The 110,408-nt window shown below is 61.6% G+C and carries 120 protein-coding genes, 2 tRNA genes and 2 pseudogenes (2 of these 124 cut by a window edge); 59 read left to right on the top strand and 65 right to left on the bottom strand.

The genetic code is table 11. From position 1 onward, the window contains the following. Together BLT75_RS09530 and BLT75_RS09525 are read right to left on the bottom strand one after the other, a co-directional pair. Positions 1–587 carry the 5' portion of an alpha/beta hydrolase gene (locus BLT75_RS09530; RefSeq protein ID WP_093030136.1) on the bottom strand. The gene continues 406 nt to the left of window position 1, outside the view, so 587 of the gene's 993 nt are visible here — the first part of the coding sequence; the start codon lies at positions 585–587; its stop codon lies off the left edge, out of view. Then, a complete protein-coding gene (locus BLT75_RS09525) occupies positions 587–1,336 on the bottom strand; it encodes an alpha/beta fold hydrolase (protein WP_093030134.1) in 750 nt (249 codons plus the stop codon). The genes BLT75_RS09530 and BLT75_RS09525 overlap by 1 nt, the downstream gene beginning before the upstream one ends. 277 nt (positions 1,337–1,613) lie before the next feature. On the opposite strand from BLT75_RS09525, the gene thrS reads away from it, so the two are divergent. From thrS to BLT75_RS09500, 5 genes are all read left to right on the top strand, one after another. Beyond that, positions 1,614–3,560, top strand: coding sequence for a threonine--tRNA ligase (thrS, locus tag BLT75_RS09520; protein ID WP_093030132.1), 1,947 nt, complete (start codon positions 1,614–1,616; stop codon positions 3,558–3,560). A gap of 223 nt (positions 3,561–3,783) precedes the next feature. Then, positions 3,784–4,089, top strand: a complete 306-nt coding sequence (locus BLT75_RS09515) for a BufA1 family periplasmic bufferin-type metallophore (RefSeq protein WP_093030543.1) — start codon at positions 3,784–3,786, stop codon at positions 4,087–4,089. Between the two features lie 80 nt (positions 4,090–4,169). Then, entirely contained in the window at positions 4,170–5,027 is an 858-nt protein-coding gene (gene bufB / locus BLT75_RS09510) for an MNIO family bufferin maturase (RefSeq protein ID WP_093030130.1), read from the top strand. Next, positions 5,024–5,806 carry an HvfC/BufC N-terminal domain-containing protein gene (locus BLT75_RS09505; protein ID WP_093030128.1) on the top strand — a complete coding sequence of 261 codons (783 nt, stop codon included), beginning with the start codon at positions 5,024–5,026 and terminating at the stop codon, positions 5,804–5,806. The genes bufB and BLT75_RS09505 overlap by 4 nt, the downstream gene beginning before the upstream one ends. After that, positions 5,781–6,347 carry a DoxX family protein gene (locus BLT75_RS09500; protein WP_093030126.1) on the top strand — a complete coding sequence of 189 codons (567 nt, stop codon included), beginning with the start codon at positions 5,781–5,783 and terminating at the stop codon, positions 6,345–6,347. The genes BLT75_RS09505 and BLT75_RS09500 overlap by 26 nt, the downstream gene beginning before the upstream one ends. A gap of 39 nt (positions 6,348–6,386) precedes the next feature. On the opposite strand, the gene BLT75_RS09495 is transcribed toward BLT75_RS09500, so the two are convergent. Beyond that, complete coding sequence (locus tag BLT75_RS09495; protein WP_093030124.1) at positions 6,387–6,755, bottom strand: hypothetical protein; 369 nt, start codon at positions 6,753–6,755, stop codon at positions 6,387–6,389. Positions 6,756–6,798: 43 nt separating this feature from the next. Continuing rightward, positions 6,799–7,116 carry an arsenate reductase family protein gene (locus BLT75_RS09490; RefSeq protein ID WP_093030122.1) on the bottom strand — a complete coding sequence of 106 codons (318 nt, stop codon included), beginning with the start codon at positions 7,114–7,116 and terminating at the stop codon, positions 6,799–6,801. A 216-nt stretch (positions 7,117–7,332) separates the two neighbouring features. Here BLT75_RS09490 and BLT75_RS09485 point away from each other — a divergent pair, with 216 nt between their 5' ends. Beyond that, on the top strand, positions 7,333–7,539 hold the full coding sequence (locus BLT75_RS09485) for a cold-shock protein (RefSeq protein ID WP_093030120.1): 207 nt from the start codon (positions 7,333–7,335) through the stop codon (positions 7,537–7,539). Positions 7,540–7,694: 155 nt separating this feature from the next. Here the strand turns inward: BLT75_RS09485 and BLT75_RS09480 are convergent, their stop codons facing one another. Together BLT75_RS09480 and thyX are read right to left on the bottom strand one after the other, a co-directional pair. Beyond that, positions 7,695–8,006, bottom strand: coding sequence for a hypothetical protein (locus BLT75_RS09480; protein WP_245706449.1), 312 nt, complete (start codon positions 8,004–8,006; stop codon positions 7,695–7,697). 54 nt (positions 8,007–8,060) lie between these two features. Beyond that, positions 8,061–8,972, bottom strand: coding sequence for an FAD-dependent thymidylate synthase (gene thyX / locus BLT75_RS09475; protein ID WP_093030118.1), 912 nt, complete (start codon positions 8,970–8,972; stop codon positions 8,061–8,063). Positions 8,973–9,171: 199 nt separating this feature from the next. On the opposite strand from thyX, the gene BLT75_RS09470 reads away from it, so the two are divergent. The 5 genes from BLT75_RS09470 (at position 9,172) to BLT75_RS09450 (ending at position 13,394) form a co-directional block, all read left to right on the top strand. Continuing rightward, entirely contained in the window at positions 9,172–10,092 is a 921-nt protein-coding gene (locus BLT75_RS09470) for a hypothetical protein (RefSeq protein ID WP_093030116.1), read from the top strand. Next, positions 10,058–11,476 (top strand): hypothetical protein, encoded by a 1,419-nt coding sequence (locus BLT75_RS09465; RefSeq protein ID WP_143028539.1) that lies wholly within the window; start codon positions 10,058–10,060, stop codon positions 11,474–11,476. The genes BLT75_RS09470 and BLT75_RS09465 overlap by 35 nt, the downstream gene beginning before the upstream one ends. Before the next feature lie 66 nt (positions 11,477–11,542). Then, on the top strand, positions 11,543–11,971 hold the full coding sequence (locus BLT75_RS09460) for a VOC family protein (RefSeq protein WP_093030112.1): 429 nt from the start codon (positions 11,543–11,545) through the stop codon (positions 11,969–11,971). Continuing rightward, the gene (locus tag BLT75_RS09455) at positions 11,968–12,663 is read left to right on the top strand and encodes a DUF1194 domain-containing protein (RefSeq protein WP_093030110.1); all 696 of its coding nucleotides are present in this window, start codon (positions 11,968–11,970) and stop codon (positions 12,661–12,663) included. The genes BLT75_RS09460 and BLT75_RS09455 overlap by 4 nt, the downstream gene beginning before the upstream one ends. Continuing rightward, entirely contained in the window at positions 12,660–13,394 is a 735-nt protein-coding gene (locus BLT75_RS09450) for a DUF1194 domain-containing protein (RefSeq protein WP_093030108.1), read from the top strand. The genes BLT75_RS09455 and BLT75_RS09450 overlap by 4 nt, the downstream gene beginning before the upstream one ends. A gap of 201 nt (positions 13,395–13,595) precedes the next feature. Here the strand turns inward: BLT75_RS09450 and BLT75_RS09445 are convergent, their stop codons facing one another. The 3 genes from BLT75_RS09445 to BLT75_RS09435 form a co-directional block, all read right to left on the bottom strand. After that, entirely contained in the window at positions 13,596–14,087 is a 492-nt protein-coding gene (locus BLT75_RS09445) for a MarR family winged helix-turn-helix transcriptional regulator (protein WP_093030106.1), read from the bottom strand. 83 nt (positions 14,088–14,170) lie between these two features. Further along, entirely contained in the window at positions 14,171–14,428 is a 258-nt protein-coding gene (locus BLT75_RS09440) for a succinate dehydrogenase assembly factor 2 (RefSeq protein WP_093030103.1), read from the bottom strand. Further along, positions 14,425–14,817 (bottom strand): helix-turn-helix domain-containing protein, encoded by a 393-nt coding sequence (locus tag BLT75_RS09435; protein WP_176827909.1) that lies wholly within the window; start codon positions 14,815–14,817, stop codon positions 14,425–14,427. Before BLT75_RS09435 ends, BLT75_RS09440 begins: the two co-directional genes overlap by 4 nt. 90 nt (positions 14,818–14,907) lie before the next feature. Between BLT75_RS09435 and BLT75_RS09430 the strand changes: the two genes are divergently transcribed. The 5 genes from BLT75_RS09430 to BLT75_RS09410 all read left to right on the top strand — a co-directional run bounded on the left by BLT75_RS09430 (position 14,908) and on the right by BLT75_RS09410 (position 20,555). Next, complete coding sequence (locus tag BLT75_RS09430) at positions 14,908–16,110, top strand: pyridoxal phosphate-dependent aminotransferase (protein WP_093030101.1); 1,203 nt, start codon at positions 14,908–14,910, stop codon at positions 16,108–16,110. Positions 16,111–16,136: 26 nt separating this feature from the next. Next, the gene (locus BLT75_RS09425) at positions 16,137–16,538 is read left to right on the top strand and encodes a hypothetical protein (RefSeq protein WP_093030099.1); all 402 of its coding nucleotides are present in this window, start codon (positions 16,137–16,139) and stop codon (positions 16,536–16,538) included. A gap of 66 nt (positions 16,539–16,604) precedes the next feature. After that, positions 16,605–17,975, top strand: coding sequence for a dipeptidase (locus BLT75_RS09420; protein ID WP_093030097.1), 1,371 nt, complete (start codon positions 16,605–16,607; stop codon positions 17,973–17,975). A 519-nt stretch (positions 17,976–18,494) separates the two neighbouring features. After that, positions 18,495–19,892, top strand: a complete 1,398-nt coding sequence (locus BLT75_RS09415; protein WP_093030095.1) for a selenium-binding protein SBP56-related protein — start codon at positions 18,495–18,497, stop codon at positions 19,890–19,892. Between the two features lie 3 nt (positions 19,893–19,895). Further along, complete coding sequence (locus BLT75_RS09410) at positions 19,896–20,555, top strand: hypothetical protein (RefSeq protein ID WP_093030093.1); 660 nt, start codon at positions 19,896–19,898, stop codon at positions 20,553–20,555. Positions 20,556–20,595: 40 nt separating this feature from the next. Here the strand turns inward: BLT75_RS09410 and BLT75_RS09405 are convergent, their stop codons facing one another. Then, positions 20,596–21,936 carry an MATE family efflux transporter gene (locus tag BLT75_RS09405; protein ID WP_245706447.1) on the bottom strand — a complete coding sequence of 447 codons (1,341 nt, stop codon included), beginning with the start codon at positions 21,934–21,936 and terminating at the stop codon, positions 20,596–20,598. Positions 21,937–22,047: 111 nt separating this feature from the next. Here BLT75_RS09405 and BLT75_RS09400 point away from each other — a divergent pair, with 111 nt between their 5' ends. The 4 genes from BLT75_RS09400 to BLT75_RS09385 all read left to right on the top strand — a co-directional run bounded on the left by BLT75_RS09400 (position 22,048) and on the right by BLT75_RS09385 (position 25,405). Beyond that, positions 22,048–22,677 carry a TIGR02453 family protein gene (locus tag BLT75_RS09400; protein WP_093030089.1) on the top strand — a complete coding sequence of 210 codons (630 nt, stop codon included), beginning with the start codon at positions 22,048–22,050 and terminating at the stop codon, positions 22,675–22,677. A gap of 3 nt (positions 22,678–22,680) precedes the next feature. Continuing rightward, a complete protein-coding gene (locus tag BLT75_RS09395; protein ID WP_093030087.1) occupies positions 22,681–23,838 on the top strand; it encodes an alpha/beta hydrolase family protein in 1,158 nt (385 codons plus the stop codon). A 65-nt stretch (positions 23,839–23,903) separates the two neighbouring features. Continuing rightward, positions 23,904–24,797 (top strand): alpha/beta fold hydrolase, encoded by an 894-nt coding sequence (locus BLT75_RS09390; protein WP_093030085.1) that lies wholly within the window; start codon positions 23,904–23,906, stop codon positions 24,795–24,797. Further along, positions 24,794–25,405: a glutathione S-transferase family protein gene (locus BLT75_RS09385; protein WP_093030083.1), complete on the top strand. Its 612-nt coding sequence runs from the start codon at positions 24,794–24,796 to the stop codon at positions 25,403–25,405. Before BLT75_RS09390 ends, BLT75_RS09385 begins: the two co-directional genes overlap by 4 nt. Before the next feature lie 2 nt (positions 25,406–25,407). Here BLT75_RS09385 and ppk2 read toward each other — a convergent pair. Beyond that, positions 25,408–26,282, bottom strand: a pseudogene (gene ppk2 / locus BLT75_RS09380) (polyphosphate kinase 2). 412 nt (positions 26,283–26,694) lie between these two features. On the opposite strand from ppk2, the gene parE reads away from it, so the two are divergent. The 3 genes from parE to BLT75_RS25075 all read left to right on the top strand — a co-directional run bounded on the left by parE (position 26,695) and on the right by BLT75_RS25075 (position 30,133). Continuing rightward, the gene (gene parE, locus BLT75_RS09375; protein WP_093030081.1) at positions 26,695–28,653 is read left to right on the top strand and encodes a DNA topoisomerase IV subunit B; all 1,959 of its coding nucleotides are present in this window, start codon (positions 26,695–26,697) and stop codon (positions 28,651–28,653) included. Beyond that, positions 28,653–29,702, top strand: a complete 1,050-nt coding sequence (locus tag BLT75_RS09370) for a GTP pyrophosphokinase (protein ID WP_143028538.1) — start codon at positions 28,653–28,655, stop codon at positions 29,700–29,702. Before parE ends, BLT75_RS09370 begins: the two co-directional genes overlap by 1 nt. Before the next feature lie 305 nt (positions 29,703–30,007). Further along, complete coding sequence (locus BLT75_RS25075; RefSeq protein WP_281243142.1) at positions 30,008–30,133, top strand: hypothetical protein; 126 nt, start codon at positions 30,008–30,010, stop codon at positions 30,131–30,133. A 71-nt stretch (positions 30,134–30,204) separates the two neighbouring features. On the opposite strand, the gene BLT75_RS09365 is transcribed toward BLT75_RS25075, so the two are convergent. The 5 genes from BLT75_RS09365 to BLT75_RS09345 all read right to left on the bottom strand — a co-directional run bounded on the left by BLT75_RS09365 (position 30,205) and on the right by BLT75_RS09345 (position 35,194). Further along, positions 30,205–30,762: a PqiC family protein gene (locus BLT75_RS09365; RefSeq protein WP_093030077.1), complete on the bottom strand. Its 558-nt coding sequence runs from the start codon at positions 30,760–30,762 to the stop codon at positions 30,205–30,207. 3 nt (positions 30,763–30,765) lie between these two features. Further along, positions 30,766–33,180 carry an MlaD family protein gene (locus BLT75_RS09360; protein WP_093030075.1) on the bottom strand — a complete coding sequence of 805 codons (2,415 nt, stop codon included), beginning with the start codon at positions 33,178–33,180 and terminating at the stop codon, positions 30,766–30,768. After that, the gene (locus BLT75_RS09355; protein WP_245706445.1) at positions 33,173–33,679 is read right to left on the bottom strand and encodes a paraquat-inducible protein A; all 507 of its coding nucleotides are present in this window, start codon (positions 33,677–33,679) and stop codon (positions 33,173–33,175) included. The genes BLT75_RS09360 and BLT75_RS09355 overlap by 8 nt, the downstream gene beginning before the upstream one ends. Positions 33,680–33,771: 92 nt before the next feature. After that, on the bottom strand, positions 33,772–34,437 hold the full coding sequence (locus BLT75_RS09350) for a paraquat-inducible protein A (RefSeq protein WP_245706443.1): 666 nt from the start codon (positions 34,435–34,437) through the stop codon (positions 33,772–33,774). A 76-nt stretch (positions 34,438–34,513) separates the two neighbouring features. Beyond that, positions 34,514–35,194: a TIGR04283 family arsenosugar biosynthesis glycosyltransferase gene (locus BLT75_RS09345; protein WP_093030071.1), complete on the bottom strand. Its 681-nt coding sequence runs from the start codon at positions 35,192–35,194 to the stop codon at positions 34,514–34,516. 81 nt (positions 35,195–35,275) lie between these two features. Between BLT75_RS09345 and ygfZ the strand changes: the two genes are divergently transcribed. Both ygfZ and BLT75_RS09335 read left to right on the top strand, forming a co-directional pair. Continuing rightward, positions 35,276–36,010 (top strand): CAF17-like 4Fe-4S cluster assembly/insertion protein YgfZ, encoded by a 735-nt coding sequence (gene ygfZ, locus BLT75_RS09340; RefSeq protein WP_093030534.1) that lies wholly within the window; start codon positions 35,276–35,278, stop codon positions 36,008–36,010. A gap of 55 nt (positions 36,011–36,065) precedes the next feature. Beyond that, the gene (locus BLT75_RS09335; protein WP_093030069.1) at positions 36,066–36,983 is read left to right on the top strand and encodes an ABC transporter transmembrane domain-containing protein; all 918 of its coding nucleotides are present in this window, start codon (positions 36,066–36,068) and stop codon (positions 36,981–36,983) included. A gap of 58 nt (positions 36,984–37,041) precedes the next feature. On the opposite strand, the gene efp is transcribed toward BLT75_RS09335, so the two are convergent. Continuing rightward, positions 37,042–37,605, bottom strand: coding sequence for an elongation factor P (efp, locus tag BLT75_RS09330; protein WP_093030067.1), 564 nt, complete (start codon positions 37,603–37,605; stop codon positions 37,042–37,044). Between the two features lie 220 nt (positions 37,606–37,825). Here efp and BLT75_RS09325 point away from each other — a divergent pair, with 220 nt between their 5' ends. Both BLT75_RS09325 and BLT75_RS09320 read left to right on the top strand, forming a co-directional pair. Beyond that, entirely contained in the window at positions 37,826–38,143 is a 318-nt protein-coding gene (locus BLT75_RS09325; RefSeq protein ID WP_093030065.1) for a DUF6280 family protein, read from the top strand. 155 nt (positions 38,144–38,298) lie between these two features. Beyond that, positions 38,299–39,756: a cobyric acid synthase gene (locus tag BLT75_RS09320; protein WP_093030063.1), complete on the top strand. Its 1,458-nt coding sequence runs from the start codon at positions 38,299–38,301 to the stop codon at positions 39,754–39,756. On the opposite strand, the gene BLT75_RS09315 is transcribed toward BLT75_RS09320, so the two are convergent. The 3 genes from BLT75_RS09315 to BLT75_RS09305 all read right to left on the bottom strand — a co-directional run bounded on the left by BLT75_RS09315 (position 39,757) and on the right by BLT75_RS09305 (position 42,839). Next, complete coding sequence (locus tag BLT75_RS09315; RefSeq protein WP_245706442.1) at positions 39,757–40,557, bottom strand: hypothetical protein; 801 nt, start codon at positions 40,555–40,557, stop codon at positions 39,757–39,759. A 114-nt stretch (positions 40,558–40,671) separates the two neighbouring features. Further along, on the bottom strand, positions 40,672–42,090 hold the full coding sequence (locus BLT75_RS09310) for a TolC family outer membrane protein (protein ID WP_093030059.1): 1,419 nt from the start codon (positions 42,088–42,090) through the stop codon (positions 40,672–40,674). A 95-nt stretch (positions 42,091–42,185) separates the two neighbouring features. Then, a complete protein-coding gene (locus BLT75_RS09305; RefSeq protein ID WP_093030057.1) occupies positions 42,186–42,839 on the bottom strand; it encodes a protein-L-isoaspartate O-methyltransferase family protein in 654 nt (217 codons plus the stop codon). 205 nt (positions 42,840–43,044) lie between these two features. Between BLT75_RS09305 and BLT75_RS09300 the strand changes: the two genes are divergently transcribed. The 3 genes from BLT75_RS09300 to BLT75_RS09290 all read left to right on the top strand — a co-directional run bounded on the left by BLT75_RS09300 (position 43,045) and on the right by BLT75_RS09290 (position 44,103). Next, positions 43,045–43,118, top strand: a tRNA-Cys gene (locus tag BLT75_RS09300). A 226-nt stretch (positions 43,119–43,344) separates the two neighbouring features. Beyond that, on the top strand, positions 43,345–43,848 hold the full coding sequence (gene dsrE2, locus BLT75_RS09295) for a sulfur carrier protein DsrE2 (RefSeq protein WP_093030055.1): 504 nt from the start codon (positions 43,345–43,347) through the stop codon (positions 43,846–43,848). Between the two features lie 30 nt (positions 43,849–43,878). Beyond that, the gene (locus BLT75_RS09290) at positions 43,879–44,103 is read left to right on the top strand and encodes a sulfurtransferase TusA family protein (RefSeq protein ID WP_245706439.1); all 225 of its coding nucleotides are present in this window, start codon (positions 43,879–43,881) and stop codon (positions 44,101–44,103) included. Positions 44,104–44,113: 10 nt separating this feature from the next. Here BLT75_RS09290 and BLT75_RS09285 read toward each other — a convergent pair whose 3' ends face one another. Genes BLT75_RS09285 through dsrA form a run of 14 tightly spaced genes read right to left on the bottom strand, consistent with a single transcriptional unit; the run spans position 44,114 to position 57,175 of the window. Next, on the bottom strand, positions 44,114–45,520 hold the full coding sequence (locus tag BLT75_RS09285) for a cobyrinic acid a,c-diamide synthase CobB (RefSeq protein ID WP_218128866.1): 1,407 nt from the start codon (positions 45,518–45,520) through the stop codon (positions 44,114–44,116). Further along, entirely contained in the window at positions 45,517–46,536 is a 1,020-nt protein-coding gene (locus BLT75_RS09280; protein ID WP_093030051.1) for a glycosyl transferase family protein, read from the bottom strand. Before BLT75_RS09280 ends, BLT75_RS09285 begins: the two co-directional genes overlap by 4 nt. Before the next feature lie 4 nt (positions 46,537–46,540). Beyond that, complete coding sequence (gene nrfD / locus BLT75_RS09275; RefSeq protein WP_093030048.1) at positions 46,541–47,746, bottom strand: NrfD/PsrC family molybdoenzyme membrane anchor subunit; 1,206 nt, start codon at positions 47,744–47,746, stop codon at positions 46,541–46,543. 3 nt (positions 47,747–47,749) lie between these two features. Beyond that, positions 47,750–48,490, bottom strand: coding sequence for a sulfate reduction electron transfer complex DsrMKJOP subunit DsrO (gene dsrO, locus BLT75_RS09270; RefSeq protein WP_093030046.1), 741 nt, complete (start codon positions 48,488–48,490; stop codon positions 47,750–47,752). After that, on the bottom strand, positions 48,487–48,963 hold the full coding sequence (locus BLT75_RS09265; RefSeq protein WP_093030044.1) for a hypothetical protein: 477 nt from the start codon (positions 48,961–48,963) through the stop codon (positions 48,487–48,489). The genes dsrO and BLT75_RS09265 overlap by 4 nt, the downstream gene beginning before the upstream one ends. Positions 48,964–48,965: 2 nt before the next feature. Then, the gene (locus tag BLT75_RS09260; RefSeq protein WP_093030042.1) at positions 48,966–50,909 is read right to left on the bottom strand and encodes an NAD(P)-binding protein; all 1,944 of its coding nucleotides are present in this window, start codon (positions 50,907–50,909) and stop codon (positions 48,966–48,968) included. Positions 50,910–50,936: 27 nt separating this feature from the next. Then, on the bottom strand, positions 50,937–52,463 hold the full coding sequence (gene dsrK / locus BLT75_RS09255; protein WP_093030040.1) for a sulfate reduction electron transfer complex DsrMKJOP subunit DsrK: 1,527 nt from the start codon (positions 52,461–52,463) through the stop codon (positions 50,937–50,939). Positions 52,464–52,466: 3 nt separating this feature from the next. Further along, positions 52,467–53,189, bottom strand: a complete 723-nt coding sequence (locus BLT75_RS09250; protein WP_218128864.1) for a respiratory nitrate reductase subunit gamma — start codon at positions 53,187–53,189, stop codon at positions 52,467–52,469. 58 nt (positions 53,190–53,247) lie between these two features. Next, positions 53,248–53,580 carry a TusE/DsrC/DsvC family sulfur relay protein gene (locus BLT75_RS09245; protein WP_093030529.1) on the bottom strand — a complete coding sequence of 111 codons (333 nt, stop codon included), beginning with the start codon at positions 53,578–53,580 and terminating at the stop codon, positions 53,248–53,250. A 47-nt stretch (positions 53,581–53,627) separates the two neighbouring features. After that, a complete protein-coding gene (gene tusB / locus BLT75_RS09240) occupies positions 53,628–53,936 on the bottom strand; it encodes a sulfurtransferase complex subunit TusB (RefSeq protein WP_093030037.1) in 309 nt (102 codons plus the stop codon). 10 nt (positions 53,937–53,946) lie between these two features. Then, positions 53,947–54,354 (bottom strand): sulfurtransferase complex subunit TusC, encoded by a 408-nt coding sequence (gene tusC, locus BLT75_RS09235; RefSeq protein WP_093030035.1) that lies wholly within the window; start codon positions 54,352–54,354, stop codon positions 53,947–53,949. A 9-nt stretch (positions 54,355–54,363) separates the two neighbouring features. Continuing rightward, a complete protein-coding gene (gene tusD / locus BLT75_RS09230; protein ID WP_093030033.1) occupies positions 54,364–54,756 on the bottom strand; it encodes a sulfurtransferase complex subunit TusD in 393 nt (130 codons plus the stop codon). 16 nt (positions 54,757–54,772) lie between these two features. Next, positions 54,773–55,855 (bottom strand): dissimilatory-type sulfite reductase subunit beta, encoded by a 1,083-nt coding sequence (dsrB, locus tag BLT75_RS09225; protein WP_093030031.1) that lies wholly within the window; start codon positions 55,853–55,855, stop codon positions 54,773–54,775. 24 nt (positions 55,856–55,879) lie between these two features. After that, positions 55,880–57,175, bottom strand: a complete 1,296-nt coding sequence (dsrA, locus tag BLT75_RS09220) for a dissimilatory-type sulfite reductase subunit alpha (RefSeq protein ID WP_093030029.1) — start codon at positions 57,173–57,175, stop codon at positions 55,880–55,882. 78 nt (positions 57,176–57,253) lie between these two features. Here dsrA and BLT75_RS09215 point away from each other — a divergent pair, with 78 nt between their 5' ends. The 4 genes from BLT75_RS09215 to BLT75_RS09200 are packed head-to-tail and all read left to right on the top strand — an operon-like array spanning position 57,254 to position 59,909. After that, positions 57,254–58,363 (top strand): TauD/TfdA family dioxygenase, encoded by a 1,110-nt coding sequence (locus BLT75_RS09215; RefSeq protein ID WP_093030027.1) that lies wholly within the window; start codon positions 57,254–57,256, stop codon positions 58,361–58,363. Beyond that, positions 58,350–58,544 carry a sulfur relay protein DsrC gene (locus BLT75_RS09210; RefSeq protein ID WP_093030025.1) on the top strand — a complete coding sequence of 65 codons (195 nt, stop codon included), beginning with the start codon at positions 58,350–58,352 and terminating at the stop codon, positions 58,542–58,544. Before BLT75_RS09215 ends, BLT75_RS09210 begins: the two co-directional genes overlap by 14 nt. Next, on the top strand, positions 58,541–58,744 hold the full coding sequence (locus tag BLT75_RS09205) for a DUF6967 family protein (RefSeq protein WP_093030023.1): 204 nt from the start codon (positions 58,541–58,543) through the stop codon (positions 58,742–58,744). The genes BLT75_RS09210 and BLT75_RS09205 overlap by 4 nt, the downstream gene beginning before the upstream one ends. A gap of 55 nt (positions 58,745–58,799) precedes the next feature. Next, on the top strand, positions 58,800–59,909 hold the full coding sequence (locus BLT75_RS09200; RefSeq protein ID WP_093030021.1) for an Mrp/NBP35 family ATP-binding protein: 1,110 nt from the start codon (positions 58,800–58,802) through the stop codon (positions 59,907–59,909). A gap of 2 nt (positions 59,910–59,911) precedes the next feature. On the opposite strand, the gene BLT75_RS09195 is transcribed toward BLT75_RS09200, so the two are convergent. Then, positions 59,912–61,003 carry a YeeE/YedE family protein gene (locus BLT75_RS09195; RefSeq protein WP_093030019.1) on the bottom strand — a complete coding sequence of 364 codons (1,092 nt, stop codon included), beginning with the start codon at positions 61,001–61,003 and terminating at the stop codon, positions 59,912–59,914. Between the two features lie 235 nt (positions 61,004–61,238). On the opposite strand from BLT75_RS09195, the gene BLT75_RS09190 reads away from it, so the two are divergent. From BLT75_RS09190 to BLT75_RS09170, 6 genes are all read left to right on the top strand, one after another. Then, positions 61,239–62,639 (top strand): amidase family protein, encoded by a 1,401-nt coding sequence (locus tag BLT75_RS09190; RefSeq protein WP_093030017.1) that lies wholly within the window; start codon positions 61,239–61,241, stop codon positions 62,637–62,639. Between the two features lie 222 nt (positions 62,640–62,861). Further along, positions 62,862–64,088: a tyrosine-type recombinase/integrase gene (locus BLT75_RS09185; RefSeq protein ID WP_093030015.1), complete on the top strand. Its 1,227-nt coding sequence runs from the start codon at positions 62,862–62,864 to the stop codon at positions 64,086–64,088. Between the two features lie 251 nt (positions 64,089–64,339). Beyond that, positions 64,340–64,510, top strand: a complete 171-nt coding sequence (locus tag BLT75_RS09180; RefSeq protein ID WP_093030013.1) for a helix-turn-helix transcriptional regulator — start codon at positions 64,340–64,342, stop codon at positions 64,508–64,510. Positions 64,511–64,619: 109 nt separating this feature from the next. Then, positions 64,620–64,928, top strand: coding sequence for a winged helix domain-containing protein (locus BLT75_RS25265; RefSeq protein ID WP_093030011.1), 309 nt, complete (start codon positions 64,620–64,622; stop codon positions 64,926–64,928). Then, complete coding sequence (locus tag BLT75_RS25070) at positions 64,928–65,053, top strand: hypothetical protein (protein WP_281243140.1); 126 nt, start codon at positions 64,928–64,930, stop codon at positions 65,051–65,053. Before BLT75_RS25265 ends, BLT75_RS25070 begins: the two co-directional genes overlap by 1 nt. Further along, entirely contained in the window at positions 65,053–65,517 is a 465-nt protein-coding gene (locus BLT75_RS09170; RefSeq protein ID WP_176827907.1) for a helix-turn-helix domain-containing protein, read from the top strand. Before BLT75_RS25070 ends, BLT75_RS09170 begins: the two co-directional genes overlap by 1 nt. A gap of 983 nt (positions 65,518–66,500) precedes the next feature. Here the strand turns inward: BLT75_RS09170 and BLT75_RS24060 are convergent. From BLT75_RS24060 to BLT75_RS09150, 4 genes and pseudogenes are all read right to left on the bottom strand, one after another. After that, a complete protein-coding gene (locus BLT75_RS24060) occupies positions 66,501–66,824 on the bottom strand; it encodes a hypothetical protein (protein WP_143028537.1) in 324 nt (107 codons plus the stop codon). Positions 66,825–67,200: 376 nt separating this feature from the next. Further along, positions 67,201–67,506, bottom strand: a pseudogene (locus BLT75_RS24810) (transposase); the annotation flags it as partial. 29 nt (positions 67,507–67,535) lie between these two features. Then, the gene (locus BLT75_RS09155) at positions 67,536–69,362 is read right to left on the bottom strand and encodes a CHASE domain-containing protein (RefSeq protein ID WP_093030005.1); all 1,827 of its coding nucleotides are present in this window, start codon (positions 69,360–69,362) and stop codon (positions 67,536–67,538) included. A 460-nt stretch (positions 69,363–69,822) separates the two neighbouring features. Beyond that, positions 69,823–70,056, bottom strand: a complete 234-nt coding sequence (locus BLT75_RS09150; RefSeq protein WP_093030003.1) for a hypothetical protein — start codon at positions 70,054–70,056, stop codon at positions 69,823–69,825. A 460-nt stretch (positions 70,057–70,516) separates the two neighbouring features. Between BLT75_RS09150 and BLT75_RS09145 the strand changes: the two genes are divergently transcribed. Both BLT75_RS09145 and BLT75_RS25190 read left to right on the top strand, forming a co-directional pair. After that, positions 70,517–72,418 (top strand): calcium-binding protein, encoded by a 1,902-nt coding sequence (locus BLT75_RS09145; protein WP_093030001.1) that lies wholly within the window; start codon positions 70,517–70,519, stop codon positions 72,416–72,418. A 167-nt stretch (positions 72,419–72,585) separates the two neighbouring features. Further along, on the top strand, positions 72,586–73,086 hold the full coding sequence (locus BLT75_RS25190; protein WP_093029999.1) for an HGGxSTG domain-containing protein: 501 nt from the start codon (positions 72,586–72,588) through the stop codon (positions 73,084–73,086). Positions 73,087–73,140: 54 nt separating this feature from the next. Here the strand turns inward: BLT75_RS25190 and BLT75_RS09135 are convergent. Further along, positions 73,141–73,216 (bottom strand) — tRNA-Thr (locus BLT75_RS09135). A gap of 167 nt (positions 73,217–73,383) precedes the next feature. Here BLT75_RS09135 and BLT75_RS09130 point away from each other — a divergent pair. Then, positions 73,384–74,265: a hypothetical protein gene (locus BLT75_RS09130; protein ID WP_093029997.1), complete on the top strand. Its 882-nt coding sequence runs from the start codon at positions 73,384–73,386 to the stop codon at positions 74,263–74,265. A 30-nt stretch (positions 74,266–74,295) separates the two neighbouring features. On the opposite strand, the gene BLT75_RS09125 is transcribed toward BLT75_RS09130, so the two are convergent. Next, positions 74,296–74,553, bottom strand: coding sequence for a DUF2312 domain-containing protein (locus BLT75_RS09125; protein ID WP_093030526.1), 258 nt, complete (start codon positions 74,551–74,553; stop codon positions 74,296–74,298). Positions 74,554–74,710: 157 nt separating this feature from the next. On the opposite strand from BLT75_RS09125, the gene BLT75_RS09120 reads away from it, so the two are divergent. Then, the gene (locus BLT75_RS09120; RefSeq protein ID WP_093029995.1) at positions 74,711–74,932 is read left to right on the top strand and encodes a hypothetical protein; all 222 of its coding nucleotides are present in this window, start codon (positions 74,711–74,713) and stop codon (positions 74,930–74,932) included. Positions 74,933–74,944: 12 nt separating this feature from the next. Here BLT75_RS09120 and BLT75_RS09115 read toward each other — a convergent pair whose 3' ends face one another. Beyond that, complete coding sequence (locus BLT75_RS09115; protein ID WP_093029993.1) at positions 74,945–75,160, bottom strand: hypothetical protein; 216 nt, start codon at positions 75,158–75,160, stop codon at positions 74,945–74,947. Positions 75,161–75,428: 268 nt separating this feature from the next. On the opposite strand from BLT75_RS09115, the gene BLT75_RS09110 reads away from it, so the two are divergent. The 4 genes from BLT75_RS09110 to BLT75_RS09095 are packed head-to-tail and all read left to right on the top strand — an operon-like array spanning position 75,429 to position 77,633. Next, a complete protein-coding gene (locus BLT75_RS09110; RefSeq protein WP_093030523.1) occupies positions 75,429–76,292 on the top strand; it encodes an MBL fold metallo-hydrolase in 864 nt (287 codons plus the stop codon). Between the two features lie 40 nt (positions 76,293–76,332). Further along, the gene (locus BLT75_RS09105) at positions 76,333–76,761 is read left to right on the top strand and encodes a YeeE/YedE family protein (protein ID WP_093029991.1); all 429 of its coding nucleotides are present in this window, start codon (positions 76,333–76,335) and stop codon (positions 76,759–76,761) included. Beyond that, positions 76,761–77,192 carry a DUF6691 family protein gene (locus tag BLT75_RS09100; protein WP_093029989.1) on the top strand — a complete coding sequence of 144 codons (432 nt, stop codon included), beginning with the start codon at positions 76,761–76,763 and terminating at the stop codon, positions 77,190–77,192. Before BLT75_RS09105 ends, BLT75_RS09100 begins: the two co-directional genes overlap by 1 nt. Positions 77,193–77,201: 9 nt before the next feature. Next, complete coding sequence (locus BLT75_RS09095; RefSeq protein ID WP_093029987.1) at positions 77,202–77,633, top strand: protein tyrosine phosphatase family protein; 432 nt, start codon at positions 77,202–77,204, stop codon at positions 77,631–77,633. Between the two features lie 12 nt (positions 77,634–77,645). Here the strand turns inward: BLT75_RS09095 and BLT75_RS09090 are convergent, their stop codons facing one another. The 5 genes from BLT75_RS09090 to BLT75_RS09070 form a co-directional block, all read right to left on the bottom strand. Then, the gene (locus BLT75_RS09090; RefSeq protein ID WP_093029985.1) at positions 77,646–78,812 is read right to left on the bottom strand and encodes a FliM/FliN family flagellar motor C-terminal domain-containing protein; all 1,167 of its coding nucleotides are present in this window, start codon (positions 78,810–78,812) and stop codon (positions 77,646–77,648) included. Positions 78,813–78,890: 78 nt separating this feature from the next. After that, positions 78,891–81,569, bottom strand: a complete 2,679-nt coding sequence (locus BLT75_RS09085) for an ATP-binding protein (protein WP_093029983.1) — start codon at positions 81,567–81,569, stop codon at positions 78,891–78,893. Beyond that, on the bottom strand, positions 81,566–81,868 hold the full coding sequence (locus tag BLT75_RS09080) for a hypothetical protein (protein WP_093029981.1): 303 nt from the start codon (positions 81,866–81,868) through the stop codon (positions 81,566–81,568). The genes BLT75_RS09085 and BLT75_RS09080 overlap by 4 nt, the downstream gene beginning before the upstream one ends. Continuing rightward, a complete protein-coding gene (locus BLT75_RS09075) occupies positions 81,865–82,245 on the bottom strand; it encodes a response regulator transcription factor (RefSeq protein WP_093029979.1) in 381 nt (126 codons plus the stop codon). The genes BLT75_RS09080 and BLT75_RS09075 overlap by 4 nt, the downstream gene beginning before the upstream one ends. A gap of 87 nt (positions 82,246–82,332) precedes the next feature. Next, on the bottom strand, positions 82,333–83,631 hold the full coding sequence (locus tag BLT75_RS09070; RefSeq protein WP_093029977.1) for a helix-turn-helix transcriptional regulator: 1,299 nt from the start codon (positions 83,629–83,631) through the stop codon (positions 82,333–82,335). A gap of 227 nt (positions 83,632–83,858) precedes the next feature. Between BLT75_RS09070 and BLT75_RS09065 the strand changes: the two genes are divergently transcribed. The 6 genes from BLT75_RS09065 (at position 83,859) to BLT75_RS09040 (ending at position 90,077) form a co-directional block, all read left to right on the top strand. Then, positions 83,859–85,211 (top strand): substrate-binding protein, encoded by a 1,353-nt coding sequence (locus BLT75_RS09065; RefSeq protein WP_093029975.1) that lies wholly within the window; start codon positions 83,859–83,861, stop codon positions 85,209–85,211. 104 nt (positions 85,212–85,315) lie between these two features. Continuing rightward, complete coding sequence (locus BLT75_RS09060; RefSeq protein WP_093029973.1) at positions 85,316–86,347, top strand: branched-chain amino acid ABC transporter permease; 1,032 nt, start codon at positions 85,316–85,318, stop codon at positions 86,345–86,347. 3 nt (positions 86,348–86,350) lie between these two features. Then, complete coding sequence (locus BLT75_RS09055; protein ID WP_093029971.1) at positions 86,351–87,553, top strand: branched-chain amino acid ABC transporter permease; 1,203 nt, start codon at positions 86,351–86,353, stop codon at positions 87,551–87,553. A 12-nt stretch (positions 87,554–87,565) separates the two neighbouring features. Then, on the top strand, positions 87,566–88,321 hold the full coding sequence (locus BLT75_RS09050) for an ABC transporter ATP-binding protein (RefSeq protein ID WP_093029968.1): 756 nt from the start codon (positions 87,566–87,568) through the stop codon (positions 88,319–88,321). 12 nt (positions 88,322–88,333) lie between these two features. After that, a complete protein-coding gene (locus tag BLT75_RS09045) occupies positions 88,334–89,089 on the top strand; it encodes an ABC transporter ATP-binding protein (protein WP_093029966.1) in 756 nt (251 codons plus the stop codon). A gap of 121 nt (positions 89,090–89,210) precedes the next feature. After that, entirely contained in the window at positions 89,211–90,077 is an 867-nt protein-coding gene (locus tag BLT75_RS09040; protein ID WP_093029964.1) for a glycosyltransferase family 2 protein, read from the top strand. Here the strand turns inward: BLT75_RS09040 and BLT75_RS09035 are convergent, their stop codons facing one another. Genes BLT75_RS09035 through BLT75_RS09025 form a run of 3 tightly spaced genes read right to left on the bottom strand, consistent with a single transcriptional unit; the run spans position 90,078 to position 93,543 of the window. Beyond that, the gene (locus BLT75_RS09035; RefSeq protein ID WP_093029962.1) at positions 90,078–90,881 is read right to left on the bottom strand and encodes a 3-hydroxybutyrate dehydrogenase; all 804 of its coding nucleotides are present in this window, start codon (positions 90,879–90,881) and stop codon (positions 90,078–90,080) included. Continuing rightward, complete coding sequence (locus tag BLT75_RS09030) at positions 90,878–92,386, bottom strand: class I adenylate-forming enzyme family protein (protein ID WP_093029960.1); 1,509 nt, start codon at positions 92,384–92,386, stop codon at positions 90,878–90,880. Before BLT75_RS09030 ends, BLT75_RS09035 begins: the two co-directional genes overlap by 4 nt. Further along, complete coding sequence (locus BLT75_RS09025; protein WP_093029958.1) at positions 92,383–93,543, bottom strand: acetyl-CoA acetyltransferase; 1,161 nt, start codon at positions 93,541–93,543, stop codon at positions 92,383–92,385. Before BLT75_RS09025 ends, BLT75_RS09030 begins: the two co-directional genes overlap by 4 nt. 90 nt (positions 93,544–93,633) lie before the next feature. Between BLT75_RS09025 and BLT75_RS09020 the strand changes: the two genes are divergently transcribed. The 4 genes from BLT75_RS09020 to aat all read left to right on the top strand — a co-directional run bounded on the left by BLT75_RS09020 (position 93,634) and on the right by aat (position 96,860). Then, positions 93,634–94,170 (top strand): LuxR C-terminal-related transcriptional regulator, encoded by a 537-nt coding sequence (locus tag BLT75_RS09020; protein WP_093029956.1) that lies wholly within the window; start codon positions 93,634–93,636, stop codon positions 94,168–94,170. A gap of 148 nt (positions 94,171–94,318) precedes the next feature. After that, entirely contained in the window at positions 94,319–94,816 is a 498-nt protein-coding gene (gene accB, locus BLT75_RS09015; protein ID WP_093029954.1) for an acetyl-CoA carboxylase biotin carboxyl carrier protein, read from the top strand. A gap of 10 nt (positions 94,817–94,826) precedes the next feature. Beyond that, positions 94,827–96,176, top strand: coding sequence for an acetyl-CoA carboxylase biotin carboxylase subunit (gene accC / locus BLT75_RS09010; protein WP_093029952.1), 1,350 nt, complete (start codon positions 94,827–94,829; stop codon positions 96,174–96,176). 51 nt (positions 96,177–96,227) lie between these two features. Further along, positions 96,228–96,860 carry a leucyl/phenylalanyl-tRNA--protein transferase gene (gene aat, locus BLT75_RS09005; RefSeq protein ID WP_093029950.1) on the top strand — a complete coding sequence of 211 codons (633 nt, stop codon included), beginning with the start codon at positions 96,228–96,230 and terminating at the stop codon, positions 96,858–96,860. On the opposite strand, the gene BLT75_RS09000 is transcribed toward aat, so the two are convergent. The 6 genes from BLT75_RS09000 to BLT75_RS08975 all read right to left on the bottom strand — a co-directional run bounded on the left by BLT75_RS09000 (position 96,824) and on the right by BLT75_RS08975 (position 100,690). Then, complete coding sequence (locus BLT75_RS09000) at positions 96,824–97,183, bottom strand: DUF2155 domain-containing protein (protein ID WP_176827905.1); 360 nt, start codon at positions 97,181–97,183, stop codon at positions 96,824–96,826. The genes aat and BLT75_RS09000 overlap by 37 nt on opposite strands. Beyond that, positions 97,180–97,638 carry an outer membrane lipid asymmetry maintenance protein MlaD gene (mlaD, locus tag BLT75_RS08995; RefSeq protein ID WP_093029948.1) on the bottom strand — a complete coding sequence of 153 codons (459 nt, stop codon included), beginning with the start codon at positions 97,636–97,638 and terminating at the stop codon, positions 97,180–97,182. Before mlaD ends, BLT75_RS09000 begins: the two co-directional genes overlap by 4 nt. An 11-nt stretch (positions 97,639–97,649) precedes the next feature. Further along, a complete protein-coding gene (locus BLT75_RS08990) occupies positions 97,650–98,033 on the bottom strand; it encodes an NADH:ubiquinone oxidoreductase subunit NDUFA12 (RefSeq protein ID WP_093029946.1) in 384 nt (127 codons plus the stop codon). A gap of 92 nt (positions 98,034–98,125) precedes the next feature. Then, on the bottom strand, positions 98,126–98,485 hold the full coding sequence (locus BLT75_RS08985) for a RidA family protein (RefSeq protein ID WP_245706436.1): 360 nt from the start codon (positions 98,483–98,485) through the stop codon (positions 98,126–98,128). A gap of 169 nt (positions 98,486–98,654) precedes the next feature. After that, entirely contained in the window at positions 98,655–99,923 is a 1,269-nt protein-coding gene (gene clpX, locus BLT75_RS08980; protein ID WP_093030517.1) for an ATP-dependent Clp protease ATP-binding subunit ClpX, read from the bottom strand. A gap of 137 nt (positions 99,924–100,060) precedes the next feature. Further along, entirely contained in the window at positions 100,061–100,690 is a 630-nt protein-coding gene (locus BLT75_RS08975; protein WP_093029942.1) for an ATP-dependent Clp protease proteolytic subunit, read from the bottom strand. 251 nt (positions 100,691–100,941) lie between these two features. Between BLT75_RS08975 and BLT75_RS08970 the strand changes: the two genes are divergently transcribed. After that, positions 100,942–101,946 carry a GlxA family transcriptional regulator gene (locus BLT75_RS08970; RefSeq protein ID WP_093029940.1) on the top strand — a complete coding sequence of 335 codons (1,005 nt, stop codon included), beginning with the start codon at positions 100,942–100,944 and terminating at the stop codon, positions 101,944–101,946. 23 nt (positions 101,947–101,969) lie between these two features. On the opposite strand, the gene BLT75_RS08965 is transcribed toward BLT75_RS08970, so the two are convergent. From BLT75_RS08965 to soxX, 9 genes are all read right to left on the bottom strand, one after another. Next, positions 101,970–103,232 carry an NAD(P)/FAD-dependent oxidoreductase gene (locus BLT75_RS08965; protein WP_093029938.1) on the bottom strand — a complete coding sequence of 421 codons (1,263 nt, stop codon included), beginning with the start codon at positions 103,230–103,232 and terminating at the stop codon, positions 101,970–101,972. 36 nt (positions 103,233–103,268) lie between these two features. Then, the gene (locus BLT75_RS08960; protein WP_093029936.1) at positions 103,269–103,979 is read right to left on the bottom strand and encodes a c-type cytochrome; all 711 of its coding nucleotides are present in this window, start codon (positions 103,977–103,979) and stop codon (positions 103,269–103,271) included. 3 nt (positions 103,980–103,982) lie between these two features. Then, entirely contained in the window at positions 103,983–105,062 is a 1,080-nt protein-coding gene (locus BLT75_RS08955) for a c-type cytochrome (RefSeq protein ID WP_093029934.1), read from the bottom strand. After that, positions 105,046–106,329, bottom strand: coding sequence for a sulfite dehydrogenase (gene soxC, locus BLT75_RS08950; RefSeq protein WP_093029932.1), 1,284 nt, complete (start codon positions 106,327–106,329; stop codon positions 105,046–105,048). Before soxC ends, BLT75_RS08955 begins: the two co-directional genes overlap by 17 nt. 71 nt (positions 106,330–106,400) lie before the next feature. Then, positions 106,401–108,104: a thiosulfohydrolase SoxB gene (gene soxB, locus BLT75_RS08945; RefSeq protein ID WP_093030514.1), complete on the bottom strand. Its 1,704-nt coding sequence runs from the start codon at positions 108,102–108,104 to the stop codon at positions 106,401–106,403. Between the two features lie 107 nt (positions 108,105–108,211). Next, the gene (soxA, locus tag BLT75_RS08940) at positions 108,212–109,063 is read right to left on the bottom strand and encodes a sulfur oxidation c-type cytochrome SoxA (protein ID WP_093029930.1); all 852 of its coding nucleotides are present in this window, start codon (positions 109,061–109,063) and stop codon (positions 108,212–108,214) included. 80 nt (positions 109,064–109,143) lie between these two features. Beyond that, complete coding sequence (gene soxZ, locus BLT75_RS08935; RefSeq protein ID WP_093029928.1) at positions 109,144–109,473, bottom strand: thiosulfate oxidation carrier complex protein SoxZ; 330 nt, start codon at positions 109,471–109,473, stop codon at positions 109,144–109,146. Positions 109,474–109,506: 33 nt separating this feature from the next. After that, complete coding sequence (gene soxY / locus BLT75_RS08930) at positions 109,507–109,923, bottom strand: thiosulfate oxidation carrier protein SoxY (protein WP_093029926.1); 417 nt, start codon at positions 109,921–109,923, stop codon at positions 109,507–109,509. A gap of 45 nt (positions 109,924–109,968) precedes the next feature. Next, positions 109,969–110,408 carry the 3' portion of a sulfur oxidation c-type cytochrome SoxX gene (soxX, locus tag BLT75_RS08925; protein ID WP_093029924.1) on the bottom strand. Its footprint extends 34 nt past the window's final position, so the window shows 440 of its 474 coding nt (coding positions 35–474); its start codon lies beyond the right edge, outside the window — the gene reads right to left on this strand; its stop codon occupies positions 109,969–109,971.

Below are 110,408 nucleotides of genomic sequence, written 5' to 3'. Positions count from 1 at the left end.
ACAAAGGCCAGCGGATCGTTCACCCCGAAATTGGGCGAGACCAGGATCATCGCCACCACATCCGCCGACATTTCCGGATCAAGCGCCGCCGCCGCCGCCAGCGTGCCGCCGGTCGAGGTGGACAGGACGATCACCTTTTCGCCGACAGCCCGGCCCGCCGCCAGCGCCTCGGCCGCATCCCGCATCCAGCCCGATGCGGTGCCTTCGGTCATCGCCGCGCTGCCGCGCCCGTGCCCCTGCAACCGGGTATAGACCAGGTTCGCATCCAGCGCCCCGGCGATACGGTCGGGAACCGGGCGGATCTCCTCGGAGGTGGCCGAGAACCCGTGCAGGTAGACCACCGAATAGGGCGTCCGCCGCTCGTATCCGCCCGGCGCCCAGATTACCCGTTTTTCAACACCGGGCGTGATGTCGGAAAACCGCGACTCGACACTTTCGAAATAGACCTGCACCCCTTCGCCGAACCTGCGCGGTTCGAACCCTGCGGCCAGGTCGACCTTTTCATAAGGTCCAAGCCACCAGACCAGCCCGCCCGCCAGCAGCAAGAGCGCCAGAACGCGCCCGAGGAACCGGCCCGGGCGCCGCATCAGCCATGCCCCCGAACGACAATCACCGCATCTTCGATGATCTTCAGGCAAGTCTCATCCGAGAACCGGTGATCGGCATCCTTGACGAGCAACAGCCGCATGTCGGGGCCCGTCGCATGCTGTAAGAGCCGGATGGCCGTTTCGACCGAGACCGCCGTGTCGGCGGTGCCTTGCAGGAAACGGACCGGAAACGGCAGGTCGAGCGGCGTGCGCAGCACCAGATGGTCGCGCCCGTCCTCGACCATCCGGCGGGTGACGACATAGGGCTCCATGTAATCCGACGGCAATTCCACCCGCCCGACAGCCATCAGCTGCACCTTCTGCGCCCCGTCGAAACCGGCCCACCAGCCGTCTTCGGTGAAATCCGGCGCGGCGGCGATGGTCACCATACCAGCGATCCGCTCGGGCCGCGCCCGCGCCAGCAACAGCGCCTGCCAGCCGCCCATCGACGATCCGACCACGATCAGCGGGCCTTCGGTGAGCTCGTCGATCACCGCCAGCGTGTCCTGATGCCAGTCGCCGATGGCGCCCTCGTCGAAAATGCCCGAGCTTTCGCCATGCCCCGAATAGTCAAACCGGAGAAATCCGTACCCCCGCCCCCGCGCCCAGGCTTCGAGATGCACCGCCTTGGTGCCCTCCATGTCGGATTTCAGTCCACCAAGGAACACGATGCAGGGTCCCGCCCCCGGCGTCAGGTGATAGGCCAGCCTGCGGCCCTGCGGCGTATCCAGAAAGATGGTGGCGCTCATTCGGTTCTCCAGCTGCGGCGTTGGCCAACCCGCCACGGTCGCAGGCGACAGGGCCGGTCAGTCCACCACCATCCTGCATGTCACCGCCCCGAAGGCAAGCCGCCCGCCCGACATCTTCCCGTAGCAAACGGGAAGCCCATACGGCCCGGCGCCACGGCGCGCCGCCCGCTGTCCTGTGATCGCTTGACAGGCCGCAGCCCACCTGCCAAATCGGGCGCACACCATAACCCGCAACCGGGCGTTCAGTGGGCGCCAAACCGACGAGGAGCCGCCAGTCATGGCCCAGATCTCTCTCACCTTCCCCGATGGCAATGCACGATCCTACGACGCAGGCGTAACGCCCGCGCAGGTCGCCGCCGACATCTCGACCTCGCTGGCGAAAAAGGCCATTTCGGCCACCGTCGACGGCAAGCACTGGGACCTGCAATGGCCCATCGCGCAGGATGCCGCCATCGCCATTCACACCATGGCCGACGAGGCGCAGGCCAACGAACTGGTGCGCCATGACCTTGCGCATATCATGGCCCGCGCCGTGCAGGAAATCTGGCCCGCCACCAAGGTCACCATCGGCCCCGTCATCGAGAACGGCTGGTATTACGACTTTGACCGGGCCGAGCCCTTCACCCCCGAAGACCTCGGTCAGATCGAGAAGAAGATGAAGGAGATCATCAACCGCCGCGACCCGGTCACCACCGAGGTCTGGGATCGCGAGCGCGCGATAGAATTCTACAAGGCCTCGGGCGAACCCTACAAGGTCGAGTTGATCGAGGCCATTCCGGGCCACGAGCCGATCCGCATGTACTGGCACGGACACTGGCAGGATCTCTGCCGCGGTCCGCATCTGCAACATACCGGCCAGGTTCCGGGCGACGCGTTCAAACTGATGTCCATCGCCGGCGCCTATTGGCGGGGCGACTCGAGTCGCCCGATGCTGCAACGCATCTATGGCGTCGCCTTCACCAACAAGGAAAAGCTGAAGGCATATCTGCACATGCTGGAAGAGGCCGCCAAGCGCGACCACCGCAAGCTGGGCCGCGAGATGGATCTCTTCCACATGCAGGAAGAAGCGCCGGGCCAGGTGTTCTGGCACCCCAACGGCTGGACCATCTACACCACGCTGCAGGACTACATGCGCCGCCAGCAGCGCCGCGGCGGCTATGTCGAGGTGAACACGCCGCAGGTCGTCGACCGCAAGCTGTGGGAACGCTCGGGCCACTGGGAGAAATATCAGGAGAACATGTTCATCGTCGAGGTGGACGAGGAGCACGCCCGCGAAAAGGCGGTGAATGCGCTCAAGCCGATGAACTGCCCGTGCCACGTGGAAATCTTCAAGGTCGGACTGAAATCCTACCGCGACCTGCCGCTACGGATGGCCGAGTTCGGGTCGTGCAACCGCTATGAGCCCTCGGGCGCGCTGCACGGGATCATGCGGGTGCGCGGATTCACCCAGGACGACGCGCATATCTTCTCGACCGAGGAACAGATCGAAAGCGAAACGGCCGAATTCATCCGCTTCCTCAGCGCGATCTACAAGGACCTCGGGTTCGAGAGCTTCAAGGTCAAGTTCTCGGACCGGCCCGAGACCCGCGCCGGCTCGGACGCGGTCTGGGACAAGGCCGAAACCGCCCTGCTGTCGGCCACCCGCGCCGCCGGGATCGAGCCCGAAATGAACCCCGGCGAAGGGGCCTTCTACGGGCCGAAACTGGAATTCGTGCTGACCGACGCCATCGGTCGCGACTGGCAATGCGGCACCTTCCAGGTCGATTTCGTGCTGCCCGAACGGCTGGACGCCACCTATATCGGCGCCGACGGGGCCAAGCACCGGCCGGTGATGCTGCACCGGGCAACGCTGGGCTCGTTCGAACGCTTCATCGGGATCCTGATCGAGGAACACGCCGGCAAGCTGCCGTTCTGGCTCGCACCGCGCCAGGTGGTCGTAGCCTCGATCATATCCGAGGCGGACGATTACGTGCACGAGGTCGTGGCCGGACTGCGCGCCGCAGGCGTCCGCGCCGAGGCCGATACCCGCAACGAGAAGATCAACTACAAGGTCCGCGAGCACTCGGTGGGCAAGGTGCCGGTGATCCTCGCCGTCGGCCAGCGCGAGGTCGAGGAGCGCACCGTCAGCGTCCGCCGCCTGGGCGAAAAGGAAACCCGGGTGCAGCCGCTCGCGGATGTTACAAGGGATCTGGCACGCGCCGCGACACCGCCCGACCTGCTGTAACAATTGTCACGAAACACCTTCAGGCCGGACCGCATCCCGCGGGCCGGCCTGAAACATTTTATCGGGACGACACCGAAGAATCCCTTTGATTTCCGGCGATACTTTCCAACACTTGCTGACAGGAATGTGAGACACGGGGTCGTGAATTCAAACGGCGCCATGGGTGCATTACCTTTGACCTGTCCAAGAACGACACATCACAAGATCACAAAGGATGAACGAGATGTCGAACACCGCAAAGACCCTGGCCGTCGCTGGCGCCGTTGCCGCAGCGCTCGCCGCCACCACGGCCACCACCGCAAGCGCACAGGCCAAGGAAAAATGCTACGGCGTAGCGCTGGCAGGCAAGAACGACTGCGCTGCTGGCCCAGGCACCACCTGCGCCGGTACCTCGACCGTGGATTATCAGGGCAATGCATGGACGCTGGTCGATGCCGGCACCTGCGAGAACATCGAACTGCCCGCTCAGGCTGACGGCACCCCGCGCAAGGGTTCGCTGGATGCGCTGACGCGCGACATGCCCGCGTAAGGTCCGAAAAGTACGGGGGCGGGCTGCCCACCGGCCCGCCCTTCTCAATGCCTCGCCGGGATTGCCGAAAGGAGCCTCTCATGCCCGATGGTTCGCGCGCCCCAAGCGGCCTGCCGCCCCTGCCGGGCGTCGGCTACAAACCGCAGCATTTCGCCGAAATCCTGGACACGCCCGGCCCCGTCCGCTGGTTGGAAATTCACGCCGAGAATTACATGGGTGCGGGCGGTCGGCCGATTGCCCAGTTGCGGCACCTGTCCGAACGATTCCCCATTTCCGTTCACGGTGTCGGCCTGTCGATCGGCGGAGAAACCCCGCTGGATGCCGATCACCTGGCCCGTCTGAAACACCTTGTCGGCTGGCTGAACCCGGCCAGTTTTTCCGAACACCTGGCCTGGTCCACGCATGACAGCCATTTCCTGAACGACCTGCTTCCGCTGCCTTATACCGATGCCACGCTGACCCGCGTCTGCGGCCACATCGACCAGGTGCAAGAGGTGGTCGGCCGCCGGATGCTGCTGGAGAACCCCTCTTCCTACCTCGCTTTCGCCGAAAGCACCTGGTCCGAGCCCGATTTCCTGCGCGAGATCGCCCGGCGCACCGGCTGCGGCCTTCTCCTGGACGTGAACAATGTCTTTGTCTCGGCCACCAACCTGGATTTCTCGCCGCAAGGATATATCGATGCCTACCCGCTCGACCATGTTGGAGAGATCCACCTCGGCGGTCATGACGAGGATCACGACGACCACGGCCGCCCGCTGTTGATCGACAGCCATGGGCGCGAGGTGGTGGACCCAGTCTGGTCCCTGCTGGACTACGTGCTTGACCGCTCCGGCCCCAATCCGATCCTGATCGAATGGGATACCGACGTGCCCGACTGGCCCATCCTGCGGGCCGAGGCCGCGCGCGCCCGAACCGCGCTGGAGCGCTTACCGGCATGACAGTGACACAGGATGAATTCCATGCCGCTCTGCTTGATCCGGGCCGGGCGATCCCGGAGGGTTTGCGCGATGCCGATGCACATCCCGCAGGCCGCCGGTTCAACGTCTATCGCAACAACGTGGCCGTGTCGCTGACCGAGGCGATGCACCAGGCCTTTCCAGTCATCACCAAGTTGCTGGGCGCGCAGAACATGGACGGGCTCGCGGGTATCTTCCTGCGCCTCCACCCGCCCTCGTCGCCGCTGATGATGTTCTATGGCGCGGCGTTTCCCGAGTTTCTCGCGGGGATGGAGCAACTGTCGCACCTGGGTTACCTGCCCGATGTAGCGCGGCTGGAACTGGCCATACGCCATGCCTATCACGCCGCCGACAGCTCCCCGCTCGACCCGCAGGCGCTGGCCATCGACCCGGATGCGCTGATGGCCGCACACCTGTCCTTTGCCCCGGCCATGCAGGTCGTGCGCTCTCCCTGGCCGATCCACGCGATCTGGCGGTTCAATACCGAAGAAGGCGCGCCGAAACCGGAACCGGGCGGTCAGGATGTGCTGATCACCCGGCCCGAATACGACCCGATCCCGCAACCGCTGCCCCCCGGCGGCGCCGACTGGATCGAGGCCCTGCAAGCAGGCGCCAGCATCGGAGCTGCATTCGAAGCTGCCGCCGAAACGACATCCGATTTCGACCTGGGCGCCACATTGGCCCTGCTCCTCCAGGGCGGCGCCCTCACCTCACTCACAGAGGAAGGACAAGACCATGAACCCACTCGTCTCGATCCATGACAAGGTCTTTGGCCTTGTCGAAACCGCCGGAACCTGGCTGTTGCCGCTGCTGGCGCGCTTCGTGTTCGCCGCCGTGCTGCTGGTCTATTACTGGAATTCGGGCCTGACCAAGCTGGGCGACGGGCTCTTCGGCCTGTTCAGCCCCTCGATCGGCGCCTACAGCCAGATCTTCCCCAAGCAGCTCGAGGCGGTCGGCTACGACGTCTCGCAACTGGGCCTCTCCCACTGGGCCATAGTCATGGCCGGCACCTATGCCGAATTCCTCCTGCCGCTTCTCATCGTCATCGGCTTGTTCACCCGGCTGGCCGCGCTCGGCATGATCGGCTTTGTCGTGGTCCAGTCACTGACGGACATCTATGGCCACGGCGCGACCGATCTGGCCACATTGGGCGCGTGGTTTGACAACCAACCCAGCAGCGTGATCATGGATCAGCGCCTGTTCTGGGTCTTCACCCTCGGCATCCTGGTGATCCGGGGCGCGGGCGTCCTGTCGGTCGACGCCCTGTTGCGCAGCAGGGCGCAAAACGTCGCCACGGCCTGACGCCGCTTTCGGCCCGCGATTCATGCGGGCCTTTTTCATTCAGAAATGCGCCTTTTCTTCGTCCGGCTTGCCGGCGGCCACCGCCAGGACACCCGCGACCCCGGCAAAGGCGATGGGGAACATGGTGAACACATTGAAGCCAAAGGCATGGTACATGCCCGCCGCCGAGACCAGCAGCAGCAGCCCGCCCCACAGGGCCCGCGCGCGCGCCATCGCACCGCCCGCAATCGCCAGCATCGGCGCGATGACCGAGGTCATCTGAACCAGATCGGTATTGGCCACCTGTTCGGCGACGCCCTCGATCTCGCCGAAGTATTCAACCGCTTCGACATAGCCAAAGCTGACAAAGCCCACGATCATTCCGATCAGCCCGGCTATGATTCCCAGCACCAGCGCCGCATTGCGCATTCCATGACCTCCATTCCGATACGGCGTTCACATAAGGCCCCACTCAGTCCACGCCAAGGGCGCGTCGTGTCTCGGGAGTCCAGCCAAGGTGAAATTCCCCCTCGGCCTCGATCAGGGGACGTTTCATAAGGGCCGGGTGTTCGGCGATCAACTCCAGCGGGTCGCGCGACCGTTCGTCCGCGTCCAGCCCGCGCCAGGTCGTTGACCGGGTATTCAGGAGTTCGGCGCCAAAGCGCGCCCAGGCGCGTTGGAGCGTCACTCGGTCCAAGGCTTCGGCCCTGACATCGACCAGACGCGCATTTGGCAATGACTTCAACGCCTTGCGGCATGTATCGCAATTTTTCAACCCATAGATCAGCATGACCCCTCCACTCCGATCGCCCAAATATCGTGCAAAAATACCCGCGCACAGTGCCTTTTTCTTGATTTTTGCAGGTACCATGCAATCTTGAGGCCGGAACCGCCAGCCTTGCATCTCTTTCCTTGCGCGCAGGGGACGAGCCGGATCGCAGACGGTCGCCCGCCCATAGCCCCGCATAATCGGGGAAGACTTGAACGTTAGAAGGAGACACGGGACATGCCTACCGGCACCGTGAAATGGTTTAACGCAACTAAAGGTTACGGTTTTATTGCCCCTGACGGCGGGGGCAAGGATGTTTTTGTTCATATTTCTGCCGTCGAACGGTCTGGTCTGACAGGATTGGCAGACAACCAGAAAGTATCGTTCGAATTGCAGGATGGCCGTGACGGCCGTCAAATGGCTTCGGATATCAAGCCGCTATAGCCGAAAACCAAGACATGATACCCAGTCGGCGGCCGACTCGCTTGGCCGCCGCAGGGGTGACAATGTATTCCGCATAGAATTTTCCGGGAACACCTGAAGCTCAAGTATCGCCTGACGTCACAAGCCACCTTCGATGCAAAGGTTTCCGGCTGCTTTCAGGCCGGGTCACGCGGCGGCGCCGGTGTCCATGCCTCTCCCATGGCGACGATGCAGGACAAACCGGTGGCGTAGGTTACCACCATGGTCCAGTCTCCGCGGCTATCGGTCCAGACCTCCATGATCTGTTCCGGGCCGCGCAGACCGGTGGCTGTTCTTTCGCTGGCAAACCGGTGGTTCAGCCTGTCATGCAAGACCTCGGTCGGTTCGCAGAGGATCTCGGCGATCGGGCTTGTCGCCCAGGCCATGCCCGAGCAGACCAGAAACCAGCAGAATGCAATCAGGTGTTTCATGACACCAGTGTAACGCATTCATGACAGCTTGCATATACACCGTATATACCAAGATGCCGATGGAGCCGGCGATCAGGATCGCCCGATAACCTCCTGAAACTCGCGCCATTCCCGCGCGGACAATCCCGAGGTTTCCTGCGTGACCGCTTCGCCCGCCAGCATCCGGCGCAGGCAATCGACCATCTGCGCCGACAGGTTCACGGCGCCCAGCCGGTAGTCCTCGAATGCCTTGTAGGCAAAAGGCACCCAGTCAGCCACGATCCGGCACATGGTTTCGGCATAGACCCGGATCTCGTACTGGGCATGAGCATCGGCGCGCAACCGCAGAAAATGAAACAAGTTATGCAGATCCACCTTCCAATACCACTGGGTATAGATGTTCGCCGGCAGGTTCATCCGCGCGAGTTCGCGTGCCAGCCCCTGCTGGCCGTCCTGGCCGATCATCGCCTCGTAATTGTCATAGCAGCGGGCGCTGTCGGCCTTCAGGATCTCCAGCACACGTGCCGCCTCGGCCCCCTCCAGCGTGTCGCCGCGCCCCTGGTTGTTGACCGCCGATTGCGCCGCCACATGCTCAGGCGCCGGAATATAGAATTCGCGGTCGAGGATCGAGTAGCGGGCTGAATACTCGTTCACATTGGCGGTCCGGTGCCGGATCCACTGCCGCGCGACAAAGACGGGCAGTTTCACATGCAGTTTGATCTCGCACATCTCGAACGGGGTCGAATGCCAATGCCGCATCAGGTAGCGGATCAGCCCCTCGTCGTTCTGGACCGACTTGGTGCCCTTGCCATAGCTTACCCGCGCCGCCTGGCATATCGCCGCATCATCGCCCATGTAGTCGATCACGCGGACAAAACCATGGTCCAGCACCGGATGCGCCGTGTAGAGATGCTCCTCCATGCCTGGCGAGACCACCCGGCGCGTCATCGCGGTCTGTGTCCGCTGGGCATCGATCTCGGCCAGTTGCTCAGGCGATAGCGGCATCGGGGATCCTTTCACTAGATGAGTCGCCAGAATACTATATCTTGCTCAGACGGGCACTGGAACCGCGATATAAGGTATGGCTTTTTGGGCACCCTGGCTGAAGCATTCGCCGATACATTGTTTGAAATGATTGACTTTCACCAGTCGAACCCGGACTATCGGCCAAAAACCAGTCAAAGAAACATAGAGGCAGGCAGTGATGAAACCCTATCTCGTTGCGATGGCAACGTGTGTTGCCCTGTCCGCCTGCGGCGGATCAAACGCTGTTTTCGGAACGGGCGATGGCACCGATGGCGGTGGAGGAACTCCGGCGAACCCCGTCGTTCCCGCGGATATTGCCGGAAACATTACCAGCATCTCTTATGATCCGGACAACCAGACCTTGGTGGTGCGGGGCGCAGGGCTCGACGATGTCGCCTTTACCGATGTCTATACCCGCAAGCCCGCGCTCGACCGGCCCGGCTATGAAGCCTATACCGCCCAGGACGGCTCGCTGACGCGTCACTTCACAGCCTATGTGCGCGAAATCGACGGCACATATGGCGCCGTGATCGGCAGCGGCGGGCAGTTCAATACCGTCATCCAGGGCACCCAGTTCGGTCGCGACGGCGCATACGATCCGCCGGCAACGACCCCAAACGGCGGCGTGGTCTCTTACGCCGGCAATTACATCGGGGTCCTCAACAGAAATGGCAGCGGCGAAGACCTGTTGCCCGTCACTCCGGGGACGGACCCCTCTGTGATACCAGGGCAAGTGGCCGAGGTCACTGGCAACGTCCTGATCAACGCCGGTTTCGGCGACACCCAGAACCAGGTGGATGGTATCATCTACAACCGCCAGATTGCCGATACGGGCCTGTCGATGGAGGACCTGTCATTGCGGCCAACCGAGATTACCTCGAATGGCACCTTTACAGGAGAGGTAATGACACCTGATCTGAGAAACGTCGGCGGGTATGCCGGACTTTTTGGTGGCCAGGATGCCTCGGTCGTGGCGGGTGCCCTCCATGTCGAGGATCACGTCGGTGCGCTCGAAAACGAAGTCGAATACGGCACGTTCGTCCTGGGCGTCTGCGGTGGCCCGAATGCCGATCCGCTCTGTGATCAGCCGAACCCGTAACTGGATGGCGGCGACGCTTGTCGCCGGTCTGGCCGCGCTGCCCGTTTCAGCCGCCGAACCGGAAACGGTTCAGCGGTTGACGCTTGACCAGGCCTTCGAGATCACCTTGCGGGCCTTGCGAGACGACCGGCCCGCGCTGGCCCTGCAAATGTCCGAGGGGTTGCTGTCGGCCGACCAGCACAATCCCCTGCTCCACTATCTCCAGGCCAGCGCCTATGCGCGCTTGCAACAGCCCGATGCCGCCCGGCGATCCGCCGCGCGCGCCTATCGCTTTGCCGAAGGCCAACCCGACAAGTTCCGGGCGGCGCAGATGGCGGCCCGCAATGCGCTGGACGCCGGTCAGCCGACCCGCGCGCAATACTGGCTGCGCCTGACGGCCCTGCATTCGCCGGACGACAACTCCGACAGGCTGATCGCCCGCGACTATGGCATCCTGCGTCGCATCAATCCCTGGTCGTTTCGCATCAGAACCGAAGTGCGGCCGTCCGACAACGTGAACAACGGCGCCGACAGCGCGCGACAGATCATAGACGGCGAACCGGTGATCGGCTCGCTCAGCCCCTCTGCCCAGGCATTATCCGGGACAATCGGCATCATCGACCTGACCAGCGCCTACAGGTTCCACCGCTCGGATACTGCCGAAACCTCGGTTGCCGGGCGGATCTTCGTTCAGCGCGTAGCCCTGTCTTCGGAGGCAAAAGCAGCTGCGCCCGGCCTGAACAATTCCGACCTAGCCAACACATATGGCGAGATCGGGTTGAAACACGGGTTCAAGACCGGGGCGGGCATCTCGGTGATCCAGGCCGTCTGGGGAACCAGCTGGGCCGCCGGAGAGCGCAGCTACAACCTGGCGCGGCTGGAAGCATCGTACAGCCGGGCAATGGGCAAGGGGCGGGTGACGTTGGGTGCACTGCTCGAAACCCGGTTTTCCGCACGCTTTGCCACCCAAGAGGCCGATATCCTGGGCCTGAACGCGCTGTTCACGCACCCGCTGGACAATGGCGACCGTATCACCCTCAGCCTGGCCTGGCGCAATACCGATGCGGTCTCGCCCAACGGCACGTTCCGCGCCGCATCGGCCCGGGTTAACTACGACTTCGGAAAATCGCTCGGGCCGGCGCGGATCAGTGCGGGCCTGACCGTCGGGCAAACCGATTATCCCACCTACATCCTGTTCCTGCCCTCGATCAACGGTTTTGGCCCGGTTCAGGACGGCCGCGAGGAAACCTCGGTCTACGGTGATCTGAACCTGACCTTCGACCAATATGACATTGCGGGATTCGCGCCCGTGCTTCGGCTTCGCAGCGGGCGCAAACAATCCAACATCTCACGTTTCGACATTCGTGAAACCTCGATTTCACTGGGGATCGAGTCGAAGTTCTGATCCGCGCTGGCAATGGCGGCGCGGGCTGCTAGGTTGCTTGCAGGAAAACCAATCCGGAGATCGCCCATGAGCCTCAAGTATCTGCACGTCATGGTCCGCGTTAAGGACCTCGAAAAATCCATGGCCTTCTATGAACTGCTCGGCCTGCGCGAAATCCGCCGCTATGAGAGCGAACAGGGCCGGTTCACGCTGGTCTACCTGGCCGCGCCGGGGCAGGAAGAGACGCCGCTGGAACTGACCTACAACTGGGACGGCGACGAGGGGCTGCCGTCCGACAGCCGGCATTTCGGCCACCTCGCCTATGGTGTCGACAACATCTACGAGATGTGCGCCATGCTGCAAGAGAACGGGGTCACGATCAACCGGCCGCCGCGCGACGGACGGATGGCGTTTGTCCGCTCGCCCGACAACATCTCGATCGAGTTGTTGCAGAACGGCGAGGCGTTGCCGCCGGCAGAGCCCTGGGCCAGCATGGAAAGCACTGGACACTGGTGATCCGGGCGGCGTTCTGGGCAGCGGCCCTGCCGTGGTTTCCGGTCGAGGCGACGGCGTCCGACTGCCGCCTTGCGCTGGCGCTGGCGCTGGATGTCTCGCGCTCGGTCGATGCGCGCGAACATGCGCTCCAGCGCGGCGGGCTGGTTGCGGCCCTTAACGCACCCGAGGTGCGCCGCGCCTTTTTCGCCGCACCGCTGCCTGTGGCGCTGGCCGTCTACGAATGGAGCGGACCGGCCGACCAGCACCTTCTGATGGATTGGCTGCTGATACGGGCGCCTGACGATCTGGACAGGGTGGCAGACCGCCTGGCCAGCGCCCCGCGCGCCGGCACCGATGCGCCGACCGCCATGGGGCATGCCCTTCTCTATGGCGCGGCCCTGATGGCACGCGGCCCCGACTGCCTGTTCCGCACCATCGATATCTCGGGAGATGGCGAAAACAACGAAGGCCCCGGCCCCAGTCAAGTCTATGCAACCGCCGAATTCGCTGGAATAACCGTGAACGGCCTGCCGATCAACGGCGCCGAATACGAGACCGAGATCCAGCTCATCCCCTGGTTTCTTGACCACGTGCGCCACGGTCCCGGCGCCTTCATCGAGGTTGCCCAGGGGTTTGCCGATTTCGAACGCGCCATGCGCGCAAAGCTCGAACGCGAGCTTTCGGGAATGGTCATCGGCATAGCGCTGCCATGATCCGGCTTATCGCACTTCTCCTCTGCCTCGGCGCCGCGCAGGCGCAGGCCGCCTGTCGGCAGGCGCTGGCACTGGGACTCGACGTCTCCGGTTCGGTTGATGCAACCGAGTACCGACTGCAACTCGACGGGCTGGCCGCCGCCCTGCTGGCGCCGGACGTTCGGGAAAGGCTGCTGGCGATGCCCTCGGCACCGCTGAGGCTGGCCGTGTTCGAGTGGAGCGAACCGGGGCACCAGCGGCTGATCCTGGACTGGCGTGAAATCCGCTCTGCCGGCGATATCGCGGCGACCGCCGCGCAGCTTGCCGGCACAACCCGCGCGCCCGCGCCACCTGGCACCGCCATCGGCCCTGCCATGGCGCATGGCGCAGCCCTGTTGGGGCAACAGCCGGACTGCTGGAAACGCACGCTGGACCTGTCGGGCGACGGCAAGCACAACATGGGCCCGCACCCCCGCGACATGCGTCGGGCTCTGTCAAACCGGGGGATTACCATCAACGGTCTGGTGATCGGCGCCGACAGCACGGATGCGACCGACCGTCGCCAGGTCGAGATCGGCGAATTGTCCGCATATTACAAGGCCTGGGTTCTGACCGGCCCCGATGCCTTTGTCGAGGTTGCGCTGGGATACGACGACTATCAGCGCGCGATGGAGCGCAAACTGCTGCGCGAACTCGAGGGCCTGGTCCTGTCCGCACTGCCCGACGGTGGCGCGCAAGCTCTGCGCGACTGACAAACCCGCGATTGATTGCCTCCCCGCTGGCACAACACTGCCGCGTTCCTGGAACACCGGCACCGGCCAGGTTTGCCCCTGTCCGTTCGCCACGCCGCTGGAGCTTCTCGGCCACCTATCGCCGCTGCGCTACCGCGCTTGGGCCTTTCGTGATCGGCAACGCCATCCGTTTCAGGTGTGCCGGAAAATCTCCGGCCGCGCTCAATAGATGTAGCGAATCTGGTCGGTCCAATACCGTTCCACCCGTTTGAGGGCACTGGTGATCTCCATGACTCCTTCGGGCCCCAGCACGCCACGGCTTTGCAGCCCCTCGGCATGGCGCTGAAACAGGTCGGTGACGATATCGCGTATCTCGCGGCCACGCTGTGTCAGCCGCACCCGGACCGACCGCCTGTCGATCTCGCAGCGCTGGTGGTGCATGTACCCCATCTCGACCAGCTTCTTCAGGTTGTAACTGACGTTGCTGCCCTGATAGTAACCGCGGCTCTTCAACTCGCCCGCCGTCACCTCGTTGTCGCCGATGTTGAACAACAAGAGCGCCTGCACGGCGTTGATCTCCAGCACGCCGACCCTTTCGAACTCGTCCTTGATCACATCGAGCAGCAACCTGTGCAATCGCTCGACCAGCGACAGCGCCTCCAGGTACCCCGCCATGAACCCTTTTCCGCCGGCCTGCCCAACCTGCATTTCCATACTCATCCGTCTCTCCGACTCGCCCGTGCCTGAAAAACAGACTGGGCAGAAAAGCCAAAGATTCAGTTAAGTCGAAATCTGTGTTATTTTTGAAACGTTTGCGAGATGTCGTGGATCAGGTCGCGAAACCCTTCGGGTGCCGCGACCTGGCCCGTGACCCATTGATACAGGTCCTGATCGTTTTCGTGCAGCAGCGCGTCATACAGATCCAGCGCCGCCGCATCCATGCCGGCCAGATTGCGTTCCGCATAGGCCGACAGGATCAGATCCATCTCCTTGATTCCCCGCCGCATCGACCGCATCTGCATCCGCTTGATGCGGTTTTCAGGGGTTTCGGTCACGCTTCAACCTCCATCTTGCGCCGCACCGCCTTTTCCAGCTTGGCCACGCGGCCGGACGCCCCCTGCAACTGGGTCCGAAGCTCGCGCAGTTCGCCCAGCAGCGCCGCCATGTCGCGGTTGAAGTCATCCTCTTCGCCCGCCATGTCCATGCCCTGACCTTCGCCGGTGATCAGCCACATGATCGACACGTTCAGCATCCCCGCCAGCATCTGCAAACGGTTGGCGCGCGGTTCGGCCAGATCCTCTTCCCAGCTTGCAATGGTCGATTTCTTGACCCCCAGCCTCCGGGCCAGTTGCGCCTGCGTCATGTCCGCCGCCTCGCGCGCCGCGGCCATCCGGTCACCAAAGGTCGCCGCATCCGGCCCGTAGTAGTCAATCGTGTCTGTCATCACCCTGCTCCTTCCGGTCATCCATGTGCTTGATCGCCGCACGGGCGCACCCTATGACAGTCCGGCCCAACATTCAAACCGAGGCCGACCATGCATTTCCTGTCTGCGACATTGTCCCGCGTCAAACCCTCGCCCACTGTCGCCATGACCGCCAGGGCGGCCGAACTCAAGGCCGCCGGGCGCGACATCATCGGTCTCAGCGCCGGCGAGCCCGATTTCGACACGCCGCAGAACATCAAGGACGCAGCCGTCGCCGCCATCGCCGCAGGCAAGACCAAATATACTGCCCCCGACGGCATCATCGAGCTGAAGCAGGCCGTCTGCGCCAAGATGAAACGCGACCACGGGCTCGATTACACGCCCGCGCAGGTCTCGGTCGGCACCGGAGGCAAGCAGACGCTCTACAACGCCTTCGTGGCAACGCTGAACCCCGGCGACGAGGTGATCATCCCCGCCCCCTATTGGGTCAGCTACCCCGATATGGTGCTGCTCGCGGGCGGCACGCCCGTGGTGGTCGAAACCTCGCTCGACACCCGGTTCAAGCTGACCGCGGAACAGCTCGAGGCCGCGATCACGCCCAACACCAAGTGGTTCATCTTCAACTCGCCCTCGAACCCCACCGGCGCGGGCTACAGCCGGGCCGAGCTCAAGGCGCTGACCGATGTGCTGACGCGCCACCCCCATGTCTGGGTGATGACCGACGACATGTACGAACACCTGGCCTATGACGGCTTCGAGTTCTGCACCCCCGCCCAGGTGGAACCGGGGCTCTACGACCGCACGCTCACCTGCAACGGCGTGTCCAAGGCCTATGCCATGACCGGCTGGCGCATCGGCTATGCCGCCGGTCCCGTCGAACTGATCGCCGCCATGCGCAAGGTCCAGTCGCAATCCACCTCGAACCCCTGCACCATCAGCCAATGGGCGGCGGTCGAGGCGCTGAACGGCACGCAAGACTTCCTGGCCCCCAATGCCGCGCTGTTCAAGCGCCGCCGCGACCTCGTGGTCTCGATGCTGAACGCCATCGACGGCATCGACTGCCCGACGCCCGAGGGCGCGTTCTATGTCTATCCCTCGATGGCCGGGCTGATCGGCAGGACCACGCCGGCCGGCACCCTGATCGACAGCGACGAGACCTTCTGCACCGCCCTGCTGCAAGAGGCCGATGTCGCCGTCGTCTTCGGCGCCGCCTTCGGGCTTTCACCGAACTTCCGCGTCAGCTACGCTGCCTCGGACGCGGCCCTGACCGAGGCCTGCGCCCGCATCCAGCGCTTCTGCGCATCGCTGGTCTGAACGGCAACGACAAGGAGAGGCCGCGCATGGGCGCCGAGCTGCCAGACTACTATTTCCGGATCCGCGAAAACGGCGCCTTCGTGTTTCGCGTCGATACCGAGAACCGCCAGCGCCGGATCGAGATGGACCAGATCGCCATCGTCAACATCAAGAACGGCGAAGTGAAACCCCATGGTGGCCGCGACCTCACGCCCGAGGACATGAAGGCGATCAAGCGCTGGATGGCCGACCGGACCGAGCTGCTGGCCCGCCGCGACATCGACGACATCCTCCGCGCGGTGGACTACCTAAACCTGACCACCCATTGGGTCCAGTCCAAGGCCACCGACGACCAACTGGAGGAGGTCACCGACTCGCTGCTTCTGGCCATGCACGACCTGCGCTCGGTGCTGGTGCGAAAGAAGGCCGACCGCCTGGCCAAGGGCTGACCGCCGGGCTTGCCAGACCCGGGGAATGCCGTACTGTCACCGCAGGCTTGCATGGGGAGGCAGGACATGGGCTGGCAGGATTATCTCGACACGAACCAAACCCGCTTCGAACAGGAGCTTCTGGACTTTGTCGCCATCCCCTCGGTCTCGGCCAAGCCAGACCACATGGGTGATGTCGAACGCGCCGCCGAATGGGTCGCCGCGCGCCTGCGCAAGGCAGGGATCGAGAACACCGCCGTTCTGCCCACCACCGGTCACCCGGCGGTTTACGGCGACTGGCTGCATGCCGGGCCGGACAAGCCGACGGTGCTGATCTACGGCCATTTCGACGTGCAGCCCGCCGAACCCTTCGACCTCTGGCACAGCCCGCCTTTCCAGCCCGAGATCCGCGAGGGTCGCGTCTGGGGGCGCGGCGCCTCGGACGACAAGGGCGGCATGTTCATCCCCATCCTCGCCGCCGAGGCGCTGCTGGCCACCACCGGCCGCCTGCCCGTCAACGTCAAGTTCCTGTTCGAGGGTCAGGAGGAAATCGGCTCGCCCGACATGCCGCCGTTTATCGAGGCCGAGGCGCGGCGGCTCTCCTGCGACATGATCTTCTCGGCCGACGGCCTGCAATGGACGGCGAACGAGGCGCAGCTGGTGATGGGGCTCAAGGGGCTGGTCGGCGTCGAACTGATCGTCGAGGGCGCGCAGGCAGACCAGCATTCCGGCCTGCATGGCGGCGGTATCAACAACCCGCTGATGGCACTCAGCCAGATCCTCGCCTCGATGAAGGACGCGCAGACCGGCCGGATCACGATCGACGGCTTCTACGACGACGTGGTCGAGCTGACGGTGGAGGATAAACAGGAGATCGCCCGCGTTCCCTTTGACGAGGCCGAATATTGCGCCGAACTGGGCGTGCCCGAGGCGTTCGGCGAAGCAGGCTACACCGTGCGCGAACGGCTCTGGGCCCGGCCCACGCTGGAGCTGAACGGGCTGACCGGCGGCTACCAGGGCGCTGGCAGCAAGACCGTGCTGCCCGCCCGCGCCAGCGCCAAGATCACCTGCCGGCTGGTGGCCAACCAACGCCCCGAGCGCATCGCCGAGCTGATCGCCGCCCATGTCGCGGCCCATACCCCGCCCGGCGTGACCGCGCGCATCGAGCATCTGGCAGGCGATGCCGATCCCTTCCTGGTGCCTCGCGGCCACAATGCCACCCAGGCGGCGGGCGAGGTGCTGCGCGAGGTCTACGGCGCCGCCCCCTACATCACCCGCGTCGGCGGCTCGATCCCGATCATGACACTGTTTCTGCGCGCCCTCGGCGTGCACGGGGTCATGTTCGGCTTTTCCATCGCCGACGAGAACCTGCACGCCCCCAACGAGTTCTTCCGGCTGGAGAATTTCCGCCGCGGCCAGACCGCCTATTGCCGCCTGCTGGAACGGTTGGGGCGCTAGCCGCCGCCCTCCGTCTTCGGTGCATCCTGACCTCCCTGCGGGCAAGCCCGAGCGCTGCAAGGGCGGTCATGTCCACCATGTCAGGCCTTGACCGGGGACGTGGCGGCGCTCCATGACGGCCGGATGGTCGGCAAAACTCCCGCATTTGCCGTGGTCAGCCCTCCTCCCCCCATACCCGCCTGTTGCTCACCCCGGTCCCCGAATTACGGCGGGGCTGGCTCCAACGGGTAGGCCGCGTTCAGCCGATGGCGCGGTTGCCCCGTTTGCCAACCGCCGCACCCGGAACATCCGGGAAAATTGCAAAAATCCGGCCACCACCTGCGCGCCGTCCGGCATTCGGACTGGAATTTGCATCCCATTTGACCGAGGATGAGGTGTCATGAGTGCCGCAGACGACCGGCGGCCCGCGCCCAAAGCGAAACGATGACCAAAAAACTTACTTACAGGACAAAGGACGACCGAAAGGATCAGACCACCGGAACTTGCAACTCTCAGCGCGTAATTTGAGGAGGAATTGCCGTGAATCTCAGACCAGACCCGACCTTTCATCCATCGCCAAAGCTGGCCATGCAGGCCCCGGCCGAAACCCTGGCTTTCACGCTGATGCTCAGCCCCGACGCATCGCAGCCCGATGGCCTCGCGGTCGTCGATGTCGATCCGGGCTCCGGCACCTTCGGCCAGATCCTGCATCAGGTGATCATGCCCAACAAGGGCGACGAGTTTCACCATTTCGGCTGGAACGCCTGCTCCTCGGCGCTGTCGCCCCTGACCGGGCATGCCTTTCTCGAACGGCGCTACCTGATCATTCCCGGCATCCGCTCGTCCCGCATCTATGTGGTCGACGTGAAAGAACCGCTGAAGGCCAAGATCCACAAGATCATCGAACCCGAGGAAGTCTTTGCCAAGACCGGATATTCCCGCCCGCATACGATCCATTGCGGACCCGAAGGCATCTATGTCTCGACGCTGGGCGGCGGCGGCAAGGATGGCACCGACGGCCCTCCGGGCATCTTCATCATGGATTGCGAAACCTTCGATGTCATCGGCCGCTACGAGATCGACCGCGGTTCGCAGGACAAGCAATACGATTTCTGGTGGAACCTGCCGCGCGACTACATGGTCAGTTCGGAATGGGGCCTGCCGCCGCAGTTCGAGAACGGCCTCGTCCCCGAGGATCTTCTGTCCAACAAATACGGCCACCGCATCCATTTCTGGAACCTGCGCGAGCGCAAGAACATCCAGACCATCGACCTGGGCGAAAATCACCAGATGGCGCTGGAAATCCGCCCCGCCCACGATCCGGTCAAGGAATACGGATTCTGCGGTGTCGTGGTGGACACCACCAACCTCGAAGGCTCGATCTGGACCTGGTGGCGCGAGAACGGCACCTGGCATGCGAAAAAGACCGTCACCATTCCGCCCCAGCCCGCCAACCCCGACGATCTGCCCGAGCTGCTCAAGGGGTTCTCGGCAGTGCCACCGCTAGTGACGGATATCGACCTGAGCCTCGATGACAAGTACCTCTACGTCTCTTGCTGGGGTACCGGCGAGATGCATCAATACGACGTGTCAGACCCGATGAACCCGAAACTGGCCGGCAAGGTCGAGATCGGCGGCATCGTCAAGAAGACGCAGCACCCGAACGGCAAGGACTTCGGCTATGGCCCGCAGATGGTCGAGGTCAGCCGCGACGGCAAGCGGGTCTACTGGACCAACTCGCTCTATTCGACCTGGGACGAGCAGTTCTATCCGGGGGAACGCGGCGGCGCGATGGTCAAGGCCGACGTGGGCGCAAATGGCGGGCTTACACTCGACAAGACCTTCTTCGTCGAATTCCCGAAGGGCTACCGCAGCCACCAGATCCGGCTGGAGGGCGGCGACTGTTCGACTGACAGTTTCTGCTACCCCTCGGTCTGATCCTTGGCAGATATCTACAGCACCACGGCGGGCCTCTGGCTCGCCGTGGTGGCAAGCGGGCTCTATCACGGCCTCAACCCCGGCATGGGCTGGCCGCTTGCGGTGTCCGCCGCACTGATGGAACGGCGCGCCGGGGCGCTGTGGCGCGCGCTTGGTGCGCTGGCCGCCGGGCATCTGGCCGCGGTGATCGTCATTCTCCTGCCCTTCGCGGTGATGACCGTGCTGATCGACTGGCAGCGCGAGATCAGGCTTGCCGCCGGGATCGCCGTCATTGTTCTGGGGGCATGGATACTCGTGACGAAACGCCATCCGCGCTTTCTGGCGCGGGTCAAACCCACGCGGCTGGTGCTCTGGTCGTTTCTCGTCGCGCTGGCCCATGGCGCCGCGCTGATGCTGGTGCCGATCTATCTGGGCCTGTGCCGGACCGAAGAGCTCGACACTGCCCACCGGGCGGCCGAGGCGCTTATGTCGAGCAGCCTGTTCATGGCGCTTGGCGTTGCGCTGGTCCATACCGCGGCGATGATCGGCGCCGGTGGCGCGGTCGCCTGGGGCGTCTACCGCTGGCTCGGATTGAAGTTCCTCACCCGCGGCTGGTTCGACCTGGAAAGGGTCTGGGGCGCCAGCCTGATCCTCGTCGGCGTGGTGGCGCTGGCGACCGCCTGACCCGCCCGGTCAGATCAGAGCGGCGGCAGTCGACCTCGCCTCAACCCACCCTGCGGATCGACTTGCCCCAGAACCGCGCCATCAGCAGCGTTCCGGCACAGGCCAGTCCCAGCACCAGCCCAGCCCAGACCCCGATACCCTCCCATTCCCAGACAAAGCCCAGCACATAGGACGCCGGCATGCCCACAACCCAGTAGCTCACCGCCGCCATCACCATCGGCACGGTGGTGTCCTGCACCCCGCGCAACAGGCCCAGCGCCATCACCTGCGCCCCGTCAACCAGCTGGAACAGCGCCGCCATCGCCAGAAGTACCGTGCCGATCGCCAGGATCTCGGGCCGGTTGGGGTCGTCCGGCTCCATGAAGAGCGAGATCAGCGGTTCGGCGCAGGTCAGAAACAGCGTGATCGTCGCCACCGACATCATCAGCGACATCGCGATCACTACCTTGCCGCCGCGCGCCATGCCCGCCCGGTCACGCCGGCCATAGGCGTTGCCGGCGCGGATGGTCGCGGCATTCGACAGGCCCAGGTGCACCATGAACGTGGCCGAGGCCAGCTGAATCGCGATCCCATGCGCCGCCAGCGGCACCGCCCCCAGCCAGCCCATCATCACTGCCGAGGCGGAAAACAGGCTCACCTCGGCCAGGTTGGTCAGGGCGATCGGCACACCCAGTCGCACCACCCGCCGGAACATCTCGGTATCCGGCCGCCAGAACCGGCGGAACAGCGTGTGTTGCGGCAGCACCCGCAGCGCATAGGCCACCACGGCCACCAGCGACACCATCTGAGTGCTGATCGAGGCAATGGCCGCACCGGTTATCCCCAGTTCCGGTGCCCCCCAGTTGCCGAAGATCAGCGCATAGTTCGCCGCCGCATTGGCCAGCACCGACAGCACGGTGATCCAGAACACGACCTGCGTCCGCTCCAGCGCCGCCAGATAGGATTTCAGCACCATCACCATCAGTGCCGGCACCATGCCCCAGCCGGCCACCCGCAGGTAATCCGCCGCCAGCGCGGCAATCTCCACCTCCTGCCCCAGCGCCAGCAGGATCGGCTCGGACCAGATCAGCAGGGGCATCGCCAGCGCCGCAAAGATCAGCGAGGCCCAGAGTCCCATGCGCGTCGCCCGCCGGATGCTGGTCTCGTCCCGTTCGGCGGCAGCAGCCGCCACCATCGGCATCACCGCCCAGCCGAACCCTGCACCCATCAGGAACAGCACGAAGAAATAGCTGCTGCCCAGCGTCACCGCCGCCAGCGCCTCGACCCCGTACCAGCCCAGCATGACCGTGTCGGTCAGGCCGATGGCGAATTGCGCCAGGTGCCCGCCAATCAGCGGCAGGCCCAGGATGGCAATCGCGCGGGCATGGCCGCCATATGTCATGCTCTGCGTCATCCGGTCAGGCTTAGGTGGCGCCTGCGGCAAGGGCAAGCGCGATCTTTCCTCTTTCCGATGACCCTGCCCGTGCTAGGCTTGCCCCAGACGGAGGCTCCCATGTCCGACCCCCTTGACCGACTGATCCCCGAGGCACGCGCCTTTCTGACTGAGCTTGACGCCAACAACAGCCGCGACTGGTTCACCATCCACAAGGCGCGCTATCACGCGGGGCTAAAGGTCCCTGCCCGGATCCTGCTCGACCGGATGGCGGCCCATCTCGGCACCGGCACCGCGACGAAACTCTTCCGCCCCCAGCGCAACGTGCGATTCTCCAGGGACAAGACGCCCTACACGACCCATCTGCACCTGTTGTGGACCACGTCGGACGGCGCGCAGTATTTCTTCGGCATTTCGCCGGACTACGTCGCTTCGGGCGGCGGGCGGATGCGTTTCGACGCCCCCTCCCTTGCCCGCTATCGCGACCGCCTGCCCCGCCTCGGCCCCGCGCTGCAAGCCGAGACCGACGCGCTGGCCGCACAGGGCGCGCGTCTCTCCGAGCCCGAACTCAAACGCCCCGCGCCGCCGGTCAAGGCGAATGACCCTCTTTCGGATCTTGCCCGGCGCAAATCGCTCACCCTCTGGTTCGATCACGATGCCGGGATGACCGACCCAATGGCGCAACTTGTCCGCGACTTCGACCGCCTGAAACCCTTTCAGACGGCATTGACTGCCCTGCTCGCGGACTGACCCATGTCTCACAGCCAGAACCGGATCGACACCGTCCGCCCCGATGCCCCCGAACAGGCCGGATACGGTCCGTTTCCCGTAGGCGTGCGCACGCTCACCTTCGAGATCGCGGGCCAGATCGATGTCGCCCGCGCCACCAAGGACAGCCAGCGCCTCTACGACCGGCCGATGACGGTCGAGCTCTGGTATCCCGCCACCCCCGGCACCGCACCGGGCGGCTCGTACGACACGCTGATCCGCGACGGCCGGACGACCACACGTCTCTTTGGCCGCGCCGCGCACGATGCCGCCCCCGCGCAGGGCCGCTTTCCGCTGGTGGTGATCTCGCACGGCTATCCCGGCAACCGGTTCCTGCTGTCGCACTTGGGCGAAACGCTGGCCTCGCGCGGCTTTGTCACTGCCGCCCCCGACCATGCCGACAGCACCTATGCCGATCAGGGCGCGTTCGGCGCGACGCTCTATCACCGCCCGCTCGACCAGCGCGCCGTGATCGACCATGTCGCCGCAACCGTGCCGCAGGCCGACACCGACCGCACCGGCGTCATCGGCTATTCCATGGGCGGTTACGGCGCGCTGGTCTTTGCCGGTGCCGGCGTCACACCCGCCGCCGCCAGCGCCGATTTCGCACCGCCCGCCGGTCTGTTGTCCCGCCACATCTCCGGCTCGGAAACCCACGCGGCCCTGATCGACCCGCGTGTGCGCGCAGCCATCGCGATCGGCCCCTGGGGCAATCACCGGGGCATCTGGGATACCACCGGCCTTGCCCAACTGGCCAAACCGCTGATGATCATTGCCGGCAGCCTTGACGAGGTCTCGGATTATACCGCCATGCGCGGCCTGTTCGCGCAGAGCACCGGCACCACCCGCCACCTGCTCACCTTCCAGGGCGCCAGCCACAACGCCGCCGCCCCCATCCCCGCCCCGGCCGAGAGCTGGGGCGCATCCCCCGCGCTCGACTTCATCCCGTTCGAACATTACGCCGATCCGGTGTGGGACACGGTGCGCATGAACAATATCGCCCAGCATTTTGCTGCTGCCTTCCTGTCGCTGCATCTGAAGCGCGACAAGACCATGCAAGTCTATCTTGACGACACCTTCGCCGGTTTCGCCCCAGGTTCCGCCCGCGCCCTCACATTCGAGACGCTGACGAAGGGTCACTGAACGCCACACCTTTCCCGACAGCCCGCAACCTGCTTGACTGTACCGGTCAGATCCCGGAGCGCGCCATGCAGACCGAAACCGTATCGCTCAACGGCCAAGGCTTCTTTCTCCGCCGCTGGGGCGACCCGGCGCTGCCGCCGCTCCTGATGCTGCACGGCTTTCCCGAATACGGCGGCGCCTGGGCCGACCTCGCCCCGCATCTCGCCCACCGGTTCCACTGCATCGCCCCTGACCAGCGCGGCTATGGCCAGAGCTGGGCGCCAGAGGGGGTCAAGCACTACGCCGCCTCGCACCTGGTTGCAGACATGGCCGCATTGGCCGAAACCCTCGGCGCGCCGCTCACCGTGCTCGGGCACGACTGGGGCGCGGCAGTGGCCTATGGTCTGGCCATGTTCCGCCCCGAGCTGGTCGACCACCTGATCATCGCCAATGGCGTACACCCGGTGCCGTTCCAGCGGGCGCTGGCGGCGGGCGGCGCGCAATCGGCGGCCTCGCAATACATGAACGCCCTGCGCGCGCCCGAGGCCGCGCAACACTTCGCCGCCAATGACTATGCCGCGCTCACCGATTTCTTCACCCGCCATATGGGCGGCCACGCTTGGCTCAGCCCCGAGCGGCTGGCCGCGTACAAGGCCGAATGGGCGCGGCCCGGACGGCTCGAGGCGATGCTGAACTGGTACCGCGCCTCGCCGCTGGTGATCGCCGCCCCCGGCCAGCCCCGTACCGATCTGCCCGCCCTGCCGCTCGACCGGCTACGCGTGCGCTGCCCGCATCTGCTGATCTGGGGGCCGGACGACCGCGCGCTCCTGCCCGAGGCGACCGAGGGGCTGGAGGAGTTCGCCCCAGACCTGACCCGCATCACCATCCCCGGCACCGACCACTGGCTGTGCCATCAGGCGCCCGACCGGGTCGCCGCCGCCATCCTGAACTGGATGCCCCAACCGGAGACTGCCCGATGATCACCGTCCACCACCTTGCCCAATCCCGCTCGCTGCGCATCCTTTGGCTGCTCGAGGAGCTGGGCCTGCCCTACGAGGTCGTCCGTTATGAGCGCGACCCCAAGACCCGCCTCGCCCCGCCCGAACTGCGCGCCATCCACCCGCTGGGCAAATCGCCGGTGATCGAGACCGACGGTATCCGGCTGGCGGAATCAGGCGCCATCGTCGATTACCTCTGCACCCGCCACGCGCCCCAGATGATGCCGCCGCAGGACAGCCCCGCCTGGGCCGAACACCTTGAACTGATGCATTTCGCCGAAGGTTCGGTGATGACGCCGATCCTCTTGAACCTCTATGTCGGCCTATTGGGCGAGGCGGGCGCGCCGCTGCATCCGCGCATCCAGTCGGAACTGACCAGCCATTTCAGCTTCATGGAAGACAGCCTGCGCCCCTCGGGCCATTTCGTGCTGGATGGGCTCAGCGCCGCCGACATCTTGCTAAGCTTTCCGGCAGGTGTAATGGCGCGGCTGGGCCGCGCGGCCGAGTTTCCCCGGCTTGCAGAGTTCGCCGCCACGATGCGGGCGCGCCCGGCCTTCCAGCGCGCGCTTGCCGCAGGCGGCGGTGACTGACCTCAGTCCTGCTTGGCCCGCTGGTCGGGATGCAGGGCGGTGCACAGGATATGCTCGGAATTTTGGATCACGTGATGCGCGCGGCCCACGATCAGCGGATCGGGTCCGCCCACCACCTCCAAGTCCTTGCCGGGATAGTCGATGGTCGACAGGAAATGCCGCATGCAGTTCAGGCGCGCGCGCTTCTTGTCGTTGGACTTGATGATGGTCCAGGGCGCATCGGCGGTGTCGGCGTAAAAGAACATCGCCTCCTTGGCCTCGGTATAATCGTCCCACTTGTCCAGGCTCGCCTTGTCGATCGGCGACAATTTCCACTGTTTCAGCGGATCGGTCTCGCGCGCGGTGAACCGGCGCTGCTGTTCCTCCTGCGTGACCGAGAACCAGTACTTGTAAAGCCGGATGCCCGAGCGCACCAGCATCCGCTCCAGTTCCGGCGTCTGGCGCATGAATTCCAGATATTCGTTCGGCGTGCAGAACCCCATCACCCGCTCGACACCCGCCCGATTGTACCAGGAGCGGTCATAAAACACCATTTCACCCACCATGGGCAGCGCCTGCACATAGAGCTGGAAATACCACTGGCCCTTTTCTTCCCGGGTGGGCTTGTTGAGGGTGACAACGCGGGCCTGGCGCGGGTCCAGGTGATCCATGAACCGGTTGAGATGCCACCCTTGCCGGCGGCGTCGCGTCCCTCGAACAGCAGCACGATCCGCTCGCCGGTCTCCTGCGCCCAAAGCTGTGCTTTCAGCAGTTCCGCCTGCAAACGTGCCTTTTCCGCCTCGTAAGGCCGGAGCGCCAACTTGCGCGCATAGGGATACCGACCGCTTTCGAACGCATGGCGCACGTTCTCGGGCGTCGGAAGCACAACCCGGCCTATCCACGCCGACCGGTGCCTCGCCGCCCCGGCGGGCGCAGCATCCGCTTGCGGAGCCGCCTCCAAGGGCGCCACCAGAGCCGCCGCCCCGGCCGGATCCCCGGCACCGACCCCGATTTCCTTGTCATCTTGTGAAACGATTGGCTTTGCTGTGTCCAAGAGTGCTGTCTCATCGCTGACGGTTCGGACTGTATGGTTAATGCGACGGGGGCAGAGCCCCTACCTGTGCCCCGGGTTTTCCGGGGCGTCCGGATTGCCGGGCGACAGGCCCGGCATGTCACTTTCGGCCCACCCGGAGCGCGGCCGCACCCGGCCAGGGACGGACGCGGAGTTGTCCACAACCCTTAGCGCCCCTCTTTCCCCCGACCACATCACCTGCCATAATGAGGTCCAACCCAAGAACAAGAGCAGCGCCATGCCCGACGATCTTCTCAGCGGAGCCCAGACCGCCACCTACGATGCCTCCTCGATCGAGGTGCTCGAAGGGCTGGAACCAGTGCGCAAGCGCCCCGGGATGTATATCGGCGGCACCGACGAACGGGCGCTGCATCACATGGTGGCGGAAATCCTCGACAACTCGATGGACGAGGCGGTCGCGGGCTACGCCAACCGGATCGAGGTGGAACTGCACGCCGACTACGCCCTGACCGTGCGCGACAACGGCCGCGGCATCCCCGTCGACCCGCATCCGAAATTCCCCGGCAAATCCGCGCTCGAAGTCATCCTCTGCACGCTCCACGCGGGCGGCAAGTTCTCGGGCAAGGCCTACCAGACCTCGGGCGGCCTGCATGGCGTCGGCGCCTCGGTGGTGAACGCGCTCTCCGATTCCATGGTCGTGCAGGTGGCCCGCGACAAGCTGCTCTACGAACAGCGCTTCTCGCGCGGGCATCCGCTGGGCCCGATCCAGCAGATCGGCGCCGCCCCGAACCGGCGCGGCACCACCGTCACCTTCCACGCCGACGAGGAGATCTTCGGCCACCACCGGTTCAAGCCCGCGCGCCTGTTCAAATCCATCCGCTCCAAGGCCTACCTCTTCTCGGGCGTCGAGATTCGCTGGAAGTCCGCCATCGACGATGGCGAAACCCCGCTTGAGGCCACCTTCCGCTTCCCCGGCGGCCTGTCGGACTACCTCAAGGAGACGCTGGGCAGCGCCTCCACCTATGCCGACCAACCCTTTGCCGGCACCGTCGATTTCACCGAGAAGTTCAACACCCCCGGCAAGGTCGAATGGGCGATCAACTGGACCCCCTCGCGCGACGGCTTCATCCAGTCCTACTGCAACACCGTCCCCACCCCCGAGGGCGGCACGCACGAGGCCGGATTCTGGTCCGCCGTTCTGAAAGGCATCCGCGCCTATGGCGAGCTCATCAACAACAAGAAGGCCGCCCAGATCACCCGCGACGATCTGCTCACCGGCGGCTGCGCGCTGGTCTCGTGTTTCATCCGCGAGCCGGAATTCGTCGGCCAGACCAAGGACCGCCTCGCCACGGTCGAGGCGCAGCGCCTGGTCGAAGGCGCGGTGCGCGACCATTTCGACAACTGGCTCGCCGCCGATACCAAATCCGCCGGCGCCATCCTCGATTTCCTGGTGCTGCGGGCCGAGGAACGCATCCGCCGCCGCCAGGAAAAGGAAACCCAGCGCAAATCCGCCACCAAGAAACTGCGCCTGCCGGGCAAGCTGGTCGATTGTTCCGCCACCTCGCGCGAGGGCACGGAACTGTTCATCGTCGAAGGCGACAGCGCCGGCGGTTCGGCCAAGATGGCGCGCGACCGCAAGACACAGGCGCTCCTCCCCCTGCGGGGCAAGATCCTGAACGTGCTGGGCGCGGCCTCCTCGAAACTCGGCTCCAACCAGGAAATCAGCGACCTGACCCAGGCGCTGGGCGTCGGCCTCGGCACGCGGTTCAACGTGGATGACCTGCGTTATGACAAGATCATCATCATGACCGACGCCGATGTCGACGGCGCCCATATCGCCTCGCTCCTGATGACCTTCTTCTTTACCCAGATGCGCCCGATGATCGACACCGGCCACCTCTACCTCGCCTGCCCGCCGCTCTACCGCCTGACCCAAGGCGCGAAACGGGTCTATTGCCTGGACGAGCGGGAACGTGACGAATGGCTGGCCAAGGGTCTGGGCGGCAAGGGCAAGATCGACGTCTCCCGCTTCAAGGGCCTGGGCGAAATGGACGCCAAGGACCTGAAGGACACCACCATGAACCCCGAAACCCGCAAGCTGATCCGCGTCACCATAGACGAGGACGAACCCGGCGAGACCGGCGACCTGGTGGAACGGCTGATGGGCAAGAAACCCGAATTGCGGTTCCAGTACATTCAGGAGAACGCGCGGTTCGTGGAGGAGTTGGATGTTTGATGGAAGTTAAAGAGTTCGAAATCTACCTCAACAACAACTATGGAAGACTTAAGCAGCTTGAGGATTCTACGCAGAAGATTGTAAGGAAGATTCTAGACGACAATGGAGTTGCTTACTTCGACGTCAAACACAGAACAAAAGACATTAAGAACGCGGTCGAAAAGCAACGCGACAAACGATACTCAAATCCAACATCAGATATGACTGACCTTGTAGGAATTCGTGTAATTGTATTCCTTGAGAGCGATATCGAAAAGGCTGAAAAGATACTAAGGGATTCGTTTTCCATTGACGAGAAGAACTGCGTCGATAAGAGGAAGAAATCCATAGACCAGGTTGGATATCGCTCTCTTCATTTAGTTTGCAGCCTTGGCGAGAAGCGCAAAGCCGTTCCTGAGTATTGTGGAATAACAGAGCACAAGTTCGAAATTCAAATTCGCACTCTGCTTGAGCATGCTTGGGCCGAAATTGAGCACAAGCAAAACTACAAGGGAACAAGAACACTTCCAGAAGAACTGCAGAGAAGGCTTATGATTCTCGCTGGAACCTTGGAACTACTCGACAACGAATTCTCTAAAATTGTCGCCGAAGCCGAAGCCTATGGCGAAATGGTCCTTGAGAATAATGTTAGCGTTCTAGATGATAATATTTCAGTAACGTCAGCTGAAACCTTACTGAACGACTTTGCCAGAACGAACAAGAAAGTTGTGCGCTCCATGCAAGCATCGAAAGACGGCATTATTCCTGAGCTCAACGAATTTGGAATAACCAAGAACTCAGAACTCAAAAACTTAGTTGAATCCGTGGGCCAAAAGGCATTACTGGCCGACGAGGACATCACATTGTTTGGATTTTATCGAAATGCGATGATGGCTGAGGACTTTGAAAAGTACTTGGGTACAGCTTACAACAATTCGTTTACTTTTATGCTGGATGAGGTTGATTTTTTAACAAATGTTTGCGGTTACAGCAAGGTCATTGAGAAGATTCAAGAGCATGGAGCCGATTTCGATTCCGTTTACTCCAAAGACGTTTATTATTTCCCTTAGCCAGCGCAATGCCAACGTGTCTAGCGTAGGATTGGAACCAGCGTAGGGTGGGCAGTCCTGCCCACCGCCCTCACATCCCCACAAAAATACCACCCCCATCCCCGTCACCCCCCTTGCGGCACCCCAAACCCCCACATAGATTCCTCCATGCAGGCGGCGGTTGACCGCAAGGCCCCGTGCCCCTGCTGCGTCGAAAGTCTCATCGCCCTGACCCCTTTGGGTCAGGCAACCCTGACACCCAGAGCAACGGCCACGCTACCCTCCCGGCAGGCATGGTGCCCGCCGGACCCGTCAGGAGAAAACCCATGTCCAAGGAAAAGAATCGCGGCAATCGCGAGGCCAAGAAACCGAAGAAGGAAAAGCCCAAGGTCCTGGCCACCGCCGGAATGGCGAAACCTGCCCCCGTTGCCGGCCGCGACAAGGCCAAGTAGCCCCTTGCAATCCAAGCGGGGCGGGATCACTCCCGCCCCTTTTGCATGCCGCCCGGGCGAGTCCGGGCGGTCTAGCCCCGCGCCACCCGGCGGGCGATGTCATTGACCAGCAGGCGCAGTGCCTCGGTCTGGGCCTGGGCCATGGCCTGTATCGTCGATGCCGACATGGGCACCGAATAGGCAAAGCGATGAGCCCGTTCCAGGTTGCCATGCGCCGGCGAGGTCAGGAAGTACTGCCCGGAAAAGCCCAGGTTCTGGCCCGGCACCCCGGACAGACGATGCACCTTGACCGTCACCTGGACATCCGCGGGCGTCTCGAAGGGCCAGGGATCGGCGGCCACCGAGGCGCTCAGCGCCTGGTCCAGCCCGGCGGCCAGCATCTCGCTCAGGGAACGTTCGGGATCGTCGGCCCAGAACCCCGCTCTGGTCGGCCGCAGAACCCCGTCTTCGCCCAGCAAGGTGATCTCGCTGTCGCTCACATAGGCGGGCAGGTCCATCCGCGAGACCTGTACCGTGCGGACGCTGGTGCGATAGGTGTCAACACCGGAAATCTCGGGCAGAAGATAACGCTCCTCGGGTGCACTGCAGGCCGCAAGTGCAATCAGGGAAACGGAAAACAGCTTTTTCATGCGTCAACGTCCTACCAGAAGGGAATTGGGCTTTCGCCGGATCGCCTCGACCAGCGCGTCCAGCGATCTGACCGTCGAACGCAGATCACCGATGGCGGCCTGCACTTCGCGATTGACCGGAGATCCCGGCCCATAAGCGCCGATGGTGGCCTCGGCGGTGTCGGCCAGTTCTTCCAGGCGCCTGGAAAGCTCCGGCAAGTCCTTGACCGCCAGCGCCACGGAATCGGCTGCGGCATTCGCGGTTTCCAGGGTGCGGTTGAGGTTCCGGACCGCGCCGCCCTCCTGCAATTCGGCCAGTACCTGCTGCACCTGCTCCAATGCGCCCGAGAGCGCGCCGGGCACCTTTTCCATGTCCTCGTTGCGCAGAAACGCATCGGCCGATTGCAGGACCTGATCCGCCGAGGTCACGACCTCGTTGAGCGGCAGGTCATTGGCCGTGGCCACCAGCCTGTCGATATCATCCAGCAGCGAAGGCAGGCCGGCGCTGGCATCCTCGACATTGGCCGCCGCCGCGCGCAGGTCGTTCAGGGCGTCAATCAGGGTTTGCGAGACCTGCTGTTCCTCGAATTTGCCCAGCGTATCGTTGACCGAACCCGCGGCGGTTTCAATCGACGCCAGGGTTTTTTCCGCCTGTTCCAGGGCAGCGGAAAGCGTTGCGGGAACGCGCTTTACGTCATCCTCCTGAAGAAACGCATTGGCGGTTTGCAAGACCTCTCCGGCCGAGGCCACCACCTCTTCGAGCGGCAGTGCATCCGCCTTGGCCACCAGCCCGTCAATACTGGCAACGAGACCCGGTAGTTCCACGCTGAAATCCGAGACATAGGTGGCTGCCGCGCGGACCTCTTCGAGCGCCGAAACCAGTTTCTGCACCCCTTCCTGCCCATTGAACCGGTCCAGCACGGCATTGACCGAAGCCACGGCCTGACGCAGATCGTCCGGCAGCGCCCGCAGGCTTTCCGACGCGGCCACCGAATTCACGTTGTCCAGCACGCTCCGGATATCCGCCGGCAAGGCTCGTGTATCGCCATCGGCCACGATGGCGTTGACATTTTCCAGCAGCATGATGGCGCGTTGCATCAACTCTTCGACCGGCAACGCAGCCACCCGGTCCAGCACGTTCTGCGATGCGACGGCCAGGGTGTCGGGCGGTGTCGGCAACGACGGCATGATCGGGAAAGGCGCGGACTCATGGTCGATGGCGGCAGGTTCAGCCTGATCGTCCTCGACCAGTTGCACCACCAGCCCGCCCGAGAACAACGACGCCGGCATCAGCCTTGCCCGCAGCCCGCCCCGTTCGACCATCGTGGACAAGAGCGACAGGGTATCCTCTGCTGTCCGAACGTCCTGCAGCCCGAGACGAGAGGGTTCGACCGTGTAGATGACCTGCATCCGGATCTCCGGAGAGCCGCCTTCGACTTCTTCGACCTGCGCCGTCAGGTGCTTCACCTGCCCGACCTTTACACCGCGAAACAGGACTTCGGAGCCAACCCTGAGGCCGCGAACCGACCCTTCGAAATTCGACATCACCTCGACGGTTGCCTGAAGCGAATCCCCCAGCAAGCTGTCGCGGGCGGAGGCTTCGTCCGGATACAGATCGAACACGGGCCGGCGACCGACGGTTTGTCCACCGGACATCGGCGTGTCGAATGCAATCCCGCCCTGCAAGAGCGACGCCAGGCTGTCCACTTTCAACTGCACACCGCCCTCGCCCAGTTCAAGGCCGATGCCGGATACATTCCAGAACCTGGTGCCAGAGGTGATCATCCTGTCGTATGGCGCCTCGATGAAACCGCTGATCAGAACCGAGCCGCTGAGCGGATCGAACCGAACCGCAGCGACCTTGCCCATGGGCACGCCCTTGTGGAGGATCGGCGCCCCGACCGAGACCGAGCCGCTGTCGGGCGAGACCAGTACAACAGCCCTGCCCTTGGTCCCCGGCGGTACCGCCGGAGCAGTTGCCTCGGCAATGAATTCGCGGGCCTGGGGACCGGGTTCCGCATCCCAGTCGGCGGCGATGTAAGACCCTGAAAGCAAGGTGTTCAACCCGCTGATACCCGCCGGCCCGACACGCGCCGTCACCAGCCAGAACCGGGTGCCGGTATCAAGGTACCGCGCCAGGTCGCGATTGATCTCGGCATGGGCAACAACCTGTTCAAGGTCATCGCTGAACTGAAGAGACTGCACCGTGCCGACAACGACCTCCCGGTAGCGGATCTCTGTCTTGCCCGGCTCGATCCCGGTTGCGTCGGCAAATGCGATCCGGATCGGAATGTCTCTGGTCGAGTAGCTTTGCCAGACAAGCCCCAGCGCTCCGGCCACGGCAGCCACCGGCACCAGCCAGACCAGCGAAATGCTGCGCCAACCACGTTCGCGCCGGGTCTTGATCTCCGGCTGCGTGAGCGTCGGGTCGTCATTCATTCTCTACACCATCCCAGATCAGCCTGGAGTCCAAGGCCTGCGCCGACAGCATCGTGCAAATCACTGACAGCGCAAAACAGATCGCTCCAACTCCGGGCAGAAACGCCAGGATCGCCCCCAGATGCACCAGACCGGTCAGCAAAGCCACCACAAAGACGTCAATCATCGACCAACGCCCGATGAACTCCACAAATTCATAGAGCAGATGCCGCACGCGCCTGTCGAGTTGCCAGTGAAACTGGATCGACAAGGCGAGAATCGCGATCACCAGAACCTTGAACGCGGGGATCACGAAACTTGCCAGAAAGATCACGCCGGCAACCAGGTAATCGCCGGATTCCGCGAACACGACAATTCCCTCTAGGATCGTGTGCCCCTCTTCATGGCCGAACACCTCGTTGCTGATCAACGGATAGAGATTGGCCGGGATCAGGAAGAACACCCCCGTCACCAGCCAGGCCCAGAGCTTTTGCAGGCTGTTCGGCAGGCGGCCGTGCAAGCGGGCCCCGCAAGTCCGACAAGACCGGGATCCCTTGTCATGGACCGCCCCACAATTGTGGCAACCGATCCAGCCCATGTCGCGCGCCCGCATCACGAATTGCGCCCTCCGATCATGGCCCAGATCGTCCAGCGGCAGACCGAGGCGTTCTTGAGCGCAAGAACCAGCACCATGACGCAAAATATCCAGAACGCCGCCCCGAAGCTCACCCGCGCCAGCCCCGCGACCTTCACCAGGGCCACACCGGTTCCGATGATGAAGACCTCGGTCATGGCCCAGGGGCGGATTGCTTCGGCTAGGCGAAAAACATGGCGCGCGGCCCTGGGCGCACGGTTACGGCGCAGCCCCCAGACCACATAGACCAGCGCCGCCGCGCGCAGCATGGGAAGCCCTATCACGAACATCGCCACCGCGATTGCCAGCAGCATGTACCACCCATGTGCCAGTTCACCGATCATCCCGAGGATGGATATTTCGTTGGCAAGGCCCTGCCTGGACAAGGTGAGAAAGGGAAACCCCAGCACGGCCAGCATCAGGATGGCCGAGGTCAAGGCAAGGGCCAGCGTACGGTCCAGCGTGTCCCGGCGCGGCGCGATCAAGGCGAAATGACAGCGTTTGCAGCGCGCGACTTGCCCCGGAGCAACCGCAGCCGCAACATGCAAGGTGTCGCAGGACGGACAGGCGATCAGCCCGTCGGGGTCCGACGCAAAAAGCGCCCGCCAGGCTTTCTGCTCATGCTCTGCATGATTGTCCTGCATTCTCGCCGCTCCAACAGCAATCGGCATCTGCGCCAGTCCCCGTCATTCTTGCCGATACACCGGCACGGACAAGTCCTTATCGCCTGTAGGACTTCTCCAGACGCTCGGGCGACACCCCTGCAAAGTAGCGCGCGAGAGTCCAGAGGTTTCGTGCACCCCGCCGAATCCAGCCGCCTTTCAGGTATCGCTCGGCCCCGGTGACGACGTGCAATGGCAGCAGAACGGGCGCAATCGGCAAGGCGCGGACCAGATGCACGTCCTCCATCAACGGTTGGTCGGGATAACCGCCCGACTTTTCGTAGTCGGACTTGCGCAGCAAGAGCCCCTGATCACCGTAAGGCAAATGGAACACTTGCGTCCGCAGATTGGCCCAGCCCGCGACCAGACGGGGCGCAAGCCCCCGGGCCCTGAAGGCCAGCCTGAACGCGGCTGGCGATTTACTGGACATCGTATGGGCCATCACGACCTCGGCCCAGCCCGGATCGGGCACGGAGTCCGCATGCAAAATCAAGAGCCATTCTGCCCTGGCCGCCGCACATCCACGTCGCAGTTGCCCGCCGCGCGACGGCTGGCCAAGGATCACTTCTGCTCCGGCCGCCTCGGCAATCTCCCTGGTGCGGTCGCTTGATCCCCCGTCACTGACGATCACTTCACGAACAAGGCCCGAGGGCAGCCCCTCCATCAAGGCTTCGAAGACGCGGGCAAGCGTACCCTCTGCCTGATAGGTGGGGATCACGATGCTGAGTATGGCAGGCAAACACTCTCTCCTCTGGCCTCTGGTCAGTCAGGCGGGTTCTCCTATATCACGAGGTTCATGGCGATGACGAGGACCACCAAAATGCCAACCCGACGCATCCTTCGATTGACCGGTTCCGAGGCCGAGAGCTTCCTTCAGGGTTTGGTCACCAATGATGTTCGCAAGCTGGACGCGGGCTTGGTCTATGCCGCGCTTTTGAGCCCACAAGGCAAGTACCTGGCGGATTTCTTCCTGAAACGAGACGGTGAAGGCGTCCTGCTCGACGTCGCCGAGGAACTGGCCGACGGTTTGGCAAAGCGCCTGTCCATGTACAAGTTGCGCGCTGACGTGACCATCAGCAACAGCGGCCTGCACCTGCAACGGGGTACCGGACCCGCTCCCGACGGCGCCCTGCCCGATCCGCGCCACCCTGACCTGGGATGGCGCGCATATACGGATGCAGAGGAAAGCGACGACGGCAGCGACTGGGACGCGATCCGGGTCGCCCATTGCATTCCCGAAACCGGCATAGAACTGACAGGTGACAGCTATATCCTGGAAGCCGGCTTCGAGGCGTTGAACGGTGTCGATTTCCGCAAGGGCTGTTACGTCGGGCAGGAAGTCACGGCCCGCATGAAACACAAGACGGAACTGCGCAAAGGTCTGGCGCAGGTTTCGGTCGAAGGACCTGCAAGTCCCGGAACCGAAATCACAGCAAATGGAAAACCGGTAGGCATGCTGCACACGCGGGCCGGCAACCACGCGATCGCCTATCTGCGTTTCGATCGGACGACCGGAGACATGCAGGCCGGAGAGGCCCGGGTACAAATGCCCTGATTGATATTTTTTGCACCGCACGGCAGGATCCCGCAAAAGTCGCAGGGGAACGGGGATGTTACAGCTTTATGCCGCGATCTGGCGGGTCAATGCGCGCCGGCAGGTGGTGCTTATCCTGTTATCCCTGGCCATTGCCGCGCTTGCCGCAGTGCCGCTTGAATTTCAACGGGACATCGTCAACCATCTGACAGAGGCGTCGATCGACACCAGCCAGCTGTATCTCCTCGGGGCGGGCATGGGTGCGGTGATCCTGCTCAGCCTGTTCCTGAAATTCCTGTTGGGGTTTCTTTCCGGGTCTATGGGTGAACATGTAATCCGATTGCTCCGCAAGCGTCTGATCTCGCGCGCGGTTGCCGGGGACCACCACATGGGCCAGGGCACTCTGACGGCCGCGGTAACTTCCGAGGCCGAGGAACTGGGCAAATTCGCTGGTGGCGCCTTTGCCGACCCGGTGGTGCAAATCGGCACGCTGATCAGCGTGATCGGCTATATTTCATCCACCCAGCCCGGGCTGGGTCTGATCGCGGTTTTGATGATCTTACCGCAGATCGGCGTCGTCCTGTTGTCGCAGACACAAGTGAACCGTTATGTCGCGCACAGGGTAAAACTTCTGCGCTCTGCAAGCGACCAGCTGAGTTCACATGACATCGCGGCCGTGGTCGCCGAGGTCGAGACCAAGTTCGACGAGATCTACACCACTCGCCGCAACATGTTCCTGTGGAAACTGTCCACAAAATTCGTTCTCAGCGCGATCAACGGCGCGGGCACGGTTGCCGTGCTGATGCTGGGCGGCTTGCTGGTACTGCAAGGACGGACGGATGTCGGAACGGTGGTGGCCGCTGTCAGCGGCTTGGGGCGGATTCAGGGTCCCTCGACGTTTCTGATCGCATTTTACCGTCAGGTCAGCGCAAACAGAATCAAGTTCGAGCTCTTGCGAGACTTGATCGGCCAGGGTGAGGCCACACCCGGATAGGCCCCAAAAGAAAAAGGGCCGCCACAAGGACGACCCTGAAACTCCGTGTGACGCGACGTTATGCGCGCTCGGAATACTCCATCGTCTCGGTGTTCACGATGATCATTTCATCCTGTCCGATGAACGGGGGAACCATGACCTTGACCCCGTTGTCCAGAAGCGCCGGCTTGAAGGAGTTGGCGGCAGTCTGGCCCTTCACCACCGGCTCGGTCTCGACGATCTTGCAGGTGACTTTCTGCGGCAGGGTCGCGTTCAGCGCCTCGTTCTCGTAGAACTCGACGAGAATGGTCATTCCATCCTGAAGGAAGGGCCGCCGCTCACCAAGAAGTTCGGCAGGCAATTCGATCTGTTCATAGGTTTCCGCATCCATGAACACCAGCATCCCATCGGATTCATAGAGAAATTGCTGGTCTTTCTGTTCGAGGCGGACACGCTCGACCTTGTCGGCCGACCGGAAGCGCTCGTTGAGCTTCGTGCCGTTGCGCAGGTTGCGCAGTTCGACCTGGGCAAACGCGCCGCCCTTGCCGGGCTTCACGTGGTCGACTTTCACGGCCGCCCAAAGGCCACCGTTATGCTCCAGAACATTGCCTGGGCGGATTTCGTTTCCGTTGATCTTGGGCATGACATAATTCCTTCACACGACGGTTGATGCACCCATTTGCGCCCCTATATCTGGCGGGACGATCCCTGGCAAGACAACGACACCTAGTGCTGCACACGCAGCAAGATATGCAAGAGATGCAAACCATCTATGCAATTAAAGGGTATCCGAATCGTGCCCGATCAGTCATAAGGAACGCCACGCCGAAAATTGCAAGAGCAAGAACAACAAGGAAGACGAGATGAAAGATTTCGTTGACGGCACTGCCTACAACAACGAGCAAGGCAACCGTGCCCGGAAACTCTTTGCGGCCGTTGTGTTGGCCGCGCTGGACGACGCCATCGCCGATGACAAGAAATACGGCAATGGTCCCGAACAGATTGCCCGCTGGGCCCGGTCGCGCGACGGGCGCGAGGTGCTGAGCTGTGCCGGTATCGACCCCAACGAACGTGTGGTTCGCGGGCTTATGGAATTCGTGGGCCGCGGTGTGCGGACCTCGGTCGCGCTGTCGCGCGAGGAAAGCGAGCGTCGCAACGCCGCACAGGCCGAAGCCGCCTGAAGCAATTCCGGTTCATGACAAAAACGCGCTCCGTGGGGGGGCGCGTTTTTTCTTGAGTCCCCGCGTGACGGGAACCGGTTGGCGAATGCCGCCGCGGGACTGTTCAAGACCCGGTTTTTCGGATCATCTGCCGATACCTTAGTTTGGGAGCATGCATGGTTCGCGCGATCATGATTCAGGGAACCGGCAGCAATGTTGGCAAGTCCATGCTGGTGGCCGGGCTTGCGCGTGCCTTTTCCAGGCGGGGATTGCGGGTTGCCCCGTTCAAACCGCAGAACATGTCCAACAATGCGGCCGCGACCGAAAACGGCGGCGAAATCGGGCGCGCCCAGGCGCTTCAGGCGCGTGCGGCGCGACGTGTTCCGCACACGGACATGAATCCCATCCTGCTGAAACCAGAGACGGACACCGGGGCGCAAATCATCGTTCAGGGCCGGCGCGCGGGCACGATGAAAGCCGGAGATTACCGAAAGAACAAGTCGCATCTTCTTGAGAAGGCGATGGAAAGCTTTCACAGATTATGTGCAGATGCCGACCTTGTACTGGTCGAAGGCGCCGGTAGCCCGGCGGAAACCAACCTGCGGGCGGGCGACATTGCCAACATGGGATTCGCCTGTGCCGCCGGGGTGCCCGTGGTTCTGGTGGGGGATATTCATCGCGGCGGGGTCATTGCCCAGATCGTGGGCACACAAGCCGTTCTGGACGCTGAAGACCTGGCGCAGGTTCGCGGCTTTGCCGTCAACCGGTTCAAGGGGGACATCACCCTCTTCGACGAGGGGCGCGACGACATTGCCCGGCGGACCGGCTGGCCATGCCTGGGCGTGGTGCCCTGGTTCAACGATGCCTGGCGCCTGCCCGCCGAAGACATGATGGACATACGTTCAGCCGCAGGCGGTGCCTGCAAGGTGGCGGTCCCGCAACTGGAGCGGATGGCGAATTTCGACGATCTCGATCCGCTGGCCGCCGAGCCGAACGTGACAGTCGAGATCATCGCGCCGGGCCGCCCCCTGCCCGGCGACGCCGACCTCGTGCTCTTGCCCGGCAGCAAGTCAACCGTCGGCGATCTGGCCTTTTTCCGCGCCCAGGGGTGGGATATCGACCTCTACGCCCATGTCCGGCGCGGCGGCCATGTGCTTGGCCTATGCGGCGGATACCAGATGCTGGGCCGGAGCATCGACGACCCGGAAGGAATCGAGGGCCGCCCGGGCAAGACCGAAGGGCTGGGCCTTCTGGACGTCCAGACGGTGATGACCAGCGAGAAACAGGTGACCCTGCGCCATGCCGTCGCGCTGCCCGGTCGCGAGCCCGTCAGCGGCTATGAAATCCACATTGGCCGCACCGATGGACCCGATTGCGCACGCGCCTGGCTGGAAATCGACGGGCGCCGCGAAGGCGCCGCCTCGGCCGACGGCCGGATCCGGGGAAGCTACCTGCATGGGCTGTTCAGTTCGGACGCGTTTCGGGCCCGATATCTGGGAGATCTCGGCTACGAGTCGCTGAGCGGATACGAGGATGGGGTAGACTCGGTGCTCGACGCCCTGGCCGACCATGTCGAGGCGCATCTTGACCTTGATCTGCTTCTGGAAATGGCCGAACCCCCGCGCCTGCGGTGATCACTCGAATTCCTGAGCCGTAAGCGCCCGATGAATCTCCCTGCGCACCAGCTTGCGCACGTTTCTCGTGATCCGTTCGCCCAGCGCGCCCTGAAGCTCCTCGCGGACGATATCGGCAACCAGTTCACGCAGGCTTTCTTCGTCGAGATAACCGTCTTCCGGCGACAAGATCGAACGCTCGTCGACGATATCGTGCTCTCCGGATTCGAACTCATCTTCCGTTTCGTCACGCGGTACGGGATCGAAGCACGCCAGCTTGTCGGCTCCATCGGTCTGGGGATCAGGCGTCGCCTCGCGCTCCAGGTGATCCTGCCATTCCATCGCCGCGCCGCGCGTTCCGGAATAGGCTTCTTCACTCAACCCGTCAGGCTCCCAATCATCATCGGTCTGGGCGATGACGGCTTCCAGCACTTCTATTCTGGCGCTCAAGGTCGTTTCGGGTTCAGCCTCATCCTGCTCATCGAGAGGGACGTCAAGGGCTTCGTCACCATGGGCCTGTTCGGCAAACGCTTCAGGTTCCTTGGACTCCGCAAGGTCATCAATGTCTTTTCCGGCGGCTTCGGCCGCTGAATACAGTGTCGCCTCCGGGTTGCTCCATGGAGCGACCGGCTCCCGTTTTTCCGTAGCCTCCTGACGATTCTCTCGATCCGAGACGGCCGAGGCCTCGGACACGTCTTCGTCCCGGTCCGCGACCCGCAATGCCGGCGTCAGCACCAGCTTGCCCGGTCGAGCGGTAGAGACGCTGGTTTCGCGCGTCTCAAGCCGACCTTCTTCGCTTACCAATCTGCGGATCGAGGACAATACATCCTCGATCTCTACTGTCTTTGCAGGATCAGACATGTGTTACTACCACTCTTGGCCTCGTAGTCGAGTGTAGCGAAGATCCGACAATCCGACAACCGATGGCGAGGATTGTTATTTCTTGCCCAGTGCTTCCAGGACACGGTCCAGATCGCGACTGCGTTTCGAAATGGCGGCGGGAGCATCCTTGACCAGGTTATAGTAAAGCGTGGGGTCGTAGATCTGAACCGCCAATCCAAGGCGTTCCGCAGTCAGCAGCCCCTGGGCTACGAGCAACTGGTAAGCGGCCAGAGATCGCTCGGTCTGGGCAGAGACCTGCGACAGTTGGGCATCAAGCAGATCCTGCTCGGCGGTCAGCACATCCAGCGTGGTCCGCGCCCCCAATGTGGCTTCCTCCCGGATACCATCAAAGGCAACCTGCGCCGCACGCACCCGTTCGTTCGAGGCCGTAAGGCTCGCAGTCGCAGTCTGGAACCGCACATAGGCGTCGCTGACATCCTGTGTCACATCTCTCTGGACATTCAGCAGATTGGCCCGCGAGGCATCCCTCTGCGCCATCACGCGCCTGATCTGAGCGTTCAGCCGACCGCCGGCATAGATCGGCTGTGACAGGATCACGCGCGCCGACGCGGTGTCGCTGAAGTCCGTTCCACCAAAGTCATCGTTGAACCCGACATTGGCTTCGAACTGAACCGTCGGGCCAAGGCTGGCACGCTGGCGTTGAACCCCCAGGTCAAGTGCGCGTACCTGGTGCTGCGCCGACAACAGGGATGGATGGTTGCGCTGCGCCAACGCTTCGGCATCGGACTCGGACCGGGGCAGGCTCGGCAATCTAGGCTGACCCGAGGTTCGGCCCGGGTGGCGTCCGACCGCATTGATGTATTCGGCATGAGCAGTCGTGAGAGCCCCGTTGGCATCGGCAAGATTGGCACGTGCATTGGCCAGACGGGATTCCGAGAGTGCGACGTCGGTCCGGGTGACCTCGCCCACTTCGAACCGATCCTGAGAGGCCCGCAATTCCTCGCCCAGAAGCCGCACGGCGTTTTGGCGGATCGCGACGGTTTCTTCCTGCAATAGCACGTTCAGATAGGCCGTGACGGCGCGGAACAGAACCTGCTGTTCGATCTGCAGCAGTGCTTGCCGGGTCGACAGGACCGTTTCCTGGGCCGCCTGCTTACCCAGAACAGACGCACCGCCATCATAGAGCAGCTGCCTCAGCTCCAATCCGGTAAAAAATCCATCCGGGTGTGACGTTGTCGACGCGAGCGCGTTTCCGGATCTCGTGTAGCTGCTTTCCAACCGCGAGATCCAGTTGATGATCGGGCGCAGGGCTGAAAGGGCGATGGCGACGTCCTCGTCGGCAGCCCGCAAAAGCGCCCGGTTCTGCTCCAGAAGACCACTGGTGTTATAGGCGCCGATCAATGCGTCGGCGATATTGTCCGCTGCCGCCGGTTTCGGAGCCAAGGCGAGCATGGCCACGCTTGCCGTCAGCGCGGCCAATCCAGACAATCGTCCCGTTAGCCTTCCCAGCATGAATTTCGCCTCCAATATTCATTTTTATGCCTGTAACGCCGAGCATGACGCCATGACCGGAAAAAGCAAGGCCTGTGCCCGGTTTCACCGCTGCCTCAGAGGACGAATTCCTTGGCACGTTGGAATCCGGGCAACACCGGAGCCGTGGCGTTGAACACGAACCGCCAGGAAACCTGACCGCCGACCTTGAGCCCCAGACGAACCGCGCCCAGCGTGCCTTCCATGAACAAAGCGACAATACGGCCGCCGTCCTTCAATTGGGAGATCAGCGTTTCCGGAACCGATTCGACTCCCCCCTCGATCAGGATCACGTCATACGGGCCATGTTCCGCCGCGCCTTGGGTCAGCGGCCCGTTGTGCACGACAGCATTGTCGACACCGGCCTCCGTCAGCAGGCTCTGCGTCTCGTCAGCCATCCCCTCGTCCTGCTCCACAGCGATGACCAGCTGTGCCAGCCGCGCAGACACCGCAGCCGAATAGCCCAACCCGCTTCCGACATCCAGGACCACTTCGTCCCCGGCGATATTGGCGGCATCCAGCATCTTGGCAAAGGTGCGCGGTTCCAGAAGAGAACGTCCGCCTCCCAATGGCACCAAGACGTCGGCATACGCCGCTTCGCGTTGCGCATCAGGAACAAAACGCTCGCGCGGGACCGTCAGCATCGCCTGGATTATCGGGAACTTGGTCACATCCGAGGGGCGGACCTGGGTATCCACCATCATGCGGCGGCGGTCATCGAATTCGGTCATATCGACGCTCTCTTGCAAATTTCCTATGCGGCTTTTGCCACAACGACACAGAAGCGGCAACGTCCCATCGCCGCTCCATCCGCGGCAGAGCAGCGCGACCGGCGCGAAACCGGCCCGTTGTCATCATCAAATAGTTAAAACAAGCACAGCAGAGGACTTGCACCGGCCAAGACCATCATATAGACCGCAACAACCACAGCGGCACGGCGAGTTGGCGGAGTGGTGACGCAGCGGATTGCAAATCCGTGTACACCGGTTCGATTCCGGTACTCGCCTCCATCACATTGCAACTCCCTTGAAGTTGACAGAGCCGATGTGGCGGCCGGGTGATGCGCATGCGCGGATGTGCCGGGGCAGGCCGAAAGTTTTCCCGGCTTTCATCCCAAACGATTTGTTGCAGCTTTCGGCGCGCTTTGCGCAGGGTCCGATCGCAAAGCAGGAAAACATATACATTCAGCTATATGAATGCTATTCTAGGTCAGGCAGCGGGATTAGGGAGGAACGCATGCTTGACACACAGAACCTCGACAATGCCAAGAGCATGTCGATCATCGTGACCAAGGGATCTCTGGACTGGGCCTACCCGCCCTTCATCCTGGGCACGACCGCCGCCGCGATGGATGTCGAAGTCACCATGTTCTTCACCTTCTACGGACTGACCTTGCTGAAGAAGGACTTGAACCTGAAATTCACCACGCTCGGCAATCCGGCGATGGAAATGCCGATGATGGGCATGCACATGCCGATGCCGAACATGATCGGGATGGTGCCTGGCGTCGGCGCCGCGGCCGGCAAGATGATGAAGAACCTGATCAAGAAGAAGGGCGTCGCCTCGATCGAGGAGCTTCGCGAGGCGGCAATCGAGTCCGAGGTCAAGATGATTGGATGCCAGATGACGCTCGACCTTTTCGAGTATGACCGCAAGGACATGATCGACGAAATGGAGATCGGCGGGGCCGCGACTTACATGGAAAAGGCGCTTCGCTCGGATATCAACCTGTTCATCTGACAAGACAGCAGTCCAAAGGGAGGAATACGATTGGCGGACCAGACACTCAACGCGGAAGGGCTGAACTGCCCCCTGCCGATTATCAAGGCCAAGAAAGCGCTCAAAGGCATGAGCGCGGGGCAGATTCTGGAAGTGCGCGCGACCGATCCGGGATCGGTCGCAGATTTCGCGGCCTTCTGCAAGCAGACCGGCAATGAACTCATGAGTTCGAGCAGCGAAGGCGACATCTACCGGTTCGAGATCAAACGCGCCTGAGAAAGTGTGTTCAGGCCGATCCCCGCGCCGATGGCGCGGGGATTTTCGTTTCACGGCAAGCCGCGACGAAACCGAGAAACCGGGCAACCCAAGGTGTCGCCGCGGTATTTCGCAAGTGAATGAAACCCGCGGTGGTGTTTGACTTGACCACCCCATCGTGTGTGCCGTCGATGCCCCGACCGCGCAGGATACGGCGCGCGAACCGGCCGGATGTCATGTTTTCGAGGCTGGCATAGTGAAACTCATGCGCTTTCGTCTCTGCCGCACCCGCTGACCAGAGCGCGGTGTTCGTGGCAGCAAACCGCACATAGCCCCTGCCCTGCGGCCGCGCATGCATCACCGCGTCGGCCTCAATAAATCCAACCATCGGGCGGGTCTCGTCCCGCCAGCTTATGGAACGGCACAGATACATGAGCCCGCCACATTCCGCATAGGCGGGCAAACCACACTCCAGTGCTTCTCTGACCGACCTGCGCATCGCGACATTCGCCGACAAGGCGCCCATCTGCGTTTCAGGAAAACCGCCCCCGATGAACAAGCCATCGATTTCCGGAAGCCCGGGATCACGAAGCATGTCGATGGGGACAAGCTGGGCGCCAAGCGCTTCGAAGGCTTCCAGATCATCCGGATAGTAGAACCCGAAAGCCGCATCCCGCGCGATGCCGATCTTCAGGCCCGCACCGACACCGCGCAAATCTGCCGCTTGAGCGTCAGCAAGCTTCAGTTTGCCGATGCGCTTGGCAGCACCCGATACGCGGTCAAGATCGACCGAACTTGCGATGATGCGCGCAGCCCCCTCAAGAAACTCCTCCACACCCGAAAGCTCGGCCGGCACCGTCAGCCCAAGGTGACGTTCGGAGATATCGAGTTCCGGGGTCTCCCGGATTGCTCCCAGGACATCGAGATCGGTGTAGCTTTCGACGGCCTGCCGAAGTTTGCGTTCATGGCGCGTTCCACCCGTTCGGTTCAGGATGACGCCGGCGATTTCCAACCCATGATCGAAGCCGACGTAGCCCTGCAACAAAGGGGCGATGCCGCGGGTCATTCCCCTGGCGTCGATCACAAGCACCACAGGGGCGCCAAGAAGATGCGCAAGCGCGGCATTGCAGTCTTTTCCCTCCGGGTCGAACCCGTCGTAAAGCCCCTTGTTGGCCTCGATCAAAGCCAGATCGCTGCCAGCGGATTTTGCCGCAAAGAGCCGAAGGATTTCTGGCCGGGACATGGTGTTGAAATCGAGATTGTAGGCTGCGCGTCCGGCCGCGCGGGAAAGCCACATGGGGTCTATGTAGTCAGGTCCCTTCTTGAAGACCGAAACCGTTTCGCCACGCCGCCCGAACGCCGCGGCCAGCCCCGCGGACACAACCGATTTGCCCGACGACTTGTGGGCCGCCGAAATCATGAGGCGGGGCACGGTCACAGCGGCCCCCGCAGGAATGTCCGGTCGCGCGCCTGCCACATGTCGGCTGCCATTTCGTCGGCTTCCGCCATCGCGCCGGCACGCCCCATGGTCCGTAAGGTGAGCGCCAGCGTGCCAATGATCGAAGCCTCGGCATAGGCGTCCGACTCATCGCCGCTCCAGACGGCAAACAGGCGATGCGGCTCCATTTCCGTGTCGGCAGGCTGATGCGCCTCGCCGAGAAGCGCGGGCCAGGTTTCGACAATCGGCTCGGCGGCTCCATGCGTTGTCCAGACCTGCGTCGGCTTGTTCGGGCGCCGTTCGATCTCGCCGCCCTCTCCACGGAACACCGCCGCATGCGGCTGGCCCAGGATACGCGCCGCACCGGAATGAATGTCCATGAAGCCGCGATGAAATATCCCCTGCATCATGGCTGGTGCATTGAACGGGTTGATCATCCGGGTAAAGGAATGCACCGGCGAGCGCAGGCCGAAGACCGGGCGCAATTCGATCAGGTGGCGCAGAACCGGGCTCATCACCTCAAGCGGGATATAGGTGAAGCCGCGCGTCTCGACCTGAGCCGCGGCCTCGCACAGGCTGGAAGCCACCGGCATGCCCAGCATCTCGATCACCCCGCGTGTATATACCCGGCCCGGTGTATGCCCTTCGGTCCCATGCATCACGACGCGGCTCCCCCGGCTGACCAGGGTCATCACCGACAACACGAACCAGGGCAACTGGATGCGCTTGCCCGCGTAGGAGGACCAGTCGAGATCGACCTGTGGCAGAGTCTCGGGCAAATCCAGCCTTTCGCGGGCGGCCCGGGCAAAGCCGGCGATTTCGTCGGGAGATTCCTCCTTCAGGCGAAGCAACATCAGGAATGCCCCGATCTGTTCGGGCAACACCTGCCGGTCCAGGATCATGCGCATCGCATCCAGCGCCTCGTCATGGGTCAGATGCCGTTGCTTCGTCTTGCCGCGCCCCAGGATGGCAACGAAGCGGGAAAACGGGTGCGGCGCCATCGGATCCAGCAACATCGGCTCAGACCTTTGTAACCGGATTGGTATCGGACAGGTTCGACGGAAGGATACGCAGGATCTTGGCGGCCACCCCCGTTGCAAGCAACGCAAAGGCCACGCCCCCCAGCCCCAACAGGATTTCCGGCAGTCTGGGGGAATAAGCGGCGATTTCGCCATCGAAAAAGCCGGACGTCACCGCGTAACCGGGGAACAACTCCATCGGATAGGCCTGCCCACCGATGACGATGACATAGATCTGGCCCAACCCGCCAAGGATCACGAGACCGCACACCAGGGCCGCCAGGCCCGGTCGGTTCACCCGGCCGGAATAGATCATCATCAGCGGAACCAGCCCGCCAAGGAAAACCTGTACGCCCCAGAACAGCCCGGTATAGACCCCGCCGTCCCGCAGGATGAAGCGTTCGAACCCTGCGTGTTCCGCCGCGTAGAGGTTGGTCAGGTGCTGGACCAGGGTGAAATACAGCACCACGGCGACGAAAAGACCGAGCAGCCGGATCATGCCGGCAATCCGTTCCGGCCCCAGGACACGTCCGCTGAGGGCGCAAAGCGCCTGTAAAACAACGACATAGACCGCCAGCCCCAGCGCAAGGGACATGGCGATGAACAGGGGCGCCATGATCGCCGCGTCATAACCCGGCCGCGCCACCAGCCAGCCAAAGATCGAGCCCGTACCGGTCGTGAGCGCCAGTCGCCAGACAAAGGCCAATGTCCCGACCGGCCTGGTCCACCGGGGATGCACGGTCCGGTCCATCTGGACCCAGAGATAGACGGCCACCACCGCAACGAACCCGGAATAGAGCAGGATGTTCCAGGTAAAGATCGAGCGGAAGTTGAAATGGGTGAGTTGCACCAGCAATCGGTCCGGGCGCCCCAGATCGAGCACCAGGACCAGAAGCCCCCCCGCCAGCAACGAGATCGCCAGCACGCCCGACAATCGCGACAGGGGCTTGTACGCCGCATTGTCAAAGACGCTTGCCATCGACGCCACGTTCAGCGCCCCCGAGGCCGCCACGATCAGGAAGATTGCAAACACATGCGGCATCCCCCAGACGATCTGGTTGCTCATGCCGGTCACGACATGACCGTTGTGCTCGACATGGAGAAAGGCCGCCAGACCCGCCGCCAGAAATGCGCCCAGCACCAGGCCCGCGCTCCATACGGCCCGCGTTGCGGGAACCTCCCTGTACAATGTCCGGTCAATCGCCATGGCTCAGATCTCCCTGTAGCGGACGCCCGGATTCAGATCGAGATCGGGGCGCAGGGCCACCGAGGGGTACTCGGCAAGGCGGCGCGAGATATCGCTGTCCGGGTCAAGCAGGTCGCCGAAAACCATGGCGCCGTGGCCGGCCGCCGCGCAGGCCTCGACACAGGCGGGAATGCGCCCGGCATCGACGCGATGCACGCACAGGGTGCAGCTTTCCACCGTTCCGATCCCGCGCGGGGCGTGGGTCTTCTGATTGGTGACAGGCTCATGCACAAAGGAGCGCGCCTTGAACGGGCAGGCCATCATGCAATAGCGGCAGCCGATACAGATATGCTTGTCGACCAGCACGATGCCGTCCTTGCGCTTGAACGAGGCGCCGGTCGGGCAGACATCGACGCAGGGCGGGCTTTCGCAATGCTGGCACATCACCGGCAGGCTGGTTTCCCGGCCGCTGCTCTTGTCCTTCAGGGTGACCTTGCGGATCCATTGCACATCGGTCTCGGCATGGCCGCTGCCCTTCCAGCCGTTCTCGTCCTGACAGGCGGTGATGCAGGCATTGCAATCGGGCGCGCATTTCGACGCGTCGATCAACAGACCCCAGCGTTTGCCAGCATCGGCAGCGGCTTGCGCCTCGCTGCCGCCAAAGGCCATCAAGGTCACACCGGGGGCAAGCTGCATCGTCGCCAGTGCCGCGCCGCTTCTCAGGAAATCCCGGCGCGAGACATCTTTCTTGGCACCGCAGCTCATTGCCCCGCCTCCCGCGCCCCGAGATAGGCCACCAGCGCGCCCACATCCGCTCCAAGTGCCGGGGACAAAACCCCGCCCAGCGCCGCATGGGCGGGCGGTTCCTCGACCCCTTCGGGCGTCGAGCGATGACAGTCAAAGCAATCGACCCTGACCGCGACATAGTCATGGCAGCTGCGGCAGAAATGCCGCTCGTCGGCATAGGTCACCGGCGTGCCGGCCTCGTCCTTGGTCGCATGGCACTCGAAACACCCGCCGAGCGAGGCGTTCTGCTCCCGCTTGCCCTCGTACATGGTCACGTCGCGGTCATGCCGCATCATGCTCATGTGCCAGCGCCGCATGTAATCATTGCCTTCGGGATGCGCCTCACCCGTCGCCTCGGGGATCGCAGGACCATAACCGCCCTGCCCCTCACCGGCCCAGACCGCCGAGGCCAGCATCGCGATCAATCCGGCGATCAGCAGCGACGCGCGCATTCTCACTCTCCAAGCCCCATCTTGATATAGCCGGTCGGGCAGACATCGGCGCAGATGTGACAGCCGATGCAGCGGGTATAATCGGTATCGACATAGCGCCCGACGGTACGGTCGGATTTCTTGACGCGGAACACCGCGTCCTGCGGGCAGTAGATCACGCAATTGTCGCATTCAAAGCACATGCCGCAGGACATGCAGCGCTCGCCCTCCTTCTGCGCCTGTGCCTCGGTCAGACCGACGATGCGCTCTTCGAAATTGCCCAGGACCGCATCGGCGGCAATGTGGATTTCTTCGCGGTGCTCGCGCCCGACATATTTGAAATGCCCCTTGAACAGCTCGGTATGCGGGATGATCTGCGAGCTGGACCGATCCTCGTAATTGTGGATCGCATAGTTCGCCGTATTCGTGCCGCGCGCCTGCATGTGATCGTAAGGCGATGGGGTCTTGCCCCGCTGGTGCAGTTCCGCCAGCAGGTCGAAGTGATGCACATCCACCTTGGGACGGCGCGCAATCTCACCATCGTCGAGGAAATCGGTGATCGCGTCGGCGGCGATACGGCCCTGCCCGATCGCAGTGGTCAGCAGATGCGGCCGCACGATATCGCCGCCGGCAAAATGCTTGTCCCGTCCCTTGACCTGATAGCCCCCGGCGATATCGATGAACCCGCGCCCGTTGTCCAGCGCCTCGACCCCGGTCAGGTCGCCCATCTGACCAATGGCCGCGATGATGATATCGGCCTCCAGTACGAACTCGGTGCCTTCGACCGGTTCGGGCACATTGCCCTTCATCTGGCACTCGCACATCCGCAGACCCACGGCCTTGCCGTCTTTCAGGATCACCTCCAGCGGCATCACACCGCCCCTGATCTCTATCCCTTCCCGCTTGGCATCCTCGCGTTCGCGTTCGGCGGCGGTCATCTTCTCGACCGGGAACAGAGAGGTCAACGTCGCCTGCATCCCCTCGCGCGTCAGCGACGAGGCGACATCATGGCTGGTAAAGTCGATCAGCGCGCCATCGTTGCGCTCGGGCAGGTAGTCCTTGGTGATGTGGCCCAGACGCCGCGCGACCGAGGCCACGTCGATCGAGGTATCGCCGCCGCCGACCACCACCACCCGGCGCGCGGTGCCCAGCACATAACCCTGGTTGAACGCGTCGAGGAATTCGATCCCGTTGATGCAATTCTCGGTCCCTTCCCAGCCGGGGATCGGCAGCGGACGGCCCGATTGCGCACCCATCGCCCAGAAGATCGCGTCGTAAGACGCCTCCAGTTCCTCCATCGGGATATCGGTGCCCACGCGGGTGTTCACCCGGACCTCGATACCGAGATCGAGAATGCGGTTGATCTCGGTGTCCAGCATGTCGCGCGGGGTCCGGTAGCCCGGAATGCCATAGCGCATCATGCCGCCCAGCTTGTCATTGGCCTCGAACAGCGTGACAGCATGCCCGTCGAGCCGCAGGAAATAGGCCGCTGACAACCCCGCAGGCCCGCCGCCGATCACCGCAACGGACTTGCCGGTATCCGCCCCCGGTGCCGCGTGCTTGACCCCGTTGGCATTCGCCCAGTCGCCCACATATTGCTCGACCGCGTTGATGCCAACGAAATCGTCCACCTCGTTGCGGTTGCACCCGGCCTCGCACGGGGCCGGACAAACCCGCCCCATGGTCGCCGGAAACGGGTTGGCGGCCGCCATGCGGTGAAAGGCGTATTCCTGCCATTCCATCCCCTCGACCGGGGGCTTGTCCATGCCGCGCGCAATGGCCAGCCAGCCGCGAATTTCGTGTCCCGACGGGCACGACCCCTGACAGGGGGGCGTCTTGTGCACATAGGTCGGGCATTTGTGCGAGCGATCGGCGTTGAAGATCTTTTCCTCCAGATCCCAGTCCGATGCGGTCTCACCTTCCTGAAACCGGCGGAAGGTCAGCGCCTGGTCTTCGTGGTCCTTCATCTCGTCCTCCTCCCGTTCGCCTTCGTCTCAGGCGTCTTCCGCCTCGTCCTCGTCCTCGCCCTCCTGACCGGTCAGGATGATGGCGTTCGACACCAGCTGATGGACCGAAAGGATCGCGTCCATCTCGTAGCCGTATTTCGGCATGACCTTTCCGAACTGCGTCTTGCAGATGGCGCAGATCGCGGCCATGTGGGTCACCCCGTGTTCTTCGGTCACGTTCTGCAAGGCCTTCATTCGTGGCGCCGACCCCTTGATCCGCAGGTCCAAGAGATCGTCGGTCAACAGCCCGCCCCCGCCGCCACAGCAAAGCGTGGCCTCGCGGATCGTGTCGGGCTCCATGTCGAAGAAATTGTTGCAGACCGCCCGGATGACATTGCGCGGGATCTCGAACTGGCCGCCGGGATAGTCGCCCATGCCGCTCGCGCGGGCGACGTTACAGCTGTCGTGATAGGTCAGCCGGATATGGTCGTTGCGGCTGGGATCGAGCGTCAGCGTCCCCTTCTGAATCTCGTCCCAGGTGAATTCCAGGATGTGCTGCGGCACCGGATAGGATTGGTCGAGGAAATCCCAAGGACCCGCCAGCGTGTTCAGGAAGGAATAGGCCACCCGCCAGGCATGACCACATTCGCCAAAGATGATCCGCTTGACGCCCAGGTCCTGCGCCGCCTTGCGGATACGCAGGCTGATCTCGCGCATGTTCTCATACGACCCGATGAACAGGCCGAAATTGGCGGCCTCGGAGGCATAGGAACTCAGCGTCCAGCTGACGCCCGCCTCGTGGAACACCTTGGCATAGCCGATCAGCCCTTCGATATGCGGCTCGGCAAAGAAATCGGCCGAGGGCGTGACCAGCAGGATATCGGCGCCCTTTTCATCCAGCGGCAGGCGCACCGAGACGCCGGTATCGTCCTCGATATCCTCTTCCAGATCCTCCAGCGTCGCCCTCAGCGCCTTGGGGTTGAGACCAAGGTTGTTGCCGATATCCTTGACCTTGCCGATGATCTCGTTGGAATATTTCTGCCCTACCCCGACGCTGTCGAGGATCTCGCGCGCCGCCATGGTGATCTCGGCCGTGTCGATCCCATAGGGGCAAAAGACCGAGCAGCGGCGGCATTCCGAACACTGGTGGTAATAGGAATACCACTCGTTCAGCACCTCCTCGGTCAGGTCGCGCGCGCCCACCAGCCAGGGGAAATGCTTGCCCGCAAAGGTGAAATAGCGCCGATATACCGAGCGCAGCAGATCCTGCCGCGCCACCGGCATGTTCTTGGGGTCGCCGGTGCCCAGGAAATAGTGGCACTTGTCGGTGCAGGCGCCACATTTCACGCAGATATCCAGATAGACCTGAAAGGCGCGGTTCTTCTCGGCCAGCTCCTGCATCTTGGCCAGCGCCTTTTCCTTCCAGTCCGGCACCAGCTCGCCGGGAAAGCCCAGTTTCGCTTGGTGCTCTGCCTGCGCGACAAAGGGTTTCGTCCCCTCCATCGCGCCCCGTTTCAGACAGGGAATGTCCAGCGGAAAGGCAAGCTCCGGGACCTGGGTATCGCCGTCGGGCATGGCTCAATTCTCCATCTTGGCGGCCCAGGGCGCGACATGGCGCACCTCGCGCGGGTTGTCGATCTGGTTGCGGCTGGGGCTGAAAAACACGCCCGGCGCATGCAGGAGCTTCGAGATCGGAAACACGATCATCAACACGATCACCAAGCCCAGATGCACCAACAGGGTCGGATCGTTCGGCAGATCGCCCACCCGGAACCGCATCAGCCCCAGCATGTACGCCTTGACCGCGACGATATCGGTATGGGCGACAAAGCGCGTCATCGCGCCCGAGGCGCCAATGCCCATCAGCAGCGCCAGCATCAGATGGTCCGAAGGGTTCGAGATATAGCGGATGCGCTCGACAAGGATGCGCCGCGCCCAAAGCCCGGCCAGACCTGCCAGCATGGCAAAACCCGCATAGGTGCCCAAGGGCTGCACGACCTCGACCCAGCCCCAGACCGGTTGCGTGAAATACCGCAGGTGCCGTGCCAGAACCAGCCACAAGGCCATGTGGAACACCCAGCCGAAGAGCCAGATCCACTTGTTCGACTTGTAGAGGCTCTCGAATAACACGACCTCGCGGATCACCCGCAGGATGACGCCCCCGCGTGTTTTCGGCGCGGGCGTCGTCGGTATCTTGAGCGGGGCGGGAACGCGCGCATAGATCCTGATTTTCCGCACCACACCGATCAGCAGGATCAGTGTCGCGACATAGAACAGGATGGCATAGACAGTTCCCAGCACGCGGGTTGCTCCTTTGGCGCCCCCTGAACAGTCAGTGGGCGATGTTAGCCTGTTTGCCTCAGACGCAGCCGGTCGGCTTGGGCAGACCGGCGATCTTGCAGGCCTGTTTCGCCGGGCCATAGGGGAACAGCTCGTACATGTACTTGTTGTTGCCCTTGTCCGGGCCCATCGACTTCTTGATCGCCTTGATCAGCACCCGAACGGCCGGTGCGATCTGGTACTCGTCGTAATACTCGCGCAGGAAATTCACGACTTCCCAATGCTCGCTGGTCATGTCGATATTCTCGGTCTTGGCGATCTCTTCAGCCAGTTCCTTGGACCAGTCGCTGAGCGTGGTGATATAGCCCTCTTCATCGTGTTCGATGGTGTGGCCGTTGACCTGGTATGACATGGTTCTTTCCTCTTCCTGTTCAGGCCCGGAACCGCCGGGCATATCTTTCAAAGCCAGGACTGCGTCCGGTCGTGTTCCGTGACGAGGTCGACGAAACCGTCGTATCCGACGGGCTGCGCCCCCGAGATCAACTTGCCCGCGTCGATGCCGCGCGCCTTGAGATCGCCTTCGAGCACGTAGAGCGCCACCTCGCCCATCCGGGCCTTGACCTCGGACGCCATGGCCGAGCCGTCGAGCGCGCCATAGACAGCATCCTCGATCAACAGGACGGCATCGCCGGTCAGACAATGGCCTAGGCAACTGGACAGGGCCGTGTTGCCGAAGGGTGACTTGTTCACGGTGTGCAAGGTTGACATGTCTACCCCCCTAGAAACTCAGCACGACGTCCTGATCGGCCATGATCTTTGCCATCTCGGCCCGGCTGACGACGCGGATCGAGGGTTTCTCCTCCCAGTCATCATCCTCGTCCTCATAGGTGATCTCTTGCAGATCGCCCTCGGACAGGCCGCGCGCTTCCAGCGACTCGCGCTCGACATAGAGCTTGGTCACCTCGTAATCGCCCAGCGCCCGGAACGTCGGAGAGAAGTTCTTGACCCCGATCGCGTCGGTGTTCTGGCCGCGGGTCAGCTGGAACACCCCGTCATCGAGAAAGGCCAGCGACACATCCTGCTCGAACGCCGCGCCGATCAGCACAACTTCGAGGCTTTCCAGCGCATAAATGGTGCCATAGGGCGGCTTGCGGTTCACGTAGAGGAATTTCTTGGTATCCGACATCGCCCTGCCTCAATCCCCGAACGTCACCAGCCGGTCGGTCTGGATCCCCATCTCGATCAACTGCCCAAGACCCGAGATCCGGAACCCCTCGGCGATGTTGTGGGCATCCTTGCCCTGCCGCCTGGCCTCGTTCTCGTCCAACAGCCCGCGCCGCTGCGCCGCCGCGATACAGACCACAAGGTCGATACCGTGGTCCTGGGCGAGCGCCGTCCACTGTTTCTGGATATGGCGCTCGTCCTGCGGCGGCACCGACAACCGGGTCGAGACATTGACCCCGTCATGGTAGAAGAACACCCGCGGCACCTCGTGCCCCTTGTCCAGCGCCGCCTTCACGAACTGATAGGCGGTATCGGCGGCCTGGTGGGTATAGGGCCCTTCGCTGACGACTACTCCGATCTTCACGTCCGAACCCTTCCCGTCAGAAATGCAGATGGGCGGACATGTTCATCGTCTTGCGCGCGCCGGTCCACGTGTCCAGATGGTGCTTGGTAAACGCCAGTTCGGTCATCTCGAAGAACCGTTTCCAACCGATCCGGTCGATCCACTCGCCCATCCGTTCCCAATGCTTGGCGTCGTGCTTGTAGGCTTCGACGATCCGGCGTACGACCTCCTTCACTTCGGGCCAGTGCGGCGCGTTGTTGGGCAGGTTGGCGACCGCCAGCTTGTGGAAAGTGGGCTTGGAGCGCGCATTCGAATGCTTGCCCCCGACCCAGACCGCGATCTTGGTCGAATCCGCGCCGTTGATCTGCATTGGCGGACAGGGCGGATAGCAGGCCCCGCAGCAGACGCATTTCTTCTCGTCCACCTCCAGCGACGGCTTGCCGTTGACCATCGCCGGGCGAATGGCCGCGACCGGGCAGCGGGCCACCACGGCGGGGCGTTCGCAGACGTTGGCGACCAGATCGTGGTTGATCTTGGGCGGCTTGGTGTACTGCACGTTGACCGCGATATCCCCCTGCCCGCCGCAGTTGATCTGGCAGCAGCTGGTGGTGATCCGCAGCCGGTTGGGCATCCTTTCCTGCACGAACTCCTTGTGCAGCATGTCCATCAGCCCCTTGACCACGCCCGAGGCATCGGTGCCGGGAATGTCGCAATGCAGCCAGCCCTGCGTATGGCTGACCATCGAGACCGAGGCGCCAGTGCCGCCGACCGGAAATCCGGCCTCCTCCAGCGCGGCGATCAGCGGTGCGACCTTGCCCTCGTCCGCCACCATGAATTCGATGTTCGACCGCGTGGTGAACCGCACATGGCCATCGGCATAAGCGTCGCCGATGTCGCACAGCTTGCGGATGGTGAACACATCCATCTGGCGCTGGGTTCCGGCGCGCACGGTATAGATCACGTCGCCCGATTTCGCGACATGGCGCAGCACGCCGGGACGCGGCCGTTCGTGCCAGTCCCAGTTGCCATAATTGGCCTTCATCACCGGGTGCATGTACTGGAACGGGTCCGGAACGCCAACCTCGTCCGGGACGCGGGGGGTCTTTGCCTGGGTCGTCATCTCTCTCTCCCTCCTGGCCTGGACTTACTCGGCCGCCGTATTGCCCGCCTTCTCGGCGGCCATCCGGTCGAACCATTTCGCGGCTTCCTCGTCGAAATCATCGGTGCGCACATAGCAAGAGGTGCGCGGATGATTGACCATGTTCGGGTCGGGCTCGATCTCCAGCGCTTCCAGGAAGGCCGGCAGGCCGATCCGGTCGATGGTCTCGCCGATCCGCTCGTGCTCCAGCGCGTTGTCGGCAAAGAACTCGACAACGTTCTGGGCGAACTCTTCGAGCTTTTCGAAATCCTCGTCGGTTTCCAGCTTCATGAAGGGCACCACCATGATCCCCATCAGGTCACCGATCTTCAGCGCCCGCTTGCCCCCGATCATGATCGAGATACCGCGATCGTCGCCGGGGCTGAGCGCCTTGGTCATGACGTTGATGCAATGCATACAGCGCACGCAGGAGCGATTGTCGATCTCCAGTGTGTCGTCATCGTTGAGCGAGATGGCCCGCGTCGGACACATCGAGACAACCGTGTCGATCGTGTACTTGCGCCCCTTCTCCCTGACGTGCTCCTTGACCTTTTCCTGGTCGATCTTGATGTCGTCGCGCCAGGTGCCGATCACCGCGAAATCGGCCCGATGGATGGCGTTGACGCAATCGTTGGCACAGCCCGAGAACTTGAACTTGAACTTGTAGGGCAGCGCCGGACGGTGCATCTCGTCCAGGAGCGAGTTGATGATCGTGCGATGGGCGCGCACCTCGTCAAAGCAGGACTGTTCACAGCGCGCATGGCCCACACAGGACATCGCCGTCCGCAACGCGGGCCCGGCCCCGCCAAGGTCGAAACCGATCTGGTTCAGCTCGTCAAAGGCCTTCTGGGTGTTCTCCGTGGTGCAGCCCTGGAACATGATGTCGCCGGACTGGCCATGAAACGCGATCAGGCCGGACCCGTGCCGCTCCCAGATATCACAGAGCTTGCGCAGGATGTCGGTGGAATAATGGAACCCTGCGGGCGGCATCACACGCAGGGTGTGAAATTCCTTTGATTCCGGGAACTTGCTGGCCACTTCGGAAAACCGCGGGATGATCCCGCCGCCATAGCCAAAGACGGACACCGTGCCGCCCTTCCAGTATCCCATACGGTTCTCGTAGGAATGATTGAGCTGACCCAGAAGGTCATTCATGATCTTCTTGTTGCCCTCAGATCCTTCGTCGCGCAGCCGCTTGATACCGGTGACGAAACTGGGCCATGGCCCGTCTTCGAGCTCGTCCAGCAAGGGTGTCGGGTGGATCTTGCGGTCCTCTGTGTTTGCGTCCTTGTCGTCTTTCATGGCGTTCTCCCTGTCTCCGCCTTGAACCGAACTTGCCGGCGCTGCCGCCGTCTCCGGCCGAAGTCCCGTAAATTCGGGATGTTTGAGGCCGGCCGGGCGTTTCATGTTGAAACATCATTACATAATAATTTACGAATATGGAGAGATACGCAAGAATTAGTGCAGCTTCGCGCAACAATATTGCGTTGCAGCATTTCGCGCCGCATCGCCGCATCGCGACAACGAAGCCAGAAAGTCGGGAACACACAAAAGCTTATGGAAAACCTGACAAACACGATAAGAAATTTCGACTGGACGGACCTGTCGCAAAACGATCGTTGGGAAAACTGGCGCACGGCAAAGATTCGCGTGTCCCAGACCCTGGAACAGATCGAACCCGTGTCCATTGCCGCGCTGGACAAACCGGACCCGCAGGCTGTGGCCGCAATCGAATGGCGGTGCAGCGTCCAGAATTTCGCGATCTACCGCACCGGGAATCACGATCCCCGACTTGAATATACCAGCGCCTCGCTCCTGCGCTTCGCGGGCCAGCTCGGGCTGAGCATTGCCGAGAACCATCGCTCGGCGGGCCTGTCGCATGTGGTGGCGCTCAGAACCTCGTCGGGAGAAGGCAAGAAGGGATACATCCCCTACACTCCGCGCCCGATGAACTGGCATACGGACGGATATTACAACCCGCCCGAACAACCGGTGAAAGGCTTCATCCTGCATTGTTTCCAGCAGGCCCTGTCCGGCGGAGAAAACCATCTGCTCGACCCGGAAGTCGCCTATTTGCGGCTGCGCGACGAAAACCCCGACTATGTCCGCGCGCTCATGCATCCGGAGGCGATGACCATTCCGGAGAACAGGGAAAAGGACGGAACGCTGCGCCCGACGTCGACGGGCCCCGTGTTCCACTCGGATGAGGCCACCGGGCGGTTGCAGATGCGCTATACCGCGCGCACCAGGTCGATTGCCTGGCGGGACGATCCGGCAACCCGAGCGGCCGCGGATTGGCTGCGCGACTGGCTGGGCTCTGGCGATCCGCTGATGCGCAGCATCCGGTTGCAGCCGGGACAAGGTATCGTCTGCAACAATGTGCTGCATGACAGGACTGGGTTTACAGACGGTGAAGGCGAACAGGCCCGCGTCATCCTGCGGATCCGCTTTCACCAGCGAGTACGGGAGGATTTTCGTGGCGCAGCTTAGCGATCTGATCATCGGCCACCCCGAAGTGGCCTCGTTCCGCGAATTGATCGCATTGGTGGAACACGCCGGCACATCCGGTCAGATGTTCCTGGAGTTCGACGTCAAGCCGGACTACCGCGACACGCCGCGCAACTGGCAATGGGTACTCGAGGCCGCGTTTACCAGGGGGGCGGACACATGACCGACAAGGTGACCGAGATCGCGCAGCTGGATCTGCCCTATAGCCGCAAGGCGTCGATCCGGCTGGTGGAGTTCGACAGTGGCATGAAACTGGTCCGGCTGGTGCTGCGCGAGGGCACCCGGATCACCCAGGTCGATCTGGACGCCGAGAGCGCCCTCCGGCTGAGCAGAACGCTGGCCGAAACCGCCGACCGGCTGTGAGCATCCGAAAACACTGCGACACCACCGCCCACATCAATGACCAAAGGAAGACCGAATGAAGAAGATCATCCTCGCACGCCTGTCGCTGATCACCCCTCCGGGCAGCCGGACGGATCTGCTGACCTCGGGCATGATCCTTCCCGATCAGGTCATGGTCGAAGGCGGCAAGGTCGTGATCCCCGTCAATGTCCCGCCCGATTACCCGGGCGACCTGGCCGAGGTCCAGTCCCTGATCGAGGACAGGTTGCACAGCCTTGACGGCATCGAGAACCTGCTGGTCGTCCTGACGGCCGAGCGCCCCGCCGCGCCTCAACCCACAGCCACCGAACCGCCGAAGCTGAAAAAACGCCCGACCGAGGCACCTGGGCGTGACATGCGCCCGCATTCGGCGGCCGTGCCGGGGATCAGGACCATCATCGCGGTCGCCTCCGGCAAGGGCGGCGTCGGCAAATCGACCACCGCCGTCAACCTGGCGCTGGCGCTGCGGTCGCTGGGCCTGCGCGTCGGGCTGCTGGACGCGGACATCTACGGCCCCTCGATGCCCCGCCTCCTGGCCATCACCGAACGCCCCCGGATCGAGGATGACGTGGTCCACCCGGTCGAGCAATACGGCATCAAGGTCATGTCCATGGGCTTTCTCATGCAAGAGGAAAGCCCGGTGATCTGGCGCGGCCCCATGGTCGTCACCGCCCTGATGCAGATGACCCGCGAGGTGAACTGGGGTGAACTGGATGTTCTGGTTCTGGACATGCCGCCCGGCACCGGTGACGCACAGCTGACAATGGCGCAACAGGTGCCGTTGCAGGGTGCCGTGATCGTCTCGACCCCGCAGGACCTTGCCCTGATCGACGCGCGCAAGGGGCTGAAGATGTTCAAGCAGGTGGATGTTCCGATCCTCGGCATCGTCGAGAACATGTCGACCTTCTTCTGCCCGCATTGCGGGCAGCAATCCGACATCTTCGGCCACGGCGGCGCCGAGCAGGACGCCCGCCGGCTGGGCGTGCCCTTCCTCGGCGCGATTCCGCTGCACATGACGATCCGCGAGATGTCCGATGCGGGCACGCCCGTGGTGATATCCGAACCCGACGGGATCCATGCCCGGCATTACCGCGACATTGCGCTGAGGGTCGCCACCCGCCTCTTCCCCGAGGAGGATGACGACTGATTTCAGGCGATGGCTTCCATCGTCTTCACCCCGGCAACGCCGCCGAGCACGATGGCGGCGAAGGTGATGAGCGAGCCGACGGCCAGGGTCGATACGCCGGTCAGCGCCTGTCCCACCGTGCAGCCCAGCGCCAGCACGCCGCCGATCCCCATCAGGGCCGCGCCGAACATGTTCCGGATCGAATCCGCCTGATCGGCAAAGGTGGTCAGGTGCAACCGCCCCATGGACAGCGCTCCCGCCAGCCCTCCGATCAGGGCGCCGGCCACGGTGACAATCCCGAAGCCCGGCGCGCCCAGCGCGGTATAGCGCATCAGGTAGTCGATCGAGTCGCCCACCGGCCGCACGTAGCTGAGCGAAATCAGCGTCGGGTTGTCCGCGAACTCGTCAAAGGTCAAACCGGTCAGCACCCACCCCAGGACGACACACAGCCCGATACCGACGCCCGCCACAAGATTGCGCGGCGAAGTCCTGAAGCTGGCGCTTGCAAAACAGAACGCCAGCAGCCCTGCGACCACGATCATTGTGCTTGCGGTTGTCGCCGCGTCGACCGGGATCCCGGTCAGGCCGGACAGGACGGCGCCGAGGCTCTGATCCTCCATGCCGGCTCCGGACAGGTCTGCCGACAACGGATCGAAGATCGCAACCCGCAAGGGCCCTAGCAATCCGCCGATGGTCATGTAGCCGAAGATGCCGGTGATCAGCAGAACCACGATCGAACGCAGGTCTCCTCCCCCTGCCCGCACCAGGTTGCGACTGATACATCCGCCCGAAAACACCATGCCGAATCCGAAGATCAGGCCGCCCGCGATATTGGCCCCCCACCCCAGGCTCGGCGTCTGATACATTGACAAAGTCATGTCCGCGATTGCCGCGCCTTCGATCAGCCAGACCCCGAAAACCGCAATGGCGATCGCCAGCAGCCATGCCCGGAACCGGTTCCAGTCCCCGAACGACAGGATGTCCGAGATCGATCCCATGGTGCAAAAATTCGTCCGGTAGACGATGAAGCCAAAGGCGATGCCGATCAGCAGCCCGCCCCAGGCGATGTAAAAGTCAGCCGACTCGACCGCCAGCTCTTTCCACGTTTCCACCATCGCGCCCTCTCTCCTCCCAGAAGTGTTGCGACCGCAGGCAATCCCCGGAGATAACAACACATAAAGATCGTAGAATGTTTCTATGTTATCTGTCTACTATCGCGTCTTCCGTTTTCCATCCGCGCTCTTCAAGTCTGCAACGATCGCATCAGTGCGGGGCGCTGTCCGGCACAAGATGCAGACAGGCAGGCAAAGGCGGGCTATTCTGGCCCAAACTTCAGATCCGGGACACCAAATGACGAAACTCTGGGAATTGACTGCTGGCGAAATCGCAGAGGCGGTACGCACACGGAAATTGACTGCGGTCGAAGTGACCGAGGCGCATTTGCAGCGTCTCGAGCAGGTGAACCCAAGGATCAACGCCGTGGTGCACGAGTTTCCCGACGAGGCGATCGAGGCGGCACGGCAGGTTGACGCTGCCATCGCACGAGGTGAAGATCCCGGTCTTCTTTGCGGGGTTCCGGTCACAATCAAGGTCAATGTCGACCAGAAGGGGCATGCCTCGACCAACGGGTTGCGGCTGCAGGAAAACCTGGTCGCGCGGGATGACAGCCCCGTTGTTGCCAACATACGCAAGGCCGGGGGCATAATCGTCGGGCGCACCAACACGCCGGCCTTTTCACTGCGATGGTTCACCAAGAACAACCTGCACGGACAGACACTCAACCCCAGAAACAAGGCGATCACGCCGGGCGGTTCGTCTGGCGGCGCATCCGCGGCCGTGGCGGCAGGGATATGCACTGTGGGGCACGGCACCGACATCGCAGGGTCCGTCCGATATCCTGCCTATGCCTGTGGTCTGCACGGACTGCGCCCCACCTTCGGAAGGATACCGGCCTACAATGCCAGTGCCGCCGACCGGTTCATCGGCGCGCAGATCATGGCGGTTTCCGGCCCCATCGCCCGCAGCATAGCGGATATAGGATTGTCTCTTGCTGCCATGGCGGCACCGGATCCTCGCGATCCGTGGTACGCGCCGGTCCCAACAGCACCGCGCGACTTTCCCAAACGTGCGGCTCTGACCCTCGCGCCCGACGGCATGCCCGTCTCCGAAGAGGTACGCCGGACGCTGCTCGCTGCGGCAGAGGTTCTGAAAGCCAGCGGATGGGACGTCACCGAGATGGATTGCCCGCCGATCCGGCAGGCAGCCGACCTGAATGCGCAGCTCTGGATGGCGGATACGTTGTTCGGCGCCAGGGAGATGATCGAGAAAGAAGCCGAACCCGACTCTCAGTTCGTCTTCAAGCAGATGCTGCGGAGCGCTGGCAAAGTCGATTTCGAAACCCTGATGAAGGCATTGCAATCGCGCGCCGGGCTTGTACGCGCCTGGGAGCTTTTCCATCGCGATTATCCCGTTCTGATCTGCCCCGTTTCGGGTGAATTGCCTTTTCCGCAACAGTTGGACGTGAGCTCGGAGGAGGCGTTTTCAAGGGTTCTGGAGGCGCAACTGACGCAACGAGGCCTGCCGGCGATTGGAATGCCCGCCCTGTCCGTCGCCATGGGGGATATCGGCGGTAGCCCAACCGGCATCCAGTTGGTCGGACCGAAGTATCGCGAGGATATCCTTCTTGCAGCGGGGGCCGACATCGAGGCGGCCGGATACCGCCCGACGGTCGCCACACCAGACTGGGGTTGAACAGGCGCCAACCCGCAAGATTGCGGACTCGCCAGAAGGATACTTCACAAGGCGTTGATTTTACTGGTGCCCCCACACGGCATCATATCTCTATATCTTGATGTTCCACCCTGACCGCGAAACCGCCCTAACGGAATATTTTTATGGGCTTACCTGTTTCAAGGTATTCCACCGTGACCCGCCTTATACTATATATTGAGGGTGGACAGAAAGGGGGACAGAATGCCCCGCACCCTCAACAAGCTGAACGACAAGGCGGCCAAGGTTGCGCAGCCCGGAAAATACTCGGATGGTGGCGGCCTGTGGCTGCACAAGCGGCCTGACGGCGGCGCGCAATGGGTTCTTAGGGTTCATGTGCATGGGCGCAGGCGCGAAATGGGACTAGGCCCCTACCCCGAAGTATCGCTGAAACAGGCACGGCAGGATGCCGAACAGGCCCGCGCGCTTGTGCGGCAGGGGTTGGACCCGATCAAGCAGCGGGAACGCCAGCGGCGTGAACAGGCGCGCAACATGCATCTACTTGCCGATGTTGCCCGAGACGCATTCGAAAGCCGCAAGGCGGAACTAAAAGGCGACGGCACGGCGGGGCGTTGGTTCAGTCCCTTGGAACTGCATGTGCTGCCCAAGCTAGGCAAGGTACCTGTGGCCGATCTGGACCAACAGGATATCCGCGATACGCTGGCCCCGATCTGGCACGACAAGGCCGACACGGCGCGAAAGGCGCTCAACCGTCTGAGCATCTGCCTGCGACACGCGGCGGCGCTGGGCTTGGACGTCGATTTGCAGGCCACTGACAAGGCACGCGCCCTTCTGGGCAAACAGCGCCACAAGGCCCAGCATATCCCCGCCCTGCCGTGGCAGGACGTACCCGCTTTCTATCAGAGCCTGGACGGCGGCACGATTACCGAACTGGCCTTGCGCCTGCTTATCCTGACGGCGGTGCGGTCTTCCCCAATCCGGCATATCCACCTTGACCAGATTGACGACGATATCTGGACCATCCCGGCTGAGGCGATGAAGGGCCGCAAGGACGCCACCAGCGAGTTTCGCGTTCCCCTGTCAAAAGAAGCCTTGCGCGTGATTGAACAGGCCAAGCCTTTCGCCCGCGACGGCTTTCTGTTCCCCAGTGTCCGCAAGGGCGTCATATCCGACATGACCATGAGCAAATTCATGGAACGGCGCGGCATGGCCGAACGCCCGCACGGCTTCCGGTCCAGTTTCCGCGATTGGGTGGCCGAGACGCAAAGCGTCCCCTTCGAAGTGGCTGAAACGGCGCTGGGCCATGTCACGGGCGGCACGGTGGAACGGTCCTACCGTCGTACGGATTACCTTGAACAACGGCGGACGCTGATGGAGCGGTGGGCTGATCGCCTTCTATTCGAGGGCGATGTTGTAATTCATGGGAAATTTGCTGCTGCCGAGCAATGCCATTCAAGCGGGAAAAAATGATAATTCATCGACTTTCCGCGACGGTGTGAACCTTTTGCGAAGCGGCGAAGGAAGGCGTAATCTCGATGCCTTAGGCGCACACCATAAAGCTAAATATTGAAGCCTCATCGGCTTGAGCCACCAGATATGGCAACCGTCCACAGAGTTATGCACAGCCTATCCCCAAGAACATACAAATTGGCCGAATGCTCATACTCTGTTAAATCAAGGAACCGGGCACAACAGTGCCCAATGGCAACACAGGAAGCGTAATGAAACTGATCGGATTTAACGAACTGCGGAACAAGTTGGCCGGACGGGGTCGAAGCTCAATCTACAGGGATATCTCGCTGGGCCGCCTACCAAAGCCGCGCAAGCTTGGTTCGCGCCTGTACTGGGTCGAAGAAGAAATCGACGCAATGATTTCAAACCTGACTGAGTAAGACCCACCCCATTCCACGCAAGTTGCATGGGCAGGGGCGGGAATATATCTTGGCGGATACTCCCCCTTCATACGCCCAGCGCTTTCGTGGATCAAGCACGGAGGCCGCAATGGCTGACAAAACCGACTGGGGCGATGCCCCATTCACAATCTTTTTGGACACTAGCGAGACGCTCGCCATAACGGTTTCAGGCCGCGACCGATGGGCGCTGGAATGCTTGATTGCATCGGGAGAACAGGGCTGCACCCCCATAGACACCCCCGGCCCAAGGTGGAGCGGCTACGTCCATAACTTGCGCAAGCTGGGCGTGCCTATTGAAACGGTCACAGAACCGCACGGCGGCCCGTTCAAGGGAACACATGCCCGATATGTCCTTAAATGCCGCGTAGAGCCCGCTAGCGGGTCGGAGGCGGCGTAATGAAGCACAAGGCACCGGACACCCCGCATGAGCGCCTGGAACGCCGTCTGCGCCATCAATACGGCCTTCCAGAACACCTCGCGCGCACCATCGCAGATCTGCGCCACAACAAGGTGGTGAACTAATGGTCCGCAAACCATACAAGCATCACAAGAAAGGAGTTGGACGTCATGTCCAGCTTCTCGAGTGGCTGCAAGCGACGGAGGCATGGGCAACCATGCCTCCCGGCCCCCGTGCGCTCTATGTCGAGTTGAGGCGACGCTATAACGGTAGCAACAACGGCAATATCATCCTGAGCCATAGGGACGCAGCCAAAGCGTTGAACGTGCACCGCAATACGGTCGGACCTTGGTTTGATATTTTGCAGGAACGCGGCTTCATCCGCTTGACACAAGCGCCGCACCTTGGCCCATCAGGGATAGGCAAAGCGTCGATCTGGGCCTTGGAGGAATTGCCCACAACAAACGGCAAGCCCGCCGGAGTAGCCTTCGTCAAGTGGCGGGAAAACAAAACCCCCGCACAAAAAACAGGACGCCCCGACACAAATATTGTGACGCTTCGCTCCAAAACCGGTTCAGGCGGGGGCTGACTGTCACAGCCTTTGTGACGCGGAAGCCCGAAACCCAAGTTTTCGCGTCACAAAAACCCGGACATATATACATCTAGCCATAGGCTACTGTTCGTGAGACGTTCGACTAGGCACGGGATACAAAGAGGCCAAAGCTGCCTGACGCAGCAGGGACAGAACGCATATCAAAAGACTTCCGGTGGGCGTTCGTGTGGAGAGGCTCAGATCTAAACTTGGGAATTATTCGAGTTCTCTAAAACTAATTACTTCTGGACGGCCTCCCCACAGTATGCAGTGTCGCAAAATACTGCGGTTTTATCTACTCTCACCGGCGAACAAGTCTGTCTTCATTTTGACGACAATGTGGCCACATTATGGCCGCGCAGCTGATCAAAGCCCTGTTCGATGGGCAGTGCCTTGCCCACCAAACACCAACCTACCGGAACTTAAAGACAATCACTTCGGGTTTCGTCGCTTGTTCGTCGCTTCTGGTCCGAGCCGCACACCTCAATCGCATGTGCAGATACTGGCAGGACAAGAAAAAGAAGCGCCATAGGTCTAAGCATGAGGAGAACACCGCTTGTATGCTAAAATGAGCCGTAGCTAAGCAAGCCGCCTATGAGCGCGGCAGCGACACGACCGCCCGAGTTTTGCGGATCGCCGGGGGCGAGGGAAAGAGCCCCATGCCGCCATGTTCTTGGCGCACGCTGGCGCTCGGGTAAACGGTCAGCACCTTGCGAATGGCAGGAGCGAACTTCTTGTTGAAGTCCTTCGGGCATTTGTATTCCTGCCCGAACTGGTCGCGCAGGTTCTTCCCGTAGAGCTTGACGCCGTTACCCTAGTGGTCGCCACCTAACAGAAGATACCCTGCGGACGCAGGATGTCGGACACTCTTCCCGCTTCCGGTAGCGACATGGTCTGATGACCGCTTCGAGCCCAAGAAGACATTTGAATCAGTTTTTTAGTCGGCCGACTGAAGGCTCGGTCGACTTGCCGGAAACCGGCTAAGGGCAATCTAGCAGTTTTTGAACCATCAAAAGTGCTTGCATTCGACCCGAGCTTGCGTGCGATATCCACAATGCATTTGGCCCAGTTTTGATGTTTCCGTTACTATCCAACACTTGGTTTTGATCGCGAACAACGTCCCACCTTTTTTCAAACAGCACCTTGCAGATGCAGTCGAATTGCTCGGCGTTCGGCGGCACGAAGAGCTCAGACTGTAACCCACAAGTAAACTCGGTAACATCATCAAAGCTGCTGAGTTGTTGGGCATTAACTCCTGGCGCAAGAGCCAAAGCTAACAGAACTGCCGTACCTAGTTTGCGCATTGAATACTCCCTTAGTCGTATCTTTCAGTCGGCTTGCGAAAGATGTCAAACTGGTGCTTACAACGTCCCGCCATTTTTGTCGGGTAATACCTAGTCGGACATTCCGAAAAGAGGCGGTCCTGACGACGAACGTTGCCTCTTCAGAGGGTGGGCCGCAGCAACTCCTAACGTTAGAAACGTGGTAGCTGTCCAAAGTATGGGCAGTTAGCTTGCATGAAAAGTCGTCTTTCGTGTTATGGAACGTCTGATCAACGGCTTTGCGAGCGCGAATACGCTGGCTTGCGGGTAGTTCGTGCCCTTTGACGTCCCGTTTTCAGCATTGCCCGCACTGTTTGGCCGTCGGAGCGGCCCTTTCGTGGATTTCGGGCAGACTTCCTCATGCCATCAGCCGTCGTCGTACGAGGAACAGGTTGTCGAGAGCGAACAACGTAATCAGATGCGCCCGGTTCTTGGCCATCCCGCGATAGCGCGTCCTCACATGACCGAACTGGCGCTTGATGACGCGAAACGGGTGTTCGACCTTGGCGCGCACCATGGCAATGATCCGGTTGATCTTCTCGTCGATCGGGTCGAGCTTGCCGCCCTTGGGCGCCTTGCGCATCACGCCCCACACCTTGCCATCTTTGCTGAAGGCGGCCTCGCGCTCGGCGCTGACATAGCCCTTGTCGGCATCGGCGGAGCTCCTTCAGTCGATGCCTGCACCCTACCAGATCATGCCAAAAGCGGCGGGTTTTTCAGACGTTCCTTATGCATCAAACCGGCATCAGATCCCATAATGACCGAAAATAGCTCAACATCGCGTTCAACACCCTTCAAGCTTATCTTTTTGTGAGGCTCGCACTCGAACTGATCCTTTACGAGTTCGAGAGTTTCGCCTGTTATCGTCACCCCGTCTGGCGCCCCAAATTTCTCGATTCGGGCAGCGATATTCACCTCCAACCCCACGATTGTGTAAGCCATGCGCTCGTCGGAGCCGAAGTTGCCGACGTCGCAGGCGCCGGAATGTATGCCAATGCGCATATGAAACGGTTGCGTATAGCCCAAACCTCGCCATTTCGCTCTGAGGCCGTGCATTCGGTGCTGCATTTCGATGGCCATCGTGACGCAGGAAACGGCGTCTTGGTGCTCTCCATTGCTTGTCGGGTCGCCGAAGAACATGACAACTGCATCGCCGACATACTTGTCCAGCGTCGCACCGTGACGCAGTCCAATGGAGGAAATTTCCGAGAAAAAGTCGTTCAGGATGAACATCAGTTCGTCCGGCCTCATTTCAGTGGACAAACGGGTGAATCCAACAATGTCTCCAAAAAATATCGTCAGGAGTTTTCGTTTGGCTCCAATCGACCGCCCGTAATTCCCGACAAATTCAGCATTCCACAACTGGCGGGGCAAATACTTGGCGAGTGCCGCGGATACAACTTCCAACCTTTGGTTCTTTGCCTGTAAAGAACTGGCCAACTCTTCCAACTGCATGATGCCCCGAAGTCGCATCCGGTAGATAGCTGACGCGACAGCTGTCAAGCCCAGCCCCGTGAACAGAAGCGACCACGGTAGCCAAAGGTCGCGCGGAGTTGGCCATCTTGGCGGGGGCTTGATGACGACTTCCCACTCTCGGTCCGCGACCCAAATGAGTTCCGATACGAATGGCCGGGATATGGCATCGACGACTGCCGGCTGAGCGGCGGGAGAGGCTTGGCGCGCGAACACAAGCTCCTGCCCCTCGCCGTCGAGATTTGCAAAGACATAAATCCCTCCGAAGGCAGGTGTGTCTGTCCAAGGGCTGACGGCCGTGCCAATCAGCTCAGGGATTTGCACGACCGCCAAAACGAAACCCAAGAACTGTTTTTCCACCTGGCCCGGCGTCTTGCCGGATTGGCCACGTTCAAAGACCGGAGCTACCATCAGGATTCCATGTTCCCCGTTGGAACTTTGCACCAGAGATACAGGATCAGACACCACCAATTGGCTCGTTTGCCGGGCACGTACCAGAGCGGCAGACCTCGTTGTTTCCGACATCACGTCAAAGCCAAGTGCGCCTTCGTTGCCCGCAAGGGGCTCCACATAGTAGACCGGAAAGTATTCGGACCGTAGCGCTGCCGGCGCCAGCCTCCCATCAAAGGTGCGTTCCCTGATTTGAAACTCTGGCAGGCCGTCCAGGCGCGCGCTTAATTCGTAGATGTCGCGTTCTTCGGCCAACACATTTGGCAACCATTCCAGCGCCTGTATGTCGCGGTTCCGCGACAAAATAAAGGATGTGAAGACTTGAAACTCCCGCCTGGTCACATGCTCAGAGCTTTCGTAGTACGCGACAAGAGACTCAACTGTCGCCAGAATTGCCTGAATCCGGTTGTTGATTGCCAATATCGGTTGGTTTGCAGTTATTTCAAACTTGGCAATAAGACGTTGTCGTTCAGCATCGGAAGCGTAAAGAAACAGGATAAAAGAAAGACAAACACCAGATACGGCAAGCGCTACGACCGGCAGCCACTTTCGTATCAGCAGTGGCTTCAACACCGAATAGAAAATCGTAGCTGTCATGACCCGCCCTCGCTGAGATGCTCGGACCGAATGTCGATCGTGGTGTTCGCCCAGACAGTGAGACTCACTGTGAGTTCACCTTAACATAGACTGAAGGCGTTTTCTGTGACACGGGTTACAATGCCACTTGACCTCGAATTATCTTCCTGACCTGCCGCCCCCACAGCGCCTCGGCAGTTGGGGAACGTCTGAAAAACCTCGCCCTCGGATCGGCTTGGGTTAGACTGTGCGGGACCACGATGGACGCTCCCCGGTGATGCCGAAGAAGCGAGGTTTTTCAGACCTTCCTTATGCATTTTTAGCGAACATTCCGTTTTTCGTATTTGTCACTTGCGCATCATACGTTCACCTTGAGTGCTGCCGAGATGAGTCACAAGCATCAAAGCGCAGATACACTGCGCAAGCCATCCTAAACACCTCGTCCTTGAAATTCATAGAAGGGCCTGCTGCGCATTCTCGATTATTGCGCTCGTACGAATACGGCGAAAGGGTCGTCTGCGCTGTCATTACTCGCCTCTTGAAACACCTTCCCCCGTTCCGTGGGGCTGGCTCCGACCTTGCCGACCGCTGTATTCGCCGCGTTGATCATCGCTCCGGAAACAATCTCGCCAGACTTCACAGTCTTGCGGATCAAACCAACTGCGTTTGCCATCATCTCAAGTGCAAACCGATCCTCAGAGACCAACCAGCCCATCGAAGCCGCTGCTTCGAGCCAAACGTCCTTCGCGTCGTCTGTCAGTTAGTCTGGCGGTTTGCCAACTGGATTGCTGCTGACATTGGGTTCAGAGCGTGCACGAAAACGCTGCGGGTCTTTCGCAGCAGCGCCCGTCAGTCTAGCTTTGGATAGTGGTGTTCTTGGTCTCGGCATTTGTTATAGTATAACAAATGAATTGCGGACGTACAAAAGCGCCTACCCGCCCGGTGGCCCCATTGACGACTCCGGAAATCAGAACCACCCCAGGCCCTTTCCGTTTTCTTAACATCGCCCACGGAACGGACGGGGCAACTCACTGTCTGGTGTCAAAGTTATCCAAAAAACTCCCCACACAAACAAGTTGCTCTTGCCGGGCAAGCCCCCCCGCACACTGGCAAATCACCATCATCAAAGTCGACCATCCTCCAGTTGATCGATATCAAAGACAACACTCTCACTGTTGCTGAAGGATATCAAACTGAGCTCCAGCGCAGTAGAGATTTTAAAAATGCGTGCAGTGGATAGCTATTCTAAACAGTTGGAGAGCAGCCGTAGTTCCTTTCCAACTTATCAGATCTATGAAATTGCTGATCTGTATCCAATATGGCAACCGGATTCAGGCCCAAATTCCCTATTGACCTTTGGCCCCAGAACCGAAGTCCTTAATTTAGATGGCAGTTACACAATATTTGAGGTCCATCGCTTTAGATACTATGGGAGCACCCAGCCAACTTCTCTCGACCAAGTTGATACATCTCTCTTATACGGATACGTAATAAGCATTACTGCTTTGGAAATCGAAGCACCAAACCAACACATTCGATCAATTACAGTGGCATTTATTCCATTTTCTGAACTTATCGAAGTAATCAATACAGGGAATGCTGACGCGCTTTTAGAGTTTGCTCTTGATGCAGACCGGCTACATGTAATAGACCAATCTCATTTGGATAATAATTTTCGGGGAACTCAAAGTGATGACATTTTTGTAATAGACAGCATTGACGAGTTTGGCGGAAATAATTTGATCTTCTCTTATGGCGGTCAAGACTTTGTTGAGGCTGGCTCTGGAAATGACACTGTATTTGGTGGATCAGGTGGAGACGTCATCGGGGGACATATTGGAAACGACTTAATTAATGGAGAAGATGGGGAGGATGGCCTTTACGGGGGAGTTGGAATTGACACTATACATGGTGGCCCGGGAAATGACTATATAGACGGGGGACCACACGAACACTATGGTCAACCGGATACGTCTGCCAACCTTTTATTTGGAGATGAAGGGAATGACCGAATACGCACTGGAGGAGCGGGAAACGATACGGTTTACGCTGGGCCGGGAAATGACATAGTAGAAGCATTTGATGGAAACAACTTCTTAGGCGGGGGTTCTGGTAGAGATCAAATTTGGGCAGGTGGCGGCTATGATACATTGTTCGGCGGTGATGGTGATGATGAATTAGCCGGTGGCTTGGAGAGCGATGAACTGCACGGTGGAAACGACAATGACTTAATTTTTGGAGGCGACGGACACGATAGCATTTGGGGGGATTCCGGAAATGACACGTTGAACGGAGGTCCTGGAAACGACGGCCTCTATGGTGGCGAAGGGGACGATCATCTCTCCGGCGGTGTTGGTGACGATTTTCTGTTGGGCGGCGGTGGCAATGATGGACTTTGGTGTGGAGCGGGTGACGACACAGCTGACGGCGGCAATGGGGCTGAAACGATAGGCGGTGCGGGCGGCAACGACTTGCTAGCGGGTGGACTTGGCAATGACGAACTCTGGGGCGCGGCTGACAACGACACACTGTCAGGAGATGATGGAGCTGACACGCTTGGGGGCGCATCAGGAAATGACTCACTTACAGGTGGATCGGGGGCGGACGAGATTTGGGGTTCGGTAGGAAATGATACGCTTGACGGAGGAAACGACGATGACAGCGTCGGTGCGGGGCTTGATGACGACTTGGTCTCAGGCGGCGCAGGTAACGATCAAGTGTTCGGCGGGTTGGGCAACGATACCGTGTTCGGTAATGACGGCAACGATACGCTTTTTGGTGCTGCAGGCGACGACATAATCGACGGTGGCGTTGGTGACGACGAGATTTATGCCGGTCCCGGTGCCGACCGAATTGTTTTTTCGCCCGGTGAAGATACAGTATTTTTCTTTTCGGCTACTGAGGACCGGGTCGATATTTCAAGCGCGACAGGGATTTCAGATTTTTCCGACCTTCAGTCCGGCCACATGACAGAAATCAATGGCGGTACGTTAATCGAAGACGATTTCGGAAATAGCCTTACCCTTGCCGGAATAAGTATCTCTGCGTTGGGTGCAGAGGATTTCATTTTCGGGTAGTCGCGCGAAGTTCCTCTAGGAGCTTTCGCGGGCTTGGACCGCACAACTGAATCACACGTGCTGATTCTGGCAGGACAAGAAGAACAAGCGCCATGGGTCCAAGCATGACATCGAACACCGCTTTTTGCTAAATTGAGCCGTATCTATGTAATAGTGGGTATGATGTGATGAAGACTGGCGCGGAACTGAAGGTGAAACGAACCGAGGCCGGGTATTCTCAGCGTCAACTGGCAAGACGCGCCGGGCTATCTCACAAGGCGGTTCAATACTGGGAGAGCAAGTCAAGGCTGGACCTGACTGCCTATGGCATTAGGGCTATCTTTAGGGTTCTGGGCGTCGAAGTTGGCGAAATAAGCAACCAGTACGCGCGCGCGCGTTATGGAGTCTTAGACCCAAGGGCCACGGAACGCCTCTTGCTCGAAATAGCGCCAGGCATGTCAAAGGCATTGCGCAAGCGGTTGGCATATCGGCGCGTAACCTGCGGAGCCAAGACCCGCAAGGGCCACCCCTGCCGAGCGAAGTCAGAACCCGGACGGGATAGATGCCGGTTTCACGGCGGGCTTAGCACTGGCCCCAGAACGGAAGCTGGACGAGCCAAAATATCAGCGACTCAGAAAGCAAGATGGGCTGCATACCATCAGCAGCAAAGGGGATTGAAGGGGGGATAGACGCACAAGTCAGCGACGCAAGTTATTGTTTTAAATGTGTAAATAGATTTTATCTGGTGCCCCCACACGGACTCGAACCGCGGACCTACTGATTACAAATCAGTTGCTCTACCAGCTGAGCTATAGGGGCACTGGCTTCCGAATAATTGCACTGCACGGGAACTGCAAGCCGGAAAACTGCGAAGCCAGGAATTCTGCGTTGCAGCCGCGGGCCCCCGCATACAACGATTTGACTGTGGCGCGGCAAGTCTGTACTCAGGACGTATCCAATTGTTTTCAAAAGGAAGCCCGGCACCAATGCAAGTGGTTTTCCATACCGGGGCCCATGGAACCGATGATGAACGGCTGATCAAGTGCCTGCTCAGCAACAAGGAACCCTTCTCGCAGAAAGGAATTGCCGTTCCCGGACCCGCTCAGTATCGCGGTTTGTTCAAGAAGGTCATGTCTGCACTCGATGAAGTGCAAACGGACCCGGACCCCGATGCCCGCGAAGTCCTGCTCGAAGCGATTCTGGACGGCGAAGTCGCGGATCGGGTCATATTTTCAGACAGCAACCTCTATGGCACCCGATGGTCGGCGATCGGCAAGGGCGTGTTCTATCCGCGTGCGCCCCAGAGGCTTGCCTACCTGCAGTCGATTTTCGCCTATGATCAACTCGAAGTGTTCATGGCGATCCGCAATCCCGCCAGCTTTGTACCGAACGTGTTGACCGCGCTTCCCGAAAAGGGCGTGGCCGAAGCGCTGGAAGGGCTGGACCTCGGCCTGTTGCACTGGACGCGGATGGTACAGTCCATTCGCGATGCCGCGCCAAATGTGCAGCTGACGATCTGGTGCAATGAGGATACCCCGCTGATCTGGTCACAGATCATCCGCGACCTTGCTGGCCTGGAACACGGAACCAAGATTGTCGGCGGGTTCTCCCTGCTGTCCGAAATCATGTCGAAAGAGGGCATGCTGCGCTTTCGCGCCTATCTCGCCGAACATGCCGATCTCACCGAAATGCAGAAACGCCGCGTCATCGCGGCATTCCTGGACAAGTACGCGGTTGAGGACGCCGTGGAGGAAGAACTCGATCTGCCCGGCTGGACTCATGAATTGGTCGAACGGTTGACCGAGATTTACGACGAGGACGTGTTTTCACTGCAACGCATCCCCGGCGTGCAGTTCATCGCCCCCTGAGGCGACCGGCTGGCGCCGGTCGCGCCCCGGTCACATGCCCAGAGCGGCCTTGTACATTTCCAGCACCGCCTCTTCTTCGGCGATGTCATCCTTGTCGCGCTTGCGCAGGGCGACGATCTTGCGCATCACCTTGGTGTCATAGCCACGCGCCTTGGCCTCGGCCAGAACTTCCTTCTGCTGATCGGCGATGTCCTTCTTCTCGGCTTCAAGGCGCTCGATCCGCTCGATGAACTGGCGCAGCTCGCCAGCGGCGATGTTGTAGTTCGCGTCTGCCTGAGGCTGATCCATCGGTGTTTGCTCCATCGGTCTGGGTTGCGGCGCTTCGCGGGATAACGTGGCGCCGGATTGCCTGCAAGGAGGATTTGGCAAAGCTTGCGCTGTTACCTGCGATCAGCTAACGCAGAACCGCCTCGGGCGGCGATTTCAGGACGATTGAGACACGATCATGCTTTTCGACATCATAATCTGGACAGGGGCCGGCCTGTCGATGGCCGGTCTTGCCGGTCTGGTCTGGTGCATTCTCCGCGTGAATCGAGCGCGCAAGGCAGGGCTGAGCGACGACGAACTGCGCTCGGCCGTTCAGGCGGTCCTGCCGTGGAATCTTGCCGCACTGTTCCTGTCCGTGATCGGACTGATGATGGTCATCCTGGGAATATCGCTCGGCTGATCGCCGCCAAGCCTAGACCGGCATGTTATCGAAATATGCTTCCGCAGCGTCCTCGCACAGCGCAGCGTCCAGACGGCGCAGGCGCGAAGGCAACTTGACGCCCCGCTCGCGAATCTGGTCCATGATCCGGCTGAATTGCGGCTGGATTTCCAAGCGGGTGTCGAGACAGGCTCCCTGAACACGCCGTTCCAGTCGTTCAACCTCACGAATGAGTTCCTGATCGGTCATTTGTCCTCTCCCCTTTTCCGGTAGCCTTCAGATATTGGGTAACAGAAATAAGAAAAACACGTCGAAATGTGCTATCTTCAGTTACCTGGGCACCAACAGCCCGCATGTCCGGCAATTCTTGCGGATGTTGCCCAAAGATGAAGCATTTCGGAAGAAAACGATTTGACCGAGGTCAAGACCAGAGACTTGTTTGCAGAAATCGTCAGGAAGCCATTGCATCACATTCACTTTTGACTATATGTTTTTCGCGACCATGCAGGAGACGAACATGACACCTTTTGTGAAAGCTTTTTTTGACGAGGCAACCTTTACCGTGTCCTATCTGGTCCGCGAACCCGAGGGGCGAACATGCGCAATCGTGGACAGCGTTCTGGATTTCGACCACGCCTCGGGCCGGACCGATACGCAATCGGCGGACGCGATCATCGACTACGTTCGATCCGAGGGATTGAACGTCGAGTGGATCCTGGAGAGCCACGTACATGCCGACCACCTGTCCGCTGCGCCCTACCTGCAGGAAAAACTGGGCGGAAAGATCGGTATCGGCGCGAACATTACGGTCGTTCAGGACACGTTCGGCAAGGTGTTCAACGAAGGCACCGAGTTCCAGCGCGACGGCAGCCAGTTCGACGCCTTGTTCCGCGAAGGCGACAGTTTCTTCATCGGTCAGATGAGGGGAGATGTGCTGCACACACCAGGGCACACACCAGCCTGCCTGACCTATGTGATTGGCGACGCGGCATTTGTAGGAGACACGCTGTTCATGCCCGATTTCGGCACCGCGCGCTGCGATTTCCCCGGCGGTTCCTCGGCCGTCCTGTTCAACTCGATCCAGAAGATCCTGGCCTTGCCGGACGAGACCCGCATCTTTGTCGGTCACGACTACAAGGCGCCCGGCCGCGATGAATACGCATGGGAAACCACGGTAGGCGAACAAAAGGCGCTCAACGTCCACATCGGACAGGGCCGCAAACTCGAGGATTTCGTGAAAATGCGCGACAGCCGTGATGCAACGCTTGCGATGCCCCGGCTTATCCTTCCCTCCCTGCAGGTCAATATGCGGGCGGGCCAAATGCCGCCGCCGGACGAGCAGGGCAACATCTTTCTCAAGCTGCCGGTCAACAAGTTCTGACCGGCAACAGTCAAAAGCGCGAACAGAACAACAGGACAAAATGGAAACGGATTGGATTTGGGGCCTCGTCGGTGGCCTGCTGATTGGCTGCGGCGGAGCTGTCTTCTTGCTCGGCAATGGCCGGATCCTTGGGGCCAGCGGCATTCTGGGCGGTCTCGTCGACGGGTCAGGCCGCTCCAACTGGGCGGAAAGAGCAATTTTCATCCTTGGCGTTGTCGCAGCGCCGTTGCTTCTTTGGCCGCTGTATTCGGTCGAGATTGACACACATGTGACCACGGATGTCTGGGTGCTTGTCGCTGCCGGCCTTCTTGTCGGGACAGGCTCGCGCATTGCCAACGGCTGCACTTCGGGACACGGCGTCTGCGGGATATCACGCTTCTCCCTGCGTGGCATCGTGGCGACCGTCTTCTACATTCTTGCCGGCGGCCTGACGCTGGCCCTGTTCCGCCACGTGCTGGAGGTGATCTGATGCGTCTCTTTCTATCCTTGCTCGCCGGTGCGCTGTTCGGTGCCGGCCTTTTCGTTTCGGGGATGACCGACACACGCAAGGTCCAGGGGTGGCTGGACGTTTTTGGTGACTGGGATCCGACGCTGGCCTTTGTGATGGGCGGTGCGATCATTCCGATGTTTTTCGCCTGGCGTCTGACCACAGGGCGCAAACCGCTTGCCGGCGGCAGTTTCCCGGCCCTGCCTCGTCCCGAACTCGACCATCGGCTGATCGTCGGTTCGTCCCTGTTCGGCATGGGCTGGGGGCTGGCTGGCCTTTGCCCCGGTCCGGCACTGGCCTCGCTCAGCTATGGTGGCGTCGGTGGTCTCGTTTTCTTTGCGGCGATGATTGCAGGCATGTATGTTGCGCCGCGCCTCGGGAGCCAACTGGACAGGCTGGCAGCGACGGCATAAGGAGCAGATATGGATATTCGCCCCATCACACCCCGCTATGCCGTCTCGCCGCAGATCTCGGTCGAGGACATCCCCGCCATTGCCGAGGCCGGATTCACCCGGATCATCTGCAACCGGCCGGATGCCGAAGTTCCTCCGAGTCATCAGGCCGCGGCAATCGGCGCCGCTGCGCGGGCAGCGGGCCTTGAGTTCGAAACGCTTGAACTGACCCATCAGACGATGACGCCAGAGAATATCGCGCGTCAGATGTCTCTGGCCACATGCGACAGCGGACCGGTTCTGGCCTATTGCGCCTCGGGAACGCGCAGTTCCGTGATCTGGGCCCTGGGGCAATGCCCGTCGATGACGGCGGACGAGATTCTGAGCAAGACGGCGGCCGCCGGCTATGCGCTGGACGCCTTGCGCCCGCGGCTCGAGGAACTCTGCACCAGGGCGGTCTGATCCCGGCGTCGGCTAACGCGGATCCGCCAGATCGTCGGCATCATCCAGACCCGCCAGTTCAGTGATTTCCGCCGCAGCCTGTTCCGGGTTGAGCGTCGGCAGCGGGATGTCATATTCAGCCAGATCCGCAAAGCCATCCTCTGTATCCGTGTCGATATCCTCGTAGTCGTCGGGATGGACGGTCCGCGACCTCTCGGGTTTGGCGGCATGTTCGATCACATCAGGATCAGGCAGGTCCTGCATCGTCCTTTGCGGCGACGAAGTATGGATCGTGAAATCGTTCGGACCATTTGAAAGGCTCTGCGGCCCCGGTGGTTTTTCGTTGAGCCGCACTGCCCGCATCCCGCGGCACTGACCCAACCGGGCATAGGCGACCGAACGGCCTTCGATCGTCAGCATCTCGGTCTTGTCGAATTTCGGCGTCTCAAGCGGAAGTAGATCGCCGGGCTGCATTCCGGCAAAACTCGAAAGCGGCAGGCGGATACGCGAAATGACCGCATTGAGTTCGGCGCGCACAACGCCAAACGTATCTTCCATGCGCGGCCCGGCGCTACTTTGGCCTCCGTCCACTTCCTCGACCGCTTCTGGCCTGTCAGGCAGGACCAGTGTAATCTGCCCCTGAGCCTTGCCGCCTGCAATCTCGACGGTCAGATCGAACACCCGGTAAGTGTCGTCTTCCAGCAGCAACAGCACCGCGCGCCGATTTTCGGCCCACGAGCAATAGGCGTAACCCGACAGGCAGATCCGATCGGCGGCCAGTTCGGCAAGTTCCGCAGCGCGCGGCATCAGAACGTCGACAATCGGCGCGGCCATGGCAGCATCCGTGCTGGTGAACGCACGTTCCGGCCCGACCTGCCCGATGACCTGCCCCAAGGTCTGTTGCTGCACCATTGCCGTGACGCACGACCGATCCAGACAGATGGCCCCCAACCCGTCCCCCGGCCCGGAAAGCAGCAGGTAAAGCCGGCCTTCGGGCACCGCGCGCCCGAGTTCGTCAAGTTCGCGCCTGGCTTGGGTGGCTCCGATGACGGACATCGCCAGACCGACAGCATCATCCGCCGCACGCGCGAGGGCCAGTCGCAGCGCACGCAGGACCGAACGCGTGTCGCCCTGCCGTTCATCGCGGGACAGCGCCAGCTTTCGCTCCAACGTCGATCGTGTGTCCGATTGCGTCACCATCGCCCGATATGTTCAAATCGCCTTCTTGCTCCGGATCAGGTCTATCCCCTAAAGGGTTACCAAGCTGTTTATGCCGCACTACTGCGCGGCAATTTCCAGTCCCAAAGGCAAACTGACCCGGAATGCCCCGCCCCCCTGTCCCGGCAGATAAGTGATATCACCGCCCAGGCGCTGCATGATTTCACGGCAGATCGCCAACCCCAAACCCGCGCCGCCAGCCTTATCGGCACCGACCCGCGCAAACTTCTCAAAGATCATTTTCTGCGCATCCGCCGGAACTCCGCTGCCGTTGTCCAGCAGGTCGACGACCACCCGCCCACCGACGTCATGCACGGAAACGGTCAAGGTCGGATCCGCAGCGTCGCAGTACTTCTGCGCATTGGAGATAAGATTTATGAACACCTGGGTTAGCCTGTCCAGATCCGTTTGCAGCACGACCTGTTCTGACCCGCTGTTGCGACGTATGCGCAGCGGCTTTGGCGTGCCGGTCAGAACGGTCGACGCCGCCCTGTCCAGTATGTCCGCCAGCATTCCCTGTCCCAGGTTCAGCGTCACCTGTCCATTCTCCAGCACGCTGAGGTCGAGCAGATCATCCAGAAGCCGCGTCAGGCGCAGTGCCTCGTCGTGAATAATTGCAGCGTACCGGGTGATGTCTACCCGCTCCAGACCGTCGGTATCGCGCAAAATCTCGGAAAACGCCCGGATCGACGTCATCGGGGTGCGCAACTCATGGCTGATCTGGCTGAGAAACGCGTCCTTTTGCAGCGAAATCTGGGTCAGTTTCTCATTCGCATCCCTGAGCTTGCGCGCGGTCCGGCCCAGTTCCGCCGACTTCGCCTCCAGGCGGCTTGAATACTCCAGCAACTGCGCGGACTCGTCGGCGACCGCAAGCAGGTCCTCGACCGAGACGGAAGACCCGCCCACGATCTGCCCGATCATGGCATGCGCCGTTGCGGCACCGACAGATCCCGCAAGCTCCCGTTCGAGCCGTTCCAGAAAGACCGGGGTCGGTTCGGGCAGAAAGGCGCGGCTCCCCTGCGCAGCGGCCTCGGCCTGAAAAAACTCCTGAGCTTCCCGCGCTCCCATGATACGCTGCGACATGATCATCAGGTCCTCGCTCTGCGCCACGGACCCCGTCCAGCCGCGCGGTCCGGCGGAATGCTCGAAGACGTTCACGAACTGCGCCCCCTGCAAACGTTCGAGCGGGCTGGGAAAGCTCAGCAAGGAGACGATGCAGAAAGCTGCGGCGTTCAATGACATCGACCACATGACCGAATGGACCATCGGGTCGAGCCCTTCGATCCCGAACAATGCCTGCGGTCTCAGCCAGGACAGGCCGAACAGCCCCTGTTCGAGTACCGAAGGCGCGAGAACCTCCGGCCCCATGCCGGGCAGAAGCAGCGTGAACAGCCAAAGGACGAACCCGACCGTCAGACCGACAAGAGCGCCGGTACGCGTGGCACCGCGCCAGAACAGCCCGCCGACCATGGCAGGCAGGATCTGTGCGATCCCGGCAAACGCGATCAGACCGATGGAGGCAAGCGCCGCGCCGCCGCCAGACATGCGGTAATAGAAATATCCCAGACCCAGGACCACGGCGATGGACACGCGACGTGCATACATAACGACGGATCTGACATCGCCGGAAACCGAAGCGCCGCCTCCCTTGGCGCTTAGCCAGATCGGCATGACGATATGGTTCGATACCATGGTCGACAGCGCCATGGCCGCGACGATCACCATCGACGTGGCCGATGAGAAGCCGCCCAGAAAGGACAGCATGGCCAACATCTCCTGCCCCTGCCCCAGCGGGATGGTCAGAACAAACAGGTCAGGGTTCGAGCCTTCCGGCAGGATTTCCAAGCCGACAACCGCGATCGGCACGACAAAGAGGCTCATCAGAAAAAGATAAAGCGGAAAGGCCCAGGCCGCCGTGCGCAGGTGACGTTCGTCATCGTTCTCGACGACCATAACCTGGAACATGCGCGGCAGGCACAAAAACGCGGCAGCGGCAAGGAAAGTGATCGTCGCCCATCGACCGTGGTTCACCTGCCATTGCCCGATCGCCGAAGCGTCTATGCGCGCCAGCGTGTCGACGGCGCCGCCGGCGATCCCCCAGACAACGAAGATTCCAACCGCCAGCAGGGCTATCAGCTTGACCACGGCTTCGATGGCGATAGCAATAACGACCCCGTGGTGGCGTTCATTGGTGTCAAGGTTGCGCGTCCCGAACAGGATTGCAAAGACAGCAAGGCCCGCGGCAACCCAGAAAGCGCTCGACTGCTCCACATAGCTTTCGCCCGGGTCCGCTTCGGCAAAGATGTTGAAGCTCAGGGTAATCGACTGAAGTTGCAGCGAAATATAGGGCGTCACCCCAATCACCGCGAGAATGGTAACGCAAACCGCCAGCGTGTTGGACTTGCCATAGCGCGAGGAAATCAGGTCGGCAACCGAGGTCACCCGCTGTGACCGGCCCACCCGGACAAGTTTTCTCAGACCCCACCACCATCCTATCATGACAAGGGTCGGACCGAGGTAGATGGTCACGAATTCAAGCCCGGACCGTGCCGCATAACCCACCGCACCGTAGAAGGTCCACGCAGTGCAATAGATCGACAAGGAAAGCGTGTAGACAAGTGGCGAGCGCAACCACGTCGAACGGCTGGTCGAGGCCCAGCGGTCAGCCGCAAATGCGACCCCGAACAGCAGAACCACATAGCACAGGCAGACCGCAACCAGGACATTGAGCGAGGTCATGGCTTGCGCTCCGCCTCTGCTTGATCGCCCGGCTGCACCATACGAGCCGCAATACCAAAACCTGCACTGATCAGGATCAGCGCCGCCCAGACTCCGAACACATAGGTGATCGCCACCGACATCCGGACGCCCCCTTCGCCTGCATTCGGCCACAAAAGGGGAACCGCGAACAATGCTGCCCCGAGGATCGGCAACAGGCGCGCCGCATCCATCAGACGCCGGCGACGATAGCTCTGCCGTTCCAGGAACACGGGCGGCGGCTGCATCTGGGCTGGATCGCGTTCGCGCCCGCCCGTCATGTCTGCGAGGCCTGGGCGTACAGATCGCGCACGGCCGTCAACACCTCGATATTCGAAAAGGGTTTGGTCATGAACCGACTGACCCCGGCCTTTTCCGCCATGTCGCGGTCACGGGATTGGCCCCTTGCCGTCAGCATCAGGACCGGCAGGGTCTGGGTATCTTCCCGATCTCTCAGTTCCCGGAGAATATCCATGCCGCTCTTGCCCGGCAGCATGACATCAAGAATGACCAAATCGACTGCGGCGGAAGCGATCCTTTCCACCGCGTCCGCCCCATCTGCATGTGTCTCCACCTGCCAGCCTTCGCGCGTTAGAAGAAACCGGATCGCCTCGGCGATATTCGGTTCGTCCTCGATCAGCAGAACCCGTCGGCTCATCCTGGCCCCTTCCTCCCCCAAAAAGGCCGGCGGGCTTGCACCCGCTCGCTTTCCTCAAGTCAGATTAGCCTCCCGGTTGCTTTACTGTCAAAACCCTTCGGAAAGAACCGACGGTTCGCGGCGTGCGTTGCAGTCCCTGCTTGGACAAACACGACAGGACGCACCGACGGGAAAAGCCGCACGATCTTCTTTCTCGGACACCGCAACCGGCAGGATAAGCATGATCGAACGGTAGACGGGATCGCGATCGAAGTCCGCCATCTCGTGCGGCCATGCCACGGCGAGACAGTCGAATTCGGTTGCGTTTCGCCCCAATTGCCAGACCCGGCGCCGGATCGGGACCAAAGGACGGCTCAGGGCGGAAAACAACGGCCAGAGGGGGCAGGATTCCCCATGCCTCGGCAATGCGAACCCTGCAACGGCCTTGCGAAAGAGGATACTGCCGGAGGCGTCGCAGACGACCAGGCCCACCTCGTAGGGCAGAACACCCTCGGGCAGGCTGGCCAGCCTGCGGAACACCGAGGCCAGATCGACATCGAACTCCCGCGCAAGCGCGATCGGGTCCATGCCCAGCCGTTTCAGTGCCTCGACAAAACCGTTGAGCGGCATCGCCTTTGCATCCGCTGCGTAGATGTCGAGCATCCGCAGCGCTATTTCGCGCGCCGCGCCCGAGCGCAACTCCGACAACGAAACCTCCGTGACCGCAAGGCCCCGCTCCAGTTCCGGGAAATGATGTCCGTGCGCGGTCACAAATGCCTCGACCTGCTCGACTGGCACCCCTGTGCGGTCCTCACCCGCCCCTGTGTCATCAAGATAGGAGACCAGCGCCTTCGAGCTTTCGGCAAGCCGTTCGGCATCCTGATGAAGGTTGCGATGGAACCGGTCGCGCCATTCCGCCTCCAGTTCACCCGGTTCCGCCAGGATCGCCGCGGTCGACCGGATGGCTGCTGCGGTAGAGAGTACCTCGTGCAGGGACGCGGCGAGGTTTGGATCGTGAGTAAGCCGGTCAGACAGGGTTTCGACCGTCCGCTCAAGCGAGACCATCCGGCGAAAGAGCCGCGCAAGCAGCTCCGCCCATCCGGGAAAACGCCCCGCCAGTTCGTCGGCGCGATCGGTTTCCGCGGCGACCTTGCTGTCCCCGGCGGCCGCCTCCCGCAATGCGGAGATCAGGGCGGCCTCGGCCCCTTCTGACAGGACCGAGGGCTCCACCGCCAGCTCAGACGCGATATCGACCAGAAGCTTGCCACCGATTCTGCGCCTGTTGTGTTCGATCAGGTTGAGATACGAGGCCGAAATGCCGACCTTGCGGGCCAGATCGGCCTGCCTGAGTCCCACTACCTGCCGGCGTTCGCGGATCCGGCTACCGGTCAATGTGTCCCGTGCCAAGGCATCACCCCCAGGGAATATGAATTGAAATCAACAGGTTTCTGCGCTGCGACATAACAGTATTTACGACCCCCATTGAATCCATGTTGATATGTTTACAGAATTTTCCTTCCATATAAAGGGGTTATTGCGAAATTTTCGAAACTGCCTGCATAGTTAATTTGCACAAATGTGCCTGCGCCGATCGGAAGAGGAGTCGATCGCGCAACCTATCTTGGGAGGAAAGCATGTCGAATAACGAACTTACGCGCCGTGGCCTGTTGCGGACCGGTGCCGTAGCCGGCGCAGGCGTCGCCTTGCCGACGATCTTTACCGCTTCGTCGGCCGCCGCCTACACCAATGAACCCACCGGCGGCACGGTGACCCTGGGCTTCAACGTACCCCAGACCGGACCATATGCCGACGAAGGCAATGACGAATTGTTGGCACAGCAGCTGGCTGTCGAGCATCTGAACGGCGAAGGTGACGGCGGCTGCCTGAACACCTTCACCTCGAAGGCGCTCAAGGGCAACGGCATCCTGGGCAAGAAGGTCACCTTCGTGACCGGTGACACCCAGACCAAGTCGGACGCCGCCCGCGCATCGGCAAAGTCGATGATCGAAAAGGACGGTGCCATCATGATCAACGGCGGCTCGTCCTCGGGCGTGGCCGTGGCCGTGCAGGGCCTGTGCCAGGATGCCGGCGTGATCTTCATGGCCGGTCTGACCCATGCCAATGACACCACCGGCAAGGACCGCAAGGCCAATGGTTTCCGTCACTTCTTCAATGCCTACATGTCGGGTGCCGCTCTGGCGCCGGTGCTGGCCAAGGAGATGGGCAACGATCGTCGCGCCTATCACCTGACTGCCGACTACAACTGGGGCTGGACCCAGGAAGAGTCGATCGTCGCCTCCACCGAAGCGCTCGGCTGGGAAACCGTGAACACGGTCAAGACCCCGCTGGCCTCGACTGACTTCTCGTCCTATATCGCGCCGGTCCTGAACTCGGGCGCAGACGTGCTGGTTCTGAACCACTACGGCGGGAACATGGTCAACTCGCTGACCAACGCCATCCAGTTCGGCCTTCTGGACAAGGTCGCCAACGGCAAGGACTTCAAGATCGTCGTGCCGCTCTACTCGGAGCTGATGGCCGCCGGTGCCGGCGAGAACATCAAGGGCGTGCTGGGTTCGATGAACTACAACTGGCAGCTCGACAACGAGGGATCCCGGGCCTTCGTCAAGTCCTTCGGCGAGAAATACGGCAAGCCGCCGTCGAACTCGGCGCAGACCTGCTATGCTCAGGTTCTGCTCTATGCCGACGCCTGCGAGCGCGCCGGAACCTTCAACCCCTGCGGCGTCGCGGAAGCCCTGGAAGGCTTCGAATTCGACGGTCTGGGCAACGGCAAGACGCTCTATCGCGCCGAAGACCACCAGTGCTTCAAGGACGTGCTGGTCGTGCGTGGGGCGCAGAACCCGACGAACGCATACGACACGCTGGAAATCGTCGAAATTACCCCTGTCGAGCAGGTCATGTATCCGCCGAACCACCCGATGTTCGGTGGCGACGAAGCCACATTGGGCGAGTGCAACCCGGGCGCATGATCCGGGGCCGAGAATTTTCGTCGAAAATTCTCTGACTTCCGCCAACCCGCTCTTCCCGGTCGCAGGCCGGGAAGAGCGAACGCTACCAGCCAAGGGTGGGGACGATGGACGCAATCCTGCTTCAAATTCTAAACGGGCTCGACAAGGGCTCTGCCTACGCGCTGATCGCGCTGGGCCTGACGCTGATCTTCGGAACACTGGGCGTCGTCAACTTCGCTCACGGCGCGCTGTTCATGATCGGAGCCTTCTGCGCCGTCATGCTTCAGCGTCTGCTCAATCTGAGCTTTCAGACAATTGACGAATCCCAAAAGGACTTTCTCGGCAATCCGCTGAAGGTTGATACCCCTTATGTGGAAGCCTGGTTTGGACCGGAAACCGGTGCCGCGATCATCGATTGGTCCGTTCCACTTGCGATCCTGTTCGCCATTCCGATCATGCTGCTCATCGGCTACGTGATGGAGCGCGGACTGATCAAGCATTTCTACAAGCGCCCCCATGCCGACCAGATCCTGGTGACGTTCGGCCTGGCGATCGTGCTGCAGGAAATCATCAAGTATTTCTTCGGCGCCAACCCGATCCAGACGCCGGAACCTTCGGCACTCAGGGGTTCGCTTGATATCGGCGTGATGATCGGCTTCGAGGCAAATGCGATCATCTACCCGATCTGGCGTCTCGTCTACTTCGCCTTTGCAGCGGTGATCATCGGGGGCGTGTTCGCCTTCCTGCAATTCACCACCTTCGGCATGGTCGTGCGCGCCGGCATGGCGGACCGTGAAACCGTGGGCCTGCTGGGCATCAACATCGACAAGCGCTTTACCATCATGTTCGGCATCGCCGCCGGTGTGGCGGGGCTGGCCGGTGTGATGTACGGGCCGCTCAACCCGCCCAACTATCACATGGGGATGGACTTCCTCGTACTCAGCTTTGTCGTGGTCGTCGTCGGCGGCATGGGCTCGCTGCCCGGCGCCGTCGCGGCCGGGTTTCTGCTGGGCATCCTGGAAAGCTTCGCCTCGACCACCTGGGCCACAACGACCATCCCGGGCATCAACCAGATCATCATCTACCTGGTCGCGATCATCATTCTGCTGACCCGTCCGCGGGGCCTGATGGGCCGCAAGGGCGTGATGGAGGAGTAACCCATGCTGGGACTGGACAAGAAAGACACTTCGCTGCTCGTCATCGTGGCAATCCTGACCCTGCTGGCGCCGTTCATCCTGAACCCCTTTCCGTCGGGCAGCGCCATGGCGCAGTTCAACGCCGGCTATCCCGACCTGATGCAACGGTTCGTGATCTTCGGCATCTTCGCCATCGGCTTCAACATCCTGTTCGGCCTGACCGGCTATCTCAGCTTCGGTCACGCGGCCTTTCTCGGGGTGGGTTCCTACTCGGCGGTCTGGATGTTCAAGCTGTTCAGCTACAACGTGATCCCGGCCATCGCGCTGAGTGTCGTCGTGGCGGCCCTGTTCTCGCTGCTGATCGGATATATCAGCCTGCGCCGCTCGGGCATCTATTTCTCGATCCTGACGCTGGCCTTTGCGCAGATGAGCTTTGCCCTGGCCTATTCGGTGCTGTCGAACCCCAAGTTCAACCTGACCAACGGCGAAACCGGGCTTCAGGTCTATGCCGATGACCCGCAGTTGTTCCATCGCGACAGCCTGCCCGACATGCCGCACCTCTTCGGCCTGTCGATGCGCTCGACCTATCATCTCGACATCGGTGCCTGGAGCTTTGACTTCAACGCAGGCTACTACCTGTGCGCCGTGATCATGATGGTCATGTTCTACCTGGCGATCCGCATCTTCCGCTCGCCGTTCGGAATGATGCTGCGGGCAGTGAAGTCGAACCAGCAGCGCATGAACTATACCGGGCTCAATCCGCGCCCCTACACGCTCGCAGCCTTTGTGATCTCGGGCATGTATGCGGGCCTCGCCGGTGGCCTGATGGCCGCGATGGACCCGCTGGCCGGGGCCGAGCGGATGCAGTGGACGGCCTCGGGCGAAGTGGTTCTGATGACCATCCTCGGCGGCGCAGGCACCCTGATCGGGCCGGTTCTGGGCGCGGGTTTCATCAAGTACTTCGAAAACATCTTCTCGAAGATCAACGACAACATCCTGCATCAATGGTTCAGCTTCCTGCCGGACGGGTTCGAGGATTTCATGGTCTTCATCGTGCATCCGTTCATCGGCAAGGGCTGGCACCTGACCCTGGGCATCATGTTCATGCTGGTGGTGATCTTCCTGCCGGGAGGTCTGGTGGAAGGTGGCCAGAGGCTGGGCAACTGGCTGCGCAATCGCGGCAAGGGCGCGGCCGAAGCCAAGACCAAGCAAGAGCCTGCGGAATAAGGAGCCGGGACCATGGGTATTCTCGAAATCAAGAATGTGGGCAAGCGGTTCGGTGGCCTCCAGGCTCTGTCCAATGTCAACCTGAGCGTTGCCGAAAACACGGTGCACGCCATCATCGGGCCGAACGGTGCGGGCAAATCCACCCTGCTCAACTGCCTGGTGGGCAAGCTGATCCCCGATAGCGGCAGCGTCATGTTCGACGGCCAGTCGGTGCTGGGCCGCGCGCCCTACGAGATCAACCAGATGGGCATCAGCAGGGTCTTCCAGACCCCCGAGATCTTTGGTGATCTCACGGTGATGGAAAACATGATGATCCCCTGTTTCGCCAAACGGGACGGCGCGTTCGAATTGAACGCGCTGCCCTCGGTCCGCAACCAGAAGGACGTCGTGGAACACGCCATGCACATGCTGGAAGAGATGCGGATGGCCGACAAGCGTCACATGCATGCGGCGGCGATGTCGCGCGGCGACAAGCGGCGGCTCGAGATCGGCATGTGCCTGAGCCAGGAACCCCGCCTGCTTCTGCTGGACGAACCGACCGCCGGCATGGCGCGGGCCGATACCAACAACACCATCGACCTGCTCAAGCAGATCAAGGAAGAGCGCGACATCACCATCGCCATCATCGAGCACGACATGCATGTGGTGTTCTCGCTGGCCGACCGGATCACGGTCCTGGCGCAGGGCACACCTCTGGTCGAGGACTCGCCCGAGAAGATCAAGGGCCATCCGAAGGTTCGCGAAGCCTATCTGGGCGAAAGCGCGTAAGGGAGAAGATCAATGAACGTCAAACCCGATTTCTCCAAGAATGCCAACCAGGCCACGACGGCGCCGGCATTTCTGTCGGTCTGGGACATGCACGCCTATTACGGTGAAAGCTATATCGTGCAGGGCATCAACTTCAACGTACACGAAGGCGAGATCCTCGCCTTGCTCGGGCGCAACGGGGCTGGCAAGACCTCGACCCTGCGTTCGATCGCACGCACGGGATCGCCCATGGTGACACATGGCGAGATCTGGCTCGACCACCAGCCGTTGCATAGCATGACCAGCTACCAGGCGGCCCAGGCCGGCCTGGGCCTGGTGCCCGAAGACCGCCGCATCATCCCCGGCCTGACGGTCGAAGAGAACCTGCAACTGGCGCAGATCGCACCGCCGGTCGGCTGGTCGATCGAACGTCTCTACGACCTGTTCCCGCGCCTTGGCGAACGGCGCAAGCAGGAAGGTGTGACGCTTTCGGGCGGCGAACAGCAGATGCTGGCCATCGCCCGTGCCCTGGCGCGCGACATCAAGGTGCTGCTGCTGGACGAACCTTACGAAGGCCTGGCGCCCGTGATCGTGGACGAAATCGAAAAGACGCTCATCCACATCAAGGAACAGGGCATGACGACGATCATCGTCGAACAGAACGCCGTGCGTGCACTCGAACTGGCCGACCGGGCGGTGATCCTCGACACCGGCACGATCGTGTTTGACGGAATCGCGGCCGAAGTACTCGGCAACGCCGAATTGCGGGCCGAATACCTGGCGATCTGAACCAATACTCCCCGTCGCGCGAATCCTCGGTTTGCGCCGACAAACTTGGACCGGCCCCCAAGCGGAGCCGGTCATTTTTTCACCTCTTGCCCGGCAGACCGGTGCCTGCCTAAATGCGCGCATGAAGATTTGCGCCATCACGATGGTTTACCGCGACTATTGGGCTCTCGGCCAATGGTATGCTCATTTCTCGCAGCAGCTTGGCGCTGAAAACCTCTATGTCGTGTCGCATGGTGCCGACCCCGAGATGTCCCGCATCTGCCCGGACGCAAGCATCATAACCATTCCACGTGAAGACCTGAGCAATTTCGACAATCGTCGCGGCGACATGTTGAACGCCTTCCAGAACGGGCTCAACCAGGTCTACGACTGGGTGATCCGGACGGATGCCGACGAACTGATCTGCCTCGACCCGGAACGGTACAACGGTTTTTCCGACTTCTTCCGAAAACAGGACGCAAGCGGATTGTTCGCCCTTGGCCTGAACCTTGGCGAGGCAAGGGACGACCCGGTGCTAACCAATGGCCAACCCGTGCTCCGCAGTCGAAACAGCGCGGTCTTTACAGGCAATTATTCCAAGGCCTGGGCCGTCAGGAACCGGGTGGGCCTGAAGCTGCACGGGGTTCAGTTGCGCCCTGCACGGGTGGCACGGTTTCCCTTCGTCATGCCGCGTGGCGCCTATCTGGTCCATCTGAAATATGCCAACACGGCCGAGCTTGCCAAATCGGCCCAACACCGGCGCGAAGTGGCCGACCAGCCTGGCACCGGTACCCCCGGCCCGGCCTGGTTGAACCCCGGCACCGATGCGCGCCGGTTCTTTCAGCAGTTCGAAGCCCTGCCGGAACTCCCCTGGGAAGAGGCGGAACCGCGCGCCTATGCCGATATATCGACCGAACCGGTGCGCGAGGAACAGCGTGGCGTGGTGCGAGCCCGGCGCGACACACCGCGCATCCGCACCCGTCTGCCCGACTGGTTCGCCGGGGTGTGACTACTGAGCGGTCCAGCCGCCGTCGACCGGGATCGAAGCGCCGGTCAGGTTATGCGCGACCGGAGAACAGAGCCAAACCGCCAGCGCCCCGATCTCGGACGGGTCGGAGCCGCGCAGGGACGGTTGCTTTTCCTTCATCAGGTCGGCCATTGCCGTTTCACGGTCTGCGCCCAACGCCTGCATGCGCGCCTCGATCTGGGGTTCTATGATTGCAGTATTGGTCCAGCCCGGACAGATGCAGTTGACGGTGACGGCCCCCTTGGCCCTGTTGCCCTTCGACGCATATTCCAGTGCTGCGACCTTGCTCAGCCCGATCAGCCCATGTTTGGCCGCGACATAGGGTGCCTTCTGCTTCGACGCGACCAGCCCATGCACCGAGGCGATGTTGATCACCCGCCCATAGCCGCGCTCGGCCATGGCAGGCATGGCGGCCTGCATGGTGTAGAAAGCGGCGCTCAGGTTGATGGCCAGGATCGCTTCCCAGGTCGCACCGGGCATGTCCGACAGCCAGCCGGTGTGCTGGATGCCGGCGTTGTTCACCAGAATGTCGGCCCCTCCCCAATGGGCGACCTCCTGCATCATCGCCGCGATCTGGTCCGGTTTCCGCAGGTCGCCGGCAAAGAACTGCGCTTCGGGCGCACCCTTCTCCCGCAGCCCGGCACAGACGGTTTCGGCCTGTGCCGCATCGGCCAGCCCATGCACCGCGATACGTGCACCTGCGGCGGCCAGGGCCTCGGCAATCGCCAGCCCGATCCCCTGCACCGACCCGGTGACCAGCGCCGTCTTTCCCCTCAGATCCGTCATTCCTCGTCCTCCAGCATCCGGCGCAGCTCGGTCTTGAGCACCTTGCCGTAATTGTTCTTGGGCAGTTCATCGAGCCAGCGATAGTGTTTGGGACGCTTGAACCGCGCGATGTTTTCCACGCAGAGCCTGTCCAGATCGCCCGCCTGCGCCGTTCCCACCACAAAGGCCACGACCTCTTCGCCCCATTCGGGATGCGGCCGCCCGACGACCGAAACCTCGCGCACATCGGGATGGGTCAGCAGCACTTCCTCGACTTCGCGCGGGTAGATGTTGGAGCCGCCCGAGATGATCATGTCCTTGGACCGGTCCTGAAGCGTCACGTAGCCGTCGGCATCCATGAACCCCATGTCGCCCGTCATCAGCCAGCCGTCGCGGATCGTCCTGGCTGTCGCGTCGGGATTGCGCCAATAACCGGGCATCACCGCATCGCCGCGCACCATGATCTCGCCCTGGCTGCCCGGCGGCAGCGGCTTGCCCGCCATATCCCCAATTCGCACCTCGACCGGGGCCTGCGCGCGGCCGACGCTGGCCAGTCTTTCGCGCCAACGTGGGTGAGTGCGGTCCGTCACGTCATGGCGCGACAGGGCGGTGATGCCCATGGGGCATTCGCCCTGGCCATAGATCTGAACAAAAATCGGGCCGAAATGATCGACCGCCTCGACGATATCGGCCAGGTACATCGGCCCGCCGGCATAGACCACGGTACGCAGCCCCTCGCCGGTTTCCCCGGCGGCCTTGGCGACTTCGGTCATCCGCTTGACCATGGTCGGCGCGGCAAACATCTGAACCCGGCCGAAATGGCGGGACAGGTCGAAAATCTCGGCCGGTTCGAACCCTCCCGATGCAGGGCAGACATGGCGTGCGCTCCTGAGCACATGCACCATGTTGTAAAGCCCCGCCCCATGGCTCATCGGCGCGGCATAAAGGATCGCATCCTCCGGGCTGACCGAATCGACATCCACCGGATAGGCCAGCGACACTGCCACCAGCATCCGATGGGTGATCATCACGCCCTTGGGCTTGCCGGTTGTGCCCGAAGTATAAAAAAGCCAGGCCAAATCGCCCGGATCGCGCTTTGCAGGTTCGGCGACGGGTCTTGCATCGAATACGGCAGCGAATTCCCCCGAACCGCTCTCCATGACACGTCCCGGCGCGCCCGCCGCAGCAAGGGCTGCCGCATGACCGGACGAGGCAAAGGTGATCGCCGTTCCGGAGTCCTCCAGGATGAAGGCCGCCTCGCGCGCGTGCAGCTTTGCGTTGATCGGTACGGCGGCGGCTCCGGCATACCAGATGCCGTATTGTACGATCAGGTAGTCGGGGCAGTTCTGCATGAAGATCGCGACCCGGTCGCCCGGTTGCACGCCCTGTTCGCGCAGCCAGCCCGCCACGCGCGCGGCGCGGTTGTGGAAGGCCATGTAATCCGCCACCAGATCGCGCCCCGAAAATATGGCGGGTCGCGACCCGTTCAGTTGCGCCTGCCGAGCCAGCCAGTGGCCGATGTTCATGCCTTCACCGTCTCGATGATCGAGGCGTAATTGGCAACGCCCGACCCACCCATGTTGAAGACAAGCCCCAGTTCCGCGCCCGGATGCTGCATCGCATCGGCCAGCCCCAGCACCTGCCGTGCAATCAGCGTGTGCATGGACACGCCGGTGGCACCGACCGGATGCCCCTTGGCCTTGAGCCCGCCCGACAGGTTCACCGGCAACCGGCCGCCGGCATGGACAACACCGCCCTCGAGCACGTCGGCCGCATGGCCGTGGGCGGCCAGTCCCATCGCCTCGTAGATCAGCAATTCGGCAATCGTGAAACAGTCATGCACCTCGGCCACATCCAGATCATTCACGGTAATTCCAGCCCGCGCATAGGCCTGGTGGATTGCCTTGCGCGGCCCCTCGAAGGCCAGAAGATCGCGCTTTGACATGGGCATTACATCGTTGACCTGCGCCACCGCGCGCAGCCGCGCGGCCTTGGTTACATCGCCCAGCATGTCCTCGGCCACCAGAACCAGCGCCGCGGCACCATCCGAGACCAGCGAACAGTCGGTCTTTTTCAGCGGCGCGGCGATGATGGGATTACGCTCGGACACCTGGGCACAGAAGGCCTCGTCAAACGGTTTCTGAAGCTGCGCCAGCGGGTTGTTGACCGAATTGCCATGGTTCTTTGCGGCAATCTTTGCCAATGCCTGGCTCTGGTCGCCGTACCGGTCGAAATAGGCCTGCGCGAACAGTGCAAAGACCCCCGGAAAGGAAAGGCCCGCCTCTTCTGCCTGATAGGCGGCATGGCCAAGGGCTTCGGCAACCTCGGCTGTGGGCAGATGGGTCATCTTTTCCACCCCGATCACCAGCGCCACCCGCGCCTCGCCCGACAGGATCGCCTGACGCGCGGCGAATACCGCAGCCGACCCCGAGGCGCAGGCGTTTTCCAGCCGAGTCGCAGGTTTGAAACGCAGGGCCGGATCGATGCTCATTGCAAGCGATGCCGGAAAGCCGTCGGGCACCAGACCGCCGTTGAAATGCCCCACCCATATGCCGTCGACCGCCTCGGCCCCGATCCCTGCGTCGGTCAGGGCCTCGCGCCCTGCCGCGACGATCATGTCCTCAAGCGACATGTCGGTCAGCTTGCCGAATTTCGTATGCCCCCAACCGGCGATGCAAACCATGGATTCTCTCCCCCGAAAAGATTTGCGCCAAATCCTGCCAAGGCAAAGCTTTTGCTTCAATTCCGTAAAAATACCCGCCACCATACGGATATGAGCGATCCGGCCTTCGAATATGCGCCCATCGGGCTTGTGGAACTGGAAAACCGTGTCATCCGACGGTGCAACCTGCATTTCGCCTCGATGTTCGGGGGGAACGAAGCCGAATATCGCGACATGCCGCTCTTGAGCCTCTATCCCAGCCACGAGGATTTCGAGCGCATCGGCAAACGCGGCCTGCAGGTGATGCTGGAGACTGGGTATTACACCGACGAACGGATCATGCGGCGGCGCAACGGCGACCTGTTCTGGTGCCGGGCACGCGGCAAGTCGCTGACACCGGACGATCCCTTCCGCCACGGGATATGGAGTTTCGCCGATATCTCGGAAGAGCGCCGTGTGGTCGAACTGACGCCGCGCGAACGTGACGTGGCGCTGCTGACCTGCCGGGGTCTTTCGGCCAAGGAAGTCGGCGCCGAGCTGGGACTCAGCTATCGCACGATCGAGGCACACAGGGCCCGGTTGTTGGAAAAGTTCGGCGCCCGCAAGCTGCCGGAACTGGTGGCAAAACTGTCCGGCATGCCGCTCTGATCGCATTCAGGCTCGCAATTTCCCGGCATCGTCCCCATCTTCGCAGGCGATACGGCGCTTTTCATGGGCTGGCGCATGGCCTATAACGCCGCGTAATTCACGAGCCCGGCAGTCAATAACGGGCCAAGGGGAACCGTCGAGGACACTCATGACAGACACCAGACACGAAGCGGACGTGGCATTCATCAAGGCACTGGCCGAGTTGCTGCGGGAAAACGACCTGACCGAATTGCAGGTAAAGCGCGAATATGGCGAGGATGACAGCCTGAACGTGCGGGTCAGCCGCGTGTCACCGGCGCTGGCCGCCGCTCCTGTACAGGTTGCAGTCCCAGCCGCGGCGCCCGTCGCGACAGCAGCCGCGCCGACCGCCCCCAGCGCCGCCCCCGCTGCAATCGAAGACCCGGCCGCCCATCCCGGCGCCGTGACCTCGCCCATGGTCGGCACCATCTATCTGCAGGCCGAACCCGGTGCTGCCCCCTTCGTTTCCGTCGGCGCGAGCGTCTCCGAAGGCGACACCTTGCTGATCGTCGAGGCGATGAAGACCATGAACCATATTCACGCTCCGCGCGCAGGAACCGTCAAGCGCATCCTGGTGGGTGACGGCGACGCCGTGGAATTTGGCACACCGCTGGTCATCATCGAATAAGGGCCGATCCATGTTCGACAAGATCCTGATTGCGAACCGAGGCGAGATCGCCCTGCGTGTGATCCGCGCCGCGCGTGAGATGGGGATCGCCACGGTCGCCGTGCATTCGACCGCCGACAGCGACGCCATGCATGTGCGCATGGCCGACGAATCGGTCTGCATCGGCCCGGCGCCAAGCCCGCAGAGCTACCTTTCGGTTCCCGCGATCATCTCGGCCTGCGAGATCACCGGCGCGCAGGCGATTCACCCCGGCTATGGTTTCCTGTCCGAAAACGCCGGTTTCGTGCAGATCGTCGAAGACCACGGCATCACCTTCATCGGCCCCTCGGCGGAACATATCCGCATCATGGGCGACAAGATCACCGCCAAGGAGACCGCCAAGGAGCTTGGCATTCCGGTTGTTCCGGGATCGGACGGCGGGGTGCCCGATCTGGCTGCTGCCAAACGGGTCGGCGAAGAGATCGGCTATCCCGTGATCATCAAGGCCACCGCCGGCGGCGGCGGTCGCGGCATGAAGGTAGCACGCGACGCCAAGGAGATGGAGCGCGCCTTTACCACCGCGCGGGCCGAGGCCAAGGCCGCCTTCGGAAATGATGAGGTCTATATCGAGAAATACCTCACCACACCCCGCCATATCGAGATCCAGGTCTTTGGAGACGGCAAGGGCTATGCCGTGCATCTGGGCGAACGCGACTGCTCGCTGCAACGCCGCCACCAGAAGGTGTTCGAAGAGGCCCCCGGCCCCTGCATCACACCCGAGGAGCGCGCCCGGATCGGCAAGATCTGCGCCGACGCGGTGGCCAAGATCAACTATATCGGCGCGGGCACCATCGAATTCCTCTACGAGAACGGCGAGTTCTACTTCATCGAGATGAACACGCGCCTTCAGGTGGAACACCCCGTGACCGAAGGTATTTTCGGCATCGACCTGGTCCGCGAACAGATCCGGGTTGCAGCGGGACTGCCGATGTCGTTCACCCAGGATGACCTGCAGATCAACGGACACGCGATCGAGGTCCGGATCAACGCAGAAAAGCTGCCTAAGTTCTCACCCTGCCCCGGTAGGATCACCGCCTATCACACGCCCGGCGGCCTGGGCGTGCGGATGGATTCGGCACTTTATACCGGATATTCGATCCCGCCCTACTACGACAGCCTGATCGCCAAGCTGATCGTTCATGGGCGCGACCGGGCCGAGGCGCTGGCGCGGCTTCAGCGGGCCCTTGGGGAACTGATCGTCGATGGTATCGACACGACAGTGCCGCTGTTCCACGCGCTGTTGAAAGAACCGGATATCCATGACGGCAACTACAACATCCACTGGCTGGAGCGCTGGCTTGCCGAAAACATGCCGGACTGACCAATCAGGCCGGGTTTCGCACCCGGCCTGTTTCCACGGGGGTGGAACGGCATGACGCTTTCGCCCGAACTCCTGCTTCACGGATATTCCATCGGCATCTTTCCAATGGCCGAACACCGCAACGACCCCGAAGTCTTCTGGGTCGAGCCGACCCGCCGGGGCGTGTTTCCGTTGGATGGGTTCCACATTTCCCGCAGCCTTGCACGCCGATTGCTGCGCAATGACTACACCGTGACATGCGACCGCGATTTCGCCGGTGTCCTGAACGGGTGCGCCGATCGCGCTGAAACCTGGATCAACCCTGAAATCCGCGACAGTTACCTGGCCCTGCACAGACGCGGCAACGCGCATTCCATCGAGGTCTGGCAAGAAGGGGACTTGGTTGGAGGGGTTTATGGCGTGGTCCTTGGGGCGGCCTTTTTCGGCGAGAGCATGTTTTCCCGCCGTAGGGACATGTCCAAGATCGCTCTTGCCTATCTGGTCGATCGTCTTCGGCAAACCGGGTTCCGCCTATTCGACACCCAGTTCCTGACGTCGCATCTGGCTTCCCTCGGCGCTGTGGAAATTTCCAGGGCCGAGTATCGCCGTCAACTCGAACAGGCCATTTCGAAAAGGGCCGATTTTCTGGCCGAAATAGACCAGTCGCCTCAGGACGTCATGCAGCGGATGACCCAGACGTCGTAGCGGGAGTGGTCCAGCGCGCTCAGCGCCGGCGATGTTGCGATCATCCAACCGTCGAACAAAGCCTGCCGTTGGTTCCGTTCCCATATGGTAAGATATGCATATGCATCGCCCGTCGGGTTCTCGGAAGGGTAACGGCAATCTCCAAGCGCCACATCGAGACCGTAGATCTCGGCGGTATCGCCGGTTTTCACGTTGAAGTCCTGCGTCTGGCCGCTGACCTTGTCCAGCCCTCGCAGTACCACACCAGTCCCGGAGGAAACCGCCTCCTGAGAAGACGCGGCACCGGCGAGCACCCCCAGGCTCAGCAGACAAACCCGGATCACTGCCCGTCGCCCCCGTCTCCGGCGACGAACTTAACCAGAAGGGAAATCAGGCTCACAGCGCCCTGCGTATCCTCGACCGTATCGCCCGGTTCGAAATAGAAGAGCGATCCGCCCGGCATGATTTCCAGGAAGTTGCCCCCCAGAAGCCCTTCGGACGAGATCACCGCGGCACTGTCGTCGGGTATCTGAATACCCTCAGCCACCGTAAACCGTGTATCGGCCCGATAGCTTTCCGGGTTCAGTTCAACCCCTGTCACCGTTCCGATCTTGACACCGGCAAGGCGCACATCGGTGCCTATGGTCACCCCTTCCAGCGATCGAAAGGACGCCGTCAGCTCATAGCCTGCGCTCCCCCGCGACAGACCCGTTGCCTGGCTCGCATAGACGCCAAAGGCCACCGCCGCGGCCAGAACCGCTCCGCCGACCAGAACTTCAGTCATGTTGTGGCTGGACATATCCGCCTCTTTTACTCCGGGCTCCACGCCTCGTAATCGCGCCGTTCGACCGGCTTGGTCCGACGCAGCGAACCCGCCGGTGCATAGGCAAGCGGCGTTCCGGTCAGGTTCTCCTGATGCGGTTTTTCCCATGCCTTGCGCTTGAGCGGGCGTTCGCTCGGCGGCTCGTCCCAGGTGCGGTGCAACCATCCGTGCCATTCCGGGTCGATCCGGCTGGCCTCGGCCTCGCCGTTGAACATGACCCAGCGCTGGCTGTCATCGGCATTGCGATAGAACGTGTTGCCCTGCGAATCCTCACCGACCTTCTTGCCCTTGCGGGCAGTGTAGATCTGAGTGTTGAGCGTCGACCCGTTCCACCAGGTCACGGCGCGCAGCAGGGTGTTCAGGATTCCCATCGGTGCCTCCGGCAATTTCTCATGTGCAGATATGGCCTATGCGCGCGCCAAGGTCCAGAGCCCTTGCCCGTGACAGGCGCGCGCATCCGTCATTATGGCGCCAGCGCGGTGACCTCGATCTCGATACGGTACTTGGGATCGATCAGACCGCATTCGATCATCGTGGCGGCAGGCGGATTGGCGCCGAACGCCGCGCTCAGAACGGGCCAGCACGGTTCGAACTCGTGCCGGTCCGGAAGATAATAGGTGACGCGCACCACGTCCGCCAGAGAAGCGCCGGCTTTCTCGAGTGCGGCTGAAATCGTGGCGAGTGCAGAGCGCGCCTGTTCGACCACACCATCACCCTGCCCCACGGTTCCCGCCACATGCACGAATCCACCTGCAACCACTGCACGGCAATAACCGATCCTGGCTTCGAACTCGCCGCCGGATGAAATTCTGGTGATCTTCAATTTGCTGTTCCTTCCCTTTTTCAGCCAGCTGGCCAAAGTGAACTTTCCTGTCCGCAATAGTCCGGATGGATCATCCGGAACAGCCCTTTGCGGGATCATTCATGTGAATGGGGCCGCAACGAAAAACGGCGCAGGAGACCCGCGCCGCCGTTTCCTGTGCAAACGGACATCAGCCCGCGGTCGCCGATCCCTTTTCGCTTTCCGTGTAGATCAGCAGCGGTTGCGCCTCGGTGGTCACGGCTTCTTCATTCACGACCACCTTGGTCACGTTCGCCATGCTGGGCAGTTCGAACATCGTGTCGAGAAGGATGTCCTCCATGATCGAGCGCAGCCCCCGCGCGCCGGTCTTGCGCGCGATGGCCCGCTTGGCGATGGCCTTGAGCGCGTCGTCGGTAAAGTCCAGTTCGGTATTTTCGAGCTCGAACAGGCGCTGATATTGTTTCACAAGCGCGTTCTTGGGCTTGGTCAGGATTGTGACCAAGGCATCCTCATCCAGATCCTCAAGCGTTGCCAGAACCGGCAGGCGGCCGACGAATTCAGGGATCAGCCCGAATTTCAGCAGGTCCTCGGGCTCCAGTTCCTTGAACAACTCACCAACGCCACGGTCATCATTGGACCGCACATCGGCGCCAAAACCCATTGCGCTGCCCTTGCCGCGCTGCGCGATGATCTTGTCGAGCCCCGCAAACGCGCCACCGCAGATGAACAGGATGTTGGTGGTGTCGACTTGCAGGAATTCCTGTTGCGGATGCTTGCGGCCACCCTGGGGCGGCACACTGGCCACGGTGCCTTCCATCAGTTTCAGCAGGGCCTGCTGCACACCCTCGCCCGACACGTCGCGGGTGATCGAGGGATTCTCGGACTTGCGGGTGATCTTGTCGACCTCGTCGATATAGACGATGCCACGCTGAGCGCGTTCGACATTGTATTCGCTGGCCTGCAAGAGTTTGAGAATGATATTCTCCACATCCTCACCGACATAGCCCGCCTCGGTCAGGGTCGTCGCATCCGCCATGGTGAAGGGCACATCCAGGATGCGCGCCAGTGTCTGCGCCAGCAGCGTCTTGCCGCACCCCGTGGGTCCGATCAGCAGGATGTTGGATTTCGAAAGCTCGATATCGTTGCCGGCCTTTTGCGAATGGTTCAAACGCTTGTAATGGTTATGAACCGCGACCGAGAGCACGCGTTTTGCGGTGGCCTGGCCGATCACGTAATCGTCGAGCACATCGCAGATATCGCGCGGCGTCGGCACTCCGTCCGAGGACTTCAGCCCGCTGCTCTTGGTCTCTTCACGGATGATGTCCATGCAGAGTTCAACGCATTCATCACAGATGAACACGGTCGGTCCCGCGATCAGCTTGCGAACCTCATGCTGGCTCTTGCCGCAAAAGCTGCAATAGAGCGTATTCTTGCTGTCACCGCCTGAGTTCGTCGCCATGTTCACCCTTTCCGGCTTCTTCCCGGCGTCCCGATCCGGAAACCGGAATGCCGTCTGTTCGTAGAGATTAGGCCAGCACGTTTGCAGCCACAATGTCAAAAAGACCGGCCACCGATCAGCAGGCCGGTATCGGCCTCTTACGCCTCGTCGCCCATCTTGCCGCGGCTTTCGACGATTTCGTCAATATGCCCCCATTCCTTGGCCTCTTCGGGCGACATGAAGTTGTCGCGATCCAGCGCCCGCTCAATGGTCTTTTTGCTCTGCCCGGTATGCTTGACGTAGATATCATAAAGCCGGTCCTTGAGCTTTTGCGTCTCGGCCGCATGGATCATGATGTCGCTGGCCTGACCCTGATACCCGCCCGAGGGCTGGTGCACCATGATCCGGCTGTTGGGAAGCGAGAAGCGCAGGCCCTTTTCCCCGCCAGCCAGCAGGACCGATCCCATCGAGGCCGCCTGGCCGATCACCAGGGTCGAGCATTTGGGGCGGATATACTGCATCGTATCATAGATCGACAGCCCGCTGGTGACAACGCCGCCGGGGCTGTTGATGTAGATCGAGATCTCCTTGTTCGGATTCTCGGCCTCCAGGTGCAGCAGCTGCGCGACCACCAGATGGCTCATCCCGTCGTGAATCGGACCGTTGATGAAGATGATCCGCTCCTTGAGCAGGCGCGAGAAGATGTCATAGGCCCGCTCGCCCCGGCTGGTCTGTTCCACGACCATGGGAACAAGCGTGTTGGTGAAGGTATGGACTGGATCGAACATTCGGGACCTGCCTGCTTTCTTGCGATGGATCGGGACAATAGCCCGACGAGGTTACCCGAGTCTTAGTGTCGCTCTGGGGGGGCCGCAAGAGCCGCAAGGCGAATAACTTGGGTTCACCAGCCTGTCGGGGTTGGCGTAAACGGGATGAATTGTGGCGCATGTTGACCCGCGCGCTTTTGCACAGCACTGTAGAAGCCTGTGAACCCGAGAGGCTGTGGAAAAATCCGACGCTTCCATTTACCCCCCGCATCATGACCCGAGAGCCGTTCGTACAAAAAGGCGCATCCGCCACCCTGTCCCTGGCCTATGACGGGCCGCCGCAGGATTTTCGTTTTCTGTTGTTGCCAAAGGCAACGATGCTTGCCGTCGCGGCCGCGATCGAACCGCTGCGGATCGCCAATCAGCTGACCAAGCAAACGCTCTACACCTGGCACATGATGACCGAAGACGGAACTCCGGTCACCTGTTCGAACGGGCTGCGGATCACGCCGGACCAGGCGTTGGCGCCGCTGCCGCAGGACGCATTCGGCTTCGTCTGCGCCGGGGTGGAGCCGGAAAAGACCTGTTCGCCGGCTGTTTTGGCCTGGCTCCGGCGCGAACATCGGCACGGCCGCTCTCTGGGCGGGATTTGCACCGGTGCCTTTGCGCTTGCCCGTGCCGGCCTGCTGGACGGGCGCAGGTTCACCCTGCACTGGGAAAACCAGCCCGGATTCGTGGAGGCGTTTCCGGCACTGACACCCAGCGCCAATATCTACGAAGTGGACGGACGCATCACCACCTGTGGCGGGGGAAACACCGCCATCGACATGATGCTGGCGCTGATCGAAAAGCAGCACGGCCCCAATCTGGCGATCATGGTGGCCGACATGTGCATCCATATGCGTTCGGGCGGCAAGTCGCCGCAACGCTCGGCCCATTCGGTGGCCATCGGAAGCCGCAACAAATCGCTTCTCAAAGCCATCGAGCTGATGGAATCGGAACTGGAAGACCCGTTCACGAATGACGATTTATGCAGCCGGCTGAACATCTCGCGCAGACAGTTGGAACGGTTGTTCAAGCGATACCTCGGACAGGGTCCGATGGCATTCTACATGGACCTCAGGATATCCCGCGCCTTCATCTATCTGAACGAGACGAACATGACGGTGGCGGAGATCGCCGCCGCCACCGGATTTGCCAATACCAGTCACCTGTCGCGCCAGTTCAAGGCGCGCTATGGCACGTCGCCCCATTCCTTCCGCAGGGCGTGGTCCTGAGCGGACCACACCCTGCCGTCTGATCAGCCGAACATGTCCGAGGTGATACCGGCATACCAGCCGATGCTTTCCTCGTATGTCTGCATGCGAAGGGCCGCGTCCTCACCGGTCTGGCTCACGAAGCTCGACACGCTGGCAATCTTCTCGTCGGTCGCCTCGTAGGCCGCGCCCACCTTCACCCCATCATCGGTCCCGATCAGCGACCAGCAGGTGTTGGAGTACTTGGCCGGGAACACCTTCGATCCGGTCAGAGCCCCGCGCACCGCCATTGCCGCGACCTTGGCCTGGCTGTTGGCGGAAAAGCCCGACTTCGGCATATCGCCCTGATCCGTCGCATCACCCAGAACGTAAATGTTCTCGTCGAGTCGCGACTGCATCGAGTGGCCGTCGACCGGGGCCCAGTTGCCCTCGGTGATTCCGGCAATCTCGCAGATCCGGCCGGCCTTCTGGGCGGGGATGACGTTGCAGACGTCGACCTTTTCCTCGGCCCCGTCGATGTTGATCGTCATCGCGTCGGGATTCACCGTCACGTTGCCGCCGCCGAAATCCGGGCCGAGACGATCGATCATGCCGCTGTAATGCTTCTGCCAACCTTCTTCGAACAGCGCCTGCTTGGAAAACTTCTCCTTCGGGTCGGCGATCAGGATCTTGGCGGTCGGATTGATCTGCTTGAGCAGATGCGCAACCATGCTGACCCGCTCGTAGGGTCCCGGCGGGCAGCGAAACGGGTTGGGCGGCGCAACCATGGCGAAAACTCCGCCTTCCGGCATCGACTCGATCTGCGCCTTGAGCAGTTCGGTCTGGCTGCCGGCCTTGTAGGCATGGGGCATCTTGTTCTGCTGGGAAACGTCCCAGCCCGGCACCGCGCCATCGACGAAATCGATCCCCGGGCTCAGGATCAGCCGATCATAGGGGAGCACCGCGCCGCCGGCCAAAGAGACCGTCCGCGCATCGCGGTCGATGCCGATGGCCCAGTCGTGAACGACATTGACCCCGTATTCGCTGGCAAGCTTGCCATAGGAATGGGCGATGCTTGAAAGCTCGCGGAAACCGCCGATATAGAGGTTCGAGAAAAAGCAGGTGTAGTAGCTGCGGGTGGGTTCAACCAGCGTCACATCAATTGCACCATCCGAGTCCTTGGCGATGTAGCGGGCAGCGGTCGCGCCCCCGGCCCCGCCGCCGATGACGACGACACGGGGTTTCCCCGCCCCAAGCACAACCGGGGCCTGCAATGCCGCCGCGGTGGCGATACCCGCCCCGATAAAGCCGCGTCTGTTCAGTCTCATGGTTTCCTCCTCCCGAAACGCCAGAGCGCCGGAGGGTTACTCCAGCGCTCCGAAATATGCGGCCAGTGCCGCGATCTCCTCGTCCGACAGCCGCCCCGCCATCATCTGCATGACCGGGTGCGGCCTGATTTTCTGCTTGTAGGCATGCATGGCCAGCACGAAATCCTCGGCCAGCCAGCCCGTGATGACCGGTATGCCATCGTAGTCGCCGTCAAGCTGGTGGCATGTGGTGCACTCGGTCGCCAGGTACTCCCCATATTCGGGATCTCCCACCATCGCGAGAACCTCGGGGGACAGTTCGACCTCCTGTTTCAAGGCGGTTGGCGCGGCTTCTGGAATGTTCTGCGGATTGGCCGAGAACTGGCGCAGATAGGCCAGAACGTCGCCACGATCCTTCGGATCGCTCAGCCCGGCGAATTCCATGTTGGTGCCGGAAACGAGCGTCTTGGGGTTCGTGAGATAGGCGTCGAGATGCTCGAGATCCCAGACCATGCCAGCCCTGCGCGCCCGGATTATCCCCGCGGAATATTCAAAATCCTCGAACTGGGCGACCTTTCGGTCGAAAATGCCGTTCAGGTGCGGGCCGGTTCCATGCTCGGCACCTTTGCCGACCTGATGACATTCAGCGCAGACCTGGAAAACCTCGGCGCCGCGTTCGGGATCGCCGATCCGGAGGGCAGTTTCATCGGCCCAGGCCGCGCCAGCCAGCGCGGCCCAGGTCAGTATCGTTCCTCCCAGAAACCTCACGGTCTACTCGAAGCTTTTAAGATAAGCGATGACCGCTTCTATCTCTTCGTCTTTCTTGAGACCGGCAAAGGACATTTTCGTACCCTTCATGTAGTCCTTGGGCTTTGTCAGGAAGGCCGCCAGTTCCGCATCCGACCATACCAACCCGCCTTCTGCGGCCTCTTGCATCGCCTTGGAGTACTTGAAGCCATCCACATGTCCAGCAGGTGCCCCCACGATACCATTCAGAAGCGGACCTGTCTTGTTTTTTGCATCGGCGCCGACCTGGTGGCAGGCCTTGCACTTCTTGAACACAGACTCTCCCGCCGCCACGAGTTCCGGATCGACCGCGCTGGCCGATGCGGTCTCGGCCGCTGGCTGTTCAGCTGCTTCCGCCGGCGCCTTGACCTCCTCGCGCGAAGGTTCGGGCTTGGTCCGGCGGATCAGTTCCTGCACCTTCTTGGCGCGCGTTTCTTCCGGCGTCACGTCCAGAACCATGGCCCGCATCGTGATCTCGACACTGTCCTTGCAATCGCTCATGCAGGGCTCGTTCGTCCAGAAATGCGCCTCGGCTGTTTCGCGGTCATCCAGGATGAAACCTTCGGCATTGGGCAGTTCGACATCCAGAAGGTTCTCGTTCGACAGTACGAAGTCGTCATCGACCAGGTCGTTCGAATAGAGGATGTAAGCCACGATCGCGTAAACTTCGTTCGGCGTCAGGGTCTGCGCGTTGCCGAAAGGCATCGACCTGTTCACATAGTCCCAGGTGGTCGTCAGGTAGGGCCAGTAGGATCCGACGGTCTTCAGAGGATCTTCGCGATCGAGCGTGCCCTCGCCACCGGCCAGCTTGGGCCAGTTGTCGACGCCTTCGGCAAAGTCGCCGTGACAGATGGCGCAATAGTCGGCAAAGATCGCCTCGCCATCCTCGACCGAGCCCGATCCTGCGGGCAGACCGGTGCCATCAGGGCTGACGTCCAGGTCCCATGCAGCGATTTCCTCGGGCAGCGCCGGCCGACCAAGGCCATAATTGCCCGCCGATACGGGCGCGGCGAGCATCAGCGCCGCGAGCGATGCAGTCAGCGTGAGCTTAGGAAACTTCGACATTTTCGGCCTCTCCGCTTGCCTTGACCCACCAGGTCTGGATCGCGTTGTTATGATAGATCGAGTTCAGCCCGCGTACCTCGCGCAGCTGCGCCTTGGTCGGCTGCACATAGCCTGACTCATCGCGCGCCCGGCTTTGCAGCAGCATTTCCGAACCGTCCCAGTTGATGTCCAGGTAAAAGCGCGTCAGCGCCTTGTCCTGACCCGGCGCCGCCAGGCGCGCAGGTTGCCAGGATATGCCGCCGTCGAGCGAGACATCGACGCCGGTGATGGCCCCTCGGCCTGACCAGGCCAGACCGGTGATCACCAGCGGTCCGGGCCCGTGCGCGATGGGCGCCTGCGGGCTGGGCGACGTGATCACCGACTTGGCGTCCATCACCCAGGTCCACTTGCGGCTTGTGCCATCAGCCAGTGTATCGGTGTATTTCGAGGTCTCTTCGCGGCTTTCGACCGGGCCGTCCATCACCTCGATCCGGCGCAACCACTTGACCCACATGTTGCCTTCCCAGCCGGGCACTACCAGGCGCACCGGATAGCCATGTTCCTTGCGCAGCGCCTCGCCATTGGCCTTGAATGCGATCAGGCAGTCGTCCAGCGCTTTTTCCATCGGGATCGAACGCCCGTTCGACGAGGCGTCGGCCCCCTCGACATAGACCCATTTGTCGCTCAGGTCGCCGGCCGCACCCAGACCCGCCTCTTCCAGCAGGGTCCGCAGGCTGACGCCGGAGTATTCCATGTTATGGATCATGCCATGGGTGAACTGCGCGCCGTTCAGCTGGGCACCGGCCCATTCCATGCCCGAGTTCGCCGCGCATTCGCAGAAATACACATGGTTCTCGCGCGGGAAGCGTTCCAGATCGGCATAGGTAAAGACCAGCGGCTGATCGACCAGCCCGTTGATCATCAGGCGATAGTCTTCCTTCTTCAGCGCGATGGCGCCCGAATGGTGCCGCTCGAAGGCGCAGCCCTGTGGGGTGATCGTCCCGTCAAGGGCGTGGATCGGGGTGAAGTTGATCGAGCTGATCGTGTCGGCGGTCAGCCATTCCACGTTGCGGCGGATCACGTCGCCCTCGTATTCGATGGGCAGGCCATAGGGGGACGCGTCGACACCATCGCCAGTGGCGCGCGCCCATTCCTGCACTTCGGTGATCAACGGATCCGGTGTCGCTGCGCGGGACGCGCCGGCGGCCACCGCCCCGGCCCCGACCGCTGCAACACTGGTCAGGAACTGGCGGCGCGACGCGCCTTTCTTGCCAGAGCTTTCACTCATGAATGCCTCCTTTGTAAATCTGCCTCCTGCTTCGGGGGCAAAACCTTGGAAATCATCGAAATGCGGACGCGTTACGCCCCCACCACCTCGACCGATGTGTTAGGCGTCACCGAAACGGTGCCCAGCTTGCGGATATGGCTTTCCACCACATCCCAGATCTGCGGGCCTTCGGTGCCTTCGTTGACGCTGGCCCATCCTGCGACCGTATAGCTTTTGGCCGGGTCGATCTTTTCGCCTGTCTTCAAAAGCGTCATGTCGGTTATGCGGCTGCCCTGCGGCTTGCTGACGTCGATCCGATACCCCAGGCCGCCCACGCGCACCATGTCGCCGCCTTGCTGGTAATAGGGATCTGGGTTGAACAGGTTGTCGCCCACGTCCTCGAGCACGACGTGCAGGAACTCGCCCGTCATCTCGGTACGATAGGCCGCGCCATAGCTCATCGAGGTGACGTTCCAGATGTCCTCGCGGGTGATCTCCTGCCCCGGCAGGATCGACGGCCCCCAGCGCACGCCGGGTGACATGGCGATATCGGCCTCCCGCTCGCTCAGCAGCGCGTCACAGATCAGGTCATCCCAGCTGCCGTTGAAATTGCCGCGCCGGTAGAGCAGCGAATTCTCATCGGTCCGCCCGATCACCTCGCGCAACTGGTCGATATGCGGTTCGCGCTGCGCGTTGATCAACGCCGTAACCGCGGGGTCGGGTGCGATCACGTCCGAGAAGATCGGGATCAGCTTGTGCTTCAGGCCCATCATCCGGCCATCGCGGATATCCAGATCGACCCGGCTGACGAACTTGCCGTTCGAACCGCTGGCGATCACATAAGTCTGCTCCACCTGCACCGGCTCGGGCAGGGCGTCATGAGTGTGGCCACTGAGAATGACATCGATGCCGGTGACCCGGCCGGCCATCTTCTTGTCCACGTCAAAGCCGTTATGGCTGAGGACGACGACCACTTCGGCGCCCTCGGCCCGGACCTCGTCGACCATGGCCTGCATGTTTTCTTCGCGGATGCCGAACGAGAATTCCGGGAACATCCAACCGGGGTTGGCAATCGGCATGTACGGAAAGGCCTGGCCGATGACAGCGACCTTTACACCGCCGCGCTCGAAGAACTTGTAGGGTTTGAACAGTTCCGACGGTTCGTCCCATTCGGCATCAAAGATGTTCTGGCCCAAAGCGGCAAAGGGCAAGCCCTCGACCAGTTCGGTGACCCGGTCGGTGCCGAGGGTAAACTCCCAGTGGAAGGTCATTGCATCTGGTTTCAACGCATTCATAACGTTGACCACATCCTGTCCTTCGGTATGGAAACAGGTGTAGGAGCCATGCCAGGTGTCGCCGCCATCCAGAAGCAGCGCATCGGGCCGGTCGGAGCGGATCGCGTTGACAACGGTGGCCACGCGGTCCATGCCGCCCATCCGCCCATAGGCACGGGCCAGCGCCGAAAAATCATTATATGTAAGAGCATAGGCCGAGGGGCTGCCATCCTCGATCCCGTAGAACCGGCGGAAATCGGCGCCCGTGATATGCGGCATCTGCCCCTTGGCCGCGCCGATCCCCAGATTGACCTCGGGTTCACGGAAATAGATCGGCATCAACTGCGCATGAATGTCGGTGATATGGATCAGCGTCAGATTGCCGAAGGTCTCGAATTCCAGAAGCTGGTCCTGGGTCAGCGCCTGCTGCGCTGCCAGCCGGGACCAGTTGCCGAAACCCGAAGCCCCGACCAGGGCCGAGGCTGCCATCGAAACCTGGAGGAAATCGCGACGTGAGATCATGGGTGGATGCTTTCCGTTCTTGGTCACATTAACATTAAATTCACATGTGTGAATTTATAATAAGGATAAAGACCCCGCGCCGACATCTGCGACACGGGGTCCTCGGTTCAGTTGCGGACCGACGGTCCTTCGACCGACAGGCCGTTGCCGCGGCTGGCGACATAGAGTTCCAGAGCGACAAATTCGGGGCTGCCCGGCTTGAAGGTTTCCGCGCGGGTGTCGCGGATACACCCTTTGAAGCGGTCGTGTACCGAGTTCAGCTTCGTGTTCTTCAGGCGATAGGTCGGGAACCCATTGATCTGACCCTGGCTGAGGTGGTCGGCACGGATCATGTTGCCCCAGTTGTCCTCATGACAGTTGGCGCAACTCAGCTCCAACTGACCGTACCGGGTGTAATACATCTCCTTGCCCTGTTCCCAAGCGGCCTGAACGGGTCCGTCGATGGCCACGTTCACCGGCAAGCCGCGCGACTGCATCGCGATCAAAGCCGACATTGCGGTCATTTCACCGCCCTCGTACTTCCATGCTTCGGCACCCATGTTCGAGGTCCGGCAGTCGTTGACCTGCATTTCCAGCGTGCGCACCTCGCCGGCGGCTTCGTTCCATTTCGGATAGACGGCCCGTACACCCACCATGCTGTCTTCGACCGCGTTGTGGCAAGACGCACAGGACTTTCCTTCCGAGCCGTCGACCGTGTCCCACACTTCGCGCGCGACATCGACGGCCGCCATGCCCGGGTTCTCGAAATCGTCCATTTCAAGCGCCTGAGTTTCGTCCGAGCGGAACCGCCAGCCGGAATAGATCTCGGGCAGCGCACCGTCGAGGTGGGCAGGCGCGGCAGTCTTGGTGACGATATTGATTTCCCCATTGATGACCAACTCGTCCTCATCGGGGCCAGCCATCACCGTCAAAGGCGCGGCCACCAATGCGGCAATCGCGGTCATTGCCTTGAATCTCATCCAATTTCCTCCCTTGGGTGATTGGCCCACGCCCGGCCACAGCAAGCCGGGCGAAAGCATCATTCTTTTTGGACCGCGGATCAGGCGATCGTGATCGGCTTGTTGTCGTTGTAGACAGAGCCGTCGTCGTCATACCAGGTGAACGCGAACTCGCCCGCTTCGGGCACTGTCGCGTTGAACTCGAAATACGGATTCGTGGAAATCGCCGGCTCCATCTTGATATCGATGACCGACTGTCCGTTGAACTCGCAGGTAAAGCGGTTGATGATCGAGCGCGGAATGACGTTGCCATCCTTGTCCTTGCGCTGACCGCTTTCCATGTCGTGGCTGATGAGGGTCTTGATCGTGACTGCCTCGCCGGCCGCAGCCGATTTCGGGACCTTCACGCGGGGTTTAACACCAGATGCCATTTGTCTTGTCTCCTGATTATCCGGAAGGACGGCTTAGCCGCCGCAGCCCCCGATTGTCACTTTCACGGTCGAAACGGCCTTGACGAAAGAACCGTCGGCCATCTTGGCAACCGCGATGACGTCCTGCGTTCCGGCAAGACGGATGCGGGTCGCCGCCGACTGAGTGGCGGCGAGCGGGCCGAAGTTGAACTGGGCCACACCCGGAGTCGGGTTTCCGGCGGCCAGCACAAGGATCGAGACCGCGCCCGGCGCGCTCACTTCGATCGGAACGGTATTGCCGTTTTCTGCAATCTCGGGCGCGGTCAGGGTCAAGCCAGCCTCACCCGTGTCGGCACCGCCAGTGAACTCGGCGATCCTGTCCTCGACTGCTGCGTTCGCCCGGAACGGCAGAACCGTCAGGGCCGCTGCGCCCAAGGCCAAGCCGAGGGTATCACGACGCGTAAAGTCCATCGTATTTCTCCTTTGATACAAGCCCTGCCCCTGGGACAGGACCGATTAATCCTTCAGGGTCGCAAGAAACGCGACAACATCTTCGATCTGCTGAGCGGTCAGCAGCGGCGCAAGCGGGCCTTCTGCGGCCTTTCCGGTAAAGGCATCGCCCGGCCGGATATAACCATCGACCTTGTAGAAGGCAGGCATCATCGTGCCTTCAAAGGTCATCTTGGCATTCGCGACAAGCCCGCGCAGCTCCGCCTCGGTCCAGCGGTCGCCCGCACCGTCAAGCGCCGGCCCGATCTCACCGTGGAAAGGCACATCGGCCAATGCGGATACCTGATGACAGGCCACGCAATTGCCAAGACTGCGCTTACCCAGAACATTGGCGCCCTCGGCAGGGTTACCGGGCACACCAGTCAACGAAGCCTCGATAGCACCGCCCTCGGTGTAGATGACGTCGTTGGGCGCAGTCTCCGCCGCCCATGCAGCGCCACCAATCA

It is taken from the genome of Ruegeria marina, from assembly GCF_900101475.1.
In the GTDB taxonomy this organism is placed as follows: domain Bacteria; phylum Pseudomonadota; class Alphaproteobacteria; order Rhodobacterales; family Rhodobacteraceae; genus Ruegeria_B; species Ruegeria_B marina.
The sequence above is the reverse complement of the archived record's forward strand: the minus strand, read 5'-3'. Positions and strand labels throughout refer to the sequence as shown.

Bases quoted from the DNA above. Each gene is read 5' to 3' on its own strand.
- BLT75_RS09075 (WP_093029979.1), bottom strand. From the start codon at position 82,245: ATGAGCCGACGGGTTCTGCTGATCGAGGACGAACCGAATATCGCCGAG.
- BLT75_RS25190 (WP_093029999.1), top strand. From the start codon at position 72,586: ATGAAGACTGGCGCGGAACTGAAGGTGAAACGAACCGAGGCCGGGTAT.
- BLT75_RS09405 (WP_245706447.1), bottom strand. From the start codon at position 21,936: ATGACATATGGCGGCCATGCCCGCGCGATTGCCATCCTGGGCCTGCCG.
- BLT75_RS09430 (WP_093030101.1), top strand. From the start codon at position 14,908: ATGCATTTCCTGTCTGCGACATTGTCCCGCGTCAAACCCTCGCCCACT.
- BLT75_RS09245 (WP_093030529.1), bottom strand. From the start codon at position 53,580: ATGTCATACCAGGTCAACGGCCACACCATCGAACACGATGAAGAGGGC.
- BLT75_RS09080 (WP_093029981.1), bottom strand. From the start codon at position 81,868: ATGACGGGCGGGCGCGAACGCGATCCAGCCCAGATGCAGCCGCCGCCC.
- BLT75_RS09480 (WP_245706449.1), bottom strand. From the start codon at position 8,006: ATGCGTTACACTGGTGTCATGAAACACCTGATTGCATTCTGCTGGTTT.
- BLT75_RS09265 (WP_093030044.1), bottom strand. From the start codon at position 48,963: ATGCGCGCGTCGCTGCTGATCGCCGGATTGATCGCGATGCTGGCCTCG.
- BLT75_RS09065 (WP_093029975.1), top strand. From the start codon at position 83,859: ATGTCGAATAACGAACTTACGCGCCGTGGCCTGTTGCGGACCGGTGCC.
- BLT75_RS09445 (WP_093030106.1), bottom strand. From the start codon at position 14,087: ATGGAAATGCAGGTTGGGCAGGCCGGCGGAAAAGGGTTCATGGCGGGG.
- tusB (WP_093030037.1), bottom strand. From the start codon at position 53,936: ATGTCAACCTTGCACACCGTGAACAAGTCACCCTTCGGCAACACGGCC.
- BLT75_RS08975 (WP_093029942.1), bottom strand. From the start codon at position 100,690: ATGTTCGATCCAGTCCATACCTTCACCAACACGCTTGTTCCCATGGTC.
- BLT75_RS09260 (WP_093030042.1), bottom strand. From the start codon at position 50,909: ATGAAGGACCACGAAGACCAGGCGCTGACCTTCCGCCGGTTTCAGGAA.
- BLT75_RS09360 (WP_093030075.1), bottom strand. From the start codon at position 33,180: ATGAATGACGACCCGACGCTCACGCAGCCGGAGATCAAGACCCGGCGC.
- BLT75_RS09465 (WP_143028539.1), top strand. From the start codon at position 10,058: ATGCCGATCCGCTCTGTGATCAGCCGAACCCGTAACTGGATGGCGGCG.
- nrfD (WP_093030048.1), bottom strand. From the start codon at position 47,746: ATGGCGATTGACCGGACATTGTACAGGGAGGTTCCCGCAACGCGGGCC.
- BLT75_RS09305 (WP_093030057.1), bottom strand. From the start codon at position 42,839: ATGACCGAATTCGATGACCGCCGCCGCATGATGGTGGATACCCAGGTC.
- thrS (WP_093030132.1), top strand. From the start codon at position 1,614: ATGGCCCAGATCTCTCTCACCTTCCCCGATGGCAATGCACGATCCTAC.
- BLT75_RS09110 (WP_093030523.1), top strand. From the start codon at position 75,429: ATGACACCTTTTGTGAAAGCTTTTTTTGACGAGGCAACCTTTACCGTG.
- BLT75_RS09100 (WP_093029989.1), top strand. From the start codon at position 76,761: ATGCGTCTCTTTCTATCCTTGCTCGCCGGTGCGCTGTTCGGTGCCGGC.
- BLT75_RS09310 (WP_093030059.1), bottom strand. From the start codon at position 42,090: ATGCTGGGAAGGCTAACGGGACGATTGTCTGGATTGGCCGCGCTGACG.
- BLT75_RS09155 (WP_093030005.1), bottom strand. From the start codon at position 69,362: ATGACAGCTACGATTTTCTATTCGGTGTTGAAGCCACTGCTGATACGA.
- BLT75_RS09025 (WP_093029958.1), bottom strand. From the start codon at position 93,543: ATGGTTTGCATCGCCGGTTGGGGGCATACGAAATTCGGCAAGCTGACC.
- BLT75_RS09390 (WP_093030085.1), top strand. From the start codon at position 23,904: ATGCAGACCGAAACCGTATCGCTCAACGGCCAAGGCTTCTTTCTCCGC.
- BLT75_RS09095 (WP_093029987.1), top strand. From the start codon at position 77,202: ATGGATATTCGCCCCATCACACCCCGCTATGCCGTCTCGCCGCAGATC.
- BLT75_RS09320 (WP_093030063.1), top strand. From the start codon at position 38,299: ATGGTTCGCGCGATCATGATTCAGGGAACCGGCAGCAATGTTGGCAAG.
- BLT75_RS09450 (WP_093030108.1), top strand. From the start codon at position 12,660: ATGATCCGGCTTATCGCACTTCTCCTCTGCCTCGGCGCCGCGCAGGCG.
- mlaD (WP_093029948.1), bottom strand. From the start codon at position 97,638: ATGTCCAGCCACAACATGACTGAAGTTCTGGTCGGCGGAGCGGTTCTG.
- bufB (WP_093030130.1), top strand. From the start codon at position 4,170: ATGCCCGATGGTTCGCGCGCCCCAAGCGGCCTGCCGCCCCTGCCGGGC.
- BLT75_RS08965 (WP_093029938.1), bottom strand. From the start codon at position 103,232: ATGAGACTGAACAGACGCGGCTTTATCGGGGCGGGTATCGCCACCGCG.
- tusC (WP_093030035.1), bottom strand. From the start codon at position 54,354: ATGTCGGATACCAAGAAATTCCTCTACGTGAACCGCAAGCCGCCCTAT.
- BLT75_RS09130 (WP_093029997.1), top strand. From the start codon at position 73,384: ATGCAAGTGGTTTTCCATACCGGGGCCCATGGAACCGATGATGAACGG.
- BLT75_RS09205 (WP_093030023.1), top strand. From the start codon at position 58,541: ATGACCGACAAGGTGACCGAGATCGCGCAGCTGGATCTGCCCTATAGC.
- dsrA (WP_093030029.1), bottom strand. From the start codon at position 57,175: ATGAAAGACGACAAGGACGCAAACACAGAGGACCGCAAGATCCACCCG.
- BLT75_RS09170 (WP_176827907.1), top strand. From the start codon at position 65,053: ATGGTCCGCAAACCATACAAGCATCACAAGAAAGGAGTTGGACGTCAT.
- BLT75_RS09115 (WP_093029993.1), bottom strand. From the start codon at position 75,160: ATGACCGATCAGGAACTCATTCGTGAGGTTGAACGACTGGAACGGCGT.
- BLT75_RS09055 (WP_093029971.1), top strand. From the start codon at position 86,351: ATGCTGGGACTGGACAAGAAAGACACTTCGCTGCTCGTCATCGTGGCA.
- BLT75_RS09395 (WP_093030087.1), top strand. From the start codon at position 22,681: ATGTCTCACAGCCAGAACCGGATCGACACCGTCCGCCCCGATGCCCCC.
- BLT75_RS09420 (WP_093030097.1), top strand. From the start codon at position 16,605: ATGGGCTGGCAGGATTATCTCGACACGAACCAAACCCGCTTCGAACAG.
- BLT75_RS09365 (WP_093030077.1), bottom strand. From the start codon at position 30,762: ATGAAAAAGCTGTTTTCCGTTTCCCTGATTGCACTTGCGGCCTGCAGT.
- BLT75_RS09350 (WP_245706443.1), bottom strand. From the start codon at position 34,437: ATGCAGGACAATCATGCAGAGCATGAGCAGAAAGCCTGGCGGGCGCTT.
- accC (WP_093029952.1), top strand. From the start codon at position 94,827: ATGTTCGACAAGATCCTGATTGCGAACCGAGGCGAGATCGCCCTGCGT.
- soxY (WP_093029926.1), bottom strand. From the start codon at position 109,923: ATGGACTTTACGCGTCGTGATACCCTCGGCTTGGCCTTGGGCGCAGCG.
- BLT75_RS09370 (WP_143028538.1), top strand. From the start codon at position 28,653: ATGGAAGTTAAAGAGTTCGAAATCTACCTCAACAACAACTATGGAAGA.
- ygfZ (WP_093030534.1), top strand. From the start codon at position 35,276: ATGCCAACCCGACGCATCCTTCGATTGACCGGTTCCGAGGCCGAGAGC.
- efp (WP_093030067.1), bottom strand. From the start codon at position 37,605: ATGCCCAAGATCAACGGAAACGAAATCCGCCCAGGCAATGTTCTGGAG.
- BLT75_RS09190 (WP_093030017.1), top strand. From the start codon at position 61,239: ATGACGAAACTCTGGGAATTGACTGCTGGCGAAATCGCAGAGGCGGTA.
- parE (WP_093030081.1), top strand. From the start codon at position 26,695: ATGCCCGACGATCTTCTCAGCGGAGCCCAGACCGCCACCTACGATGCC.
- BLT75_RS09020 (WP_093029956.1), top strand. From the start codon at position 93,634: ATGAGCGATCCGGCCTTCGAATATGCGCCCATCGGGCTTGTGGAACTG.
- BLT75_RS25265 (WP_093030011.1), top strand. From the start codon at position 64,620: ATGGCTGACAAAACCGACTGGGGCGATGCCCCATTCACAATCTTTTTG.
- dsrO (WP_093030046.1), bottom strand. From the start codon at position 48,490: ATGAGCTGCGGTGCCAAGAAAGATGTCTCGCGCCGGGATTTCCTGAGA.
- thyX (WP_093030118.1), bottom strand. From the start codon at position 8,972: ATGCCGCTATCGCCTGAGCAACTGGCCGAGATCGATGCCCAGCGGACA.
- BLT75_RS08990 (WP_093029946.1), bottom strand. From the start codon at position 98,033: ATGGGAATCCTGAACACCCTGCTGCGCGCCGTGACCTGGTGGAACGGG.
- BLT75_RS09125 (WP_093030526.1), bottom strand. From the start codon at position 74,553: ATGGATCAGCCTCAGGCAGACGCGAACTACAACATCGCCGCTGGCGAG.
- BLT75_RS09460 (WP_093030112.1), top strand. From the start codon at position 11,543: ATGAGCCTCAAGTATCTGCACGTCATGGTCCGCGTTAAGGACCTCGAA.
- soxA (WP_093029930.1), bottom strand. From the start codon at position 109,063: ATGAGATTCAAGGCAATGACCGCGATTGCCGCATTGGTGGCCGCGCCT.
- BLT75_RS25070 (WP_281243140.1), top strand. From the start codon at position 64,928: ATGAAGCACAAGGCACCGGACACCCCGCATGAGCGCCTGGAACGCCGT.
- BLT75_RS09150 (WP_093030003.1), bottom strand. From the start codon at position 70,056: ATGGGCTGGTTGGTCTCTGAGGATCGGTTTGCACTTGAGATGATGGCA.
- BLT75_RS09060 (WP_093029973.1), top strand. From the start codon at position 85,316: ATGGACGCAATCCTGCTTCAAATTCTAAACGGGCTCGACAAGGGCTCT.
- BLT75_RS09200 (WP_093030021.1), top strand. From the start codon at position 58,800: ATGAAGAAGATCATCCTCGCACGCCTGTCGCTGATCACCCCTCCGGGC.
- dsrB (WP_093030031.1), bottom strand. From the start codon at position 55,855: ATGACGACCCAGGCAAAGACCCCCCGCGTCCCGGACGAGGTTGGCGTT.
- aat (WP_093029950.1), top strand. From the start codon at position 96,228: ATGACGCTTTCGCCCGAACTCCTGCTTCACGGATATTCCATCGGCATC.
- soxC (WP_093029932.1), bottom strand. From the start codon at position 106,329: ATGAGTGAAAGCTCTGGCAAGAAAGGCGCGTCGCGCCGCCAGTTCCTG.
- BLT75_RS09280 (WP_093030051.1), bottom strand. From the start codon at position 46,536: ATGTTGCTGGATCCGATGGCGCCGCACCCGTTTTCCCGCTTCGTTGCC.
- BLT75_RS09090 (WP_093029985.1), bottom strand. From the start codon at position 78,812: ATGGTGACGCAATCGGACACACGATCGACGTTGGAGCGAAAGCTGGCG.
- BLT75_RS09495 (WP_093030124.1), bottom strand. From the start codon at position 6,755: ATGCGCAATGCGGCGCTGGTGCTGGGAATCATAGCCGGGCTGATCGGA.
- accB (WP_093029954.1), top strand. From the start codon at position 94,319: ATGACAGACACCAGACACGAAGCGGACGTGGCATTCATCAAGGCACTG.
- BLT75_RS09085 (WP_093029983.1), bottom strand. From the start codon at position 81,569: ATGACCTCGCTCAATGTCCTGGTTGCGGTCTGCCTGTGCTATGTGGTT.
- BLT75_RS09050 (WP_093029968.1), top strand. From the start codon at position 87,566: ATGGGTATTCTCGAAATCAAGAATGTGGGCAAGCGGTTCGGTGGCCTC.
- BLT75_RS24060 (WP_143028537.1), bottom strand. From the start codon at position 66,824: ATGCGCAAACTAGGTACGGCAGTTCTGTTAGCTTTGGCTCTTGCGCCA.
- BLT75_RS09335 (WP_093030069.1), top strand. From the start codon at position 36,066: ATGTTACAGCTTTATGCCGCGATCTGGCGGGTCAATGCGCGCCGGCAG.
- BLT75_RS08955 (WP_093029934.1), bottom strand. From the start codon at position 105,062: ATGTCGAAGTTTCCTAAGCTCACGCTGACTGCATCGCTCGCGGCGCTG.
- BLT75_RS09490 (WP_093030122.1), bottom strand. From the start codon at position 7,116: ATGCTGATCTATGGGTTGAAAAATTGCGATACATGCCGCAAGGCGTTG.
- BLT75_RS09030 (WP_093029960.1), bottom strand. From the start codon at position 92,386: ATGAACATCGGCCACTGGCTGGCTCGGCAGGCGCAACTGAACGGGTCG.
- BLT75_RS09515 (WP_093030543.1), top strand. From the start codon at position 3,784: ATGTCGAACACCGCAAAGACCCTGGCCGTCGCTGGCGCCGTTGCCGCA.
- BLT75_RS09400 (WP_093030089.1), top strand. From the start codon at position 22,048: ATGTCCGACCCCCTTGACCGACTGATCCCCGAGGCACGCGCCTTTCTG.
- BLT75_RS09525 (WP_093030134.1), bottom strand. From the start codon at position 1,336: ATGAGCGCCACCATCTTTCTGGATACGCCGCAGGGCCGCAGGCTGGCC.
- dsrK (WP_093030040.1), bottom strand. From the start codon at position 52,463: ATGCCCGACGGCGATACCCAGGTCCCGGAGCTTGCCTTTCCGCTGGAC.
- BLT75_RS08970 (WP_093029940.1), top strand. From the start codon at position 100,942: ATGACCCGAGAGCCGTTCGTACAAAAAGGCGCATCCGCCACCCTGTCC.
- BLT75_RS09325 (WP_093030065.1), top strand. From the start codon at position 37,826: ATGAAAGATTTCGTTGACGGCACTGCCTACAACAACGAGCAAGGCAAC.
- BLT75_RS09185 (WP_093030015.1), top strand. From the start codon at position 62,862: ATGCCCCGCACCCTCAACAAGCTGAACGACAAGGCGGCCAAGGTTGCG.
- BLT75_RS09040 (WP_093029964.1), top strand. From the start codon at position 89,211: ATGAAGATTTGCGCCATCACGATGGTTTACCGCGACTATTGGGCTCTC.
- clpX (WP_093030517.1), bottom strand. From the start codon at position 99,923: ATGGCGACGAACTCAGGCGGTGACAGCAAGAATACGCTCTATTGCAGC.
- BLT75_RS09035 (WP_093029962.1), bottom strand. From the start codon at position 90,881: ATGACGGATCTGAGGGGAAAGACGGCGCTGGTCACCGGGTCGGTGCAG.
- BLT75_RS09435 (WP_176827909.1), bottom strand. From the start codon at position 14,817: ATGACAGACACGATTGACTACTACGGGCCGGATGCGGCGACCTTTGGT.
- BLT75_RS09385 (WP_093030083.1), top strand. From the start codon at position 24,794: ATGATCACCGTCCACCACCTTGCCCAATCCCGCTCGCTGCGCATCCTT.
- BLT75_RS25075 (WP_281243142.1), top strand. From the start codon at position 30,008: ATGTCCAAGGAAAAGAATCGCGGCAATCGCGAGGCCAAGAAACCGAAG.
- BLT75_RS09105 (WP_093029991.1), top strand. From the start codon at position 76,333: ATGGAAACGGATTGGATTTGGGGCCTCGTCGGTGGCCTGCTGATTGGC.
- BLT75_RS09485 (WP_093030120.1), top strand. From the start codon at position 7,333: ATGCCTACCGGCACCGTGAAATGGTTTAACGCAACTAAAGGTTACGGT.
- BLT75_RS09500 (WP_093030126.1), top strand. From the start codon at position 5,781: ATGAACCCACTCGTCTCGATCCATGACAAGGTCTTTGGCCTTGTCGAA.
- BLT75_RS09045 (WP_093029966.1), top strand. From the start codon at position 88,334: ATGAACGTCAAACCCGATTTCTCCAAGAATGCCAACCAGGCCACGACG.
- BLT75_RS09120 (WP_093029995.1), top strand. From the start codon at position 74,711: ATGCTTTTCGACATCATAATCTGGACAGGGGCCGGCCTGTCGATGGCC.
- BLT75_RS09470 (WP_093030116.1), top strand. From the start codon at position 9,172: ATGAAACCCTATCTCGTTGCGATGGCAACGTGTGTTGCCCTGTCCGCC.
- BLT75_RS09195 (WP_093030019.1), bottom strand. From the start codon at position 61,003: ATGGTGGAAACGTGGAAAGAGCTGGCGGTCGAGTCGGCTGACTTTTAC.
- BLT75_RS09180 (WP_093030013.1), top strand. From the start codon at position 64,340: ATGAAACTGATCGGATTTAACGAACTGCGGAACAAGTTGGCCGGACGG.
- soxZ (WP_093029928.1), bottom strand. From the start codon at position 109,473: ATGGCATCTGGTGTTAAACCCCGCGTGAAGGTCCCGAAATCGGCTGCG.
- BLT75_RS09215 (WP_093030027.1), top strand. From the start codon at position 57,254: ATGTTTGAGGCCGGCCGGGCGTTTCATGTTGAAACATCATTACATAAT.
- dsrE2 (WP_093030055.1), top strand. From the start codon at position 43,345: ATGCTTGACACACAGAACCTCGACAATGCCAAGAGCATGTCGATCATC.
- soxB (WP_093030514.1), bottom strand. From the start codon at position 108,104: ATGATCTCACGTCGCGATTTCCTCCAGGTTTCGATGGCAGCCTCGGCC.
- BLT75_RS09425 (WP_093030099.1), top strand. From the start codon at position 16,137: ATGGGCGCCGAGCTGCCAGACTACTATTTCCGGATCCGCGAAAACGGC.
- BLT75_RS09505 (WP_093030128.1), top strand. From the start codon at position 5,024: ATGACAGTGACACAGGATGAATTCCATGCCGCTCTGCTTGATCCGGGC.